The organism is Cyclobacterium jeungdonense (genome assembly GCF_010994275.1).
Classification (GTDB): Bacteria; Bacteroidota; Bacteroidia; order Cytophagales; family Cyclobacteriaceae; genus Cyclobacterium; species Cyclobacterium jeungdonense.
The window spans coordinates 1-115,343 of record NZ_WMCD01000013.1 but is presented as its reverse complement, the minus strand read 5'-3'; the positions used below and the strand labels follow the sequence as shown (position 1 = coordinate 115,343).

84 protein-coding genes and 1 pseudogene (1 of these 85 running past the window's edge) are annotated in these 115,343 nt (G+C 45.2%); 36 read left to right on the top strand and 49 right to left on the bottom strand.

What is annotated here, in order from left to right; all coding sequences use genetic code 11:
• The 3 genes from GKS34_RS20940 to GKS34_RS20930 form a co-directional block, all read right to left on the bottom strand.
• Positions 1-1,324, bottom strand: the 5' portion of a protein-coding gene (locus tag GKS34_RS20940; RefSeq protein ID WP_163386940.1) for a cytochrome ubiquinol oxidase subunit I. Its footprint begins 59 nt before the window's first position; the window shows 1,324 of its 1,383 coding nt (coding positions 1-1,324); the start codon lies at positions 1,322-1,324; its stop codon lies off the left edge, out of view.
• A 159-nt stretch (positions 1,325-1,483) separates the two neighbouring features.
• Entirely contained in the window at positions 1,484-3,661 is a 2,178-nt protein-coding gene (locus tag GKS34_RS20935) for a penicillin acylase family protein (protein ID WP_163386939.1), read from the bottom strand.
• 249 nt (positions 3,662-3,910) lie between these two features.
• Positions 3,911-4,897, bottom strand: a complete 987-nt coding sequence (locus GKS34_RS20930) for a DUF4097 family beta strand repeat-containing protein (RefSeq protein ID WP_163386938.1) — start codon at positions 4,895-4,897, stop codon at positions 3,911-3,913.
• Between the two features lie 396 nt (positions 4,898-5,293).
• On the opposite strand from GKS34_RS20930, the gene GKS34_RS20925 reads away from it, so the two are divergent.
• The 6 genes from GKS34_RS20925 (at position 5,294) to GKS34_RS20900 (ending at position 15,837) form a co-directional block, all read left to right on the top strand.
• Positions 5,294-5,608 carry an antibiotic biosynthesis monooxygenase family protein gene (locus tag GKS34_RS20925; RefSeq protein ID WP_163386937.1) on the top strand — a complete coding sequence of 105 codons (315 nt, stop codon included), beginning with the start codon at positions 5,294-5,296 and terminating at the stop codon, positions 5,606-5,608.
• 42 nt (positions 5,609-5,650) lie between these two features.
• On the top strand, positions 5,651-7,363 hold the full coding sequence (locus GKS34_RS20920) for an amidohydrolase (RefSeq protein WP_163386936.1): 1,713 nt from the start codon (positions 5,651-5,653) through the stop codon (positions 7,361-7,363).
• Between the two features lie 69 nt (positions 7,364-7,432).
• Positions 7,433-11,749: a CusA/CzcA family heavy metal efflux RND transporter gene (locus GKS34_RS20915; protein WP_163386935.1), complete on the top strand. Its 4,317-nt coding sequence runs from the start codon at positions 7,433-7,435 to the stop codon at positions 11,747-11,749.
• Positions 11,750-11,951: 202 nt separating this feature from the next.
• Positions 11,952-13,118 (top strand): efflux RND transporter periplasmic adaptor subunit, encoded by a 1,167-nt coding sequence (locus tag GKS34_RS20910; protein WP_163386934.1) that lies wholly within the window; start codon positions 11,952-11,954, stop codon positions 13,116-13,118.
• Positions 13,111-13,434, top strand: coding sequence for a helix-turn-helix domain-containing protein (locus tag GKS34_RS20905; protein ID WP_163386955.1), 324 nt, complete (start codon positions 13,111-13,113; stop codon positions 13,432-13,434). The genes GKS34_RS20910 and GKS34_RS20905 overlap by 8 nt, the downstream gene beginning before the upstream one ends.
• Positions 13,435-13,539: 105 nt before the next feature.
• On the top strand, positions 13,540-15,837 hold the full coding sequence (locus GKS34_RS20900) for a hypothetical protein (protein WP_240459402.1): 2,298 nt from the start codon (positions 13,540-13,542) through the stop codon (positions 15,835-15,837).
• Positions 15,838-15,955: 118 nt separating this feature from the next.
• On the opposite strand, the gene GKS34_RS23530 is transcribed toward GKS34_RS20900, so the two are convergent.
• The 19 genes and pseudogenes from GKS34_RS23530 to GKS34_RS20810 form a co-directional block, all read right to left on the bottom strand.
• Positions 15,956-16,234, bottom strand: a complete 279-nt coding sequence (locus GKS34_RS23530; RefSeq protein ID WP_240459401.1) for a DUF1569 domain-containing protein — start codon at positions 16,232-16,234, stop codon at positions 15,956-15,958.
• Positions 16,225-16,413 (bottom strand): hypothetical protein, encoded by a 189-nt coding sequence (locus GKS34_RS23525; protein WP_240459400.1) that lies wholly within the window; start codon positions 16,411-16,413, stop codon positions 16,225-16,227. The genes GKS34_RS23530 and GKS34_RS23525 overlap by 10 nt, the downstream gene beginning before the upstream one ends.
• 12 nt (positions 16,414-16,425) lie before the next feature.
• Entirely contained in the window at positions 16,426-17,619 is a 1,194-nt protein-coding gene (locus GKS34_RS20890) for a hybrid sensor histidine kinase/response regulator (RefSeq protein WP_163386933.1), read from the bottom strand.
• Between the two features lie 4 nt (positions 17,620-17,623).
• Complete coding sequence (locus GKS34_RS20885) at positions 17,624-18,889, bottom strand: PAS domain-containing sensor histidine kinase (RefSeq protein WP_163386932.1); 1,266 nt, start codon at positions 18,887-18,889, stop codon at positions 17,624-17,626.
• Positions 18,890-19,780: 891 nt separating this feature from the next.
• On the bottom strand, positions 19,781-20,317 hold the full coding sequence (locus GKS34_RS20880) for a glycosyl-4,4'-diaponeurosporenoate acyltransferase CrtO family protein (protein WP_163386931.1): 537 nt from the start codon (positions 20,315-20,317) through the stop codon (positions 19,781-19,783).
• A 90-nt stretch (positions 20,318-20,407) separates the two neighbouring features.
• Entirely contained in the window at positions 20,408-20,866 is a 459-nt protein-coding gene (locus tag GKS34_RS20875; RefSeq protein WP_163386930.1) for a DUF1569 domain-containing protein, read from the bottom strand.
• 257 nt (positions 20,867-21,123) lie between these two features.
• Complete coding sequence (locus GKS34_RS20870; RefSeq protein WP_163386929.1) at positions 21,124-23,835, bottom strand: cation-transporting P-type ATPase; 2,712 nt, start codon at positions 23,833-23,835, stop codon at positions 21,124-21,126.
• A gap of 219 nt (positions 23,836-24,054) precedes the next feature.
• Positions 24,055-25,263 (bottom strand): alginate lyase family protein, encoded by a 1,209-nt coding sequence (locus tag GKS34_RS20865; protein WP_163386928.1) that lies wholly within the window; start codon positions 25,261-25,263, stop codon positions 24,055-24,057.
• 164 nt (positions 25,264-25,427) lie between these two features.
• Positions 25,428-25,628, bottom strand: coding sequence for a hypothetical protein (locus GKS34_RS20860; protein ID WP_163386927.1), 201 nt, complete (start codon positions 25,626-25,628; stop codon positions 25,428-25,430).
• A gap of 171 nt (positions 25,629-25,799) precedes the next feature.
• Positions 25,800-26,006: pseudogene (locus tag GKS34_RS20855) on the bottom strand (Uma2 family endonuclease); the annotation flags it as partial.
• A 132-nt stretch (positions 26,007-26,138) separates the two neighbouring features.
• On the bottom strand, positions 26,139-28,439 hold the full coding sequence (locus GKS34_RS20850; protein ID WP_163386925.1) for a discoidin domain-containing protein: 2,301 nt from the start codon (positions 28,437-28,439) through the stop codon (positions 26,139-26,141).
• A gap of 12 nt (positions 28,440-28,451) precedes the next feature.
• The gene (locus GKS34_RS20845; RefSeq protein WP_163386924.1) at positions 28,452-30,731 is read right to left on the bottom strand and encodes an FAD-dependent oxidoreductase; all 2,280 of its coding nucleotides are present in this window, start codon (positions 30,729-30,731) and stop codon (positions 28,452-28,454) included.
• Positions 30,732-30,735: 4 nt separating this feature from the next.
• Positions 30,736-32,328 (bottom strand): sodium:solute symporter family transporter, encoded by a 1,593-nt coding sequence (locus GKS34_RS20840; protein ID WP_240459399.1) that lies wholly within the window; start codon positions 32,326-32,328, stop codon positions 30,736-30,738.
• A 91-nt stretch (positions 32,329-32,419) separates the two neighbouring features.
• Positions 32,420-34,243 (bottom strand): FAD-dependent oxidoreductase, encoded by a 1,824-nt coding sequence (locus GKS34_RS20835; RefSeq protein ID WP_163386922.1) that lies wholly within the window; start codon positions 34,241-34,243, stop codon positions 32,420-32,422.
• A 21-nt stretch (positions 34,244-34,264) separates the two neighbouring features.
• Positions 34,265-35,368 carry a hypothetical protein gene (locus GKS34_RS20830; RefSeq protein ID WP_240459398.1) on the bottom strand — a complete coding sequence of 368 codons (1,104 nt, stop codon included), beginning with the start codon at positions 35,366-35,368 and terminating at the stop codon, positions 34,265-34,267.
• Between the two features lie 26 nt (positions 35,369-35,394).
• Positions 35,395-37,872, bottom strand: coding sequence for a hypothetical protein (locus GKS34_RS20825; RefSeq protein WP_205602121.1), 2,478 nt, complete (start codon positions 37,870-37,872; stop codon positions 35,395-35,397).
• A gap of 41 nt (positions 37,873-37,913) precedes the next feature.
• Positions 37,914-39,383 carry a sulfatase-like hydrolase/transferase gene (locus tag GKS34_RS20820; protein ID WP_163386920.1) on the bottom strand — a complete coding sequence of 490 codons (1,470 nt, stop codon included), beginning with the start codon at positions 39,381-39,383 and terminating at the stop codon, positions 37,914-37,916.
• A gap of 53 nt (positions 39,384-39,436) precedes the next feature.
• A complete protein-coding gene (locus tag GKS34_RS20815; RefSeq protein WP_163386919.1) occupies positions 39,437-41,125 on the bottom strand; it encodes a RagB/SusD family nutrient uptake outer membrane protein in 1,689 nt (562 codons plus the stop codon).
• 12 nt (positions 41,126-41,137) lie between these two features.
• Positions 41,138-44,188: a SusC/RagA family TonB-linked outer membrane protein gene (locus GKS34_RS20810; protein WP_163386918.1), complete on the bottom strand. Its 3,051-nt coding sequence runs from the start codon at positions 44,186-44,188 to the stop codon at positions 41,138-41,140.
• Positions 44,189-44,478: 290 nt separating this feature from the next.
• Between GKS34_RS20810 and GKS34_RS20805 the strand changes: the two genes are divergently transcribed.
• Complete coding sequence (locus tag GKS34_RS20805; protein ID WP_163386917.1) at positions 44,479-45,492, top strand: LacI family DNA-binding transcriptional regulator; 1,014 nt, start codon at positions 44,479-44,481, stop codon at positions 45,490-45,492.
• 62 nt (positions 45,493-45,554) lie between these two features.
• On the opposite strand, the gene GKS34_RS20800 is transcribed toward GKS34_RS20805, so the two are convergent.
• Together GKS34_RS20800 and GKS34_RS20795 are read right to left on the bottom strand one after the other, a co-directional pair.
• The gene (locus GKS34_RS20800; protein ID WP_163386916.1) at positions 45,555-47,840 is read right to left on the bottom strand and encodes an FAD-dependent oxidoreductase; all 2,286 of its coding nucleotides are present in this window, start codon (positions 47,838-47,840) and stop codon (positions 45,555-45,557) included.
• 134 nt (positions 47,841-47,974) lie between these two features.
• Complete coding sequence (locus tag GKS34_RS20795) at positions 47,975-48,766, bottom strand: glycerophosphodiester phosphodiesterase (protein ID WP_163386915.1); 792 nt, start codon at positions 48,764-48,766, stop codon at positions 47,975-47,977.
• A 233-nt stretch (positions 48,767-48,999) separates the two neighbouring features.
• On the opposite strand from GKS34_RS20795, the gene GKS34_RS20790 reads away from it, so the two are divergent.
• Positions 49,000-49,836 (top strand): sugar phosphate isomerase/epimerase family protein, encoded by an 837-nt coding sequence (locus GKS34_RS20790; RefSeq protein WP_163386914.1) that lies wholly within the window; start codon positions 49,000-49,002, stop codon positions 49,834-49,836.
• 466 nt (positions 49,837-50,302) lie between these two features.
• Here GKS34_RS20790 and GKS34_RS20785 read toward each other — a convergent pair whose 3' ends face one another.
• The 10 genes from GKS34_RS20785 to GKS34_RS20740 form a co-directional block, all read right to left on the bottom strand.
• Positions 50,303-50,698 (bottom strand): endonuclease domain-containing protein, encoded by a 396-nt coding sequence (locus tag GKS34_RS20785; protein WP_163386913.1) that lies wholly within the window; start codon positions 50,696-50,698, stop codon positions 50,303-50,305.
• 327 nt (positions 50,699-51,025) lie between these two features.
• Positions 51,026-51,262: a hypothetical protein gene (locus GKS34_RS20780; RefSeq protein WP_163386912.1), complete on the bottom strand. Its 237-nt coding sequence runs from the start codon at positions 51,260-51,262 to the stop codon at positions 51,026-51,028.
• A 1,030-nt stretch (positions 51,263-52,292) separates the two neighbouring features.
• Positions 52,293-53,135 carry an alpha/beta hydrolase gene (locus tag GKS34_RS20775; RefSeq protein ID WP_240459397.1) on the bottom strand — a complete coding sequence of 281 codons (843 nt, stop codon included), beginning with the start codon at positions 53,133-53,135 and terminating at the stop codon, positions 52,293-52,295.
• A 306-nt stretch (positions 53,136-53,441) separates the two neighbouring features.
• Positions 53,442-56,081 carry a DUF5686 and carboxypeptidase regulatory-like domain-containing protein gene (locus GKS34_RS20770; RefSeq protein ID WP_163386911.1) on the bottom strand — a complete coding sequence of 880 codons (2,640 nt, stop codon included), beginning with the start codon at positions 56,079-56,081 and terminating at the stop codon, positions 53,442-53,444.
• Positions 56,082-56,490: 409 nt separating this feature from the next.
• Entirely contained in the window at positions 56,491-57,957 is a 1,467-nt protein-coding gene (locus tag GKS34_RS20765; RefSeq protein ID WP_163386910.1) for a sodium:solute symporter family protein, read from the bottom strand.
• Between the two features lie 72 nt (positions 57,958-58,029).
• On the bottom strand, positions 58,030-59,373 hold the full coding sequence (locus GKS34_RS20760; RefSeq protein WP_163386909.1) for a Gfo/Idh/MocA family protein: 1,344 nt from the start codon (positions 59,371-59,373) through the stop codon (positions 58,030-58,032).
• A 16-nt stretch (positions 59,374-59,389) separates the two neighbouring features.
• Complete coding sequence (locus tag GKS34_RS20755; RefSeq protein WP_163386908.1) at positions 59,390-60,430, bottom strand: Gfo/Idh/MocA family protein; 1,041 nt, start codon at positions 60,428-60,430, stop codon at positions 59,390-59,392.
• 370 nt (positions 60,431-60,800) lie between these two features.
• Positions 60,801-63,077, bottom strand: coding sequence for a response regulator (locus GKS34_RS20750; RefSeq protein WP_163386907.1), 2,277 nt, complete (start codon positions 63,075-63,077; stop codon positions 60,801-60,803).
• A 214-nt stretch (positions 63,078-63,291) separates the two neighbouring features.
• Entirely contained in the window at positions 63,292-64,014 is a 723-nt protein-coding gene (locus GKS34_RS20745) for an SDR family oxidoreductase (RefSeq protein WP_163386906.1), read from the bottom strand.
• A gap of 70 nt (positions 64,015-64,084) precedes the next feature.
• A complete protein-coding gene (locus tag GKS34_RS20740; protein ID WP_163386905.1) occupies positions 64,085-64,363 on the bottom strand; it encodes a YtxH domain-containing protein in 279 nt (92 codons plus the stop codon).
• Between the two features lie 253 nt (positions 64,364-64,616).
• On the opposite strand from GKS34_RS20740, the gene GKS34_RS20735 reads away from it, so the two are divergent.
• Positions 64,617-66,458 carry an alkaline phosphatase gene (locus GKS34_RS20735; RefSeq protein ID WP_163386904.1) on the top strand — a complete coding sequence of 614 codons (1,842 nt, stop codon included), beginning with the start codon at positions 64,617-64,619 and terminating at the stop codon, positions 66,456-66,458.
• Between the two features lie 57 nt (positions 66,459-66,515).
• Positions 66,516-67,703 (top strand): lactonase family protein, encoded by a 1,188-nt coding sequence (locus tag GKS34_RS20730; RefSeq protein ID WP_240459396.1) that lies wholly within the window; start codon positions 66,516-66,518, stop codon positions 67,701-67,703.
• A 3-nt stretch (positions 67,704-67,706) separates the two neighbouring features.
• On the opposite strand, the gene GKS34_RS20725 is transcribed toward GKS34_RS20730, so the two are convergent.
• The 3 genes from GKS34_RS20725 to GKS34_RS20715 form a co-directional block, all read right to left on the bottom strand.
• Positions 67,707-69,929: a right-handed parallel beta-helix repeat-containing protein gene (locus GKS34_RS20725; RefSeq protein ID WP_163386903.1), complete on the bottom strand. Its 2,223-nt coding sequence runs from the start codon at positions 69,927-69,929 to the stop codon at positions 67,707-67,709.
• A 36-nt stretch (positions 69,930-69,965) separates the two neighbouring features.
• Positions 69,966-71,126 (bottom strand): sialidase family protein, encoded by a 1,161-nt coding sequence (locus GKS34_RS20720; RefSeq protein ID WP_163386902.1) that lies wholly within the window; start codon positions 71,124-71,126, stop codon positions 69,966-69,968.
• A gap of 62 nt (positions 71,127-71,188) precedes the next feature.
• Positions 71,189-74,005, bottom strand: a complete 2,817-nt coding sequence (locus GKS34_RS20715) for a M16 family metallopeptidase (protein WP_163386901.1) — start codon at positions 74,003-74,005, stop codon at positions 71,189-71,191.
• 200 nt (positions 74,006-74,205) lie between these two features.
• Between GKS34_RS20715 and GKS34_RS20710 the strand changes: the two genes are divergently transcribed.
• Entirely contained in the window at positions 74,206-75,408 is a 1,203-nt protein-coding gene (locus GKS34_RS20710; RefSeq protein ID WP_163386900.1) for a DUF6807 domain-containing protein, read from the top strand.
• 32 nt (positions 75,409-75,440) lie between these two features.
• On the opposite strand, the gene GKS34_RS20705 is transcribed toward GKS34_RS20710, so the two are convergent.
• Positions 75,441-76,325, bottom strand: coding sequence for a LamG-like jellyroll fold domain-containing protein (locus GKS34_RS20705; RefSeq protein ID WP_163386899.1), 885 nt, complete (start codon positions 76,323-76,325; stop codon positions 75,441-75,443).
• A 279-nt stretch (positions 76,326-76,604) separates the two neighbouring features.
• Between GKS34_RS20705 and GKS34_RS20700 the strand changes: the two genes are divergently transcribed.
• Both GKS34_RS20700 and GKS34_RS20695 read left to right on the top strand, forming a co-directional pair.
• The gene (locus tag GKS34_RS20700; RefSeq protein WP_205602120.1) at positions 76,605-78,182 is read left to right on the top strand and encodes a sulfatase family protein; all 1,578 of its coding nucleotides are present in this window, start codon (positions 76,605-76,607) and stop codon (positions 78,180-78,182) included.
• A gap of 13 nt (positions 78,183-78,195) precedes the next feature.
• Positions 78,196-82,020 carry a PVC-type heme-binding CxxCH protein gene (locus tag GKS34_RS20695; RefSeq protein ID WP_163386898.1) on the top strand — a complete coding sequence of 1,275 codons (3,825 nt, stop codon included), beginning with the start codon at positions 78,196-78,198 and terminating at the stop codon, positions 82,018-82,020.
• A gap of 11 nt (positions 82,021-82,031) precedes the next feature.
• On the opposite strand, the gene GKS34_RS20690 is transcribed toward GKS34_RS20695, so the two are convergent.
• Complete coding sequence (locus GKS34_RS20690) at positions 82,032-82,637, bottom strand: hypothetical protein (RefSeq protein ID WP_163386897.1); 606 nt, start codon at positions 82,635-82,637, stop codon at positions 82,032-82,034.
• A 233-nt stretch (positions 82,638-82,870) separates the two neighbouring features.
• On the opposite strand from GKS34_RS20690, the gene pdeM reads away from it, so the two are divergent.
• The 12 genes from pdeM (at position 82,871) to GKS34_RS20630 (ending at position 94,562) form a co-directional block, all read left to right on the top strand.
• Positions 82,871-83,554: a ligase-associated DNA damage response endonuclease PdeM gene (gene pdeM / locus GKS34_RS20685; RefSeq protein WP_163386896.1), complete on the top strand. Its 684-nt coding sequence runs from the start codon at positions 82,871-82,873 to the stop codon at positions 83,552-83,554.
• Positions 83,555-83,596: 42 nt separating this feature from the next.
• Entirely contained in the window at positions 83,597-84,487 is an 891-nt protein-coding gene (locus GKS34_RS20680; RefSeq protein WP_163386895.1) for a cell division protein FtsX, read from the top strand.
• Between the two features lie 144 nt (positions 84,488-84,631).
• Positions 84,632-84,838 carry a DUF3098 domain-containing protein gene (locus GKS34_RS20675; RefSeq protein WP_163386894.1) on the top strand — a complete coding sequence of 69 codons (207 nt, stop codon included), beginning with the start codon at positions 84,632-84,634 and terminating at the stop codon, positions 84,836-84,838.
• Complete coding sequence (locus tag GKS34_RS20670; protein WP_163386893.1) at positions 84,838-85,632, top strand: undecaprenyl-diphosphate phosphatase; 795 nt, start codon at positions 84,838-84,840, stop codon at positions 85,630-85,632. Before GKS34_RS20675 ends, GKS34_RS20670 begins: the two co-directional genes overlap by 1 nt.
• The gene (gene truB / locus GKS34_RS20665) at positions 85,632-86,321 is read left to right on the top strand and encodes a tRNA pseudouridine(55) synthase TruB (protein ID WP_163386892.1); all 690 of its coding nucleotides are present in this window, start codon (positions 85,632-85,634) and stop codon (positions 86,319-86,321) included. The genes GKS34_RS20670 and truB overlap by 1 nt, the downstream gene beginning before the upstream one ends.
• Complete coding sequence (locus GKS34_RS20660) at positions 86,308-87,261, top strand: bifunctional riboflavin kinase/FAD synthetase (RefSeq protein ID WP_163386891.1); 954 nt, start codon at positions 86,308-86,310, stop codon at positions 87,259-87,261. The genes truB and GKS34_RS20660 overlap by 14 nt, the downstream gene beginning before the upstream one ends.
• Complete coding sequence (locus tag GKS34_RS20655) at positions 87,251-87,946, top strand: CoA transferase subunit A (protein WP_163386890.1); 696 nt, start codon at positions 87,251-87,253, stop codon at positions 87,944-87,946. Before GKS34_RS20660 ends, GKS34_RS20655 begins: the two co-directional genes overlap by 11 nt.
• Positions 87,947-87,955: 9 nt before the next feature.
• A complete protein-coding gene (locus tag GKS34_RS20650) occupies positions 87,956-88,624 on the top strand; it encodes a 3-oxoacid CoA-transferase subunit B (protein WP_163386889.1) in 669 nt (222 codons plus the stop codon).
• A 58-nt stretch (positions 88,625-88,682) separates the two neighbouring features.
• Positions 88,683-89,021 carry a gliding motility protein GldC gene (gene gldC / locus GKS34_RS20645; protein WP_163386888.1) on the top strand — a complete coding sequence of 113 codons (339 nt, stop codon included), beginning with the start codon at positions 88,683-88,685 and terminating at the stop codon, positions 89,019-89,021.
• A 436-nt stretch (positions 89,022-89,457) separates the two neighbouring features.
• Positions 89,458-92,346: a TonB-dependent receptor gene (locus GKS34_RS20640; protein ID WP_240459395.1), complete on the top strand. Its 2,889-nt coding sequence runs from the start codon at positions 89,458-89,460 to the stop codon at positions 92,344-92,346.
• A gap of 158 nt (positions 92,347-92,504) precedes the next feature.
• Positions 92,505-93,965, top strand: a complete 1,461-nt coding sequence (locus GKS34_RS20635; RefSeq protein ID WP_163386887.1) for an SGNH/GDSL hydrolase family protein — start codon at positions 92,505-92,507, stop codon at positions 93,963-93,965.
• Between the two features lie 3 nt (positions 93,966-93,968).
• Positions 93,969-94,562 (top strand): nucleotidyltransferase family protein, encoded by a 594-nt coding sequence (locus GKS34_RS20630; RefSeq protein ID WP_163386886.1) that lies wholly within the window; start codon positions 93,969-93,971, stop codon positions 94,560-94,562.
• Here the strand turns inward: GKS34_RS20630 and GKS34_RS20625 are convergent.
• The 3 genes from GKS34_RS20625 to GKS34_RS20615 all read right to left on the bottom strand — a co-directional run bounded on the left by GKS34_RS20625 (position 94,559) and on the right by GKS34_RS20615 (position 98,152).
• Positions 94,559-95,881: a sugar MFS transporter gene (locus GKS34_RS20625; RefSeq protein WP_163386885.1), complete on the bottom strand. Its 1,323-nt coding sequence runs from the start codon at positions 95,879-95,881 to the stop codon at positions 94,559-94,561. The two genes, GKS34_RS20630 and GKS34_RS20625, sit on opposite strands and share 4 nt — an antisense overlap.
• Positions 95,882-95,892: 11 nt before the next feature.
• Positions 95,893-96,648: a glucosamine-6-phosphate deaminase gene (locus GKS34_RS20620; RefSeq protein ID WP_163386884.1), complete on the bottom strand. Its 756-nt coding sequence runs from the start codon at positions 96,646-96,648 to the stop codon at positions 95,893-95,895.
• Positions 96,649-96,748: 100 nt separating this feature from the next.
• Positions 96,749-98,152, bottom strand: coding sequence for a Gfo/Idh/MocA family protein (locus GKS34_RS20615; RefSeq protein WP_163386883.1), 1,404 nt, complete (start codon positions 98,150-98,152; stop codon positions 96,749-96,751).
• Between the two features lie 171 nt (positions 98,153-98,323).
• Here GKS34_RS20615 and GKS34_RS20610 point away from each other — a divergent pair, with 171 nt between their 5' ends.
• The gene (locus GKS34_RS20610; RefSeq protein ID WP_163386882.1) at positions 98,324-99,490 is read left to right on the top strand and encodes an acyltransferase family protein; all 1,167 of its coding nucleotides are present in this window, start codon (positions 98,324-98,326) and stop codon (positions 99,488-99,490) included.
• On the opposite strand, the gene GKS34_RS20605 is transcribed toward GKS34_RS20610, so the two are convergent.
• Entirely contained in the window at positions 99,487-99,984 is a 498-nt protein-coding gene (locus GKS34_RS20605) for a GAF domain-containing protein (protein ID WP_240459394.1), read from the bottom strand. The genes GKS34_RS20610 and GKS34_RS20605 overlap by 4 nt on opposite strands.
• A 74-nt stretch (positions 99,985-100,058) precedes the next feature.
• Here GKS34_RS20605 and GKS34_RS20600 point away from each other — a divergent pair, with 74 nt between their 5' ends.
• Positions 100,059-100,763 (top strand): 16S rRNA (uracil(1498)-N(3))-methyltransferase, encoded by a 705-nt coding sequence (locus GKS34_RS20600; RefSeq protein ID WP_163386881.1) that lies wholly within the window; start codon positions 100,059-100,061, stop codon positions 100,761-100,763.
• A gap of 29 nt (positions 100,764-100,792) precedes the next feature.
• Here GKS34_RS20600 and kdsB read toward each other — a convergent pair whose 3' ends face one another.
• Complete coding sequence (gene kdsB, locus GKS34_RS20595) at positions 100,793-101,527, bottom strand: 3-deoxy-manno-octulosonate cytidylyltransferase (protein WP_163386880.1); 735 nt, start codon at positions 101,525-101,527, stop codon at positions 100,793-100,795.
• A gap of 289 nt (positions 101,528-101,816) precedes the next feature.
• Between kdsB and GKS34_RS20590 the strand changes: the two genes are divergently transcribed.
• From GKS34_RS20590 to GKS34_RS20580, 3 genes are all read left to right on the top strand, one after another.
• Positions 101,817-103,703 (top strand): CocE/NonD family hydrolase, encoded by a 1,887-nt coding sequence (locus GKS34_RS20590; protein ID WP_163386879.1) that lies wholly within the window; start codon positions 101,817-101,819, stop codon positions 103,701-103,703.
• A 94-nt stretch (positions 103,704-103,797) separates the two neighbouring features.
• Positions 103,798-104,346: a ferritin gene (locus tag GKS34_RS20585; protein WP_163386878.1), complete on the top strand. Its 549-nt coding sequence runs from the start codon at positions 103,798-103,800 to the stop codon at positions 104,344-104,346.
• Between the two features lie 168 nt (positions 104,347-104,514).
• Positions 104,515-105,048, top strand: coding sequence for an META domain-containing protein (locus GKS34_RS20580; protein ID WP_163386877.1), 534 nt, complete (start codon positions 104,515-104,517; stop codon positions 105,046-105,048).
• Between the two features lie 2 nt (positions 105,049-105,050).
• Here GKS34_RS20580 and pncA read toward each other — a convergent pair whose 3' ends face one another.
• From pncA to GKS34_RS20565, 3 genes are read right to left on the bottom strand one after another with little or no spacing between them, the layout of a single operon-like run.
• Complete coding sequence (gene pncA / locus GKS34_RS20575) at positions 105,051-105,683, bottom strand: bifunctional nicotinamidase/pyrazinamidase (RefSeq protein ID WP_163386876.1); 633 nt, start codon at positions 105,681-105,683, stop codon at positions 105,051-105,053.
• Positions 105,673-107,154: a nicotinate phosphoribosyltransferase gene (locus GKS34_RS20570; RefSeq protein WP_163386875.1), complete on the bottom strand. Its 1,482-nt coding sequence runs from the start codon at positions 107,152-107,154 to the stop codon at positions 105,673-105,675. Before GKS34_RS20570 ends, pncA begins: the two co-directional genes overlap by 11 nt.
• Before the next feature lie 58 nt (positions 107,155-107,212).
• Positions 107,213-108,037 carry a DMT family transporter gene (locus GKS34_RS20565; RefSeq protein WP_163386947.1) on the bottom strand — a complete coding sequence of 275 codons (825 nt, stop codon included), beginning with the start codon at positions 108,035-108,037 and terminating at the stop codon, positions 107,213-107,215.
• Between the two features lie 152 nt (positions 108,038-108,189).
• Here GKS34_RS20565 and GKS34_RS20560 point away from each other — a divergent pair, with 152 nt between their 5' ends.
• Positions 108,190-108,636, top strand: coding sequence for a peroxiredoxin (locus GKS34_RS20560; protein ID WP_163386874.1), 447 nt, complete (start codon positions 108,190-108,192; stop codon positions 108,634-108,636).
• A 39-nt stretch (positions 108,637-108,675) separates the two neighbouring features.
• On the opposite strand, the gene GKS34_RS20555 is transcribed toward GKS34_RS20560, so the two are convergent.
• Positions 108,676-110,019 carry a Gfo/Idh/MocA family protein gene (locus GKS34_RS20555; protein WP_163386873.1) on the bottom strand — a complete coding sequence of 448 codons (1,344 nt, stop codon included), beginning with the start codon at positions 110,017-110,019 and terminating at the stop codon, positions 108,676-108,678.
• A 29-nt stretch (positions 110,020-110,048) separates the two neighbouring features.
• Positions 110,049-110,810, bottom strand: a complete 762-nt coding sequence (locus tag GKS34_RS20550) for a 3-keto-disaccharide hydrolase (protein WP_163386872.1) — start codon at positions 110,808-110,810, stop codon at positions 110,049-110,051.
• Between the two features lie 332 nt (positions 110,811-111,142).
• On the opposite strand from GKS34_RS20550, the gene GKS34_RS20545 reads away from it, so the two are divergent.
• From GKS34_RS20545 to GKS34_RS20525, 5 genes are all read left to right on the top strand, one after another.
• Positions 111,143-112,321, top strand: a complete 1,179-nt coding sequence (locus GKS34_RS20545; RefSeq protein WP_163386871.1) for an aspartate aminotransferase family protein — start codon at positions 111,143-111,145, stop codon at positions 112,319-112,321.
• Between the two features lie 56 nt (positions 112,322-112,377).
• Complete coding sequence (gene msrB, locus GKS34_RS20540; RefSeq protein ID WP_163386870.1) at positions 112,378-112,785, top strand: peptide-methionine (R)-S-oxide reductase MsrB; 408 nt, start codon at positions 112,378-112,380, stop codon at positions 112,783-112,785.
• Between the two features lie 112 nt (positions 112,786-112,897).
• Positions 112,898-113,494 carry a hypothetical protein gene (locus GKS34_RS20535; protein ID WP_163386869.1) on the top strand — a complete coding sequence of 199 codons (597 nt, stop codon included), beginning with the start codon at positions 112,898-112,900 and terminating at the stop codon, positions 113,492-113,494.
• Positions 113,491-114,018: a 5' nucleotidase, NT5C type gene (locus tag GKS34_RS20530; protein ID WP_163386868.1), complete on the top strand. Its 528-nt coding sequence runs from the start codon at positions 113,491-113,493 to the stop codon at positions 114,016-114,018. Before GKS34_RS20535 ends, GKS34_RS20530 begins: the two co-directional genes overlap by 4 nt.
• Positions 114,019-114,277: 259 nt before the next feature.
• Positions 114,278-115,276, top strand: coding sequence for an MBL fold metallo-hydrolase (locus GKS34_RS20525; protein ID WP_240459393.1), 999 nt, complete (start codon positions 114,278-114,280; stop codon positions 115,274-115,276).
• Positions 115,277-115,343: the final 67 nt, after the last annotated feature.

Genomic DNA, 115,343 nt, shown 5'->3' with positions numbered 1-115,343 from the left:
CCTCTTCGTCATAGGGCCCGTGTTTGATTTTTTTATTCAGTAGATACAAAAACAGAAGTAGCAACAAGGTGTAGATGAAAAAGAACATAATCAATGAGAAAAGCACCTGATTTTCTGTCACTGATTTACTCAAGGCATCACTGGTCCGCAACAGGCCATACACCACCCAGGGTTGCCTGCCCATTTCTGCCGCATACCAGCCCACCTGGTTGGCTACCTGAGGCAGAATTACGGAAAAAGAAAATACCCAAAGCAACCATTTCGTCTCAAACAAATCGCCCCTGTACCACTTGTAGCAGGCAAATAAGGTCAGTGCAATCAAAAACATCCCAATCGAAATCATGATATGGTAAAACTGAAATACGGCATTGATCTGGGAAGGACGATCACGCTCCGCGAAGGCATTGAGACCGGTAACCGGTGTGTCGAAACGGTAATCCAGTAAGAAAGAGAGCCCTCCTGGAATCTTAATTCCCCATACCTGCTGGGATTCTTTGTCTACCCATCCGAATAAATACATATCTCCGGGGGCGGAGGCTTCGAAATGCCCTTCAAAGGCAGCCAGTTTAGCGGGTTGATTTTCTGCCACGCCATTTGCAGAACTGTGGCCGGACACCAACTGGGAAAGGGAAAAAATGGTGGCAACGACCAAGGCAATGCGAAAGGCTTTTTTAGAGATTTCCACAAACCTGCCTTTGCGCAGGTAATAGGCATGTACGCTTAAGACCAGAAAAGCTCCTGCCAGAAAGGCTCCCTGCCAGGTATGAATCAATCGGTCCATACTGGAAGGGTTGAATACCATTTCCCAGAAATCAGTGATTTCGGCCCTGGCTTCCATTCCCTCGCCTACGACATGGAAACCGGCTGGTGTTTGCTGCCAACTGTTGGCAATGACAATCCAAACCGCCGAAAACATGGACCCTAAAAAGACTCCCATGGTGGCTACCCAGTGAACCCAGGGCTTTACCCTGTTCCATCCAAAAAGCAAGACACCCAGAAATCCGCTTTCCAGTGCAAAGGCAAAAATGCCCTCCGCCGCCAACGCACTTCCGAAAACATCGCCCACATAGCGGGAATAGGTAGCCCAATTGGTGCCAAACTCAAATTCCATGACTATACCTGTCGCCACACCTATTCCGAAAGTCAGGGCAAATATCCGGGTCCAGAATTTGGCCAAAAGTTCGTACTCCTTGTTGCCCGTTTTCAGATAGAGAGACTCCATAATAACCATGATCAATCCCAAACCAATACTTAACGGTGGGTAGATATAATGGAACGCTATCGTAAAAGCGAATTGAATCCGGGACAAAATTTCTACATCCATAACCGGCAACGATTGGTGAAAAGGAAACGCATACTCCTATACTAAATCCAGGTAACCTGTATTTTCTGGTAGGCATCCTAAATCTCTGAAAATCTAAGGAAAAATCCACTTCCACTTGGTGGAAATTTTACTGAAAATTATCATAAAATTGGTGGTGCCTTACCTTTTGCCGGGATGGTAGGTCTCTGCTGCCCTTTTTTCTACCTCGTCCCGATAGTAGGCCACCTCCTTGAAGGTTCCGTTGGCATACATTTCTGCCTGATCGTCGAAATGAGGAGAGTCCGGATCTGCATTTTGGCCGCCGGCAAGCAGGCTTTTAGCACGTACCTTATCGCCAAACTCCACCGCTACCACGAAACTATTTCCGGAGGAGCCGTAGAGTTTTTTGGTGTTTTCCCGGGCACTTGCTCCAAAAGAGGCCAAGGCCCCCCAGCGACCCGAGGCCAATCCAATGGGAAGGCTTTCTTTGGAATCGTCATAGGCCAAATCAATATCTCCACTCAATCGCTGAAAACGATTAATTTCTCCCCAGGGAATGTTCCAGCTCCCAAAATCCGCTTCCAACTGGGCAACGGCCTCTTCAAAAGCCGAGACCACTTCTTCCGCTTCGTAATCCAGGGCACTGCCTGCTTCCTGATTAAACGGAATCAGTGCATAAGGACTTCCTATTTGACGGTTGAAGGCCATACCGTAGAAATGAGCGAGACTCATAGCCACGGATTCCTCACTGGTCCGATAGTCCCATTCACGTAACAGCCCCAGGGCAGCTGCCAATTCTCCTTGCGGTGCCCCGACGTTTTCATAGGATTGCAAAAGGATAGGGATCAGGTATTCAAAAGCCGGTAGGTAGGGATCGTATCCCAGTTCAATCAGGTCATCCAGGGAAATATCGCTGGACTCCGAAAGCAAATCCACGGCATGAAGTCCGCGAAAGTTTTCCGCATCGGGTGCCATGTAATAAGGATAATCCTCTTTGTTGGGACTATAGGGGCCTGCCGCTGTGAAAGGAGTTGAATTGCAGTTTTGAATCCATCCGGTCGCCGGATTCAGGATCACAATGCTTTCGTCCACCGTGTGCAGGCCATTCCAGTCAGTGGCCGGATCACTGCCATCTACCGGTCTGGCAAAGTCAAAGGAAGTATTTCTTTTAGGAATAAAATTGCCGTGAAAATACGCTATATTACCCGAAGCATCCGCAAAAACGGTGTTGTTGGAGGAATTGGTCCGGATAGTCATCATTTCACGAAAGGCTTCATAATCGTCCAGTTTGGTTCGGGTAAAACTTTGAATCAGGGCATTGACGGGATCCCAGTTGATTTTAGTGGCCACCCATTTATCCTCCAATTGGTGGGTAACCGGACCGTGATGCGTACGGTACATGGTAAAGGACTTTTCCTGCAATCCTTCCGGAGAACTGTATTTCAGCGTAACAGGAATTTCCTCCACTGCCCTCCATTCATCCCCATACGCATACTCATAGCCATCCCCGGTCTCCCTCACTTCCTCCATAAACTCATCCATAAAGTCCAGCCGGGTGGAAGTATGCATCCAGCCGGTTTTTTCATTAAAACCCTGGTATACAAAAACCTGCCCCCAGGTGACCGCCCCATAGGCATTCAGGCCTTCTTCACTTACCACGTGAATCTCCGGACGAAAGTAAAAAGAGGTATGTGGATTGATCAATAAAAGAGAATTTCCGGTGGCGCTCAATTCCGGGGCAATGGCGATTCCATTGGAACCTTTGGGTTCTTCGTAAGGGTCAGGATGCAGCAATCCATCCCCAAACTCCGAATAAGCAAGAGATTTTTGTTCCTCGTAGAAAGCCTGAATGCGTTGAGAAGATATGCGTTCGATATCTCCTCCAATGGACCCTTCACTAAAGTACATGGGAAACCAGGGCTCGTAATGGGTCAGAACCTTAGGTACTACTTCCGGATGTGTTTGCAAATAATAATTAACCCCATCTGCGAAGGCATTGCACAGGTCCTGAAGCCATTCGGGCGCCCCTTCATAGGCGGCTTTTGCCTCTGCCTCAGTCATGTATAACCTCGCCCGAAGGTCGCTGTAAAGCGCCTCCTCCCCCTCCAGTTCGGCCAGCCGCCCGGTTGCCCAGATATAGTTTCTTTCTACCCTGCGAAAATCATCTTCACATTGGGCATACAGCATACCAAAAACAGCATCGGCATCGGTTTTAGCATAAATATGGGGAATGCCGAAGTCATCCCGGATGATGGTCACATTTTCTGCCCGTAGCGCTAAATCACCTGATTCGCTAGTAACCGGAGCCTGGCAGGCCCATACTAATAGGGCAAGCAATGATAGTTGTAATTTTTTCATGGTTAGTGGTTAAACGTCTCTAGTCAAAGGCCAGAAAATTGCAATCATTACTACACAGTGACTGATTCCAGACCTCTTGTAATTGCGTTCAATAATAGGCAAAAATCCAGTTTCGGGCAATAAAAAAAAATGCCAACAACAAAACTGCTTTTGGTTTGATTGTTGGCATTAGAATCCTGGGGTAAATTAGTTGGACAAATCAATCCTTTCGGATTCATCCGTCCGGTAACTATTTTAGAATAAAAGGGATCAATTGACGATGGTAATTCTACCTGAACTTACCTCTCCTTTAATCGTATGAGGGGACCCATTCATGATTACCAGGGTTCCGGATGACTCACTCTCTCCAACTTTTGCCCTTCCGCTTCCAGTATGGATTTCATAATTGAAAGCAGCTAGGTTACTGTTGGTCTGGATGGAAATAGTTCCTGAAGAAGCTTTAAAAGAGGTATATTCGCTTAACCCAACGTCGCTACCTGAGACTTGCCCGGAACTAAGGGTTACTTTTCCTAAAGCCTGCACCTGATCCATAGTAATTTTTCCGGAACTCAACTTGACATTCAATAAACCGTTAATAGCTCTAAATTCCATATTTCCGCTGGATGTTTCTGCATCCAAATTCCCGTCAAGTTGGTGCAGCTTCAATTTCCCTGACGAAACGGATGCAACCGTATTTCCCTTGATGATTTCACCCAATACTTCACCTGAGCTTGCTGTAAGGTATACTTCCAAAGCATCAAGATTTTTGGCGCTAACCCGGCCGGAATTCACTTCCAAATCTATTCTATCTCCAATTACATTTTCGGCATGGATCGTACCGGATCCAGCATGCATCTGTAACGACATGTTGCTGGGACCCGCTAGCCTAATATATCCTTCTGACCGGCCCATTCTCACGCCATTATTATCAAGGCTTACCATGAGTTTTTCGCCTACCACCCGATAGGAAATTGTTTTCCCCCCATCCACATTGGATCTAAGCAAGGCGTCCAGGGATACTTCCTCCAAGTCAGGATCTCCTACATACTGCGCCGGCAGAAACCCCGCATCTACTTCAATGGACGTGATGTCAGCAAAACTTTCTTCGATATCAGCCACCGTTTCCAAATTTGGATCCAAACATGAAGAGAAACAAAGAATGCTGAGTACCAACAATCCGCTAACATTTAATTTTTTCTTGGAAGGGAAACTAAAATTCCAAATTTTATTTCCCTGTTTACCTTCTACTGCTTTCATTTAGTGATAATGTTATATCAATTTGTTTTCTGTTGGAAAATAAATTATCCAATCTAATGCCAATTTTCAAAAACACTTCATTTCGCCAATTATTGGCCTTACCTCCCCTACAATTTGACAGGACAACTACCCATACTGTTCAAAATCGGACAAAATAATTTACTTTCGGACGAAAATAACGAAGCAGTACCACGAACTTCCAGTATTGAAATGAACGGATGCTGGCTAACTTTGAGTCGCCAGTTGTAAAGGAGTCCCGGCAAAACGGATTCACCACCCGTATTGTAACACTTCCGGCTCTTTGGAAATTATGAAACCTTGCCTCTGTCGAGTTTCCTAATTCTTTTTACCTTTAACCTAAATAAATTTCCTTTTATATTATAACTAAAACCCTCAATGATCAGTAATACTCCCCCAACTCCCTACTATGCCGTGATATTTACCAGTATCAAAAGTCCGGAAGCCGGGGAAGATTATTCAGATATGGCCAGGGAAATGGACGCATTGGTAACAGAGCAATCCGGATACCTGGGTCATGAATCTGCCAGAGATTCGCTGGGCATAACGGTAAGTTACTGGGTGAGCCTGGAGGCCATCGCTGCTTGGAAAAATGAAACCCGCCATCTCCTGGCCCAAGACCTTGGCAGGGAAAAATGGTACCAAACCTATAAAATCAGGATCTGCAAAGTAGAAAAGGAGTACGGCTTTTAATTCTCACTTTATCCACGATTTACCATTATTATTGATTCACTTATGAAAACCAGACTTCACGCATTACTAGCACTGTCAGCAATTCTTTTGTTGAGCGCTTGTTCTGAATACAGGGAAAAAGCAACCAGGGTATTTACCGGCGGCGTCCTCTATACGGTAAACGACAACCAGCCGACCGCCGAGGCCATTGCCATAGACGGAAATAAAATCGTTTATGTAGGCGACCAGGATGGGGTTCAGGCATTTATCGGACCCGATACAGAAGTGATCAATTTGCAAGGAAAAACACTCACACCGGGTTGGATTGAGGGCCACGGGCATTTTATGGGCCTGGGATATAACGAATTGAACCTGGATTTATCCGATACTAAAAGTTTTCAGGAAATCGTCGACCGAGTCAAAGCGGCTGTGGAAAAGACTCCCGCCGGAGAGTGGATTACCGGCCGCGGTTGGCACCAGAGTAAATGGACCGAATCTCCGGGCAAGGAAATAGCCGGCTTTCCCCTTCACCATGCCCTCAGTGAAATCTCACCCAATCATCCGGTGTTTTTATACCATGCCAGCGGCCATGCCGGTTTTGCCAATGCGCGGGCCATGGAGATCGCCGGCTTAAATCCCCTGGGAAAAGAACAACTCTCGGATCCTGAACACCAGGAAGGAGGGGAAATAATCCGGGATGAAAACGGAAACCCGACAGGGGTTTTCAATGAAACAGCCATGGGATTGATCACCCGGCATATTCCTGCCAATAGCCCGGAAAAAGACAGGCAGGCATTCGAGCTAGCGATGGCTGCCTGCCATCGCAATGGCATCACGGGATTTCACGATGCAGGGGTCGGTTCCAAAACGGTAGACTTGTACCAGCAAATGAAACGAGAAGGAAAAATGGAGCTCCGCATGTACGCCATGATCGCAGGAGGAAACCGGGAATTTCTGGAAGAATGGCTGGAAAGAGGTCCGGTGATAGACAGCCTGCTCACCTTTCGCTCGATTAAGTTGAGTTGTGACGGAGCTTTGGGTTCCCGAGGGGCCTGGTTACTGGAGGAATACAGCGACCGGCCGGGCCATTTCGGCCACGAAACCATGCCGATGGAATATGTCTACGAAATATCAAAAATGGCCCTGCAAAACGGCTTTCAACTTTGCACCCATGCCATTGGGGATCGGGCCAATAATGAGGTACTGGATCGGTACCAAGCTGCATTGGAGGAATATCCAGATAAAAGCGAGGACCATCGCTTTCGCATCGAACATGCCCAGCACCTGCATCCGGAGGATATTCCCCGCTTTGCAGCATTGGGCGTACTTCCGGCTATGCAGGCCATTCACCTCTCTTCAGACAGGCCCTGGGCCATTGAACGACTCGGAGAACAACGGATCAAGGAAGGCGCTTACATGTGGCAAGCCCTCCTACAATCCGGAGTTCCCATCATCAACGGTACCGATGTACCCGTAGAGCCGATTAATCCCCTGGCTAATTTTTATGCCAGCGTCACCCGCAAAACCCTGGACGGAAGCCCGGAAGGAGGCTACGAAGCGGATCAAAAGATGACAAGAGAACAGGCATTGAGAAGTTACACCATGGATGCAGCTTATGGTTCCTTTGAAGAAAGTATGAAAGGGAGCCTGGAAATAGGGAAAGTGGCAGATTTCACGGTCTTTGACCGGAATATCATGGAAATCCCGGAGGCTGAATTGCTTCAGACACAAGTGATCATGACGGTAATGGATGGGGCAATCGTCTATCAACAATAACATCTATCATGCCAGCAAGTACTATAGATTTAGCAAACTATTTTTAACTTGCGTCAAACAACACTGTAAATGATTCACCGGATAATCGCTTTCAGCGTAAAAAATAAGTTCATTGTTCTTTTAGCTGTTTTGGGCCTTGTGATCTGGGGACTTTTTTCCTTCCAGCGCCTATCCATTGGATCTGTTCCGGACATTACCAGCAATCAGGTACAAATCATTACTGTTGCCCGAAACCTGGCTACGGAAGAGGTAGAACAATTTATCACTTTCCCCATAGAACTTTCGGTGGCCAATTTGCCCGGGGTGGAAGAAATCCGATCGGTCTCCAAATACGGATTGTCCACAATCACAGTGGTTTTTGAGGAAGGAATGGGCACCTACCTGCCGCGACAATTGATAGGAGAAAAACTGGCACAGGCCAGCAAGGACATCCCGGCTCACTTTGGCAGCCCCGAAATGGCCCCCATTTCCACAGGTCTGGGTGAAATCTACCAGTACACCTTAGAGACCCGGCCTGGGTATGAAGACCGCTATTCGGTGATGGAATTGAGAGAGATCCAGGATTGGTTGATAAAAAGGCAGTTGACCGGTATCAAAGGCGTGGTGGAGATCAATACCTGGGGTGGCTACCTGAAGCAATACGAAGTCGCCATGCAACCTGAAAAACTCCGAAGCATGGATGTTTCCCTTCTCGAAGTTTTGCAAGCCCTGGAGGACAATAATGAAAACGCCGGCGGGGCCTATCTCGAAAAAAACCAGACCAACTACTTTATTCGCGGTGAGGGCATGATCCAATCCCTGGAGGATATCCGGAAAATTGTAGTGACCAACCGCGGCGGCGTGCCCCTCACAATCGGAGATTTGGCAGAAGTTCGATTCGGCTATGCCACCCGATTCGGTGCCATCACGGGAAACGGTGAGGGGGAAAAAGTGCTGGGGCAGGTCATGATGCTGAAAGGAGAAAACTCCTATGCAGTTATAAAAAGCGTTAAGGAACGAATCGCTGAAATCGAAAAAATTCTCCCGGAAGGAGTGTACATCAATGGATTTCTTGACCGTTCGATGCTCATCGATAAGACCACCTCTACCATTCAGGAAAACCTCGTCCTGGGTGCCTTATTTGTTATTTTCATTCTGGTCATCCTGATGGGGAATTTTCGCAGCGGATTATTAGTGGCTTCCGTCATCCCGCTTTCCCTTCTTTTTGGCATTTCGCTGATGAGTTTTTTCCAGGTAGATGCCAACCTGTTGAGTCTGGGAGCCATCGACTTTGGAATTTTGATAGATGGAGCGGTAGTGGTCGTGGAATATGTGGTTTATCAAATGAGCAAAAAGTTTCCCGGTTTAAAAGGAAATGCCCAAAAAGAAGAAGTGGACAAGCTGGTCATTGAAAGTTCCAACCGAATGATGAACGCAGCCATTTTTGGTCAGATCATCATTTTGATTGTTTTCATTCCCATTCTGAGTTTTACCGGGGTAGAAGGTAAAATGTTTCAACCCATGGCCTTGACCTTTATGTTTATCCTAGCAGGAGCCATGATTCTCTGCCTGACCTACGTGCCAGTCATGGCGGCCCTGTTTATCCGCCCTTCGAAAAATGAGAAAGGCACACTCTCTGCCAAAATCATCCGGACTGTCCATGGCTGGTACCAACCGGTGCTGATAAAAGCTCTGAATCACTATAAACTCGTTTTGATTACTGCGTTGATTGGTTTTGGCATCAGTCTTTTTATATTTTCCCGTCTTGGGGGGGAGTTTCTACCTACCCTGGATGAAGGCGATTACGTGATCCAGCCTGTATTGAAACCGGGCACCTCCCTGGCCCAAACTGTCGAAATCACCACCAAGATCGAATCTATCTTGCTCGAAAAATTTCCTGATGAAGTAGAACAAGTCGTCAGTAGAATCGGAGCGGCGGAAATCCCTACCGACCCCATGTCCATGGAAATGTCGGATATTATTATCAAACTAAAAGACCCGTATAATTGGTCCAGAGCCGCCGGAAAAACTGCGTTGGCAAACCAAATGACGGAGGAACTCTCGGTTTTACCGGGCATCACCTACCAGTTTACCCAACCCATAGAAATGCGATTTAATGAATTGCTTACCGGTGTGCAATCCGACCTGGCCATCAAGATCTTTGGAGAAGACCTGGAGACCCTGTATCGCTATGGATTGGAGGCAGCTACCATTATCCGGGATGTGGAAGGAATCGACAATATCAAAGTAGAACAATTGGTAGGCCTGCCCCAGATATCCATCAGCTACGACCGGGATAAGCTTGCGCTCTATGGCCTGGGCATTGCAGATGTGAATCAGGTAATTCGCACGGCCTTCGCCGGCAGCAAAGTAGGTACTATCTTTGAAAACGAGCGCAGATTTGATCTTGCCCTGCGTCTGGATCGGGAAACGGTCAGCACCGAGGTGGTGAACGAATTGAGCCTACCTCTGGAAAACGGCGAAAAAATATTATTGAAACAGGTGGCCGACATCAGCTTCCAGTCCGGTCCGGCACAGATTTCCAGAGACGATACCAAAAGAAGAATTGTATTAAGCCTGAACGCCACGGAAAGGGACGTGGAATCCATTGTTACCGATGTGCGGGAGTTGCTGGATGCTCAGTTGGATTTGCCCACGGGCTATTCCATTGCCTATGGAGGGCAGTTTGAAAACCTGAACCAGGCTCGGGACCGCCTGATCAAAGTGGTGCCCCTGGCTCTATTATTGATTGCCATTATGCTTTACTTTACCTTCCATTCAGTTTCAGAGACGATAATGGTGTTTTTGTCCATTCCATTGGCGGTCATAGGCGGAATTGTGGCGCTATGGATTAGGGGAATGCCCTTTAGTATTTCTGCCGGAATTGGATTTATTGCCCTTTTTGGTATTGCGGTGCTGAATGGTATCGTCCTGATAAGTTACCTCAATGACCTGGAAACTAGCGGGGAAACCAATATCCGAAAACGAATCCTGAAAGGCTGTAAAAATCGCTTGCGACCGGTACTATTAACCGCTTCCACCGATATTCTGGGGTTTATTCCCATGGCCCTATCCACTTCCGCAGGAGCTGAAGTGCAGCGGCCCATTGCCACGGTGGTAATCGGGGGCTTGATTACAGCTTTTTTTCTAACGTTAATTGTGTTGCCGGTGGTGTATTTTGTAGTGAAAACAAAGAAATTACCGAGTTTCAGCTTTAATAAAGCAGCTTTCTTTCTGATTTTGCTGACCGGAATTCCTTTTCTGGGTCAAGCACAAGATAGTCCAATCGGACCGAAAGAAGCCTGGAACCGGGCATTGGAAAACAATTTTGACCTGGCTGCCGTCCGCTTAGCTGTAGAAAACCGGAAGGTTCTGACCAAAACGGCCTGGGACCTGCCCTCTTCCTTAATTTTTGTCGGCACAGAAGAAAACCAGCGCAACCTGGAGGGTGACGGGGTAGATGCATTTGGTTTTCAGCAATACATTGATTTTCCAGGAGTTTATGTGGCCCGAAAAAAAGTGCTGGAGAAGGAACGCTTGCTGGCAGAAGACACCTACGATCTAAGGACTCTTGCCCTGAAAAAACAAGTGTACAAAGCCTGCTATCAACTGGATTACCTGGTAAAAAAGAAGCGACAATACGCCGGCTTCGATTCCCTATACCAAGATCTGTTTCGGGCGTCCGAAAAACGCTATGCATCCGGAATGACTAACAGGCTGGCCATGGTGATGGCAAAAGCCAGGTCCGAAAAAATACGCGTGAACTATTCTCAGTTGGACCAGCAGATCCAGATTGCCTACCGACAACTTCAGGAAGTGGTGCAGTCTTCGGATACCTTACAGGTCACGGTGCCGGCGCTAGGATTGGAATTCTCCGAATTACCCAGCCTGGAAAATCATCCCTCCTACGATTACCTGGTGCATCAAAAGGAGCGATTTTCGGCGGAAAGGAAACAGATGCAAAACAAGCTACTGCCCGGGTTTTATGTACAATACATGTTTCAGAAAGTCGACGGCATAAGTGGCTTTTTCGGTTACCAGGCCGGTATTCAACTACCACTATGGTTTGGCCCCACACGGGCTCGGGTGCAGTCCGCCCGCTTGTCCGTTTACCAATCCGAAAATAAGATAGACGACCTGAGCATCCGCTGGGAATCGGCATTAAACCAGAAAAAAACAGCCCTGGAAATGCATATCAAAGAGCTTGATTATTACACCCGGGAAGCCTTGCCTCTGGCGAAAGAAATCGTCAGCACCGCGCAAAAGAGTTTTGATAACGGAGAAATTGACTACCTGGAATACATCCGGAGCCTGGAATACGCCACCGAAATTGAAATGGATCATCTGGATCTGCTGAATAAATACAACCAAACCGTTCTTGACATTCACTATTTTACCCTGCCATGAATTCGAGCATGACGCAAGCGACAGACGGAGGGATGATTATCCAACATGCGAGATTCTCCCGATTAAGGAACGGGACAGGCTATGTGACCATTAAGAAACAATTATAAACACATGAAATCGAGCATGACGAGAACGTCACACAGTGGGATGATTATAAAGCATGCGAGATTCCATCTGACCGTTGAAAAAAAATAATAAACAGATGAAACTAATTAATCTTTTCCTCCTATTTCTACTTGTAAGCGGGCAAATGGCCTGTAATGAGGATACGCATACCACTGAAGGAAATGAGGAATCCATGGAACACAGGGAAGCAGCGGTCCAGTTGACTCCGGAACAAGAGGTCATTACCGGCATACGTCGCGGAACCTTTATCAAACAACCCTTAACCAACCTGGTAAAAGCCCCCGGATTCATCGATTCCCCACCTCAGTACAAAGCCACTATTAATTCCTTTACCACCGTCTTTGTGGAAAAAATACACTTTATCGTAGGCGATCCGGTTACCAAAGGGCAGGTGGTAATCACTGCTTCCAGCCCGGAATTTGTATCCATGCAACAGGAATACCTGGAAACCCTCAGCAGTCTTGCCAGTCTGGAAAGCGACTTTGAACGAAAACAAACCCTGCGAGAGGACAACATCTCCTCTCAAAAACAATTTGAAGAAGCCCGGGCGGCATTTCAGGCAGCCGAGGCCAAAAAATCCGCCCTGCAAAATAACCTGCAACTGATGGGCGCCGATATTCATTCCCTGGAACAAGGTAACCTGCAGTCAAAAGTGCTTTTAAAAAGTCCGATTTCGGGTAAAATTTCCGCTTTACAGACTTCAGTCGGGCAGCACAGTGCTCCGCATGAGGTGTTGATGGAGGTGATCAACAGTGAACACCTGCATGTGGAGATGAAAGTATTGGAACAGGATATTCCCAGAGTGATGGAAGGGCAGGCAGTTACGTTTACCTTACCGGATTTTGAAGAGCAATTGTTTTATGGACACGTTTACCGAAAAGGAAATACCATTGACCCCAAAGGCCGTTTTGTGCAGGTGCATGCGCATTTGGATACTGAAAATGATTCCTTTTTACCAGGAATGTATATCAATAGCTATATCGTAGTGAATCAAGATTCAGTTTGGACGGTACCTTCCGGATCCATTGTTCATGAAGGCAGTGAAACCTTTCTTTTTGTACTCAAGGAAAGTAATCAGGAAGGCAAAGTATATCAACGGAAACAGGTTCGTACCGGAATTGAAGCCATGGGCTACACGGCCATTTTGAACTCAAATGAGGAATTATTTCAAGACAGTGTGGTCGTGGCTGGCACCTATTATTTATCCAATGCACTGAACGAGGCCGGAGGACACGATAACTAGATCGATCCAAACCAATATCCGGGAAAACCTTACCTTGGATCAATTGAGTAATAAAGCCTGTATGAGCAAAGCCCAATTTTCCCGGTCATTTAAGAAAGTGTTGGGCACCAGTCCCATGGAATACATCCTGGACCAACGCCTAAATCTGGCCGCCAACTACCTGAAGCAAGGCAATTCACAGGTGCAGGAGGTCTGCTTTATGCCTGGATTTAATAATGTCACTTATCTTATCAGAGCGTTTAAAAGCCGTTTTGGAAAGACCCCAAAAGCTTTTCAGAAAAAACTGGCTTTTACCCCTCAATTCACCTGCCTCTAATTACCATCCATCAGGAATCGACGCTTACTAATGGCCCTTTTCTGAAAGAAGCGGTATAGGATAATAGAGCGCATCGTCGCAGACCCAATCACAAAAATTTATTCCATGATTCAATCGCTGAAATTCTATTCTTTTGGTCTTCTTTTATCTGTCTTTGATTTGCCCCTGGCAGCCCAGCAAACCCTCTGGGAACCGGTAGCCGATAAGGTATTCCTTCAGGAAAAAAGTGATATTGTTCCTACTCCTACCGCCGTGACGCAGGTGGCCATTCTCTCGGGCAGATCCTATGCCGTTTTGGATGGAAAGCTTCAGGAATTAAAAGCGGACGGACTCCAGCCGGTATCCAACAGTCCGGCGGGAATAAGCAAGTTGGAGGTGTTAGACCATTCGGCCTGGGTGATGGCTTCCTCCGGATTTTACCGTTTTGCCGACAATTCCTGGGAGAAACTCAGCGAGGACAACTTTGTGGATGTCTGCCTGCATCTGGGCAAGGTCCATGCCGCCACACGGGATGCCATATTTGTCTATAAACAAGGAAAATTAACCGATATTGAGCCCGAAGGGGGCTACCTGTCCAGTGACGTGACCATGCTGATGGAGGATGGCACGCAGCTATTGGCCGATCCGGTGAAATTAGGTCCCATCACCTCCATTGCCAGTTACAGCGGCACCCTGCATATCCTTCGACCCGGGCAACTGGTTCAGCTTTCGGGCAAGGTGGTCAACGAGCACCTGATCGACTGGGGCAATCTGCCCTCCAAAAATACTGGTGAACTGCTTTCCATGGGCAGCAGTCTGTTTATCAGCACGGACCGGGGATTAGGTGTTCTCCGGGGCGCTTCCCTGCAATCCATCCAGGGAGACGATGGGCTTCCGGTGGAAGAAACCCGGCAATTGGTACAGGGGTTTGACCGGGATGTATGGATCGGCACGCCCAGAGGAGCGATACGGATGCTCGACGAGGACTGGCATTATTTCGGTGCCGACCACTGGCTGCCGGACAATCGGGTCAACGATATTGCTGTGGCCGAAAACGAAGTACTGGTGGCCACGGAAGGGGGAATAGGAATTATCCGCTACGAACCCTTTACCTTACGGAAAAAGACTGACCACTATGAATACTGGCTGGAAAATTGGGGACATAAGCGCATGGGCTTTATCCATACCATCCGCGATTACCAGGGCGAATGGGTACGCGAAATCAGCGATAACGACGGCGCCCATACGGCCACCTACCTATCGGCTATGAGCTACAAATACGCCGTAACCGGAGAGGAAACGGCAAGGAAAGAAGCGGTGGATGCCTTCCAAGCCATGTTGTGGCTGGAACGGATCACGCCAATCGACGGCCTGATCGCCCGCTCCATCTGGTCCCGGAAGGGTGATAAAGGAGAAATGGGGCAAAGGGGATCCGGTGGCTTGCCTGCCAAATGGAATGCCACCGCAGACAGCCTCTGGTACTGGAAAGGAGATGCCTCCAGCGACGAGATCATCGCACATTTTTACAGCGTTTCCTTGTTTCACGATCTGGCAGCCGAAGGCAAAGAAAAAGAACTGGCCAAAGAACACATGCGCCGCATCGCCGGATACATCATGGAAAACGGCTGGGTGCTGATCGATGCCGATGGGCAGCCCACTCGCTGGGGACGTTGGAATCCGGAATACCTGCTCCGCCCCTATGGCTGGTCCGACCGGGGCGTTAACGGGCTGGAAGCACTGGCTTTTTCCTATTCCACCTATGCCCTGACCGGGGAAGAACGCTTCAAGAAGGGATACCAGCAGTTGGTGGATTGGGGCTATGCAGAGAATACCATCAAACAAAAAAATACCTTCCCTCCTTCCCAGATTGCCCCCTGGGATGACAACCTGGCCTTTGAAGCCTACAATACCTTGCTGCGCTACGAGAAGGATCCGGAAATGCGCTCCATCTACCTGAGAAGCCTGGAAAGAACTTTTGAGATCAAAAGAATGGAAAAAATTCCCTGGTTTAACTTCACCTATGCCGCCATGACTGGCAATGATGCAGATTTGGATGCGGCCGTGCAGCACCTCAGGGAATGGACCCTGGACTGTATCGAACACAATTACCACAATTCTCACCGGGATGACTTGTTTGTAGACGAAGGATACACCTCCTATGAAGGCGGTGTCAAAGCCATTTCACCCCGCGAAGCGGCCGTTACCCGTGGAGCCAGAAGGGCCATTGTATTGGATGGTGGGCAAAACAGCAAGCGCATCATGGAGCCGGTGGGCTTTATCCGGGATTACTGGATGGGCCGGCATTATGGATTTATTCAGGCCCCGGAAGTGAGTGATCCAGAATTGTTGGAGGTGGATAAACGTTCAGGGGAAAAAGTTGGAGCTGCGCCTTATGATGGGCCGGATCGGCCGAAATTTTTGTAGGTTAGCGAAAAATGAGGAGTTTACACCGGCCTATGGGCACGAGCATGTGTTTTAGGCCTGCTTCATTGCTGAATTTTGAGAAAACCATTTTTGATCAATTGCCTACTGCCTGGAATTTTCATACCACAAATTGGGTCAGGTGGTGGTCCAGGTGCTTGTAAAATAGGTTGTTCCATTCTTCTTTGGACAATTTGCCGAAGGACATGGATTCCCTTCCATCAAAATGACTTTCTCCCAACTGTACGGTTTTGTGCAAGTACTGGATCAGTCGTGTTTTCTCTTCCTCAAAATCGTGCTCATCTGCGATGATAAACGCTGGTGCAGTCCGAACAGTCTTTTTGTAAAGGGTTTCGTTTACCAATATTTTTTTGACAAAGGCTTTTAGGATTAATCCCATGAAAAAATTGGGTTTGGGATGATTTTTTCATAAGCTATCTCATAGGCGACGTTGCAATGCGCCAGCATTTGAGCCACACTCATTTTTCGCCATTGCGGCTGGATACTGGGGGTCAGGGAGTCAATCCTCCGGATCAGCTCCGCTGTTACTTCTTTGTCGAAAATAGTGGGAAAATCCATGGAACATGACAATTAGATTGCCCGATTGTCTTCGGGCAGATAAAAGCTGAAACATGAACCTTCGCCAAATATGCTCTGCGCCTGAATGATTCCCCCGTGCAACGCTACGATTCGTTTGCAAATAGAAAGTCCTAACCCATTACTTTTTTCCGATCCGGTGGGTAAGGTACTGGTTTTTTGAAAAGCGGAGAAAAGTTTGTCCATGTCGCCTTCTCGAATACCCTGGCCCTGATCGAAAACCCTGAAGTATAGCTGACCTTCCTCCAATTCGACCACTAATCTCACCGTTGTATCCTTATGCGAATACTTGATTGCATTGCTTAGCAAATTATCCAGAACCTGTTCAACACGCTGGGGGTCGAAGGTCCACGAATCCGGACCATCGAATTGCAATTCAAGCCGAATCTCTTTCTTCTCCGCAGACCGCCGGTTCAACCGTATCACCTTGTCAAGAAATCCTTTTAAAGGTACTACTTTTTTCTCAAGAACAAGCTGCCCCGTCTCGATTGCAGAAACATCGAGCAGATCGTCAATCAATCGCAGTGATTTCTCAGCTAGCTCATCTATAAGTTTAAGAAACTCTTTCCTTGTTGCGGTATCAGTCGAATCTTCGGCAATCACATCATGGCACATCTTGATGGTACCAAGGGGCCCCCTAAGATCATGAGCCACCATACCTATCATATGGTCCTTCTCCTTGTTGAGCTTAGTCAGTTCAATGGTGCGTGCTTTGACCCGGTTTTCGAGATCCTTGTTTGCTTCCTGCAATTGTTTCACAAGCTCCTTATTACGAACAATTAATTTGTGTCGTTCGAAGGCTTCGCGAACGATTGTATCAAGCTCAACGGGATCCCAGGGCTTTGTAATATATCGGAAGATGTTCCCCTCATTAATGGCCTCAATTACCGACTGTATATCAGCATATCCAGTCAACAAAAGTCGAGTTGCTTCCGGATAGTCATTTTTCACTTCATCAAAAAACGCTGAACCGTTCATTCCCGGCATCCGCTGGTCGGAAATAATGACCTGAATTGATTGTATTTTCATCAACTCCAGACCCTCCTTACCATTGTTGGCGATATGAACCTGGTAATTTCTTCGAAATTGCCGTCTCAATGAACTGAGTATCGAAGGTTCATCATCAATGATAAGTAAGTTGTTGTCCTTGTCACTATTTTTATCGATTTCAGTGCTATGTTCATTCATGAGTTCATGCGTTTTTAGGTAAACTGATTGTGAAGGAGGTTCCTTTTCCAACTTTACTTTCAACGGTAATTTTTCCATTATGGCCATCTGTAATAATCTTGTAGGCAATCGACAGTCCCAAACCGGTCCCTTCGCCTACCTGCTTTGTCGTAAAAAAAGGATTGAAGATTTTCTCTTGAGTAGCTGCATCCATTCCCAGACCATTGTCAGTAAAGGTTAAAATCAATGCATCTGTCGTTTCTGAACCTTTAATTTCGAGGCGGCCATCCTCTTTCACCGCCTGAGCTGCATTCATGATCAGGTTAAGGAAAACCTGATTCAATTCAGACGGGCGGCATTTAATCGGGGAGAGATCATTAAGCTGACAGTCTATCACCAAACGATTCCTAACAACGGACCCTGCAATCTCGAGCGTACTCTCGATACACTCTTTCATTGATGCGATCTTCTCGTCTGCTTCATCCAGCCTGGAGAAATTACGCAGGCTCCCAACTATACCCTTGACTCTTTTTAAGCCGGCGGATGAACTATTAATAAGGTCATCAAGATCCTCCGAGATAAAGTCCACATCTGCCTCTTGGCTAAGTTTCCTGGCCATTGCTTTCAAATCCTCACTGCCAGAGGCATCAACAGCCGCATTTAATTGTTCATAAGCACCTTTCAGGTCTTCAGCCATCTGTTTGAGCGCATGCATATTGCTTGCAACAAAAGCCACTGGATTATTAATTTCGTGTGCAACACCAGCCACCATCTGCCCTAATGCGTTCATCTTCTCGGAATGGATCAGCATTGATTGCGTTTCCTTAAGCGTCTCCAGGGTCTTTTCCAGCTCAATCTGCTTGGCGGCCGCTTCCCTACGCGCCTCCTCCCGATCTGTCACATCGTTTTGAACACCAACAAAATGAGTTAGGTGGCCCTCTTTGTCGCGAATCGGAGATATGATTAAGTCATTCCAGAAAAAAGTGCCGTCTTTACGGTAATTTTTTATAAGTACCTGACAGTGGTTACCTGAATCCAGCGCCTCCCGAATAATATACCTGGCGCTCTGATCACGATTTTCGCCCTGAAGAAACCGACAGTTCTTGCCCACAACTTCCTCCTCCAAAAAACCACTCATTTCACAAAATGCCCGGTTCACATAAATCAACGGCATGTCCGGTTTACGTGCATCCGAAATAGAGATACCGCAACTAGTAGATTCCATGGCTGCATCATGAAGTTTCAGCTCATGTTGAATAAAATTGTAATCCTGGAATTCATGTTTTTCCATAGTCCTTATCATTTATTATCACCTCAGTATTTTCGCACCTAATTCGATAGTATTTACTGCAATTTAGAAGCGGGTACAAATAATCGTAATGATGCTTCTTTAGCTACAGCATACCCTATCTATCTCTTTCTTTCCATCACCAATAAATTAGCAGATTGCCTGATATACATGATCAAAATAAAGCTCGTTCCAATTTATTGCCTTTTTCCACCTGATACGGACCAAATTCTAATTGAACTTTTATGCTTCTCCTAAAAGGGAGATTTCCGCCAAATTAAAACGCAGATTTTGTTCCTGAATGCTTAGAAATTGAACATAGAAAATAACATCGTGAAAAATGAACAGAATAAAGTCGGAATCAAAGGCTGATAATTTATTTCTTCCAAAATAGATCTCATGATTTAGATGTGGTGCAATTTCTGCCCACAATTTATTTAATATGCCAAAGTTATTTTTTCATGAACAATGAACCCGAAAATAGCTGTGTAAAGCTTTCTGTAACGTTTAAATAGCTCAAAAACCCAAGGATTACCCGTAGGCGCAGGCTTGACACCAGTATGGATATAAAATAAAAAAGGCCAATATACAAGCCCATTTTACCTGTTCAATTTTCATGCTTGGGGAAGCCCAAATTGCGTAAGGTGTTGATTCAGGTGCTTGTACAACAGGTTACTCCACTCAGTGGTCGACAATTTACCAAAGGATCGTGACTGTTTTCCTTAAGATAGCTTTATCTCAATTCAACCGTTTTATTGATGTATTGGATCAGTGGATTTTTCTATTTCTCAAAATCCCTTTCAATGGCTACTTAACCGGGCTAAAAACAGGGATCGCTGCCCGCCATTTTACACGTTGGACGTTTCTTCAAACCTAGCTTACTCTCCCATTCAATTACGCCAAAACACGCTGCAGCCTGGGCCGGTTATACCGCTGCACCACAATGGGGTAAAGATTCAATATAATATTCAGAAAAAAGAGCCAAAAGGATTGCCTGACTCCATATAAAAAGGCTACTACAATCCCGAAAACCAGAACGATGATGAAAATAATTGCGTGTCCAAACTCAGATTGGCGGGTTTGGTATTCCAGTTTTTTTAAGGCAGCCCGGTTCTTCTTTACCGGATTAGACGCCCTGCTGAGTTTTTCCCAGCCAATCCACACCAACATCCTTCTAAATACATGTACACCCAACCATCGATAAACCGTTCCTCCTGCTTCCCAGTTTTTGGTGTCAAAATAGCTCGATCGCAGAGGGGGTTGTAAGGTTTCGGTGTAGGCCATTAAAGCCGTCATCAACAGGAAATTCACCACCCAGGCAAACATGAAGGTATTCAGGCCCTGCCAGCTAGCTATCCCCACCGTGCTAGCAGCGACAAAAAGCCAGGTAAAAGCTACGAACGCAAATTTTTTGAGATCTATCCTTTCCATAAAGCCGCGTGGATCAATTAGAAGGGGTAGCCAATGTCTGTGCACAAAACGGCAACAAACCCGAATGGAATCTACTACTGCCTGGCACATTCACACCCCAAATTGCTTCAGGTGGTGGTCCAGGTGCTTATAAAACATATTGTTCCATTCTGTCTTCGATAGTTTGCCAAAAGATAAGGACGCTCTTCCATCAAAATGATTTTCTCCTAGTTCGACGGTTTTTCGCAAGTACCGGATCAGGCGCTCTTTTTCCAGGGCAAAATCCCGCTCATCTGCAATGATAAAAGCCGGTGCCGTCCGAACATTCTTTTTGTAGGGCGTTTCGTTGACAACCATTTTTTTAACAAAGCCTTTGAGGATCAATCCCATCAGAAAATTGGGTTTGGCGTGCTTGTTTTCATAGGCCATTTCGTAGGTGACGTTGCAATGCGCCAGCATTTGTGCCACATTCATTTTGCCCCATTGGGGCTGGGAGGTGGGCTTAAGCTTATCAATTCGTTGAATTAATTGATCGGCTACATTTTTGGTGAAAATATTCGGTAATGCCATAACAGGGTAAGCTAGTTTTAACAGGTTTCAACACGGTGTGCCCGGCCAAACATCGAATCGGACATTTCGCCATTAATATACCTGAAAAACAATTATTTACAAACGGTTTATTCAGAGTCCAGAGGTGTGTAGGCATGGTCCGATGCCAGACCCCATTTATACCGAATTGTTGGAAATGGCTGAAGGTTCAACAGAAAATTTTTTGATTATCGTGGTTCGGGAATGAATTAGGGGACCTTCGTTTATAGGCCAGGGAATTAAAACTCTTCCGACACCGTGAATTTTCTCCGAATGGTTTTTTCCAGGGACACAATGACAAAAAGACCAATACCAGCAATCAGGATACGTATCCAGGAATTTAGGTCAATAGGAACTGAGTGAAACAAGGCATTCATAACCGGAGCATGAATGAATACGAGCTGAAGTGCAAACATAGCGAATGCCCCGTAATACACCCATTTATTGGAAAACCAGCCGATCTGTCTGACCGAACTCCGCAAGGAGCGACAATTGAACAAATAGAAACCTTCTAATACAATAAAAACCGTAGTAGCAACCGTTTGAGACTCTTCCAGACTGGCCCCCTTGGATAGTTCGTACCGGAACAATATAAAAGCGGACAACATGATCAAAGTACCTACCAAAAGTGTACGCATGATCAACGGAAAAGTAAGGATGGGCTTATCGGAGGGTATGGGTGGCCTGTCCATTATTCCCAGTTCTTTGGGTTCGAAGGTAAGCATCAGCCCCAGCAGGACTGCGGTGGTCATGTTGATCCATAAAATTTGCACCGGTGCAAGTGGCAATTGGGTAGCAAAAGCGATGCTGGCAAGGATTACCAATGCTTCTCCCAGATTGGTAGGTAAGGTCCAGACGATAAATTTGGTCAGGTTGTCCAACACACCACGGCCTTCTTCCACGGCAGCCTCGATCGAAGCAAAATTATCATCGGTAAGCACCATGTCTGAGGCATCCTTGGCCACTTCTGTCCCGGTTATCCCCATGGCGATACCAATATTAGCCTGTTTTAAAGCCGGGCCGTCATTTACCCCATCACCGGTCATGGCAACTACTTTTCCCGTGGCCTGAAGGGCTTTTACCAGTCGGAGTTTTTGGTCCGGACTGACCCGTGCAAATACCGAAAACTCGTCTGCAATCCTCTTCAATTCCTCATCCGATACCTTTTGGAGTTCCAGACCGGTTAAGGCCAGCAGTTTTCCGTTTTCCGTTTTTCCCCGGATACCCAGTTGGTCGGCAATCGTAGCGGCCGTTAGGGCATGATCACCGGTAATCATTTTTACCTGAATGCCTGCTTGCTGGCAAAGCGCTACAGCATCGATAGCCTCTTTCCTCGGCGGGTCAATCATACCCTGAAGTCCTATAAAGATCATGCCCTCAGCAACATCTTTATGTTCCACATCGGTTTTAGAGGAATCGAAGTTTTTAAAGGCAAAGGCCAGCACCCGCAGGCCTTCTGCAGCAAATTGTTCGCCGCGTTTCTGGACATCGGATAAATCGATAGCAACCATCGCCCCGGTTTTCGTCATCATAAAATCACACGAGCGGAGTACTGCTTCAACGGAACCTTTAAGGAAGACAACAGCCTGCTGCTCGTGCTGGTGCAGGCTGGCCATGTACTGGTATTCCGATTGAAACGGGACCTCGTCTATCCGGGGATAATACTGATCGGTATAATGATCTGCAATACCGGCTTTTTCGGCCGCACTGATCAGGGCTGCCTCCGTGGGATCGCCTTCAGCTGTCCATCGTTCGCCCTCTCCCACTATCCGGCTGTTATTGCATAGTACGCCCGCTCGTAGCAATTGGCGAAGGGCTGGCCTTTGAGTCAGTACCACTTCTTCCCCTTCGTATATCACCTTACCTTCCGGTTTGTAGCCAATCCCTGTTACGTCAAAATGTTCTCCTCCTGCCAGGATCTTTTGAACGGTCATCTGGTTTTCAGTAAGCGTTCCGGTTTTGTCTGAACAGATCACATTGGTGCTCCCTAAAGTTTCTACCGCTACCAATTTGCGAATAATCGCGCGTCTTTTGGCCATCTGGGCCACGCCGATGGCCAGCATAATAGTCACCGCTGCGGGTAAGCCCTCGGGTATGGCGCCTACCATCAGCGCGACGGCCACCATAAAGGCATCGGCCAGGCTTTCGCCACGAAAATAGGCCAAGGCCAGGATAAATAGCGCAAGACTCAGAATCAGCCAAAGTAAGGTATGGCTGAATTTTTTTATTTTCAAGGTCAAAGGAGTGTCAAGCTCCTCTGCAGAGGAAATGGATTGGTTGATCTTGCCCACCTCGGTCCGATCCCCGGTACTGACCACAATGCCCTTTCCCGTTCCATAGGTGACAACCGTGGTAGCAAAGCCCATATTATTTCGGTCACCGAGCAGGGTATCTGCTTCTACCAAATCCAGTTTTTTTTCGGTCGCCACTGACTCCCCTGTAAGGGCTGATTCATCCACCTGAAGGTTTTTGACCGAGAACAGGCGCATATCCGCAGGAATTTTATCACCTGGTTGTACGCTCACAATATCGCCGGGAACCAGATTCACGCTATTTACCACAGCTTGCCGGCTGTCACGGATTACCGTAGCGATGGTACTCATGCTTTTCGAGAGTGCGTCAATAGCCTTCAAGGCTTTGGTTTCCTGAATGTACCCAATTGTGGAATTGATCAGCACCACTGCGAATATCACGGCGGCGTCAGGGTACTCTCCCAGTAGCAGGGTGACGATGGTGGCACCTAGCAGAATGTATATCAGAGGTTGGTGAAACTGGAGCAGAAACCGAACGATGCTACTCTGGCCTTTTTTAGTGGTAATTCGGTTTTCCCCGTAGTGATCTAATCGCTCACTAACTTCCTTCGCTGACAGGCCTTGGTGAATGTTGGTGTCCAGGTTTTCCGCTACCTGGTCTGCAGTGCAGGTGTGCCAGTGGTGCTGCTTGTAATTCATTCCTATTTTTATAATCCATAAGCCAAAAAACCAGTCTTCAATATACCCTAAAAATAGTGATTTCCAAACAGTTAAATGAGAATCCAGGGCGGTTTGGGAAATAGCTGAGCACTTACAAATTATTCGATAAAAACAAGGGAAATTTTGTTTTGTTCGGACCAGCGGATTCGCTCTTTTGTGTGATAGGCCAGATTAAATGTTACCAACTAGCACCAATTTTCAGTCGTAATCTCGCATCTCCCGAAAACGAAGGAGATCCCAATACAGAAACCCTTCCCTTTCTCCGCTAATTCTTTCCGACAGCTTCTTGTAAGGTTTATATTGATACACCTTGGCTGCAATTGCTAGGGGTTCCGCCAAGCGCCAATCGCGCTTAACCTGAATTTGATTGTAGGGCCATTCGTTTTTCTCCTTTAAAAAAGGTACCATAAAATCAAGGGCTTCTCGGATACTTCCTCCTTTCGGATTTTCGTAGTTCCAAAGATCCATGCCGGATTGGGAAGCTGCCCTGGCATAGGTCATGATGCCCAACAGATTCATGGCACTATAGTCCCAGGATCGGGTCCGGTCCAATTCCTTGGGTTGAGACCCGTCTGCTTCAATCATCTCATCCATGATCAAAGGAAGCCCCGCCTGAGCCAGGCTGTCGGCAATCTCCCGCTGGTCTACATAAAGGGCCAGGGGAATGGTTTGGGCAAAATACCAGGTGGTATGGTTATTACCATGGACGGCCTCATCCTTTCCATGATCACTATTGATCAACCAATCCAGGTATAGTGCAATCCAGTTCTCCATTCCATTTGCAATTGCTGCGTTCCAATGTTCTGAACCCGATAGCAGGTAAAGCATATCCGGCAACTCTGAAAAAGAGCGGGTATCGATGATTCCAATACCCCTGCCTTCTGTCCTTCCCGGAATCCGCTGGGCATAGTTCAGGTTAGGGTTCATTTTGGTCTCGGAATCTAAAAACCACGCGCGGAGCAACCTGATAGCATGTTCGGCGTAAGCTTCTTCCGCTGAAAAATAGAATGCCTCGCTTAATGTTTTCAGGGCATCCATCAGTTTTCCCAATTCCTCTTTGTCCTTATAACCGTAATATTCCGGATTGATTTCCCCGTCTCTGCGGATATAAGGCAAGCCATCCTCTTTCTCAGGGTCCGGCCACCAATAAGGCCCCATACTGGTATAGTCATGCTTGTCCCCGCTGGGAGGCAACTGGGTTTTATGGGTAACAGAAAAAGGCCCTTCCTGTAATTTTTGATCAGCTTCTCTGAGAAATGCCTGCACTTCCGGAAATATGGTCTTTTGAGATCCGAAGGAAATGCGAGCTTTTACCTTTTGCATGATTTCATTATCCAACAAGATAAAGTGCATGTCTTCAGTTTCTGCTACCTGTGAGTAGGCAGATGGAGAAATATGTATGATCATTATGAAGAAGATCCACCTGCATGGATAAGAATTCAAACTGAACTTTTTATTTATTGGAAAAACCACTGGAATAGATGTTGATTGCTTTCAACCTTTTTTTTAGGTTTAACATAATAAAATAATTTGACCCTGCTAACAAACAGGAATACTAGGTATACTTCGTATTACTTTTTACCTCTAGTACTCAGAACCAGACCAATTACAAGCAGAATGACACTGATAATGACTGGTGTCCAATTGGCTGTACTTACAGCAATATCCATCCCAAATAAACTGAAGCTCTCTGAATCTTGCATGGCTTGCAGGCCAAACATGATGGTTCCAATAATTCCTAAAATCAATAAAATAATACCTGCAGTTTTCATAGTGTTTGATTAAATGGTGAATAGTGTTAATAAGAAGATAATAATTGATGATCAATTTATAAAAACCCATTGATAACTGGTACTATTTGATTAAAAAGAAATTGAAAGCATACTTTCCAAACCATGATGCGTTTACCAAAAATGAAACTGATTATGAAATTTTGGAAAACACTAATCCAAATCTTTAAATTCGTAATTCAGATCCAGCTGAAATCCGGAAATGGATACAGATCGTATGACATCCCCTGAAGTCATCAATCTGGAAGGAACGTATATACCCTCCTCAAGGGTATAGGCCATTACAGTCCGCTCATCAGGGTGTACGATCCAATATTCCAACACACCACTTTCCTCATAGACTTCATATTTGTTTTTAAGTTCTTTTTTGTTGCTTCATTTTACTAAAAACACAAAAAAAATCAAGTGTCTAAAATGCACAAACCTGTCAGTTTTTTGTTGATATTCAACCAACGGCAAACTTTGATTAGAGGAAACCTGACAGGATTTACCCTAATCCCCATTGACAGTGACCTTTTTTTCAAAAAAGCCATACCCATAACTCACCTTGAGCTGATCATTTTCCTCCAGACGAAGTACATGAGCTCCAACGCTCAGTTCGGAATCTTGTATTTTCACCCTTCCCTCCAGTGCCAGGGAAAATGGAGATGCCTCTTTTAATTCAACAGGGATGCTTTTACCGGCTTTATTGGTAAGCCAAACCCTACCATGCTCCTCCCTATCCTTGTGAAAATTTAACGGAGCCTCTAAACGGATTATCAGGACACCAGAATCGCTTTGCCTGCATTCCAGGCGGGTATAATAATTGGCCAGATAAGCCATACTCGTATTGTAAGCCGTATTAAATTGAACCCAGCCTTCTGTCCAGCCCAGATTCCCTGCCTCCGGCTGGTTCGGGTAGTGAAAGTTTTTGGGTGAACCGTCAAAAACAAAGGGTAGCTCTTCCAAAAGTCCAATTCCGCCCTTATGCCGGCTATACCAACCCAAATCCACGCCCTCTACCTCTTCCGGGCCTTTAAAAGAAAACTGCCTGCCAGTTGGGTTTCTGCCGAAGGCATTTTCAAAATGAGCCCATGCGATTTCTTCCAGACGCGGAACCTCCTTGTGATCTTTTCCCAGAATGGTATTGGCAGCAAATACCGCCGCAGGAAAACCAAGTATGTTGCCGGTTTCATTCCAACCGGGAGGCGTCCATTCGTCCTCGTCGTACTTTCTGAAATCCCACAGGTTATCGGAACGTTCTACCATTATTCTTGCCCATTCTTCTACTTTTTCTTTTAGCCCCTCCGGATGCCTGTCCGGATACTCCTGATAAAACCAGGCAAATGCCCGCATGGTGATATGCTCTGACATCCTTTGCCCTTTTGTAGTCATTGGGTCTTCCCAGTCCAAATGGGTAATCATCCATTCCAGTTGGCGGTAAGCTGCGTCAAAATACATTCCTGCATCTGGGTCCCCCTCCCGCTTGCCAACTTCGTACATCATCAAATTTGGGATGACAGAAAAACCCGGAGGCATCTCACCCTTGGTACTACCCAATTGGGTTTTTAGCGCCAACAGGTTATGTTCCGGGCTCCGGTCGTATTGGGAATTGGCATGGGGTGATACCGTGCCTTTGGTCCATACCGATTGGGTATAAGCATATACCCTGTCAAAATTTTGCCGGGGAAGCCAGCGAGACAGGAAGGGCCAGGCATAGAGGAAGTGGGCCAGCTCTGCTTTTTGCATTTCGTGATCCAGCTTTTGAGATACCTTCACGTCGGCATCCCAATGCATCAATTGCACGATATCCGGTGTGTTTTCCCGAAAGGGCTCCAGAACTCCCCACAAACCCTGGTATTCTTCGGGAAAAGAAGCGTTGGATTGGTACCTTCCGGTGATCTCCATTCTTTCAAATGCTGACGGGTTGGAAGCATATAGAGCTACCAGACTTTGCATGGCCCAATTGAAAAAATCACCATCCCGCCAGGCAAAAGACAGGTTCCTTATTTCAGATACATTGCCCACGTAATGCCTTGCCCCCATCATAAAATCCAACATGGGACGGTAGCTCACGCGCTCCAGCCAATACGGGCCGATCCGGAATGGGAAAGAAGTTTTTTCTCCGGAAACTACCAGATATTCCGACGTTGACGTTGGATCAAATTCCGAAAAATCACCCTTTTCGTTTTTAATTAATCCCGAAAAAACTTCTTGTTCGCTGTCCTTTTCCAGTATTACAAAAGGAGTTTTATCTGGTACACCCGGTGCTGTAAAGCGTTTTGGCCTACCCAGGTTATAACCACTTTGATTAACCAATAGGGGCTTGACTTCGCCGGCATCATCATCCACATACTGCTGTCCAACTACTTGCAGTTCGGCAATGTGCAAGGTTTGTTTATCGTTGGCGATCAATCTTACCCGATCGGTAAGCAATACCTTTTCGAAGTTAACTGCGATTTTGTCGCTCTGATTTTCTTTTACCAGATGATGGCTTCTCCAATCCCCGTTTAGCAAATATTGAAAATGAACGCTTTCATTAGGAACCGCTCCTTCCTGGAAAATTATTTTGAAACCGGTGATTTCGGTAGCACCAGGAAAACGTATCGCTATCCAGGGTTCCGTATCCTTTGCAGTACTTTCCCAATAGCTCAGGGTATCGTTGTCAATGGCAAAATTTGCTTCCTGGCCTTCCACTGAAGAACTGCTGGAGACCATACCTGAGGTAGATAAATTTTGTTGAGCTAAGGCAACGTTATTCTGAACCGTGGCCAAAAGAAAAAAGGAAGTGATTAATAGGAAGGTATCTTTCATTTTCATAGATAATTAATAACACAAAATTCCAAACAAAGCAGCGGGGGTAGTAGCGGAGGGATGTTCCAGGATGAATTTTAGTGAATTGGTTTTTAGAGGCTGATCCAGTTTCAGGGTAAAGCTGGACTGATAATTTTCCTGAACCTCGGTCAGAAGTTTTCCATTTCCATCAAAAATGGAAAATTTCCTAACACAAAAGGGGATTACGGATTCGGGATGTCCCATCAGAGTAGATTCCAGAGCATGGTCGTAATCGGTATCAAAAAATAGTTTTATTTCATTGATTAACTGAATCTTATCCCATTTTAACTCAATAGTAGGTTCATCATCATTTTGATCCGCGGTCCAGGCGTTGCTTTGGTAAGTAGGCCGGAAAATTCCATTTACCAGATAGGTATCCTTAAAAATTGAAAGAGGCCTATCCAGCTCAAATCCCAGGTTATGCCCTGCCGGCCTTCTTTCTGGCAGCCAAAAGTCAAACGCCTCCATCCCAATAGATGGAGGAGGTTCTTGCCTGCTACTGGTCGCAACGGACTTATTAAACTTTTGAAAGACCGTTAAAACCCCGGTCAGACGTGTTTCAGAGGCTTTTACCTGTACTTTTTCATTGGCAGAAAAGGCCACAAAATAATATTCTGAAATTTCTATATTATATTGAAAATCAACACTTATATATTGTTCACCTAAAGTTAAATTAAACTCCGTTTCAGCTAAAATTAGCTCAGGAGTAAAGTTTCCCTTTCGTTTGCTTCTCATCAAAGTCACCTGCAATCGGGTGGCTTCCGAGGCCAATATCTTAAAACGTATGCGAGGCACCTCCCCTTCTTGCAAGGGAAGCAATTGAGCCATGGAAAACTCCAGGGATTTCCATGGACCATCCATGGGAAGGCCTATAAGTGAATAGGTGGAAGAAGTTGTAATCGTTGCCTTTTGAGTCAGATCTGTCTCATCGGCTAATGCCAAACCCGGGATGTACTGCCCCCAACGGATCAGACGATTTTGGAGCTGCTTCATGTATCGGCTTTCCAATAAGTCCGCTGGAAGCAGCCCGTTTTCCCTACAAAGGTATGCTGCCATTGCCACAGCCTGCGCATTGTGCCCGCAGGTTGCCATTACCCGCGTGGATCCAAAAGCCACGTGACTGCTACTCACTATCCTTCCCGCCAAAAACAGGTTTTTAATATTTTTGCTGTACATGATCCGATAGGGAATCTGATACACTCCCTTTGTATGCCATTGGGTACAGCCGGGTTGATCTCCGTATACCCCATCAGCCGGATGAAGGTCCAGCGCCCAACCCCCAAATGATACTGCATCATCAAATTCTTTTTGATGGACCAGGTCTTTTTGGGACAACATAAAATCTCCTTCGAAGCGCCTGCTTTCCCTTTTGCCCGGAATGGTTCCAACCCATTCCAGGGTATGCGTTGCCGTTTCCGGAAACTTGCCAGAGTTTTTGAGATAATCCCATATTCCATAAATCACTCGCCAGAGTTCCCATTTAATGGACTCGGAATCATGAATGGTATCTTTCCTTCCTCCGTATTCTACCCACCATAGCCGGCAACCCTGTTCTCTCAGGTTAAAGGATTTGAACCGAGGCAAACGGCTAAGGTCCCGATTGGCATAGGCCGGAGGAACAAATCGCACGGGCTTTCCGGTATCCTTGCTGTAAAAATACAGGCTATGACCCAGCAGTTCCCCATAGTTGTGATCCGGGGCAAAGGCTTCGTCAAATTCTTCGGCAGCTTCTGCACCCATCCGAAAAGCGGCCCCTGCTAAAAAGGCAAGTGCACCATCTCCGGAGGCATCAACGAACAGCGGAGCCCTTAGTAGGTATTGGGTAGCATTCTGGCTGCAAAATGCTGTCACACGTTCGATTTTATCCGGAGCATTTTTCTCCATATCATGCATCACCGTGTTTAATAGCAACCGAATATTGGATTCCTTACTCACCATTTCCAGTAATATGGTATCCAGAATCAAGGGATTTCCCTCGGGATTCCGGTAGAGGTTTTCCAAGAGAATTTCATCCATCACCCCTCCTTCCCTGGACCAGCGGTTATTGTTTCCCATATGGGAGGTCGCCCCTAGGATCCAAAGCCTGATTTCCGAAGAACCATTTCCTCCTAAAACAGGCCTGTCCTGTACCAATACCACTTGTAGTCCTTGTCTTGCCGCTGTTATCGCGCAACAGGTGCCAGCTATTCCACCACCAATAATTACCAGATCGGCGTTCCATTCATCTGACTTAAAACTTCTTTTTGCGGTGCTAAAACCTTCTTTTTTCATTGGATTATAACGTATTTAATCGGGCCTTCCTTTTACCCGAAAGGCGAACTAAGGTTACTCCTAAAATTAGAATGAGAATTCCCATAAAAAACAAGTAAAACCGTGCGGTACTGGCAACTATACCTATCAGAACAAATAATATCCCCATGCTTAAAAAGGACCAGCCCAATACCGACAATCCATAGGCATTTTGCTTTTCGCCTGATCCGCTGGGAGAAATCGGATCATTTTCTGTATGGTGTGGGCTGGATATTGAACTTGGCCCAGATCCTATTTTCTTACCTGATCCTCGGGCGTATAACTCCACTATGCCTAACATGGCTAATGGAAGAAAAACCCCAACCAGCATTTCGCTACTCCGGTCCAAAGAAAAGGAAAATAGCCAGGGTGAAATAAATTTAAAGTAAACGTTGATCAGCAGGCTGAGACCGGTGATGAGCAAAATCCGGCTTCCATCAAGTACTTTGGAAAACAGTCCCCAAATGGCGGGAGCGTACAAGGCCCCACCTGTAATGGCACCAATACTCAACACCACCTCCACAATTCCTCCAGCCATGGGGACCATAAAGGCCACTCCTATGGTACCCAAACCAAAAAGCAGTGTAGCTCCACGAGCTACCTGCATCAATTGCCGGTTTCCCGCCTTGGGAAATAAGGGTCGGTACACATCGTTCGTCAGGACGGCAGCCGCCAGGTTCAGGGAGGTATTTACCGAACTGGCGGTGGCAAAGATCATTCCCCCCAACATCATCCCCAGCATACCAGCCGGCAACACGTTCATACACATCATCAAATAGGCTCCTTCCGTTTCCAATCCTGTCAAACCGGGGTCAATTACCCGGTAAATCATGGGCGGAAGCATCCAAATCACGGGGCTGATCAGGTACAATCCTCCGAAGAGAAAACCCACTTTTTTGGCAGAAAGGGTATCCTTTACAGAGGTATATCGTTGCACGTAAGCCCAATTTCCCCCGATAAAAATAGTATTGTATCCAATAAAGGCGAGTATAAACCAGGGGGTATAGGTGTCATTGAAAATATGAAAGAACGTTTCCGGAGCCTCTTGTATAAACCGGTTCCAACCTCCTACCTTCTCAAGGGAAAGGGGCAAAACAATCAGCACTGCCGCGGTAAGGATGACAAATTGAAGGACGTCGGTGACTACCACTGCCCATAGACCACCCACGGCAGTATATACCATGATTAATCCTCCCAGTAATAAAATGGAGTGGTAAATATTGACTTCGGTCACTACATTTAAAATTTTTGCCACCGGATAAAGAAAAGCTCCTGTATACCCCAGCGAAAGTGCCAGGAAAAGAAAGGTATAGTAGCGCTGGGTTCTTTTGCCAAACCGTTGGGTCAGGTATGCTGCGACCGTCAGGGCATTTGTCTTTTTCCACCGAGCGGCCAGAAAAGCACCGATCAGAAAGCCACTAATGCACATGGCCATTTGTATGGTGATAGCCACCCAACCCCATTCATAAGCGATGGATCCCCATACCACAAAGGTCCCTGCAGAGAAAAAACTCATAAAGAGGGATAATCCACTAATAGACCAAGGCACCGCCCCTCCTGCCGCAAAAAAGGATTTCATATCCCCTCCCTGTTTCCCGAACGACAGGCCGGCAATAAGTATGATTCCAGTAAATATACCAATTGTTAAAAAATCAAGTAGTTCCATGCAATCAATCCTGGGGCAAAGTGGGGAGGTTGTGAATGCTTAGAGGAGATTCAATAATGTCCATAAATTCATTGAGGTGCAGGGTATATACCTCTCTGGGGCTGGCGTTGTTCTTCCTGGCCACATAAGCAGCATAACCAACAGCTTCCCCCATCATCCCGCAGGTTCTCATAACACGGGTACTCCCAAAAGCCACGTGAGTAGTACTGATATCCCTTCCTGCCATGTACAGATTGTCTATATTTCTGGAATACAAACAACGGTAAGGGATGGTATACGGCTGTACTTTGATGTGTTTAGTACCTGCAAAGAACTCCTCTCCTTCAAAATACTTCGAATTCTCAGCATCTGGAAAATGCAAGTCAATGGTCCAGGTGGCGGTCACACTTCCATCGGGATACATGACCCCATCCTGAATATCCATTTGGGTTAATACGTGGTCACCCATCAACCGTCTGGACTCTCGCTTTCCTCCGATATAAGCTACCCATGCCAATTCGTGGTGGCTGTATTTTTCCGGCATCTCGTTTTTGAGGTAGGACCAGTTACCAAAAATGGCTCGCAGGTTATGGTCCCGGATTTCCTCTGCTTCATAGATGGTGTTAAAATTACCAAATCCGGTTTCCCATTGCCAATCGGCTTTGTGATCGTCGATATGATATTCTTCCGAAAACTGAATTGCCCAAGGCGTTTCTGGAAAATCAGAAGGCTCTTCCCGCTCCAGGGAGGCCCAAAGATTAGATGTTCCCAGGGTGAAATCATCCGGCTCTTCCGGGGCCAGGGATTCACCGGTCTCTGCCCTGCTTTCGCGGCCCATTCGGTATTCTGCTCCTGCCAGGTAACCTAGCGTACCATCTCCGGTGCAATCGGAAAAATAAACCCCTTCAAAACGGTATTCCTGATTGGTAGCGATGTCTCTGCCTATTACTGCTTTGATCGTATTGCCATCCATTTCCACCTCGTAAACGTGGGTATTCAGATGAAGAGATATATTGGGCTCTGCCCGAACAATCTGTAATTTTCGCTCGTCTCCGTAACGGTCCGCATCCGGATTTCCATTTCCGGGATCCCCATTGTCCAATTCTCGTACAATCCGGCCCAATTTAGCGTTATGGTTTTGATCCACCCGGCCCATTAGGTGCACTCGTATTTCGGAACTGTTATTACCTCCCAATACAGGCCTGTTTTGGATCAGTGCCACTTTTAGCCCCATACGCGCTCCGGAGATGGCAGCGCAGGTACCTGCCATACCGCCACCAACAACTACCAGATCAAATTGCCCCACATCTTTCGCATTTTCGGTCAGGTTCAACATTTCTTTTCGGAAAGCCAGTAGTGCTTCATTGTCGTTCGTAGGCACATCACCCTCCTCCGTAGAAAAATAAATGGCATCAAAACGGCCGTTGAAGCCGGTCAAATCCTCGGCTACCAGGGTGTTTTCGCCCTTTTTCATATCGACCTGTCCACCGTAGTACCAATCCCAGTCTGCAGAACCACTCACTCCAAAAGAGTCTTCTAGCGGCTTCTCATTTATGGAGAGTTGAAATTCCCCCGGCCCCGTAGGAAACGGTGCCCAATCTTTGGTTCTAACCCATACATGGTACTTTCCTCCCTCTGAAAAATCAACAGTGGTCCGGGCATCTTCTACGGGTTTGCCCATACCATGAGCCATGAGGTAAGAGGAATAGAGCACATCGAAGGACTGTTGGTCGATTACCCAGCCTCCAATGTCTTTAAATGATTCTGCTTCTACCAATACCCTTTTTTGGGCAAAGGATATCAAGGTTACTCCTAGCAACAGGCAACAGGTTATGATGATTCGTTTCATTTTTGGGTTCGTTTATATTAATTATCGATTATTTTTCAATGCTTTTTTTGCCTCCTTCTCAGGTTTGTTCTGGATCTCCAACACCGCGAGCAATTCCTGCTCCCACAAGCCTTTATTAAGATAGGTAACTATCATTTCTTGCTGTACTTTCCCCATATTAGGCTGATTAATCAATACCTCAAATAATTTTTTTCGTTGGGCAGGATTGCTTTTCTCTAATTGGGTTAATAATTGTATGTGAATCTTCGGGCCAAGTTCCAGCCGGATCATCTTTTCCAAAATACGCATTTGAAGGCGGTATGGAGCTTGTTCGAACGTTTCCCAGAGCCAGGCCTGCCGTTCCTGAGACTGAAACATCTCAGTCGGTAATTCTTCCAGTAGATGGGTAGCCAGGAAAATGTTTTTGCCCCTGATCATCTGCAGCAAGGGCACTGCAAAGCGGGGATCATTTTCGGCACCCTTTTCCTGAATTTTTTCCAGCGCCCAGTATTGGTAAGGGTGATGGCCGCTCTCTAAAAACCGGATTAAAGTCTCATCGGTATGCTGATCTGCCGTATGTGCTCTAGTCCTTTCTGAAAGGTTGCCATGGGCCAGGTGCCAAAGGGTGTAACAGGAATAAACAGCACCTGATATTACTTCATTCTGAATGGTTTTGGAGGTCGCACCCGTTACGGCGTCTACCCCATTCGATTCAGCCGTATTGGTGCTCACAACCAAATCCGTGATGGAATAATCACCCAGAATGGAATTTTCATTGCTGAGTATGGCTTCCAATTGGTCATAATCCTCCTCTTCAAAGGGAATATGATCCAGCTTGGTTAGTCGTTCTCCCTCCGGCATCTCAAAGCGATCAAAATTCCCCAGCAGGTCCCAAAAAAAATTGATATACACTGGATAACATTTATTTGTATGACAAACTGGCGTGAAGATTTCGGCCATGTATTCTCTGGCAACCCCTTCCGAATCTTCTACTACAAATAGCTCGTAGCGAACGGAATCGGTTTCTACCTGTTCAATCAGGCGACGGGTGTCTTTACCGGAATGATAAGGGCTACGCAGCACCGCTCCCAGGCAAATCAGCCAAAGAAAACCAAGGATCAATATATTTGAACTAAAGTCAATCATGTTTGTAGTTGTAGATTTCGTGCCATTTATTCATAGGTAAGCATGGCCGTAGCGGTACAATTCTTAGCGGATGCCAATCGAATCCACCTGGCTTCCAACTCGTCCGGAAAAGTCTCTAGATGGGTTTCACCAGGGGCTACAGTTACCTGTTTCCAATCCATCCAGGGGCCATGGCCTATGGGCTCAAATTGTATGGTGAAGATTACCTCCTCAGGAGAGTCGTGCTTGATTTCCAATTTTCGCTGATCATAAAAGGCAAACAAATAGGGATCGGATGGCACGCCTGCTTCCACTGCGGTACCGGCCCAGGGACCTCCCTTTCCTACCGGTTTGCCCAATTTCCACAGATCATCAATCACCCCGGCCCAAACTGCCAATTCCCCATTTTCAGAAAGAATGATATGCTCATTGGCATCAGCTGCCTCAGGGTCCACTCCTGTCATGAGCAACATACCCCTGTAGGAAGCGTAGTCATTGATGCGCAAATTATGGGAGGCTACGGGCCTGATCTTTGCAAATCCGTCGGCATTTTCTGCCGGTAATTCATAGAAAGTACCGTGACAATTGAATAAATCCCTTTCGGTGGCTACCTCTCTGGCAATGCGCAGCTTTCCTTTCAGCGATGGATCCGTAAAGGCTTCGTCTCCTTTGGGAAGCCTCCATCTCCTGCCCCGATCATCCTTTATCAGCACGGATGCTTCATCCACCTCAAATACGTTTTCAGGAATGGCAAACCCCTCGTTGATAAAAGCCTCGGTTTCAGGGTCGTCCACTTTGATCAATTGAAGCTTTTCGTCCATTTCATAATAACCGGTATTTTCAGTGCTTTCTCCCTGATAACGCCTGGCAGCAATGCCAAGTTTCCTTCGGTTATCCCCCAATCCATACAACAGTCCGCCAGTAAATTCATCTTCTTCAATGGAATGAATCCCTTGAAAAATATCCTCCTGATGGGCAGATCGGCTTTCCGGATTGGAAAAAGACAAATGTACGGTAGCCTGGGTAGCTGCATCGCTTTGGACCCGGACCCACTCTCCAGCGGTTTCCTGATTGAACGAAAGCCAGCTACTTTCAGCTACTCCCAGGGAAACTTGTTCCAGTTGTTCCCAATCCCCGTTACCCAATCTATCAATTTCAAGCTTGAAATTTACTGCCTTGTCTCCATGATTTTGCAGCCATACATTTTTTTCCTCCCAACCGGAAAACAGCATGGGCTCGGAGGGTTCATTGGCACTTACCTGCTCCTCGAGCCAGAGGGCACCGTTGGCTGTGGCCGGTCCCAATTTATCCGGCATATCCACATCGGTAAACCAGAGATTGGAATTGGATTGGCCCGGTCCTTCTATATTCCCTTTGGCGCTGCGTTTGTTGAGAAATTCCCGCTGTGCGGAATCATCGCATCCGAAAACCAATCCACCCCTCCAACGTGTAAAATCTCCAATGACCTTCAGGTAAGCAGAGCGGGGCCTGATACCCGCTGTTTGGCCCATTTGGAAGGTTTCGGGAAATTTCCAAAACATCCCGTGCATGGTCATGAGATAATCCGGCTCTTCCTCAGTACCCACATCCCGGATGCGCGGCCATTCGGTATTCCAGCCATGTGCCCCATCGTAACTGTGACTTGCCTTAGGAAGTCGAAAAAACTCCCAACCTTCACTGGCATCCCGCACACCCAGAATCACCGATTTGTGATCCCATCCAGTGGCCCAAATCGGGTCGGTATCGGGATTTGGGTTACCATAAATTCCCCCCGGACCTGTCACTTCCACAAATTGATTTCGTCTTACCAGGTGCCAATCGGCCCCATCCCACTCGTACAGGGCTCCTGCTTCTATAGAAAAATCCTTAAGGGCTTCCTGACCTGTTTCTCCGTTATTGGAATAAACCAGTACCCCTTGTCCGGAATACAGCCCTTTTCCATGGGCACCCAGCAGCAATTCAGCTTCCTGTGCCATTTCCCCTTCTTTGCGGGTTACATTCCCGTCTACGTGTAAGGTCTTGGTCTCCAGGCTATGCACATCCACTTCGTAAAAACCCTCCTCCATGGTTCCGTAATAGATCATATTGGCCGGGTCCGTCAGATGCCGGGCATTTCCGGTATGACGGCCCGGCATGGTCTCGTAAGAGATGGCTCGAACATTACCGGTTTTGTCAATGGCATAGGGGCCAATAAACAGTTGCTCGCTTTCCTTGTGTATCATCCGGTTGGCCGGGGTTCCTCCAATGCTTTCTTCCCGGGTGGTAAAACTCAGATCCGGATTGATCTCATAGAGTTTATCGGAGGAGCCAAAAGGAAAATGAGGACCGTAGGTTACCACCCAAAGCTTATCCGCCCAGGGTACTACCGCCCCGGTGCCACATTCACCTTCCTCATTGTAATAGGCCAGGTGGGGATAGATGCCGCTGATGGAACGGGGTAAGTCCGATTCCGACGTATCATCCGTCATTTTACATCCCGAGAAAAATAAGCTCATCAAAGCCATGAATACCATCCATTTTTTCATTATCATCTCTCTAGTAAGTAAATAAATCATTTCTTATTTAACTAATTATTTAATAATTTATGTGCTCGTATCTCTTGCTGGGCATATTGAATCACTGTCTTAAACTTGTCATTTTTCGCCAAATTATCTATTTCATCCGGATCTTTCTGCTGGTCATACAACTCAATGTGATTTATTGAATCCAGTAAACCATCGTTATAGGTTTCTATGTATCTATATCGTTTTGTGATGAACGTCAAATTGGGTTTTGCACCTCCGTAGGTACCCAATCCTTCGTATACAAATCCTTCACGCCAATCATGACGTTCTCCTCTAAAAAAGGGCACAAGGCTTCTACCATGAATGGACAGAGGAATGTCAATTCCAGCGAGCTCCAGAATAGTTGGAGCCATGTCAATATTAAGGACTAATTCCTGGTTAACACCTGGAGCCAGTTCTGGTCCTACCACAAAAAAAGGTACGCGGGTAGAAGGCCGGTAGGGTAAAACTTTACTCGTAAAACCATGTTCTCCCAGCATCCACCCATTATCACTCATAAAAAAAACATAGGTATTGTCTCGGAGGCCGAGCTTATCTATGGATTCAAAAAGTTCGGATAAAAAATGATCCATTTCCGTAATCACCGCATAGTAATCCCTGGTATGACTCTTAATTGAGTCCGCATTAGGATAACCATAACTACTTGCCTGGGTTAGATTTCTAACCCTTTGAAGGTATTCAGGCTTATCGACAAGATCATCCAGGCGACTATTAGCAAGGGGCATATTTTCCAGCCTGTATTGTGACTTGGTTTTTTCTTTGGCATCCCAAATCAAATTACCATTCATGTGAGGCAATTGGGTATTGTGAAAAAGAAAAAAGGGTTTACCGCTAGCTGCGGCATCTTTTAAAAAGTCAACCGAGCGGTTCGCACAGTACTCGTCACAGTGTATTTCAGGAGTAATGGCTTTTCCCTCATCATAAATCAGCCTGTTGTAGTAATCGCCATTGCCTGTAAAGAATACTGAAAAATCAAACCCTGTGTCCGAGGGCTTTTTGCCAATATGCCATTTGCCTGACATTCCAGTAAGATAGCCCGCCTCCTTCAGGTACTGTGCTACCGTCTTTTCTCCCTGATTTAAATCGCTACCCAACTCCAAAACTCCGTTGGCACTTCCGTACCTGCCTGTCAGAAAAGCAGCCCGGCTGGGGCTACATAAGGAAAATACCACATTGGCATTGGTAAATCGAATACCTTGGCTAGCCAACTGATTCAGCTCCGGGGTATAAATGATAGCGTTTCCATTAGCACCCAATGCATCATAACGCTGATCATCTGAATAAATAAATATAAAATTGGGCTTCTTTCCGCCAGCCCCGCGATGCTGGTAACCCAAAGCCAGGGAGACAAAACAAAGATATAATAATGGTAAGGAAAATACATTTTTCATAATCAATTGCAAGAACGGTTCACCATCCAGGAATGTAAAGAGAAAACACCACTTTTCTGGAAAGGATATAAATTCTCTCATCCGGACCAAAAAGCGGTCTGAATGAGAGAATTATTAATTGAAATGATCGAAAATTAATACCCCGGATTTTGATCCAGGTTGGCATTGATTAATATTTCCTTAGAAGGTATGGGCCAAAGGTATTGCTTAGGTGCTTCAAATCTTCGGATAGCCAGCCTTTTTACCAATCCAGCTTCAAACATGGGAGAAAGGTCCGCTACACCATCTTCATCAATTTCGGGGGTCATTGGAAAAAACCAAAGACCCTGGTCCACGACCTTTTCCTTCAGTTCTGCCACGTCCAGCATCCCATAGATATCCCTGTTCAATACTTTTTCGGCAATCTTCCATCGGATAATATCGCTGTAACGAATGCCCTCGAAGCCAAATTCCATCCTTCTTTCTGTTCGCAAGACAGTCCTCAGGGAAGCTTGATCCGTTTGGGTAATAGCCGGATAGGCATCGGTTTGCTCGGGAGCTACCCCGTAAGCTCTTGCCCGGACGGCATTCATGGCTTCATGAACGGTAGGATCGATTCCTCCCAACTCAATCTTGGCCTCGGCGTACATTAGTAGCACGTCAGCAAAGCGCATCAAAATCTGATCGTTTTCCGCTTGAAAATTTGGGAGCCATTCTTCATCCACCCCTTTATTATATAGCAGCCCATTAAAAGAAGCAAATTGCGCCACCGAACGGGTGTCGTTATTGGTCTGCATGTTTCCCGTGTTGAAGTTCATAACTTCGGTAGAATCAGGATGGGGCTGGTAAATAAAGTTCAGGTGACGGGATTGAAACGGAACGATGGTTGCTGCGCATCTGGGATCCCGGTTGTCGAAAGGGTTCTGGGGATCGTAAAGCGGAGACTCATCAATAGGTAAACCATCCGTACAAAGGAAAGCATGAAATAAGTCCCAGGACGGAGCAACCGCACCACCCCATCCGCCTGCATTTCTGGGCAGGTAATTTCTGACTCCCCAGGTGACGTTCAAGGCACGAGATCGGGGCATGGCAAAAATAACTTCTTGCGGATTCCGGGTACTGGTCAGAAACAACTCCGAATAATTCGGATATAGTTCGTATATACCCAAATCCATACAGGCTTTAGCTGCATCTCTTGCTACTGCAAAATCACCCATCTGCAAGGCAAACCGAGCTTTAAATGCATAGGCAGCCCCCTTGGTAGCCAATTTATTTTCCGAAGAACCATAGGATTCAGGGAGCAGGTTTGCTGCCCTATCAAAATCCTCATAAATGGCTTCCTTTACTGTATTTTTATCCGTTCTTTCCATGGAAAAGGCCTCTTCCAAATCGAGAATGGTAGTCGAATAGACCACATCTCCGTACAAAAATACCAGGTCTGCGTATTTAGCTGCCCGCACAAAATGGGCATTTCCGGTAAACGTATTGATTGTTTGTTCAGGAACGGTATTCTGAATCTTTTCCATGTTTAGCAACAAGGTATTGGATCGTGCAATCACTTTATACGTATTGCTCCAGATCGAATTTACGGTGCCCCACTCTCCATTGATGGTGGCATTAGTGACAGGAGTAAGGGCTTCCCTGTTGGTGAAATCATCTGTCCAGGAATCGGAATACCCAGGCCAGAAAACCTCTCTGAAAAGGTCATTTACAGACATTTCTACCTCGGTTTCATTGGAATACCAGGCTTCACTAGATCCTTCTGATAGCGGGTTTAAGTCCAGCTCGGCACAGGAAATCATCCCTGCTACCATTCCCGCAAGTATTATCGCATTTGTTTTCATGGTAAAGTTGGTTTAAAATTGAACAGAAACACCCATTAAAAACGAGGAGGTGATGGGATACCCACTCGCAGATACTTCCGGATCCCAACCGGGAGGATAATTATCAATCGTCCAAAGGTCGGTGGCATTGGTATAAACCCGGATATTTTGCATACCCATTCTGTCTACAAGTGATTGGGGCAAGGTGTATCCAAGGGATATGTTTTTCAATCGAAAATAGGCCCCGTTAATTAACCAGAAATCAGACATGGCAAAATTATTCCCATCGCTATTTCTGGACAATCTCGGATAACTGACCGCTTCATTTTCCTGATCTGTGTTGTAGGTACTCCAGTATTCCCCGTCCAGGATTTTTGGCACATGGCCCCAATTTTCCATAATGGGTTGTACCATCAGTCCGGATAGTCGCGAATTTTGTTTACCAACCCCTTGAATTACCACTCCAAAATCAAAACCCCTGTAATCCAACCGGATATTCCCTCCATACAGGTACCGAGGCATGCTCCCTCCCAGCAATACCCTGTCGTATTCAGGAGAGATTCTGCCATCAGGTTCCCCATTTGGCCCGCTGATGTCGACGTACTTTACGTCTCCTGCCCTTACGTTGGCGTTCATTACGGCTGAATTGGTTACTTCCTCCTCGCTTTGGTACAATCCATCGGAAACATAACCGTACCATTCGTCAAATTCAGAGTCCTCCATCCTCACTTGATTTCCCAAGAACTGAATGCCACCCAGATCTCCCATCACCGATCGAAAGTCTGAAAGGTTGAAACTCACCGAATAACTTAAATCATTGATGTCATCGGCCCATCCCAGGTCCATTTCCCATCCTTCAGTAAACATTTTGCCGGTATTCTGGTCTGGATTATCAAAACCGATGTAGTCCGGAATTTCTAGAGGAAGTAACATGTCACTGGTCGTCTTTTTAAAATATTCTCCGGTAAAACGTAGCCGATAATTGAAGAAATTGGCATCTACACCAATATTATAAGAAGCCGTTTTTTCCCAGGAAATATCGGGTATGGCGTATTGCCATTGGGCAGCCGATTGTGACGAAACCACGTTGGAGCCCTGGTGGAATAGCACATTACTAAAGCCAATGGTAGACTGGTAAGGATAATTTCCTATCCGCTCATTACCCAATGTTCCGTAAGAACCTCTAAGCTTCAGGAAAGAAAGGGTGCCTGCGTCCTGAAGGAAGGTCTCTTCGGAAAGCACCCATCCCGCAGAAAAGGAAGGGAAAGACCCCCAACGATAATCCCTGGCAAACCGGGAAGAGGCATCGTACCGAAGGTTCCCCTGGATAAAATATTTTCCATCGTAATTATAATTCACTCTGCCGAACCAGGAGTTGTAAGCATTTTCGAAAGCGCTTCCACTGTTTCCCCTAAACTCCAGCGGTCCCAGGTTCAAATAAGGGTAATTATCCAGTAAGAATTGATCCCTCGAAGCACCTAGGTTTTCATAAAAAGCCTGATAACTTTCATTTCCCGCCATCATACTAAGGCTATGCTTACCAATTACCTTGTCGTAGTTTACCAGAAACTGGGTTGTCACGGTGTAATTGTCATTTCGAGATTCACTTAAATTTGTTGAATTGGCCCATTGCAGGGTTCCCAGCGTCACCGTAGGGTCATCCCAGGCAGTGTAGGTCACTTTTTTTTGAAAATTTTTACCTTTGTTAAATCCGAAATTAGGAGAAGCTATGGCCGATACCTTCAACCCGTCAATAATTTCGTAGTTTAAACCCAGTCGGCCACCCACCTGGTTTTCCCAGTTTTGGCGAAATCCTCCATACTTCAGCTGCCCATAGATATTGGCTCCCGTTTTTCCTTCGGCTACCCTGCCATCCTGCCATTCGGCAGCATAGACTGGGGCAGAAATATTCATGTAATAGATGGGGTCGATGCTAGGCTGATTCAGGATCTCTCTTCTTAGAAATACATCGGCAGTAAACCCCAGCTTCTTCGTAATGTTTCCATCCGTATTTATTCGGGTAGTAACCCTTTCAAAGGTTCTACCTTCGTAAAGGGCATCAAATTTGTCATATACGACCGACGCTTTGGTTCGAATGGCCTCGCTTCCTCCGGATATATCCAGTGAATGCCGCTGCCTGGGAGCATTGTTTTTTAGAATGAGCCCAACCCAGTCCGTATTTGGATACAAATCCGGATTGGAAGCGTTCAATTCCTGGTAATTTTCCACCATATCCTGTGGATACAAAGGATATTCGTTTCCATCATTCCCATTGTCGTTCCAGCGGAGTTCATTTACAATCTCCATGTAGCGGGTAACTTCCACATATTCCGGGATCCGGGTGGGTACCTCAGTGCCGTACTCAAAATTATAATTCAGGCTCAACTCTCCTTTTTTAGCTCTTTTGGTAGTCACCAGAATCACGCCGGCTGCGGCCCTGGAGCCGTAAATTGAGGCAGATGCCGCATCCTTTAAGACAGAAATACTTTCTACGTCATTTGGATTGATATGGTCAATGCTATTCACAGGTACTCCATCCATAATAATAAGAGGATTACTATCCCCAATGGTGGTGATTCCCCGGATCCGTATATTGGCTGAAGAGCCCGGCGCATTATTGTTTCGGGTAACCATCACCCCCGAAACCTGCCCTTGTAAGGCCTGGGAAAGATTTGGCGTTCTTCTATCTGCCAAATCACGACCACCAATCGTCGCTACTGCTCCAGTGAGGTCACTTTTCTTTTGAGTGCCGTAACCCACAACGACTACCTCTCCCAGTTCGGACATATCCGCTTCAAGTGAAACATCAATGACCTCCTGGTTATTGACAGTTATTTCCTTGGAAATGTACCCTACAAAAGAAAATACCAACGTAGACTCCGGTGAAGGTACGTTTATTTGATATTTCCCGTCAATATCAGTGACGGTTCCCGTACTGGTACCCTTCACCAGTATGCTCGCACCCGGAAGTGGCTGGTCGGTTTCATCCAATACAGTACCACTAACCCCAAAAGATTGTCCAGGGACAAGGCCTGTCCCTCCAACATACAGGAGCCAAAACCATATGAGTAATTTTGTTTTCATTTTTGGTTGATTTTAGGTTTCACAACTTTATTAATTAAATAAATAGTTTATTAGAATATTATTCCAAATTAATACGGTTTTAAGCCATAAAAAAGGTTTAAATCAATATTTATAGAATTATTATACTGTAAACGTTATCGAAAACGTTTACATTTACTAAATATTCAAAATGCGAGGCCTTTTATTGTTAATTTGCAATTGCCTTACTTGTGACCATCGATTACCTGTAGTTCCTTTACTTTGAAGACCTGTTCGCCTGGATTCAGAATTGTTGCCTATAAATTAAACCAATGAAAAAACCCACCACCATTAAAGATATTGCTGAAAAGCTACAAGTTTCCATTGCCACGGTGTCCCGGGCCTTGCGGAATTCTCCGGAAATAAAAAAGGAAACCAAAGAAGTCGTGCTAGCCATGGCCAAATCCATGGATTACCACCCAAACCTGCTCGCAAGCGGCCTGAGCAGCAAGAGATCCCGCATACTGGGAGTGGTTGTACCTACCATTAACCGGTACTTCTGGGCCAATTCGATCGCCGGTATCGAAAATATTGCCTATAAGGAAGGGTATAAGGTGATGATTTTTCAATCTGGTGAGTCTTATCAGAAAGAAGTGGAAATCGTAGAAACCCTTGCCAATAGCAAGGCAGATGGGATCATCATCGCTTTTTCCAAGGAGACTTGTGCCTTTCAGCATGTGGCCCATGTACTCGAAAGAGCCGTTCCGGTAGTACTCTATGAGCGTGCCTGCGGGAATATAGACACCTCCAAAGTGGTGACCGATGATCAAAATGGAATGTTTCAACTCACCAGTCATCTGATCGAAAAGGGTAGAAAAAACATCGCCTATATCGGTGGACCTCTTTCGCTGGGAGTGTGTAAGGACAGGTTATCCGGCTACTTGCAGGCCCTGAAGGCTGCTGGTATGAAATCAAAAGACGGCAATATCGTATCGCTGGAAGACTTTACCATAGGCCTGGCGGAAAAGGCCTTCCGGAACTTGTGGAATGAAAAAGAAAAACCGGATGGAATCATTTGTTTTGCAGATATTCTGGCAATTGGTGTTCTGCATGCAGCCCAGCAATTGGGTATTAGGGTTCCAAAACAGGTATCCATCGCTGGATTTGGAAACGATGAAACCGGACGTTATTTGCGTCCCGCCCTTACGACCATGTCCCAACCTTCCTTTGAAATGGGAAAAATGGCAGCGAATATTTTACTGAAAGAAATTGATTTTCAGGGAGAACCCCATCTAAGAAGAATGGAGGTGATCCGACCTACCTTACTGGTTAGGGAAAGCACCTGAATGATCAGCTAAAAGACAATGGTATTTTTTTGAAAGCGATATGCAGCGCTCCTGATATCGAATCAGCTTTCGTAGACCCCAATGCCAAACAAACCGGCGGGTATCTTCTTTCCCGGATGCTTGAGCTGAAGGACCAGCTTTTTAATCCTTATGGGAGAAGCAAACATGATTTCATACCTGCTCTGATGATTATTTTCTTCCTTGTACAAGAGCGCTCCCATTTCGTCAAAGAGCCGAAACTCCCGCACACAAAAAGGCATTACACGCTCCTCATGCCCTCGCAGGGTAGATTCCAATGGATGATCGAAATCGGTATCAAACCAAAGCCTGACCTTGCGTATATTTTTGTATTCCGGCCAGCAAAGGCTTACGGTTGGTTCGCGATCAGCAAGTGAGGTTACCCAGGCGTTAGTTCGGTTTTTGGGACGGAAGATGCCGTTAAGCAAGTTTTCAGCGGAGTACAAATTTACGGCAGGATCACAGCTGATGGCCAGGTTCTGTCCGCCCGGCCTTCGTTCCGGCAACCAGAAATCAAATGCATCCACGCCCAACCCTTCTGGTGGTTCCTGCCGGCTTCCCTTAGCTACATCCAAATTGACCCGGTTAAAAACCGTCAGCAGCCCGGTAAGCCTAAGCTGGCTGATGCCAACCTGAACAAGGGGATTTGCCTCAAAAGCTATAAAATAGTACGCGGATGCATCCAGTAGTTGCCCAAAATCCACTGTCAGTTCCTGTACCCCTTTGGAAACCGAAAACTCCTTTTCCGCCAATTGCCTATCCGGGGTAAAGTTACCCGGCAGACTACTGTGCAATAAGCGAAGAACCAGACTGCTTGCTTTTTTTGCCTTCACCTCAAAGGTAAAAACCGGGACCTTGCCCTTTTCCAATGGAAGCATTTGCGCCATGCTGCTGTCCAGGGCTTTCCATCCGGCATCTGCCGGTAACTGCCACAAACTAAAAGTAGAAGAAACAGATAAATTTGCTGTTTTGGCCAGGTTATCGGTATCCCGAAAATGTATGCCAGGCAGGTAGTGCCCCATACCCATTAATCGTTGTTGTAACTTGTCGAAATATGAACTAGTTATCAGGTCCCTTGGCAAAAGCCCCTGTTCCAGGCAAAGAGCGGCTGCCATTCCCACTGCCTGGGCATTGTGGGCACAGGTGGCCATCACCCGGGAGGAACCAAAGGCCACGTGGCTGGCACTGATGATCCTGCCTGCCAGAAGCAGGTTTTCTATATTCCGGCTGTACAGGCAACGGTAGGGAATGCCGTACACCCCTTTGGCATGCCACTGGGTGCAGCCGGGTAACTCCCCATAAATACCATCCGCCGGGTGAAGGTCCAGGGCCCAGCCTCCGTAGGAAATCATATCCTCATGGGCGCGCTGCTCCACCACATCCCGCTGGGAAAGCATGTAATCCCCCTCAAAGCGCCTGCTCTCCCTTTTGCCAGGAATCATGCCCACCCATTCCAGGGTATGCGTTTCCATCTCGGGATATTCGCCGGAATTTTTGATATGGTGCCAGATCCCATAGATGATGCGCCAGAGTTCCCATTTGATGGTTTCCGTAGCGTGTATGGTATCTAAGCGACCCCCGTATTCCACCCACCACAAGCGGCAACCCCTGTCGTACAGATTGAAAGTATGAAAACGGGGTAGGCTGGCCAGGTCGGTGTTGGCAAATGCCGGAGGAAAAAACTGCACCGGCTTTCCCGTGTCCTTGCTGTGGAAATACAGGGAATGGCCCAGCAGCTCTCCATAGGCCTTTTCCGGAGCAAAGGCTTCGTCAAACTCCTCCCTGGATTCCGCTCCGATGCGAAAGGCCGCACCTGACAAATAGCCAAGAATACCATCACCCGACGCATCCACGAAAAAACGAGCCTCCAGCCGGTACGCAGTGCTGTTCTGGCTGCAAAAGGCCAGCGCAGCATCGATGCGGTTGTCCCCATCTTTTTCACATCCGTGAACGGCCGTGTTCAGCAAAAGGGTAATATTGGTTTCGCTGGTCACTTTTTCCAGCAGCACCGTATCGAGAATCAGGGCATTTCCTTCCGGGTTCCGGTATTGGTTTTCCAGTAGGATTTCATCAATGATTCCCCCCTCCCTGGCCCAACGGTTGTTATTACCCATACTGGAAGTGGCCCCCAAAATCCAAAGCCGGATTTCGGAAGAGGCGTTTCCCCCCAGCACCGGCCGGTCCTGTACCAGGACCACTTCCAAACCCTGCCGGGCAGCCGTGATGGCGGCACAAATACCGGCCATTCCACCTCCAACGACCAGCAGGTCGGCAGAAAGGGATTGCGAAGTCAGGGAACGGTTTCCGGAAAAGGGTGCCTCTACGAGCATGGCGAAAGAGTTAACGGATGATACAACTTTTTCGCAAGGTACATAACCCGATTCAATTCGAATTTCCCATTTTCAAAAAAATCAATGCATTTGATAAAAAGGCATGGTTACTTCCCCGCCAGGACCCGGTCAACTTACCTGAAAAACGGCTCGTAAACGGAATCTATTTGAAAGGTACGGACGCCGGCACGTTTTAGGTTTTCGACGACCATTTCGGCCGGCTCCCGAATCCTGCCGCTTTCAAAAACCCAGGCATTCACTGCGGCTACCACCAAAAAACCCTGTTCGGTAGCCCATTCGAAATCTTGCGGGGAAATAGCCGTGGAAAACAGGTAGTAATGGTCCGGGCTGAAATCGGCACGGTTCCGGTTTTCCTTCAGTTGGTCCAAGCTGCAGCTAAGTTTGAGCTTACCGGTAAAATACTCCGTGGAAGCTTCGGTACCGATCATCAGTGCCCCGGAACGCAGTCCATACGCATCCAGCAAGGCGAGCAGGGAGTCAAAAAGAGGCTTGCTGAATCCGGAGATTTTATTATCGATCATCACCTTGATCTTGCCCTGGCAATGAGACAAAACGGTAGCTAAGGAAAGAACGTGCTGGCCCTGCCTGCCAGTTAATTCCCGGATCTCCTCCCAGGTCATCGCTGACACCTCCCTGTCCACTCCATAATATCTTTTAAAATCCCGGTCGTGGTGTGTAATCAACACGCTGTCTTTGGTTAGCCTGACATCCACTTCCACCCTATCGTACCCCCTCTTTATGGCTTCCTCCAGGGCCGCCAGACTGTTTTCGGGGAAGGTATCGTTGACCACTCCTCCCCTGTGTGCAATAAGTTGATAGGGAGCAAACCCTGATTCCTGGGCCAAAAGAGAAAAATTGCAACATCCCGAAAAAAGCAGGATCAGAAGAAATTTAATTCGCTGCATTCGTTTATTTATAGGTAGAGAATAGTTCAAATTAGCCTTCATTAGTCAATAGATTGATCCTTAGTGCATTCCTTTCATTTTTTAAAGCAATAGGGGCCTATCCGGATTATCACCTTACAGAGAAAATAGGATTTTATCCAATTTCTTTCCGGTTGGACGCAAGTACGACAATTTTAGAATTCGATAAAAATAAGTAGTTTTAACAAAAGTTATTTCCCAAAAACCTGATTTATATGAAAGCCTTATTCCTTCGCTCCTTAATCCTTTCATTGACCGCCTATCTTACCCTTACTGCACATGCGCAGCAGGAAATTCCCTCCGGATGGAAACTGGGCAGCCAGGCCTATACCTTTCGCCTGTTTTCCCTGGAAGAAACCCTCGAAAAGCTTAACAGTATCGGCGTACGCTATGTGGAGCTTTACCCGGGGCAAAAAATCACCAAAACGGGTGATGCCACCACCCACTTTGCGGCATCGCAGGAAGATAAGGATAAAATCAAATCCCTCCTCGCACAATACGATATTGAAGCCGTTGCTTACGGGGTAGCCAGTCCCAGTGATGAGGAATGGCCGGACTTGTTTGCTTTTGCCAAAGAAATGGGAATCGGCATACTGACCACAGAGCCCAGGCCCAATCAATTTGACCTGATCGAGAAGCTGGCAGTGGAACATCAAATTAAGATCGCCCTGCACAATCACCCCCTGCCTTCTATGTACTGGCATCCGGAAGTGCCCTTGCGCTTTCTGGAAGGCCGTTCCGAACTGATGGGGGTCTGTGCGGACATTGGCCACTGGGTGCGCTCTGGCCTGGACCCGGTAGCAAGCCTGCGCAAACTGGAGGGCCGTATCATCAGCCTGCACATGAAAGACCTGAACAAAGCCGGCGTTCGGGATGCGCACGACATCCCCTGGGGCACGGGCAACTGCAATGTGGCCGGGGTGCTGCACGAATTGAACCGACAAGGATTTGAAGGCGTCTTTTCAGCCGAATACGAACACAACTGGGAAAACAACCTGCCGGAAGTCAAAGAAAGCATGGATTATTTCAAGCGGGTAGCGGCGCAGTTTTAGGGTGGAAAGCAAAAAGGTAAAAAGCTATTTGATTTAATCATAATAATCAACTATAAAAGTAACTTTAGACAGCAAAGCCGCCGCTTTTCTCAATTTCGTGAAAAGCCTGGGTTTCATTCGTATCCATAGGATTTTGAGGAACCTAGCAAACAAGAAATCCTGGAAAGCATCAGGCAGGGCATGACAGAAGTAAAGCTTCACCGGGAAGGAAAAATCTCAACCTAAACAATTCCCCCTTTTAAGGGGGTAAGGGGGATTTTTCCGAGAATTTTAATTTGAACCAAAATGACTCGTCCTGAAAAAAGTTTACAGATTTAAATTTTTCATTGTTAGTCCTACCACAAATTTACAAAACTATTTTCCGGTTATTAACCTTAAAATTCCTTCAGAAAATGATTGGAACGGGTTCTTATTCCATTGACAGCCCGGATTTAATATCCTTTGGATTCAGTCCTCTCTTTTTATCTCAAAAAATTGTCTTGGGAACACCGTTTTCAACCTCCCATTCATCAATAAACGCACCTATTTCCTGGAGAATAGAAGGCATGGATTTCTTGACATCTCCATCCAAAAACCTTAGAAAACATAAGCCCATTTTTTCCAAAACCAATTGCCTTTTAAGATCTTCAAGAACCGATTCATCATGGAAGTGGCTATCTCCATCAATTTCGATGACCAATTGTAATCTCCTGCAGTAAAAATCGACAATGTAATCTCCTAATGGCTTTTGCCTGTTAAATGCGTAGCCTCGAAATTGACGCGCACGTAGTTTTTGCCAAAGTAGAACCTCGGATAGCGTTGAATGAGATCGTAATTCTCTTGAAAATTCTTTCAAATTCTTGTTGTAGGGAATAAATCGCATGGAAGAAGTTAAAAATTATGCATTAAATTTCAGAATTTTTAAAAAATTTTATTTCTTACGGTGGAAATTTTTCTGGTGGTTACCACTATTCAATATACTGAAATATTGATAGTTACGTAAGTTAATCCCCCTTTCCCCCTTATTAAGGGGGATTTGGTTTCGATCGGCTTAAAATCCGCTTAAGGTGTATGGTATTTATGTCTGCATTGGAAAAGGCTAGTGCTTGCCACAATGAACGGCAGCTGGCTGGAATTTACATATCTAGAAATCCGACCGTTAGTGAAATCCCCTTTATTAAAGGAGCAACGGGGATTTTACCGAGAATTATTAAATGATATTGACCGGCAGGTCTACCTCTCCTACCTTCTCAAAGTCGTTATTGATCATGATCACGGAAGGATGTTTATTGTCCCAATTTCGCCGTTGTCCATTCGGCCCTAAATAGTCCACTCCCTGATAAGCCAGCAGATAGAGGAGTTGCTTTTCCTCGTCATAGGCTAACTCTCTGTATGAATTGGAAGTGACATATAAATGGATCCGAAGGGAGCTTCCGATAAGTGACATTGAGTCGGGATTAAGTTCAAACCCCCGGATCGAGCCCACCGCGTTCGGTCCTTCCGCCTGAAAAAAATCTTGAAGTCATCTTCGCTTTTGGTTAAGGAATAAAACTCCAGTTCATTGGTGTTTTCATTGACTACTCCCAGGAAAGGGACGCCATCAATCTCACATTTCTTGATGTACTTGCTGTACACATTCGAGCGGTACCCAATGGGGGTTCTCAGGGTATCTGAGGGAAGCAGGGTCATGCGTTCTGTATAATCCCGGAGCAAGGGATCAAGGGATTGGTCCTTGGTGCAGGAATTTCCCAATTCCATAAAAAGCAAACCAAAAAATACTGAGAATATATTTTTATTTTCGAAGTATTTCATTGACCCGTTAACTATCTTATGGTAATATTCTAAAACTAATTCATTTTTAGTTAATACAAACCTAATTCATTAGAAATAATATGGGAATGGAAAAATTTCAATTTCTTCATGTGGCAATTGTTCTCTTTCGGGGGTTAGGTTTCTCGAATAGCTTGACGATAAATCTCCGAAAAAAAATACAGCTGTTTATTCTTAGAGAAGGATTCTGCCCTCTATATTAGCTGCTCTGCTTGATCTCAGAGAAAATGACTTTACGCTGTTTCCCGTTTGTAAAAGGGCTGTACAGGACAATGGTAGTTTTCTGAATCAAACCGCTGTTTATGTTCGTACTTTTGGCTTAGATCCAAAAGTACCAAAAGATCAAGGCACAAAAATCCTTATCCCCGCATCCCTGCCACACCCCCGGTTTTGTGCCGGCCCCCGCGCTTTTTCCTAGCTATACATTTTATTATAGTTAGGAGATACAAGTAAATTACCTAATATTTTAATGATTAAAAATCCATCCAATCTGTATATTTTTTAACATAAAAATTTGAAAAAAGTAGAATAATAGCTTACCTATTTTGATAATTCTTTCAAATTCTTATTGTAGAGAACAATTCGTTTTCAATTTGAAATTTTCGATTGCCGGATAAAATAAAATCTATGAAATGTTCAGTTGCGGGTCATTGGTTCAATATTTCTTTCATTTTTATTTGATATTCAGGATTAAACGTCATCCCATTGTGCTGCTGACCGGCAAGCATGATCAGGGAGTCCTGCTCTTTAAAATGTTCTTTTAATTTAATGGAGGACCCTGGATAAATGACTTCATCTTGATCACCATGAAAAATCACCACCGGCATCTTGCATTTTTGGATGTGCCGGAAATTTTCAAAAGGATATTTGTGCAAAAAGGAAGGGAAAATGGGGAAATAATGTTGCACCAGATCGGATAAGCTGTAATAGGGTGCCTGCAAAATCAAAAGCCTGGGTTGATTGACGGAAGCTAATTTTGAAGCCGGACCAGTGCCCATAGAATAGCCAAGAACGATGATCTCCTGCTCAAGATACCTGTTTTTCAGCACATCATAAGCCCTTTGAACATCCTGATACATTTGTTCCTGCCCCTGAATTGCGCCTTCACTTTTGCCATAACCTCTATAATCCAGTATAAACAGGTCATAACCAAATTCGGTAAAAACCTCAGCTACCCCACCCCAGGTTCTTACTGATCCGGCATTTCCATGCAGGTAAAAAATAAGGCCTTTTGGATGATCGGTTTTGAATAGTAGTCCATTCAATGAAATGCCATCGTTCATCCGGATGTTCATTTCTTCAAATTTTTGGTCAAATTGAAAGAGGAAATTGCTTTTCAGTTTTTCAGGGAAGAAAAGAAACTTTTCTTGAAATGCATATACCAATCCGTAAGCCATTAAGATCAATATTGAAAATAAAATCATCGGGATCATAAACCTACTTTTCATATGTTTGTAATTGTCTTTAAGCGGCCATATGGAATCTCGCATGCTTTATATTCATCCCACTGTGTGACGTTTTGGTCATGCTCGATTTCATAAAACAGCTTAAACCAAGTTCCCAAATTAACAATAAACCCGAAATATGCATTAGCCTTAAAAAACATAACCTTTGAAGGCCGGAAAAGCCTGATATAAAATGCTGTCTTGGAGAACTTCGATTATCGATACGAAAATTTCCAATCAAATAAAGCTAGTAGCCTTTTCCTGTCATCTGTCCCTTTTTGGAATGGAATATTGTCATGACGATACATTTTGAAAATTTTTTCCAGGTGGATATTCGCTCGCAAACAAACCTCACTCCCCTACATTGACCTGGATGAAAGTAGCGATACCAAAGCGAATCCCACCCCTATTGTACTTGCTGTTTTCAAAGCCTGCGCCAATCTCTACCCTGAAAATCCGATACAGGTTGTCCAATGAATAACCCAACTCCCAATAATGGGGAGCGTTCTCGGTTTTTAAATAATTAAAAAATAGATTTTCCCTGATGCCTGAAAACCGGAGTACCGGCAATTGGGTAAAAAGAAATTTCCTGAATTGATAATGCATGATGCTACTGAAATAAGGACCTGCGGTGCTGTATTGGTAGTAATCCAAAAATCGGAAATTGCTGGCCGCTCCCATATTACTAAAGATGGTCCGGTTACCCCCAAAATGTTTGAAGTCCATAAAATAGACCTGAGAGTGATTCAGGAAAGTACCCGTTTGCACGTTTACATCCAATTTGCCACTTACGCCGAAGTTAAGCGCATGCTCCAGTCCTAGTTCCAGGTGATCGAATTTGCCAGCTCCTGAAAAATTTTTGTTATAGTTAAATTTTACCAGGGGCGCCGTTTCCATAAGCGGGAATTTTCTTCCGTTTCTTATCCGGTATTTCAATCCAGGACGCCACTCAATGGAGCCACTAACCAAAACAGCCTCATTAGGTGCAAAGGCCTCGTTCCCTGCTTCCTGGTTCATTGGTCGATTGGACGTATACCTTCGTTCCGGCTTATTGTAAAAACTATAATCGGAATTGTTCTCCAGATTCACCCGATCCTCGAATCGGAAATTCACCCTATAGGTGAAGGCATCCGTAATTCTATGAGCCAGGTATAATCTGGTAAAGGTTTTCTCATACAGTTTCATGTAATTTTGCCTGAAAAATAAGGAATAAAGGGCATTGACTTGCTCATTGATGGGGTCCTCTCCATTGTATTGGAAAATGTACTTCCCTCCTTCTATTCCCCAGGTGTGGCCCGGCCTTCCTTTGGTCACCGTGCGCCTGATGTGCAGCATTCCGTAGGGCTTTCTACTTGCAAAACCATACCTGAATTCCGGTCTGAAATTCCAGGACCGCAGGTGGTTGGTTACACTGTCTGCCATTTTGGTGTTCTTCTCAGCCCGGTAATATCCTGAAAATCCCAATTTAAACCCTTCTACTGTATTGAATGACATTTTGGTCCAATTGGAATGAAAACCTGCAGACCTGCCTTTCCCAAAACTATAATCTCCACCCGTTAGAAAATCAAGTGGTTGGAATTTTCTTTTGGCTTTTTGAGACACTGAGTCAACATCACTTTCACGGGCCGCCTCTACCAGAGCCAAACTATCATCCCTGCGATAACCTTGTATTTCTTTGGCAGTCAGTTGGACCGGCCTGATGCTGTCCCAATATACAAGGTCTCTTTTGGTGGCCATGGAATCTACGGTATAGCTTCTTTCGGATATGACCTCCGCCTGCTCTCTTTCCTTTATCGATTCCTTTTCATATGCGTCGACCATTTTTCTGAAATCCTTTCTGCTCATCTGATCAGCAGCTGCCAACTGCTCAAGGGGGTCTGCACTTTTCGAAACTTCAGGAAGATAATCGGGAATCTCCTCTACCTTTTCATCCAAAATTTTGGTAGCTACCAGAAGATCGGGATTAAGTGTGATTTGGTAATCCCTGGTTGATGCCAGGTACTGGTACTCCCCGGCAAAACCAAAAAACTTTCCCCCGAAAGTGTAGGTATGGGTCAGGGGCATCCAGATGTTTTCTTCCACCGGAGCATATTGCTGGGTTACCGCTATATCAAAACCCATGAGGGAAGTTTTCAAATTCAGGCTATGAATGGCCCATAAATCCTCGATGATATAGATATACCCGTCAAATACCTTTTCTCCTTTTGAACGGGGAATAACCCTTATTTTATTCACCATAACCCCGTTATCAAAAAAATTCCCTTCTAAACGGAACCGATAATAAACAAAAGCGGACCTGGAGAGGGGGGAAACCACGCCATTGATCTGGTCATCGTAAAAACTGGCCCCGATATAGGGAGCAGGTGAAGTCTGGTTGTTTTCACCAGTGGACCGTATACTGATGACCGTCTCGGTAATTTCATCCGGCTGCTTAAAGTGAATTTTAGAAACCGATTCTGAAGTATAGGCCTCATTGAGTCCAACTCCCTCCTCTTTCAGTTTCTTTTTCAGGAAAAAGGGGGCATTGGTCAGTTCTCCGGTTCCTTTTATGTACACCATCATGCTGTATTCCTGAACCTGCAGGCGGTGAAATTTTGCTTTTGCTATGGCTTTACGCATGACGGTAAGTGCCGGATCTTCTTGATCCCCCCTTACCTCTACTTCCTGCAAGGCAAACGTTTGCATTTCCAGACTTACATCCAGATCTACCCAACTGTCCTTTACTTCCACTGTTTGTAATTTTGACTGGTAGCCCAGGTATTGGACAATGATATCGTAGTTTCCAGGTGGTAGTTTCCATTCAAACCGCCCATCTTGGTTGGTGGGGATGCCGTCATTCAGGTTCCTTGCAAAAACCGTAGCGTAAGCCAGGGGTTCGCCTTCTTCAGAAGTGACCAACCCTCTGATCCCCTGCGATGATCCATTGAAAATAAAAGCTTGAAAAAGCATAAAGCAAGACAACACCTTTAATTCCCTGGAGAAATCAATCATATCGTGTACCTAGAGGTAATTTCACCTAAAAATACGGTATATAAATAAATAAAAAATAGTTTTGACATATTTTAACTCCGCTCCTCGGAATTTGTAATTCCGTGGTTCAGATAAGGGGGATTTGTAATCCCCAAAACTGTCTCTGGGTGTTTGCAACTACATCCCAGGTATCCAATGCGTTATGCAAACGAGGCATTTGCAATGCCGGAAACCGAAGACCGACCGTAAAGAAAAACGTGCTTTTAAAACGCATACGATAAGCCATTACAAAGGGCTTTTTGGCAGGTTTTATCTGTTTATGATTCCGTAAAAAACTGGGTGAAGTAGCATACTTCACCCAGAATTATTATCTGTGCTAATCTGAGTAATCTGTGGTGCACCCTGGCAATGAGGATTTGGACGCGTAAGGCTACTCCTGCGCAATATCCGACAGCATCTGTTTGACTTTATCGGGTACGGAATCCCTTTCCAGAAAGCCGACTAGTATATAGGTAATAGCAGAAGAAAGTACCGGCAGGCTTACTTCCAGGGCCAGGCTGTTTAATTCCACATTTTTGGTGATCACAAAAGCCAGCAGCCCCACCAGAATAGATCCAATGGCTGCCTTTGGCCCGCAGGATTTGAACCAGGGAATCAAACCAAAGAGCATGGGAATGGCGATGGGTCCTACCAATGCGCCAAACCAACTGATAATCAAGCCCAGTACCCCGCCAAACCGCTCAAACTGCAGCGCAATACCAATGGTACCCAGGGTAAACAGGAACGTAGTAATCCTGGCTGTGGTCAGGGAGGTGGCTTCCTTTCGGAATTTTTTATTGACCGCCGGCAAAATGTCCCGGGATATCACGGCTGAAATGGTATTGATATCGGACGAAGTCATGGACATGGTATTGGCAAATAAGGAAGCAATCACCAAACCAATCAAACCAACGGGCAACAACTCCATGGTCAATATACCATAGGATTGGGTAGGGTCTTCCATATCGGGCAGGAGCACGGGTGCAGCCCACATGGGGAAGAATAAAATCAATGGCCAAACCAGGTACAAGGCACCGGAGAGCCAGGCAGCTTTTGATGCCTGTTGTTCCGTAGGCGAGGAAATGTAGCGGGTGGCAAGGTTCCACTGCCCGCCATTGTAGGAAAGGAAATTGATAAACAAAAAGGCCAACGCAAAACCCACTGTATAGGGATCATTGAAGGCCTGACTATTGCCTTCGGGAAGTTGGTCCCAAACGGTAAAAATAGCATCTACTCCACCCAATTTCTGAAGGACCACCACAAACATGACCAGTCCGGCAATGATTTGTACAATGAACTGGGCAAAATCGGTGATGATCACCGCCCATAGTCCTCCAAAGGTAATGTACAACAGGGAGATCCCCCCCGAAATCAAAATTCCCCATGTCAGGGAAATCCCGGTAAATACATTCAATAGTATGGCAATAGCCGCCCATTTGGCGCCAATATCAAACAGTTTCAAAATAACACCACTCCAGGCCATCAACTGCTGGGTGGCCAGGTTGTAACGTGTCTCCAAAAATTCCAATGGGGATTGTATTTTAAACCGCTTTCTCAGCCGGACCCAGAAAACAGGAAATACCTTGGCCGAAATAATCACGGTCAATCCAATGGTCAATGCCCACCAAATGTACACTGAAAAGCCATGCGTATAGGCAAGTCCGGCATAGGCCACGAACACTGCCCCGCTATACCCGGAAACATGGTGGCTGATACCGGATAGCCACCAGGGCAGTTTACCTCCGGCCACAAAGTAATCTTCCGAATCGGTATTCCTGAAATAAGACCAGACGCCAATCAGCAGCATCAATAAAAAAAACAGACCAATCACAATCAGGTCAAGGGTACTCAACTCCATAACAGACAATTAAGGTGGTGAAAGAAAAAAGGCCAAACCAGAATTGTTTGGCCTTTTAAGATGTAGGAAATTTTATACGCTTGGTTCCCAACCGGGCTCATATTCCCTTTTCCAAAGTTCCATGGCGGTGGGATCGTACTGAATGTTCCCATTTTTTGGATCGATGTCCAGGGTTCTTCCAACCCGCTGAGCAATATTACCCAATTGCACCAGAAGGGTACTTTTGTGTGCACCAACGATCTCGGAACGAACCTCCGTTCCATTTTTGATGCCGTCAAAAAAGTTTTGGATGTGCATGGCATCCAGTGCCTGCGCCGGATTGGTCCGGTTGGTGGGATCGATTTCCTGATCATTTTTCACATCCTTTACCAATTCATTTTTTAGGTTGAAAATCTTGTAGGAATTTCCTCCTTCTATCAGCAGGCTACCTTCTTCCCCATAAAACAAAGTACCAACGCTTCCGTTTTCTATGTGCTTGCCGTTACAGCTTCTGCCTTCCCAGGTGATGACGGAATTATTATCAAATTCAAGGTTAATGATTTGGGTATCGGGGGTTTCCCAATCGTCATTGTAGCGGTAACGGCCTCCGGAGGAATTCACCCTGGAAGGATAATCCACCTGCAGTCCCCAGCGGGCCAGATCCACCATGTGAGTGCCGTTGTTCAGGGCTTCCCCGGTGCCCCAGTTCCAGAACCAATGCCAGTTGTAGTGCAGGATATTGTCTCTGTAGGCTTCCCTCGGTGCAGGTCCCTGCCAGAGTTCGTAGTCCAGCCATTCGGGCACCGGCACCTGTTTTCCTACCCCTATGGGTCCTCGGTTATTGGCATACCAGGTTTTGGCCATATATGGCCTGCCGATCACTCCATTGTGGAGTTCTTCAATCCCTTTCATCACATTGGGCCAGGAGCGGCGCTGGTTGCCGACTTGAATTACTTTATTGTATTTCTTTTGGGCTTCCATCAGGAGTTCTCCCTCATGGGGATTGTGGCTACAAGGCTTTTCCAGATATACGTGTTTCCCTGCCTTCAAGGCCATTAGTGCGGCCGGAGCATGCCAGTGGTCAGGGGCTGTTACGATCAAAACGTCCACATCCTTGTCCTCCAATACCTTGCGGATATCTTTTTCAATCTTAGGTCTGCTGCCCTGAATTTCATTCACGGAACCGGCAAATTTTTCTGCTGCCCGAATGTCCACATCGCAACTGTAAATGACATCACATTGCTCCTGGCTGGCAAAATTGGTACCGACTGCATGCCCTCTGCTAACCACGCCCATGCTTGCGGCCAGGATGCGGTCATTGGCTCCCATGATTTTACCATAACTTTTGGCGGACATACCGGGCAGCATGCCTCCTATCGATGCCAGGGTTGCTCCAGCTACTGCTTTTTTTACAAACGTTCTTCTGCTATTTTTCATCGTATTGGGTATAAAATTAAATGCTGATTTGAGCGGCTTCCCTCCTACCTTTGTCCAAAACGGCCTGCAGGGAGACGGCATGTCCGTTGATTTTTTTGCTTTCGTCGGCAGCTTGCATAAAGGCAAAGATTTCAATTGTTTCTTCAGCAGATACCGGTGCCTTCCCGGAATCAAAAAACTTTGCTATTTCCACCAAAAGTGGCCGGTAGCCACCATAGGATCCCATATCCAGGATGCCTTCTTCCCCAAAGGCCCTTCCTCCATAGCCGCTTTTACCGGAGCGGGTCCCTCTGAAGGTGCCTATTCTGCCTCCTCCCCAGGTACCAACCACTACATCCGCGCCTTCTGTATGGGTTCGCTGTACGGTTTCACAACCCGTGCCCATCAGGGTATACAGGGTTTCTACCCCGTGTATGCCATACCAAAACAAATCCGGATGGGTGGGTTCCAGGGTAGCCGGACTAAAAGTATCTGCTCCCATCACCTTTCCGATTTTCCCATTTCTGACTGCAACAGCATTCTCCATATACCGAAGGGAACTGCTGGAAAATACCGGAACATTGTATTTCTTAGCTGCCTCGAAAATGGCAATGGCATCCACCAGGGATGCCGAAATCGGTTTATCTATAAATACTGTCTTCCCTGATTTAAATACTTCCAGGGCCTGCTCCAAGTGAAGCCTGCCATCATTGGTCTCCAGAAGCACCACATTCACCTTTTCCAGAAGGGAGGAAATGGAGTCGACAATTTCTACGCCTAAGGTTTGAATTTCCTCTGTATACCCCGGAATTCGTTCCACCGAGGAGGGAATGTCCTTGCTGCCATGCGGATAGGCAGCCACCACTTTATAGCCTCCCAGGTCCGAAGCTGCATCCGTAGCGTTGAAGGCTTTGGTAAAGGCCAGGCTATGGGAGGTGTCCAGGCCGATAATGCCTACCCGCTTTTCATCTCTTGGGCGAGCGGACGCAAAACTAAGTACTTGTGGCGCCAAGCTTAAGCCAAAGCCTGCCAGTGCTGCCTTTTCCATAAAATTTCTTCTGTTTAGTGCTGAGTCCATAAATTATGTTGGAATGCGTTTACAAAATTATTGATTGGTTTCTGGATTATTAATTAGATTAATTCCTGGTTTATGGGTCAATTTAACAAAAAAATTAAAAAATGCTCAGGACTATTCCACGAAACGCAAAATTCCCTGCATCCCTGCCGCCAGGACAACGTTTCTGAAGTCCTTTGAGTAGGTTAAGCCCTTAAAAGTGATTTAATTAGCAACTATTCTTTTTATCCTGCGGGTAGCTGCAGATTTTCATGAACGGAAGCACCTTGCGGGTAAACGTGCTCCAGAAACCCAACAAAAAGAAAAGAGGTTGACACAAAAAAGAGGAGCATTAGGCAAGTATTGCAGACCCTTTTTCGTATCTTCATGAAGGTTATGTCTTTAGTGGGATTCTACTGCTGGATGTTTTTAAGACTTCTTTTAATTTGTCTATTTCCAAAGGCTTGGAAATATAGCCATCCATTCCTGCCGCGAAACAGCGCTGTTTGTCTTCTTCCATCGCTCCGGCTGTCATCGCAATGATCAAAGGGGCGTTTTCATTTTGATGATTCCGGATTTCCCTGCATGCTTGCAGCCCGTCCATTTCCGGCATTTGAACATCCATCAAAACCAAATCGTAATTATTTGCCAGCACCTTTTCAAGTGCCTCTACACCATTATTCACAACGTCAGGCTGGTATCCTAAACGCTGAAGAATCATTAAAATTAATTTTTGGTTAATGGGAGTGTCCTCTGCGACCAGAATGGATAAGGGGTACTTTTCAGAAAAATTTGATTCCAGCTTTTTCTTAGGTCTATTCAACGGCGGGGCAATTCCCGGATTTCCATCCAACGCAGCATGAAGCGCATGTATAAGGTGGGTATACTTAACCGGTTTATTAAGGACAGCCATAAACAAACCCGGATTGGTTCTTTTCGATTGATCTCCTATGGAGCTTAGCAATAGGATCGTTTTATCCGGAAATCCACTTTGGACTTTCATCGCGAATTGCACACCATTCATTTCTGGCATTTCCATATCCGTAATTACCAGTTCAATTTCTCGTTCCTTTTCGAGAATTTTTAATGCCTCCTCGGCCGAGGATGCTGAAAAGGGTTTCAAACTCAAGTTTTCCAATTGCAGTCGAAGAATTTTCAAATTGGTAAAATTATCGTCCACGATGAGAACTTTTCGACCAGCCAAAACACGATTATCCAATTTGGGTTCCTCAGAAATATGAGCAGCCTCCGGGGCCTTCACTGGAAGGGTGAAATAGAACATGCTGCCTTTCCCCAGATTACTTTCAACACCTATTTTACCTCCCATTATCGTGACCAAATGATGACAGATGGCCAATCCCAAGCCCGTTCCTCCGTATTTTCTTGTGGTTGAAGCATCTACCTGGGAAAACGATTTGAATAGGCGGGAAATTTTGTCAGAAGGAATTCCAATGCCCGAATCTTTCACTTTAACTATTAGTATCCAGTCTCTTCCCTGCTGTGCCGCTACTTCCACCTCCACAAAGACTTCCCCACTAAAAGTAAATTTTATCGCATTGTTAACCAGATTCATCAGAACCTGTTTCAATCTCATCCCATCGGCCCACAAATGTGAGGGAATTCCCTCGGGCAGATGGTACAGCAGGTCGATCCCTTTATTGGAGGCCTGCCTGGAAAATAAATCCAACACATCCTCTATGCTGCTACGTAAATTAAAATCATGAGGGTCAATCTCCACTTCACCCGATTCCAGTCGGGAAAAATCAAGGATATCGTTAATCACATTCAACAGGGATTCACCACTATTGCAGATGATGTCGGTAAACTCTTTTTGCTCTTCATCCAATGCTGTTTCCTTAAGCAACCCGGCCATGCCCAACACCCCGTTCAAAGGGGTCCTTATTTCATGACTCATAGTAGAAAGAAATGTACTTTTGGCCTTATTGGCCGTTTCCGCAGCTTTGCGGGCCTTCTGCTCAGCACGACCTTGGTTTTCCAAATCTCTATTCGCCCTTTCTAATTCCTTCGATTGGAGCAACAAATTGGATCTTTGCTTCATCAATAAGTTGGAAAGGTCGGACAACTTGGAAATGGATTTCAAAAAGGCGTTTTTTATCCATAGTAGTGAAATAAACGCAATGACAAACAAATAGGCCAAAACGGAGGCAAATGCATAATCGCCGCCGGCATACCCGTAAAAGATTTCATGGTATTGATAGCTATCGTAAAAAAAATACCCCCAACCAATTGGAAATGCACTTGTCAAAAAATAAAATAACGTCCATCGCTGGGAAAGGATAATTAAGCTAAAAATCAAAATATTGAAAATAGAAGCAATATCCAGCATCAGCAATACCCGGTCCTGCATGATAAACAGGTTCAAAAGTATGGGCAATAGCAACATGACTATCTTTACATGTGCTAAAGGAACCAACCATTCCTTAAAAATAAGTAGGTAAAAAAGGGCAAAATGTACCAACATAAAGGGTACAAAAACCATGGAATCGGCCTGGATTTCACCAAAAACCCATACCAAAGCTACGCATTGAATAAAACACAAGGCAGTGGATAAATAAGCCCAAGAAAGTATGGTCAGCCTGGTTCGGTAAATCGGATCATCCGCTTCATCCAATCTTTTAAGAAACAAAACATTTAATATCCGATTCCGCATCTCTCTCCTCTCCTTTTAAAAAAAATGTACTCAGCAGCAATTTTCAACCCTTAAAAATCAAATTATTACCTATAAAAGATTAAAGTGTCTGTTATTCGTAAATATTGCATATTTTATTCGGATTAGTAAGTAAAATACTACTTATTTAACAAAAAAATACCGGCACCTGAAAAGCGTACCGGCTATATAATCGATATAAAGAGTCTAACCTTTCTTATTTTTGGGGGGGCATGCTTGGCCTTACTTCTATTTTACTTGGAAGCGTTCGAGGATCCAGGTTAAAAAGGCAGACGACCATTTCGCCAATATCTTCGATCTGAATTTTCCAGGCATCCTTTTCATTTACCTCATGATCATTGAATCCCGTGGCCACTGACCCGGGCATGATGGTACTTACCCGCACACCTTCTTGTCTCAGATCCAGCATGATCGCCTGGGAAAAACCGGTCAAACCGAACTTGCTGGCATTGTAAGCCGATCCCCCTGCAAAGAAGTTCGTTCCCGCCAGACTAGAAATGGTCAGGAAAAAGCCTTTGGTAGATTTCAATGCATCTACAGATGCTTTGATCCCATAAAATACGCCAGTCAGGTTGGTATCAATCGTTTCATGCCATTTTTCAGGAGACAATTCTTGAATCGGCGCAAAATGACCTACGCCTGCATTGGCAACGAAATAATCCAACTTACCCCATTTTCCGAGTACATCCTGAACGCCTTTCTTTTGGGCATTAAAATCCCGTACATCCATTTCTAAAGGTAACACCTCGCCTTTAGTCAGCGGATTTTTCCGGATTTTTTCAGCCGCTTCTTCCGCACGCTGTAGACTACGACTACTGATGGCTACATTAACACCCTCAGCCGCTAATGCTTCTGCTATACCGAAGCCGATTCCTGTATTGCCACCGGTTACAATGGCAGTTGTGTTTTTTAATGACATAATTATTACTTGTAGGTTTAAATAAAAAAAGGCCAATGAAGAATCATTGGCCCAGACAGTAAAGATTGCCTTATTTTGATTTTTCTTTTGCCTCAGTCAGAAGCTCTTTTCCTCTGGCTTTAGTTTCTTCGGCTACAGTAGCAATGTTCTTGTTCATTTTGTCCATTTTCTCATTCATGCCCTTGAGAAGTCCATCGATCTGACCATTGATGTCCTTCAAGTACGCTTCCCCTTTTTTGGTTAGCTTCTTGCGAGTATCTTCACCTTTCTCTGGAGCAATCAACAGGCCTATTTGTACTCCTACTGCTACTCCTGCCAATGCGCTTAAAATTACTTTTGTTGAATTCATACTATCTGGTATTAATGGTTTAAACTTTGAAAAACAAATCTTCATCTCAGAAGAAATTCTATACTCATATTACAACAACATTTATACCAAAGTTGAGAATTTTTCAATTTTCTCAACCATAATCCAACATTGAGTTCAATACCCGGCCGATTTGTCAAAAAGCAGACCATTTGCCTGCAAAATTAACTCTAATTTAACCACCCCTACCTATGAAAATCTCGCAATTGCGCTACTTTTGTACAAATTCGAAATTATGAAACCCTCAAAGAATGCCTCCTTTTTAACAATTGCATGTTGGCTGATCACATGTTTAGCGGCCCCTCTGGGGGCCCAGGATATCAACATTCATAGCCACAACGATTATTTGCAGCAAATTCCGTTTTGGGAGGCCTATGCTAGTGGAACCGCTTCCATTGAAGCAGACGTAATACTCCGGAACGACACCTTATTTGTAGCCCATGAAAAAGAAAGTATCCGAACAGGACATACCTTGTCCAGTTTGTACCTGGAACCCATGGTTCAGGCAAAGCGTCTGCAACTTGGTAGTTTGCATCCCTTTATCCTCCTGGTGGATTTTAAAACAGAAGCCTATGCTACTATGCATCAACTTCTAAAGGAATTAGAGCCCTATCAGGAGCTATGGGAAGACCGCGAACATCCCTTTGTAAAAATAGTAATTTCCGGAAACCGTCCGGAAAAGAAGGATTACCACCGCTATCCATTCCCTGTGTTTTTTGATTACCAAAGTGTAGAAGATACCGAAAGCCTTCCACTAGATAAAATTGAGCTGTTCAGCCTAAGCTTTCGCAGTTTTTCGCAATGGAATGGAAAGGGCAGGCTTATAGATTCGGATATTGTACAACTAAAGGAAGCCATTCGCGTGGCCCATCAATTTGGAAAGCCCATTCGGTTTTGGGCCACGCCAGACAGTAAAACTGCCTGGAAGGCATTGCATGAGCTGGGCGTAGATTACATCAATACCGATCACCCTGGCGCTGCTAAAAGCTACCTTTCGAGCCTTCAAAACCGATTGTATACCCATCCTACCCCAAGGGAAATTTACCGCCCGACATTCGAATCGGACGGTACCGATCGGAGAGTCAAGAATGTGATCTTATTAATTGGAGACGGTAATGGGTTGGCTCAGTTATCCGCTGCCATGTATGCAAACAACAATCAATTAACACTGACACAACTGAAAAACCTGGGCCTAATCAAAACCCAGTCTGCCGACGATTTCACCACCGACTCTGCAGCAGCAGGTACTGCACTGGCCTCCGGGCAAAAAGCAAAAAACCGGAGCATTGGCATGCATCCAGATGGAACGCCAGCAGCAAATTTACCGGAATACCTGGCTCCCTACGGATTTAACTCGGGAATTATCACTACGGATCATTTGACAGGTGCCACTCCGGCGGCCTTTTTTGCCCACCAACCCGAGCGTGATCTGACCCGGAATATTGCTTCTGACCTGGCAAAAAGTCCACTGTCCCTGTTTATTGGTGGCGGCAAAATAGATTTTCTGGATGGCGAAACCATCGAACTAGAAAATCTGGAAAAGTCAGGTTTTATTTTAGCCTCCTCTTTGCGAGATCTGGTTACGCAAAAAGGAGCAAAGGCAGGGTATTTTGCTTCCAACCAAGGCCTGCCAAAAATAAGTGGTGGAAGGCGGGACTTCCTCCCGGAAGCAACCAAAGCCGGAATTGACTTCCTTAATTCAAAAGACCAACCCTTTTTCTTAATGATCGAGAGTGCTTACATTGATTCAGGCGGACATGCCAATGAGGTGGGTACGGTTATAAATGAAGGAATTGATTTTGATCAGGCTGTTGCGGAGGCGGTTCGGTTTGCCGATGGGGATGGGCATACGCTGGTACTTATTACGGCAGATCATGAAACAGGAGGGGTGACCATCCCCCAGGGGAATACGGCCGATAACACAGTGGAGTTGGAGTTTTCGACAGAAGACCATACGGGGCTGATGGTTCCTGTTTTTGCTTATGGGCCTCATTCCCATAAATTCAGAGGAGTATATGAAAACACCGAAATCTTTAGTAAACTAATAAAAGTCCTGGAACTGGAATCATCCAGGTAAATCAGGACATTTCCCTTCATGTTGCTGTTTTATTAGAAAATATGGTATATTCAAAAAATGAATAAACTGGTATTCGCATCCGTATTTCCCAATTACATATCGAGAATGATACTGCTTATTATAATCGGTATCATAACCCTGCATTTTACTCCAAAAACCATGGCTCAATCCGCAAAGGAAATCCTCTACATTGGTACCTACAGTCAAAACGACAGCAAAGGCATCTATGTGCTTGATTTTGACAGGACCAATTTATCGGCCACCATTCTGCAAACGGTTCACGATAAACAAAACCCTACTTTTCTGGCGCTCCATCCCTCTGGGAGGTATTTATACGCAGCCTACCGGGAGGGTAATAATCCGGAAGACCCGAACGGGACCATCGTATCGTATTCAATCGACCAGAATTCCGGACACCTTTCCTTAATTAACCAGGCATCTTCGGCCGGTGCCAGCCCTTGTCATATCAGTGTAGATCCTACCGGGCAGGTGGTATTTGTTTCGCATTACCAGGGAGGTAATTTATCGACCTTTAAAGTGGCCGATTCCGGTGCCATTAGCGAGCCAGTATCCGTCATCCAACACGAGGGTAGCAGTGTTCACCCGAACCAAACTAAACCCCACATGCATTCCATGATTCCGTCCTCGGATGGCAAGTGGGTTTACGCATCGGACTTGGGTATTGACCAGATTTTGAAATACGAAGTCAATCTCAAAAACGCCAGCGTGCAAAAGGATCCCGAGATATTTCCTGTCAAAGCGGGTTCCGGCCCCCGGCATTTTGTAATCCACCCTGAACTACCCTACGCTTATTCTGTGGAGGAACTGAGCAACACGGTGGGAATTTACACCGTTGACCCAAAAAATGGCGACCTCCTATTATTAGACCGCATCGAAATGCTTTCGCCGGAAATACAAACGGATTACAATGCGGCTGCGGACATTCACCTTTCGGTGGATGGCAAATGGCTCTATGCCAGTAATCGGGGTCAGGATAACCTGGCCATCTACCAAGTCGATCAGGAAACCGGTCTGCTAAAAATTCAGGGACATGTTCCCACTGGCGGTCAACACCCGCGAAACTTTAAAATGGATAAAAAGGGAGAATTACTTCTGGTAGCAAATATGGAATCTGATAATATCGTTATCTTCAGGATCCAGGACCAAACGGGCATCCCTTTGCCCACCGGAAAAAGCATTTCCATACCAAGGGCAGTCTTTATTGAGCAATTATTCTTAAAGTAACAGTTATTCCTCAGCTCCAAAGACTATGGGCTGGAAAGATTCTCTGGTCACAAAGCGCTTTTCTTTTCCTACCAGCAGCCAATATCCCTCCTTTCGGTTACTTTGTGGATGCTGGTAGGTTTCCAAAAGTAGTTCTACCTGCCAAAGGCCTTCCTTGTTAAATTGGGCGGTCTGAATATGCGTACCGCTTTTATCCTCCACTCGAATTACCGGCATATCCATCTTATTTCCCTGCCAAAGAACCTCAACAGGCATCATTACCCGATAAGAATGAGGCTGCTCGGTCTTTAGGAATCCAAAATCCATTTTGTGAAAGGTGTTTCCAACAAAAGTTACCTCTTTGGCATAGCAGCTGTCGCAGGATTCCCAACCCATACGAAATGGTTGCAACTCTACGGAACTGGTGTTGATGAAATGGTTGTAAGCAAGTCGGGTATTTACCGCTCCACCATACCGACAGCCTATCCAGGCAGCGGGAACGTTTGTGTAGACCGTATTGCCCTGAAACACTCCTCCAAACCCCGTGAGCCCACCACCAATATAGAAAGCGGCCGCTTCGGAACCGGACGAAGGATTTGGATGATCTACAGTGATACGATTTCCAAATACAAAATTATCTCCGGCACTGGCACTGTAAAAAAGGGCCCAGGCCATGGGCGTGTATTCCGGATATTCCGGAAAGGAACGCCCACGTACCTCGATGGTATTGTTATACACTTTATTACCAAAGGCTCCGGTCGGGGAACCGGGACTATCCCGGTAATCTGCAATTCGGATGGCTGCAGTACTGAATTCCTCCTTCCCATATTCAGTAGTAGGTGGGGAAGCCTCAATTTTAATTCGGTTATTGAATATTTCGATTCCTTTGTGACGAAAAATCTCTATCCCAGATCCAACCTCAGGGACGATGGTATTTTCATAAATCAGGGAGCTATCCCCCATGGCCATGATGCTGTAATGGTTGGTTACCAGTTGATGGTTCACAAAGGTATTATGATGGATGGAAGACTTTTTTCCCTTAAACACCAGGCATCCCTGCCCTCCGTAAAACGCCGAATAGGCAACTTCCGAAACGCCCTTACCTCTTAGGTCTACGGCATAATGCTGGGAACCGTGGCGGTGAATCAATTGAGGGTTTGCCACCTCAAACCGGCAATGACTTATTCTGGCTTGCGGTACGTCTACTGCTGTCGCATTGATTCCCTGGTTAATAATGGTCACCCCATCCAATATCAGCTCGACATCATCGGCCGTAGATTGGATACCCCAACTCATCACTCCGCCAAATCCGGATTTAATGGTTCCATTTTTGATGGTAACCGTTCCCTTTCCACTCACTTGAGGAATTTCTGGGAGCGGGTTTCCTGTTTGAAAATCAGCTGTATAATCGTAAAAGGCCGCGTGCTGGTTTTCATACAAGTGATCGTAATGCCCTTTGGGATGGGTCTTACCCACGATTCCTATACCCACATCAAATGCCGGGAAAATACCAATTTCATCTACCAGACAGTCGGTATCGGCCTTCACCCGGATCCGGTATTTCCCTGCGGGAAGCCCCTGAATATGAGCCACTATAAAACCGCCACCCAAGCGAGGGCTTTTTTGAAAAACAGGACTGCTTCTTACAGGTCCTGACCCATAATCCGTCATTACCTCTATCACCTCGCCTCGTTCATCTTCCACGAACAAACTGATTTTCATCTCATTGGAAAGGTCCCCTCCCATATCCCTAAAAACCCTACCTGTAATTCCACAGATTGCATAATAAGACCTATTGGCGTATGGTAAATCGATATAAGGGGATAGGATTTCATCTCCTTTCTGTAAACCGAGCAGCTTCTCACCCACAAACGGGCGTGTTTTACTGGTTTCCAACAATTCAGCTCCGGGTGCTTTCGAAAGATCCCATCCGTCCAGGCCGCTTTCAAAGCCTCCGTTTTCCAGGCTATCATAGGCCCCGTCTGCAAACGTAATGGTATGGCCATTCAGGTCCAGTGTAAGGTCTTTTCCCAGAAAGAGGGCGCTTTTTTCAGCGCGAATATCACGGGTCAAAACATAAGTGCTACCTTCTCTTCCGTAGTACCCCGGGCCGTCTATTGGAATAACATTCGGATCTGAGGGTAACGTTGGCGATTGTCCGAAAAGCATCGCTGCAGAAAATGTAAAAACTGCCATCGTAAACCCCGGTTTCAGCCATCTCCCGAATTCAGATATATCCTTACTCATTTCTACTTGTTTTTGAATTTTGAGACACCCATTGCGTCATTGAAAATCATCCAGGCTTAGCCGGGCCAGGCTAATTTTTTCATACGGATGTTGGTCTCCTTTTTCATAAAGGCAAAGGATTTGCCCATTAGGCAATCGGGCCAATGCAGAATAAGCAGCGGGGCCGGCATGGAGGGTCTTGGAGCCCACCCATGTCTTCCCACTATCCCTGCTTAATTTTACCGTAATGTTTTCCCTCTTTGTACTAGCGGGATTTGAAAACAACACCACATCTCCCTCCGGGTCTTTGGGCCAGGAATACCTGAGAAATGCCGCCTGACAAACGGGCTCTACCAATGTCACTGCTTCCACGGGATCGGACCAGGAAATTCCCCCATCCCTGCTTACCGACAAAGCACGCCTGTTCTTTCCGAAATAGGAGCGCATATTCATCAAAAGACTTCCTTTCCCATCGGCCATCTCCACTACCTGACATTCGTTCATCTTAGGTCGAATGGTACCGCCCAGATTCCAGGTTTCCCCCTGATCGTCGCTATAGATCACATGCGAGCCGTATTCAAAGGGCCCTCCCCTTACATCGCCATTTGGGTCATCGTAACTGTGATCCGATGGAATCACCAAACGGCCTTTATCGGGGCCATGTTGGATTTGAATGCCTATTCCTGGACCAGTGGCATACCAGCCCCATTCCGGATTTTTTGTGCTATGGGTAATGTCCTTTGGTTCCGTCCAGGTTTGGCCATGATCGGTGGATTTCATGACAAATACACGGCGGGTATCCTGACTCCTTTTTAGGATGATATCCCCTTCGTGGTCATCTCCCCTATTCCAGGTAAGCAGCAAGTGAATTTCTCCGGTGTTTTCATCCAGCACCGGGGTTGGATTTCCACAGACATTTTCTCCATCATCCCATAGCACCATTTGTTCGGACCAGGTATGTCCCCCGTCCTCTGACCGTTTAAGCAAAAGATCAATGTCTCCGGTATCGCCACTTCCGGATTTTCTACCTTCGACAAAAGCCAGCAAGGAGCCATCTTGCGCTACCAGTAGTGATGGGATTCTATAGGTGTGGTACCCGCCCTCTCCACTTACATACAAGGCTGTTTCATCCCGGTCTTGTGTAGCAGATAGCGAGAGCTGTTCTGCCGTCAGGAAGGGAAAAAAGCCCAAAAAGATTATTAAAAACGAAATCAGCATATTTTCAATTTATTAGTTAACAGTGTGTTGCTTTGATTCGGCATCGTCTGTAGGTCCTGCCGCTATTCTTCCTGAAAATCTGCCGGATACCGGATAATTTTTAATAAAAATTCCTCTTTTAGAAATTCTCTGGCGAGTGCCTGAACCTGTTGCCCTGTAACGCCCAACACCCTATCCGCCGCTCCCAGTACGGTATCCAAAGGCATGTTGCCGCTGATGGCCGCACTAATCTGCCCATGCCAGAAACCATTGCGGCGGAGGTTTTCTTCCAGGGATATCCGTTTGGTTTCCCTTACTTTTTCCAAATCCTCCGCTTCGGGACCATTGGTTTGTATTTTTTCGATTTCCTCCCAGACAGCAGCGGTCAACTCAGGGACCGATTCCGGCGCGCAGGGAAAGTTGATAACAAAGCTAAACCGCTCATTCGGAACCTTGCTTAAGCTTCCTCTGGCACCGACGCCGTAAACACCTCCTATTTGTTCCCGTAAGGATTCGATTAATTTAATGGTCAATATTTCCCCCAGGTACGATAGCTGCTGGGATTTTTCCAGATCATAGGCGGTATCCCCATTGAAATACAGGATCACCTGACTTTTTTCATCTACGCCGACTTTTATCAACTCCGTCTGGTCCTGCGGGGGATTGATGCCCAAATCCCGGAATTGCTCGCTTTCCAACGCAGGATTTCCGGGCAGACTTCCCAGGTATCGCTCCACCATGGGGATTACTAGGTCTAAATCAATATTACCGGTAAACAAAAACTCAAAATCGGCCACATTTGCGAACCTTTCGGTGAAAATCTCCAGACTTTTCTCCACTTCGATGGAATCCAGTTTCTCCGGAGAAAAAATGCCCATCCCTCTGGGATTTCCATTGCTTATTATTTCGTTGACTCGCTTATTAAACTGAAAATCGGGATTAACCTGCGCACTTTCCAATTGATTTTTTTGGTTAGTGAGAAATACCTCCCAAAGCTCTGAATCCATTCTGGGGGCGGTAAAATAGAGGTGAATTAGCTGCAAGGCCAATTCCAGATCCTCTGGAGAAGTACTCCCTGATATGTTTTCGGAATACCTGCCAATATTGGGCGTAACCTGAACATTTTTACCTGCCAACACCTTCCTCAAATCGGAAGGAGAAAAATCTCCCACTCCCATGACGTTTACAGCAGTTCCTGCATAGCTGGCATGGATATGGTCTCTGTCCGGGTACAGGGATGTGCCGCCTTTGCTGGACCCGGTAAACAGAATTTCATCGTTTTTGAAGTCGGTGGGTTTGAAATGGATTTTTAGTCCATTAGCCAATTGTATAATTGTGATGCCGACTTCTTCCACTTCCCGCACCGTCACCACCTTCCCCGATTCGGGTATGGCCAGCATCAGCTCCTCCCTGAGTTCCTTTTCCTGATAGGGGGTCGTTTCTATTTCCTTTGCTTCATTTAGCACGGCCAAAAGCTCGGATTCTGTTGGCAAGGATTCCCTGTCTTTTTCCGGTGCCGTGACGATCACCACGGTATTATTTTCGCGTACCAGCTTATCGACCACGGTATTCACTTCTTCCAAGGTGATTTCCGGGATTACTTCCTGATAAAAACGATTTCGATGAGCCGGATTATCAGCAAAGGTCTCATTTAGAAAGTGTGATACATACCGTCCTACCAGGGACCGTGACTCGGCCTTATCCATTTCCTTAAAGGACCTTTCTGCACTATTCAAAAGCGAACGTTTCACACGTTCAAGTTCACTTTGAGTAAATCCATGTTGGACTGCCCGCCTGTTTTCCTCCAGAAAAGACCGCAATCCTTCCTTGGTTTTGCCCGGTCCCACTACCCCGGAGGTAGTAAAAAACTCCAGCCCTTTGACCAATTTACCATACCTGGCCCCAGCAAAAATAAAGGGCGCGTCCGGCTTTTGTCTGATTTCATCCAGCCGCTGCGTTAGCATCCCACCGACCATTGTTCTCAAAATCCGGTCTTTATAGTCATCATATGTTTCGGTAGCTACCGGTTGGTGCTTGTAATATAATTGTACCTGAATACCGGGGGCTTCTTCATCGGTAATGATTTTCACAAAATTCTCCGCGTGTTCCGGCACCTCATAATAAACACGCTCGGGTGCTTCCACGGGATTTGTAAGGTCTCCAAAGTAGTCTTTGATCAAGGCTTCCACTTTTTCGGGGGCTACATCACCCACCGCCACGATTCCCATTAGGTCCGGACGGTACCAGTCCCTGTAAAAATCCCGGATCACTTCTTCCTCCGCCTCCCGGATAATGTCCATATCGCCAATGGGTAGTCTATTCGCATAGCGGCTTTCGTGTAACAAAACGGGCAAATAGGCATCTCTCATCCGTTGATCCACTCCCTGGCCAGTTCGCCATTCCTCCACGACAATTCCCCGTTCCGCATTAATATCTTCTGAATTCAGCAACAGCCCTCCTGCCCAATCACGCATCACCTGAAACCCATTTTGTATTTTTTCTTCGTCATCAGTAGGAATGGGAAGCATGTACACCGTTTCATCAAAACTGGTATAAGCATTAAGATCACTTCCAAATGCCACACCAATGGATTGTAAATAACTGATGAGTTCATTTTTTTCAAAATGTTCCGACCCATTGAAAGCCATGTGCTCCACAAAATGAGCTAGCCCCAGCTGATCTTCCCTTTCTTGCATGGAGCCGGCTTTGATCGCCAGGCGTAGTTCCAGTTTGTTTTCCGGTTTCGGGTTGTATTGAATATAATATTCCATTCCATTTTCCAATTGACCTGTTTTCACTCTGGAGTCCAGGGGAACGCTGTCGGTGGAAGCAAATTGAGCATTTGAAATGCTGGCAGAAAAACAAAACCAGAGGGCTAAGAGCTTAAATTTTTCCTTCATAAGAAATTGAAAACGAGAATAGACGATATCAAGACGAACAATATGGTGAATAAAAAGCCAAATTGAAAAATATTGCGGTTAAAATGCTAGGTCCGTACGTTTGTTTGGCAGCCATTTCAAAATTTTACCGTAGCAAATTGGAATTCCACTTTCCCCTTACGATCTTACCATTGGATTCTGTCTCTCAACCCATATAATCTATGTTAAAAGCTTATTTTTACATCGGTATGCTTCTTTTGGCTCAAATGGGCTGCTCCTCCTCTCCTATTATGAGCATTGTACTGGATGCTGGTGAGGTGGACCGAAAAAACTGTCCCCTAATAATCCCCTTAAACAAGGATTTGCCAGCTGGAAGTGACTATGAGCTGGTGAATGAAAAAAGCGGAAAGGCCTTTCCTGCACAGGTTTTGGCATCGGGGGATCTTTTGGTATTCATTGACGAGATGCCAGCCGGAACAACCGGCGATTTTGGATTACGTCAAGCTAAAGGAAACGTGTCCAATCGGGTAACAGTAAACCAATCCGAGGAAGGCGTGGAAATTGCGGTTAACGAACAACCCGTTTTATTTTACCAAACGGCTACCGCCATGCCCGATGAAGGGCTTCCCGAATATTATAAAAGAAGCGGGATGATTCACCCTCTCTACAGCCCGGAAGGACAGGTACTGACAGATGCATTCCCTGTGGGTCATACCCATCAACATGCTATATTCAATGCCTGGGTTAATACGCAATTTAAAGGAGAAAAAGTAGATTTCTGGAATCAGCATCAAGAAACCGGAACCGTGGAGCATGTAGATTTGATGCATGTGGAAGAGGGAGTCAATGCTGCCTTATTTGAAAGCTTGCTAAGCCATATTAGTCTGAAACACGGTGAAGTATTAGAGGAGAAATGGAAAGTAGTGGTTTTCCCCACTTCCGATTATTACCTGTTTGACCTGATTTCCGAGCAAACCAACACCAGTAGTGATACCTTGTTTATATTGGATTACCACTATGGGGGCATGGGGTTTCGGGGTTCTAAAGAATGGAATTCCGTGGACTCGGTTCATTATTCGAATACCTGGAACATATTAACCTCGGAGGGATATACCGGAGAAAACGCCAACCACACCCATGCCTCCTGGGTAGCTGCCTTCGGGGAAGTGGAGGGAGAAACCGCCGGAGCCACCGTATTTGGGCATCCTGACAATTTCAGATACCCGCAAGCCATACGCGTTCATCCCACCATGCCTTATTGGGTCTACGCTCCCATGGTAGATGGCGAATTTACCATTGCTCCGGGAGAAACTTTTAAAAGCAGCTTTCGGTATTATGTTCATCAGGGAGAGCCAGACAAAAAGGTGATCGAAAGTATCCGTAATGACCTAATAGATCCCATTGGGGTTGAAATTCTGGATTGAACGCCAGCAAGTAATGACCATATCCTCCAAAATTATTGAGGAGCCGTTTGATTCATAGTCAGTCGGTTAATTTCCAGCAATTCACCTTCATCCAGAACACGGTCAAAAACTGCAAGCCCCCCTATGAGCCCGTTGAAAAAATTCCCCATACCCCTTTGCAACACCACTGCCCCAACGGTGAAATCCGAACCATTATCCCCCAATCCATCAGGGAAATAGTAGGGGTTTTTGGAATGAACCAAACCATCGGGTAATCCGGGAAAAACTTGGGTATTTTTTATGGGCTCAGGCGCTCTTTCCTGAAACTCCCCATCCAGATAGGATTTAATATACGTTCCATCATAGGTGAAAGCAATAAAATGCCATTTCCCTCGGGTCAGTTCCTGATTGCTGGCTGAGTAATCACAGCTATACGGAAATGGAGGAGTGGGACCACCGTTGGCGGATACATGGCCACATACCTGATTGGCACCGTTGTAATGGGGAAGGTCCACAAAAAGTCCGTATTGTCTTTTCCCTCCATCCGTATATTCATTCCACATACCTCCTACAAAACCGGTTTTACCGAACCATTTCACCCAGGCCATGACCGAAATTTCCTGTCCTTTTCCATGAATATTTAGCGCACCGGTCTTCTCATAAGGAAGCGCCAAAAAGACGTTTTTCCCAAAATGGGATGAAAAGCCGGAGAGCGGCCCTTCCTCCATTCGCGCTATCGGGCCGTTCATTTCATTGAGAGGAAAGTCTCCCTTACCTACCGCATTCCTGGGCGTTCCTGCAGGCTCTTTGAAATCCCAAAGGGCCACCAAACCAGTTTTAGCAGTCAATACCTGAATAGGATGCTGTCTACCTAAGCCTACCTGGGACATCATAAAAAATAGAAAAAAAGGAATCTGATAAACTATTGACTTAAACATCCATTTTAAAATTTAAAGCCATTACAATAGAAAATATGGGTTAGTAACCTTTTTATAATGGCAAGATTACTAATTCATTCTATCCTGAATACCTATTTGGCCCCAGACTAAGCAGTACCCTAAAAGAACTTCCATTTCCTATAAAAACAAATCCTTCGGTAAACAACTCATGGTTTTGCTGCAATCAAATTTCTTTGTGCGAGGAAATGTTTTTATATTGTTTCCTTCTACGTTCAAATAAGTAATAAATATACCCATTTTATCTGTTAATATCGCATAATGAGAAAAGTCCATTTTCAACCCATTAAAAGCCTGTTCCTGTTTTTGCTATTTGCATTGATAGTGGCATCCTGTACCAAAAAAGAAACGGAGGAGGTCACTGCATCCGGTCCTCCTAACATTTTGTTTATTTTTTCCGATGATCATGCTTTTCAAGCTATCAGTGCCTATGAGGACCGCTTTTCCAAACTTGCTCCCACACCTAATATTGATAGAATTGCCGATCGGGGGATGCGCTTTGACAGGGCCTATGTAACGAACTCCATTTGTGCGCCTTCCAGGGCTACGATTTTAACCGGGGCACATAGTCATGTAAACGGGCTCCGGACCAATGGTGATATCTTTGACGGGGAACAAATCACCTTTCCGAAGCTATTGAGGGAAAATGGTTATACCACCGCCCTTATTGGTAAATGGCATCTGCGCTCTAAACCCACGGGTTTTGACCATTGGGAAATCCTTCCGGGGCAGGGGCATTATTACAACCCTGATTTTATTTCGGACACCGACACCGGAGCGGTAGAAGGCTATGTGACCGACCTGATCACGGACAAATCCCTAGCATGGCTGGAGGCCAATAAAGCCGATGGAAAACCTTTTATGCTGATGCTTCAACACAAGGCGCCCCACCGGGAATGGGAAAAAGGACCGGATCATCTGGAACTGTACGAAGATGTAGAATTCCCCGAGCCTTTCAACCTTTTTGATGATTACGACACCCGGGGAACCGCCGCAAAAGAGCAGGACATGACCATCCGGGAAACCATGCAGTTAGATTCAGATTTGAAGCTTTGGACGGAAGAAAACAGGAACAAAGGTAGTTTTAACCGCACTTACGGCCGCATGAATGAGGAGCAGCGAGCCGCCTGGGATGCCGTTTACGATCCCATTATTCAGGAATTTCAGGAGAAGAACCTTCAAGGAGAAGAACTGGTCCGCTGGAAATACCAGCGATACATGCGCGATTACCTGGCCACCATCCGTTCCGTTGATGACAACGTGGGCAGGGTATTGGATTATTTGGAGGAAAACGGGCTGGATGAAAACACCCTGATTGTGTATACCTCAGACCAGGGTTTTTACCTGGGAGAGCATGGATGGTTTGACAAGCGCTTTATGTACGAAGAATCCTTTCGTACACCACTACTGATGCAATGGCAAGGTAAAATCCCCGAAGGAACGGTCAACAAGGACCTTGTTTCCAACCTGGATTTTGCGCAGACCTTTTTGGATGTCGCTGGAATTGAAGCTCCCGACCGCATGCAAGGCAGAAGCCTGCTCCCATTAATGACCGGAGACACTCCAGAGAATTGGAGGGATTACCTGTATTACCATTATTATGAATTCCCCGGCGTGCATAGTGTAAACAAACACGAGGGCATCACCGGTGAGAGATTTAAGCTCATGCATTTTTACGAACTGGATGAGTGGGAGATGTACGATCTGCAGGAAGATCCCATGGAGATGAATAATATTTACAATCATCCCGAATACGACTCCATTCAAAGCTCCCTTACTGACCGGTTTAAGCGATTAAAAAGACAATATGGCGTAATTCACCCCAAAAGTGACTATTAACTAAACCCAACCCATGCGAAATAACCTTGTCCTAATTCTCCTGCTGGTGACCGTCGGTTGCGGTGGAGGCAGGAATGGCGAAAACCAACGTAACGTAGAAGGTCCTGTTGATTTAAAAATCATACGGAATGAAGAGACGGGACAGCTTCAGATCCTGAGAAAAGACATGCCGGACCAACCCCTCCTGATACAGGAAACGAAAGAAGGATTTCGGCCCTACATTCATCCTATACGTTCTCCAGATGGGAAAGGAATCTTAACCGAATACAGCCCGGGGCATCATAAGCACCAGACCGGGCTTTATTGGGGGTTTACACGGGTAAACGGACGGGATTTTTTTCACCATCCAGGGGAAAATCATTGGCGAAAGGTGGCGGCGAATGTACTTCAGGGAGAAGGAGAACAAGTGGAATGGCAGACCGTGTACGAAATGCTGGACAGCCTTGGTAACCCCATTCTAACCGAAACCCAAAACTGGACTTTCAGGATGGAAGATCAAAAATATTTTCTGGACCTGGAATGGGTTGGACAGGCGGAAGAAGCTGTTACCATTGGTAAATACGATTACGGAGGTCTTTTTCTAAGAATGCCCTGGTCAGAGGGAATGGATGCCAGGGTTATCAACACCGCAAGACAGCAAAACGATATGGCTGAAGGCCAGCCCTCCATGTGGTTGAATATTGGCATGCAGGTGAAAGGAAGGGACAACCCGGCAAATATTGCCTTGTTTGACCACCCGGAAAACAAAGGGTACCCTCAAAAATGGCGCGTAGACAATCAGTTTGGTGTGGGTCCCGCTTACACCCGGGATGAGGACTGGAACCTGGCAGCGGGTGAAAAATTAGTTCTGAAGCACCGGCTGCTGTTCTATACTGATGAATTTCAAGACCTGGCCTTAACCGAAGCCTGGGGCGAGTATACTGGAAATACCGGAATGTACAATACAACTGCTCTATGGGGCATCGCCCGGGAAGAAGGAAGAAAAGCCAAATTCCTATCTCCGGAAGAGGCCGTGGAAGAAATGACCATCAAAGAAGGTTTTCAGGCCAACGTTTTTGCTTCCGAGCCTATGATTACCCAACCCATGGCTTTTTGCTGGGATGATAAGGGCAGGCTATGGATAGCGGAAAACAAGGATTATGAATCCCGGGGAGACGGATTTTCGAATGCAGGTGATAGTAGAATTCTGATTTTGGAGGATACCGATGGTGACGGACAGGCCGATAAAAAGAAGGTTTTTATGGAAGGCCTGGCTTTTCCTGCGGCACTGGCTATCGGGTTTGAAGGGGTTTATGTAGGTGCTCCACCCAATCTTTTGTTTATCCCGGACAAAGATGGGGATGATCGGGCTGATGTCAATGACATCGAAGTATTGCTGACCGGCTGGGGCATTCGGGACAGGCACGAAACCTTGAATAGCCTTCATTGGGGGCCGGATGGGTGGTTGTATGGACTGCAGGGATTTGCTACGCCTTCCAAAATCAGAAAGCCTGTTGGGGAAGAAACTAAGAAATTGTATTACCATAAGGATCCTTTTCCGGAGAATTTATTGGAGGCGGAAGGTGTGGACATCAATGGAGGTGTCTGGCGGTACCATCCTGTAAAACACGAATTTGAGGTCGTAGCACATGGCTTTAGTAACCCCTGGGGCATCGATTATGACCCCAAAGGGCAATGGATCATGAGCGCCTGCGTGATACCACACCTGTGGCACGTGATCCCGGGTGGAATTTACCACCGGCAGGGAGGCCAACATTTCAATCCTTACGTATATGAAGACATCAAAACCATCACCGACCATAGCCATCGTTCTGCCCATGGTGGAGCCCGAATCTACCAATCCGATGCCTTTCCCGATGAGGAAAGGGGACGGGTATTTATGGCAAATATTCACGAACATGCTGTATTGACAGACGAACTCATTCCAAAAGGCTCTGGATTTACAGGACAGCATGGGGACGATTTCCTATTGGCCAATAATGCACAGTGGGTAGGCTTCAGTATGGAAATAGGCCCTGAGGGCGGTGTATATGTTTTGGACTGGCACGATGCCGATATTTGCGGGCAGGAAGTGTTGCATGGAGAAACAGGCAGAATATTCCGTATCATGCCCGAAAATTCCCGCGCTGAAGAATGGGAAGGCAGGTACGAAGACTTGAATATCCTATCCGATTCAGAACTGGTACAGCTCCAAACCAGTAAAAGTGACTGGCATTCCCGAAGGGCAAGAGGCATTCTCCAGAAAAGGGCTGTAAACAATCCAATAAATGAGGCAAGTATTACCGAATTAAAAGAAATTTTCAACAACCATAAAAATGTCGATTACCGCCTCCGGGCTCTGTGGACCTTACACCAGGTAAACGGTTGGCAACAGCAAGACCTTTTATCCTTGTTGGACGACCGGGATCCATATGTCCGGGCCTGGGGTATACAACTGCTTTGTGAAGACCGGAACCCTCCGACAGTCGCGAGAGAAAAATTTGCCCAAATGGCTAAAACGGATCCATCACCAAGGGTAAGGCTATACCTCGCTTCTGCCTTACAGCGCATCCCCGAACCATGGAAATGGGATTTGGCAGCCGCATTGATGAGCCGGGATGAAGACCGGAATGATCATAACCTGCCCAAGATGATCTGGTTCGGGACCGAATACTTGATTGACAAAAATCCTTCCCGCTTTTTATCCCTTGCCAGGACATCAGAGATACCGCTTTTAGCACAATTCATGGCCCGCAGGGCGGTGGATGGAGATCACATGACTCCTTTACTCTCCGCGATCCGGCAAGCCGAACAAAACAAACAAGTATTACTAAATGGAATGCTTCAGGGAATGGAAGGCAGAACCGATCTTTCCATGCCGGAAGCATGGAGGTCATTAGCCGAGCAAATACAGGGAAATGGAGAAATTGGGCGGCTTGCTGCGCAAATTACGGCACAATTTGGCGACGCAGAAGCTACCCAAAAAGCAATCAATACTTTAACGGCACCGACAGTAACTAATGAAGATAAAATCCAGGCGCTGCAAATGCTTTCGGCACAGCAAAAGCAAGAATTAATTCCCCTCCTACCGAAACTTCTTGAAGTAGAAGCATTGAGATTAGAAGCTATAAAGGCTGTTGCGAGTTACAATCGGGCGGATTTGGGATCAAACTTGATCCGCCTCTATCCCGAGGCATCGGCAGCGCAGAAAACCGCGATTCTGCAATCCCTGGCTTCCAGACCTATTTACGGCAACTTGTTGATGGATGAGATTAAATCCGGAACCATTTCAAAAAAAGACATCCCGGTCACCCTAGCCAGGCAGTTGCACCGGGTGATTGGAAGCGGCTTTATCGAAATTTGGGGCCCCATAGAACATGTGCCCAATGATGAGGCTGCTTACCAACAATACCGAAACCTTCTAACCAAAGAAGCCCTTTCTACGGCAAACCTGCGAGAAGGCAAGCGCCTATTCCAGCAATCCTGTGGTAGTTGTCATAAAATGTTTGCAGAGGGTGCAGATATCGGCCCCGATCTGACGGGTTCGAATCGGCAAGATCCCGATTACATATTACTGAATGTATTGGAGCCAAGTGCCGAAATTCAGGATGCTTACCGTCTGGTAGTTATCACCACCATGGATGGCCGCACGTATACTGGAAATGTGGTCGCAGAAAATCCACGGCAACTTACCCTGAAAATAGCAGGACAAGACCCGGTCCAGATCAATAAATCCTCTATTCAAAACAAAGAGGTTACCAATGTATCACTGATGCCGCCAGGTTTATTTGAGCCTTTATCCAATCAGGAAGTGATAAATTTAATGGCCTATCTCCAAACCCAACAGCAACTCGATTAAGAAGCCTGATACTACCAGAACCTTACACGAAGACCAGCGGTCTGAGTTGTAAGGTGATTCCATTTGGAAGAAGGACTGCCCCAGTTTGGTTGGGGTCCAAAATACTTACCCAAATCGTATTGCAATTTGTAATAAAGTGCGATGTAACGATTTATTTCAAAGTTGATCCCCCCATTTGGAGCAATGATTCCTCGAGTAAAGAGCTGAGTGGAGTTGTTTTCTGAGGATATCATCGGCTGATCGCTTTGGAGCGTGGTAAAGGAAAACCCTGCCTCGGCTCCATAGAAAAAAGAAAAATAATCATTGTAATAATAGTCGTACCGAAAAATGGCTTTGGTTTCCACAATTTGTTGAGATTGACCAACACCTTCGCTATCCGTCCGATGCATTTTGAAAACACCCACATTGGCCCCCCAGGCAATCATATCCGCAGAAAAAGGAGCCTGTTCCTGTCGGGCTGCTCCAATTTCAAACCCAAAAACGGGTGCATAAAGCGCACGCTGTTTACCCAATAAGTACTTATAGGTCAGCCCGCCACTAAGCTCCAACTCCTGAGAATGACTCTTAGATACAGTCAGAAATACGAAAACGAATGCGATTATTGAGAGTACCTTCATAAACTGATGCTAATAAAACCTTGTCTTTGTTCCGGATTCAGATCGCCGGTGTGGAACGATTGCTGATTTCCGCAATTGCAATTTTTATTCCAAAAAATACCCAATGTCAGTTTTCTCCTATTGCTTTATCCTAACAATGTGCAAAAAATTACTTTTAATGAGGCTGGCCCTTATTTTTCTTTTCCTTTCATCACTTTTCAGCTTACCTTTGGAATTGAATCCGGAGACGACCATTGACCATAGAAACGAACGAACATTGCATTTGGCAGTGGCGGGGTAAGCAGCTGCATTTACTCAAGGAAAAAGCCCTTTGGCTGGAAGAAGAAAAATGCCTTTTGGTGGCAGATACTCATTTCGGAAAAGCGCGCCATTTTCGAAAATCGGGAATTCCTGTCCCAGAGTCCGTACATGGAGAAGATTTTGCCATCATGCAGCGATTAATTTTAACCTACAAACCCAGGCAATTTATTTTTTTAGGGGATTTGTTTCACAGCGAGTACAACGAATCCTGGATTCAAATTCTTGATTTCATCCAGTTCAATGATGCCGTTTCCTTTCATTTAATTAAAGGGAACCATGATGTGTTGCCCGAAAAAATGTACCAAAGCAGCCATTTTACCATTCATCCGAAATGCCTGCTCCTGGGCAAGCTATTGTTGAGCCACGAGCCTCAGGATCAGATTCCGGAAGGATATCTGAACGTTTGCGGTCACCTGCATCCCGGGGTTACTATCAAGGGAAAAAGCAAGCAGCGAATTAGATTACCTTGTTTTTTTTATGAGGAAAATTGCCTGGTGATGCCCGCTTTTGGTAAGTTCACCGGTTTGATGACTATTCCTCAGGACAAAGCTTCATTTATCATAGTGACCACAGGCGAGGCAGTGATTCCAATCAAATTAAATAATAAGGTTGGTTAAGTAAATTTACCTGAGTAATTTTGATTCGAATATGTACCTGTCATGAGCGGAAAACAAAGAAAAAAAACGAGGTTGGGGAGCTATAAATTTGCCAGCGTGCTTTTCAGCATCACCCTGTCCTTGCTGATGATTGGGATTTTTGGCGTCGTCATGATTCAGGCCAAAAAGCTGACTAGCCTGATTAGGGAAAACATAGAAGTACAGGTATTCTTAGCCAAAAACTTACAAAAGAACGCCATAGATCAGTTGCTCCAGCAGGTAGAAAATAAGCCCTATGTACTTCGAAGGGGCGAGGAACCGGTGATGCACTTTACATCAAAAGAGGAGGCCGCCAGTCTTTTTCTGGAGGAGGTTGGAGAAGACTTTACACAATTTCTGGATGAAAATCCACTGAGGGACTCTTTTACTTTTTCCATTAGCGAAGAGTTTCAGACTACTGAGGGAATTGCTACCATCGTGGCGGAGTTGGAAGCCATTCCTGGTGTTTTTGAAGTAACCTACATGCAGGATATGGTTGCTTCGATTAATGAAAACTTATTAAAGGTTAGTCTAATAATGGGTACGCTGATATTGATACTTTTAGTGACTGTAGTTATCTTGATTAGCAATACGATTAAATTGGCGTTATTTTCTCAGCGTTTTTTGATCCGTAGCATGCAATTGGTGGGTGCTACCAAAAGTTTTATCAGGCGCCCATTTTTATGGCGCTCTTTTCTTTACGGAGGATTGGCAGGTATATTGGCATCTGGAATTATTTTTGGCTTAATGCAATATGGTAAAAATTTTATTGAAGGGCTCCAATTATTATACGATGCTGAATTATTAGCCTTACTTTTCGGAAGTTTGATTTTATTAGGGGCCTTTATGTCCTGGATTAGCACCTTTCGGTCTATAAACAAATACCTGAATATGTCCCTTGACGATTTATATTAATATTATGAAATCGAGCATGACGAGAACGTCACCTAGTGGGATGATCATAAATCATAAAAGATTCTCCCGATTAAAGATCGGGACAGGCTATCCCGACCTTCGGTGCGGGACAGGTTATGACCGCTGAAAAAAAAATATAAACAGATGAAAAACAACCATTTACCTTTTACCAAAAAAAATTACCAATTGATGTTGACTGGCATTGCGATTATCGTGTTAGGTTTTGTCATCATGGGATTGGATCAGCAGCCACATGGATTCGGTTTTATGGGGTTGACATTAGGCCCGATTGTAGTGCTGTTTGGATTTCTTTTTCAATTTTACGCCATATTTTATAAAAAGAACAATTAATGACATTCTTTGAAGCGGTAATTCTGGGCATAGTCCAGGGACTTACTGAATTTTTACCTGTATCCTCCAGTGGCCATTTGGAGATTGCATCTGCCTTGCTTGGCGGAGATTCAGTTCCTGAGGAAAGTTTATTATTTACGGTAGTGGTCCATTTTGCAACCGCTTTGAGCACACTGGTTGTTTTCAGAAAAGATGTCTATGAGATTACTCGTGGACTTTTCCAATTTAAGAATAACGAAGAAACGCAGTTTTCTGCCAAAATAATTCTGTCCATGATTCCGGCAGTATTCATCGGATTGTTTTTTGAGGAGGAATTGGAGCAGCTTTTTGGGGGGAAGGTTGTTTTCGTGGGCTTTATGTTATTGGTGACAGCCTTACTCCTGTTTTTGGCCGATCACGCAAAAAATACCGGCAAACCGGTTTCCTATATTCATGCCCTGATTATTGGCTTTGCCCAGGCAGTCGCCATGCTACCAGGAATATCCCGATCCGGGGCAACCATATCGACTTCTGTGATGCTGGGAATCGATAAAAACAGGGCTGCTCGATTTTCATTCCTGATGGTGGTTCCCCTGATTTTGGGTAAAATAGGAAAAGACATTATCGATGGAGCCCTTAGTTACCAAAACGAAAAATTTGGAACCATGGTAGTTGCTTTTTTAGCTGCCTTCATTGCTGGCATGGTCGCCTGCACCTGGATGATTCAATTGGTGCGGAGAAGTAAACTCAGTTATTTTTCTGTGTATTGTACCATTGTGGGCCTATTGGCCATTCTTTCCGGCTGGGTATTTTGATGGGGCCTAAAGAACAAGCATATGGAGCCGTATTTTTAGTCAACAAACCCTACCGTTGGACCTCCTTCGATGTCGTCAAAAAAATCAGAAACGCACTTAAAGTAAAAAAAGTCGGACATGCCGGCACGCTGGATCCACTGGCTACCGGGCTGCTGATTATCTGTGCCGGAAAAGAAACTAAAAACATCGAAGGGTATCAGTCCCAGGAAAAAGAATACGAGGGAAGCTTCGTGTTAGGCCAAACAACCGAGTCATTTGATCTGGAGAGAGAGGTGATAAACGTAGCAGACCCTTCGTTTCTGGATGAATCTGCTATCCAAAAGGCTGCAGCATCGCTCACCGGTGAGATCATGCAAATACCCCCCAGTCACTCAGCCATCAAGAAAGATGGTAAACGGGTGTATGAATCGGCCAGAAGAGGAATAACTGTTATATTAGACCCCAGACCGGTAACGGTAAAAAAATTTGAAATTGTCCGCATTTCCTTACCAGAAGTCCATTTTCGGATTCAGTGTTCCAAAGGAACTTATATCCGAAGTTTGGCCCGGGATATGGGAGAAATATTGGGGGTAGGTGCGTACCTTTCTTCTTTAAAACGAACAGCAATTGGGGAATTCAGGTTGGAAAAAGCATGGGAATTGGATGAATTGGTAGAAAAAATCAATAAAGAGCGGAATGAAAATTTATAAATCTCTTGATGATTTTCCAGTGATTACCCGTCCGGTGGTCACAATAGGTACCTTTGACGGAGTTCATTTGGGCCATCAAAAAATCCTCAAAAGAATACATAAGATAGCCCAAAGGATAAAAGGGGAAACCGTATTGGTGACATTTTGGCCTCATCCCAGAATGGTATTGTTTCCCGAGGAGCACGGAGTCAGACTTTTAAGCAGCTTCGATGAAAAGTGTCGCTTGCTGGCCTCATTCGGGGTGGATCATCTCGTGTTTATTCCATTTACTAAAGATTTTTCAGAAATGCCCTCTGAAGAGTTTATCCGTTCGGTGCTCGTTGAAAAGATTCGGACTAAAATTTTGGTAATAGGATACGATCATCGATTTGGGAAAGGTAGAGAAGGAAGCTTTGACCATTTAAAAGCCCGACAAAAGGACTATCATTTTGAGTTGGAGGAAATCCCCCGTCAGGACATCGATAATGTCGGTATTAGCAGCACCAAAATAAGAAAGGCACTAGAGTCGGGTGACATTGCTACAGCCAATGAATTTCTTGGAAAACCATATTCTTTGGAAGGGGTAGTTATACGTGGAGATCAAATCGGTCGCACCCTGGGATTCCCTACCGCCAACATAAAAATTGAAGAATCGAACAAGTTGATCCCCATGGATGGGGCCTATCTTGTTCGTGTAAATACTGGCTCTGATAGCTATGGAGGAATGCTGAATATAGGTAAAAGGCCAACGGTTTCCGGTGCAGTCAAAAACATAGAAGTGAATGTACTGAACTTCGAGGGTGATTTATATGGAAAAAACATTGAAGTTGAGTTTCTGGAATTTTTGAGACCGGAAAAAAAATTCGGAAATTTAGAGGCTTTGAAAGAACAATTGCAAAAGGACCGACAACAAGCGCTTGCCTATTTCGGATCGGGTAAAATCAAACCGCATGATAAATAAAAAGGTAAAAGATGCCGAAGATGCTGTCAGGGACATCACTGATGGATCGGTACTCCTTTTGGGAGGTTTTGGACTTTGCGGCATTCCGGAAGCAGGCATACAAGCGCTTGTAGGAAAAAATGTAAAAGGACTTACCTGTATTTCCAATAATGCAGGCGTCGATGATTTTGGCGTTGGTTTGCTGCTGAAAGAACGAATGATCAAAAAGCTAATCGCCAGTTATGTCGGAGAAAATAAAGAATTCGAAGACCAGTACCGTGCGGGTGAATTGGAGCTCGAACTCATTCCTCAGGGTACCTTGGCAGAACGCATTCGTGCCGGTGGTGCAGGAATTCCCGCTTTTTTCACGCCGGCAGGCATTGGATCTGAGTTGGCAGAAGGAAAAGAAATCCGTGAATTTGACGGCCGCTTGTACTTGCTGGAACGCTGGATCAAGGCGGATTTTGCCCTGGTCAAAGCCTGGAAAGGAGATACTGCCGGAAATTTAATTTATAAGGGTACTGCCAGAAACTTCAATCCTTTGATGGCAGCAGCTGGCAAAATAACCATTGCGGAGGTGGAGCAATTGGTGCCCGCCGGAGAACTGGACCCCAATCAAATTCATACTCCGGGTATTTATGTGCAGCGTATTTTTCAGGGAGCCGGTTATGAAAAAAGAATTGAAAACATCACCGTTTCTCCTTAATTTTTACCCATGCTAAGCAAAGAACAAATAGCCTGCCGAATAGCCAGAGAAATTAAAGATGGACAGTACATCAATTTGGGGATTGGCATACCTACCCTGGTTGCCAACTACATTCCAGACCACCTGCAGGTAGTACTCCAATCTGAAAATGGATTGTTGGGAATCGGTCCCTATCCCCGGTCATCTGAAATCAATCCTGATTTGGTCAATGCTGGCAAAGAGACCATCTCTATGGTCAAGGGTTCCTCTTTGTTTGATTCTGCTGAGGCTTTTTCCATGATCCGTGGAGGGCACATAGACATGGCGATTTTGGGGGCCCTTGAAGTGTCTGAAAATGGAGACATCAGCAACTGGAAAATTGCTTCAGGACTGATAAAAGGGGTGGGAGGAGCCCTGGATCTGGTTGCTTCAGATGCCAAGTTGCTGGTAGCCATGCTGCACTGCCACAAAGACGGAAGTCCTAAATTACGTAAACAATGCAAATTCCCAGTAACCGGAGTACGTTGCGTACATAAGATTTTTACAGACCTGGGCGTATTTAGCATTCTTCCGGAGGGTGGTTTCAAACTACTGGAACGGGCACCAGGTGTGGAGCTGGATGAGATCCGAAATAAAACCGAGGGTAGGTTGGTCATTAAAGGTGAAATTCCTGAAATGACGGGCTTTCAGCAGCAATAGTATCCAACTTTCGGTATTCTTTGTTAGTTTTGCATCCTCAAAAGGTAAACGTACAAAAATGAAAAAATCCGAAATCAAATTCACCGTATCCCTGGACGATAAAAACCTCCCCAAAAGTATTGAATGGGACGCATCTGATAAAGAAGCGGAAGGCATGGAATCCACCAGAAGCATTAGCGTGAATGTTTGGGATAATTTAAATCAGAGCACCTTGCGAATCGACCTTTGGACCAGTGAAATGTCTGTGGCCGAAATGAAGCGGTTCTACATCGATATTTTAGGCGGCATGGGCCAAACCATCCTGAACAGTACCGGAGACGAGTATTTTTCAGAAGAAATAAAAGCGCTTTGCGACCGCTTGGTTACGCATGTCAACGAAGAAAACAAATCAAAGTAACAGGCCGAAAAGCCTCAAAACCCGATGCCCCTATATTTTGGGGCTTTTTTTATTCCTTCATTTACTATTTCTCAATCATTTCTACTTCGAAATTTTGTTTTTGTTAACGGCGTTTTGAAGGCGTCCTAAATCTCTAGCAAATTCACTAGCGGATGTGAAACCAATGAGCAATTGTTAGTTAGATGCTAATTCCTGGTTTCGTTAATAGGACCTTTTCGTTTAATTTCAACGATATTGGCCAGATAGGTTCATTCCTTAAGAAGTCACATAAATTAAAACAATGTTGGATTTTTATTACCTTACCCTAATAATTTTCGTTAAATGATCAACAGACTCATTATAATTCAATGCTCAAATAATTCAACTGTTTTGATAATTTTGAATGGAATAATCAAAATAAGATCAAAAGAACTGTAAATTTTAACCCTAGCTTATCATGAAAAACGTTACAATGTATTTCAGGCCAGGCTTTTGGTCACTAATTCTGGGGTTTTTCATTTCTTTTTCCCAACTAAGCGCCCAAAGCACCACCTCTATTTCGGGAAAAGTGACGGAATCCGAAACCAATGAACCCTTAATCGGAGTCAACATACTCGTAAAAGGAAAGGTTATCGGAACCATCACAGACCTAAACGGTGATTTTAATTTAACCGTCAGCCAATCGCCTCCCCTCACCCTTGTCTTTTCAATGATCGGTTTTGCCACCAGAGAAATTCAAATTACCGAAAACGAGGTAACTAACCTTCAGGTCGAATTGGAAGAACAAACCTTGTTGGGACAGGAAGTCGTGGTCTCTGCGTCCCGGGTAGAAGAAAGCATCCTTCAGTCTCCGGTCACTATTGAGAAAATGGACATACTGGACATCAGGGAAACAGCCAGTGATACTTACTATAAAGCTATCGCTAACCTCAAAGGGGTGGACGTCACCAGCACCTCCATTAATTTTCAAATCCTGAATGCGCGGGGTTTCAACTCTACGGGTAATACCCGGTTTGTCCAGTTGACGGATGGAATGGATACCCAGGCTCCGGCATTGAATTTCCCTATAGGCAATCTCAACGGACCTTCAGAATTGGACGTGGAGAGTGTGGAGTTTATACCGGGAGCATCTTCCGCCCTTTACGGCCCCAATGCCTTTAACGGTATTTTATTGATCAATAGCAAAAGTCCGTTCGAGTACCAGGGATTGAGTGCTTTTTATAAACAAGGAATGAATCATTTTGGAGGAAGACCGGGTGAGCCAAGTTCTCCCCAACCCATGTTTGAGGGCTCCATTCGGTATGCCAAGGCCTTTAATAACAAGCTGGCGTTTAAGCTAAGCGCATCCTTTATGGAGGCAGAAGACTGGTACGGAACGGACCAGACCGATCTCAACCAGCGGGCACAAGGAGATTTACCATTCAACCCAGGTGAAAATAGGGTGCATGTGTTTGGGGATGAGGTTGCCAATAATATCGGTTTGTTGAGAAATGTGGGTGCCATACAGCAGCAAGCCAGTGCATTGGGGTTGGGGGGCTATATTGGCAGCATTCCAGATCAGGTTGTATCGAGAACAGGTTATGATGAACGCGACCTGGTGGACTATGGAGCCAAAAACTACAAGGTAAGTGGTGCTATCCATTACCGTGTAAATGACCAGGCAGAATTATCCTACACGATGAATTACGGTTCAGGAACCTCTGTCTATACGGGTGCTCAGCGTTATTCATTAAATAATTTTAACATCACCCAACACAAACTGGAATTAAAGGCAGACAGCTATTTTGTGAGGGCCTACACCACGCGGGAAAATTCCGGGGATTCCTACATTGCCGACCTGACTGGGGTCAATATTAATGAACAATGGAAGGGAAACGCGCAATGGTTTGGAGAATATACATTGAATTACATGGGTGCCCTTGCCCTACAGCAGGTGGCTCCTGGCACCATGGGGACAGCGAGTCAACAAACGGAAGCCCACCGGTTTGCCAGGACCCAGGCTGATCAAGGAAGGTTTATTCCTGGAACATCTGAATTTGAAAATGCCGAAAGGAACATTCGGGCAGACTTTATTCCGCAGGGCTCTTTGTTTAATGACCGATCTCGAATGTATATGGCCGAAGGACAATACAATTTCAAAAATGAAATTGATTTTATGGACCTTCAGGCAGGTGCTTCTTATCGGGTTTATGACCTTAGATCCAACGGAACTATCTTCGCTGACGTGGAAGGCAATGATATTTCTGTGACAGAAATTGGAGGCTATGCTCAGGCTTCCAAGCGGGTTTTTCAGGAAAAATTAAAACTTACTGGTTCGGTCCGATACGACAAGAATGAGAATTTTGATGGCCAGTTTAGTCCCCGGATTTCAGGGGTATTTACGGAGGGAAGCAGTAACTTTCGGCTTTCTTACCAGACGGGGTTCCGAATGCCGACCACCCAGGCCCAGCACATTGATTTAAATGTGGTTTCCGCACGCTTGATTGCCGGCCTGCCCTATTATAGAGAAAAATACACTATTTTTGAAAATGCCTTTTCTCTGGCTTCAGTTCAGAAATATACAGAAGCAGTGGCATCAGGCGCAAGCCCGGTAGCTGCCTCCGCAACTAACTTATTGGAGCAAGTCACCGATTTGCCGGCTCTCAGGCCTGAAAAAGTCAATTCTATAGAAGTGGGCTATAAAGGCTTATTGGCCGATAACCGCTTATTGATTGACATGGCTTATTACTATAATGTTTACAATGATTTTATATCCCAAACGGCCATACGCAAAGCTCCGGGACCAGTGTATCCAGGAGCTTCACCGGCCACCGATCAGGGGGCAATTAACTCCGTCAATGCCCCTACCCTATTGACACCCGTAACCATCCCCGGTCAGGAAAACACCTTTCAAACGTACACCAATATTGTAGACCGAGAGGTAAAAGCCCATGGTGCGGTTATTGGCGTTACTTATAGCCTACCCAACGATTACACCATTGGTGGAAATTATAATTTCAACCGAATGATCACGGTTTTCGAGGAAGGTTTTTTGTCCGAATTCAATACGCCTGAGCATAAATACAACATTAACTTCGGTAACCGAAAACTCACTAAAAACCTGGGATTTAACGTAGCCTACAGGTTCCAGACCGCATTTCGCTGGGAATCTTCCTTTGCAAGAGGGGACGTACCGGAAGTACATAATGTGGATGCGCATGTATCGTATAAGTTAAAGAGCTTAAAATCAGTGGTGAAATTGGGCGGCTCGAACATTTTCAACAACCGGTACTTTCTAAATTTCGGAGGGCCTACCATTGGAGCCATTTATTACGTTTCCATAACCTTTGACGAGTTGCTCAACTAAAACATGAAATCGGGCGTGATGCAAGCGAGACAAAGAGGAATGATAATAAAACACCTGTCGGTAGGTAAGTGCGAAATTCTCCCGAAAAAATTCGGGACAGGCTATCCCGACCTTCGGTGCGGGAAAGGTTATGACCGTTGAAAAAAAATTATAAACAGATGAAACGAATTTTCTCAGTTCTGATAACGCTACCTTTGGGATGGTTGGTTTCCTGCCAGTACACCTTTCCCGAAGATCCCATGCTGACTCCCCAACCCGGTCAGGCAGATTTTAGTAAAATGATTACCATAGGAAGTTCGATTACGGCGGGAGTTATGGACGGTGCCCTTTATAACAGGTCACAGCAGAATTCCTTTGCCGTTATCCTAGCAGAACAGATGGAAGCTGCCGGTGGGGGACCATTCAATTTACCAGATATCAATGCGGAAGTAGGTTCGTTTATTCTAAGTCCTCCGGGTGCAAACCTGGGAAGACTAATTTTGAGAGTAAACGGAGGCAGGGTGGTACCCGAGCCCATCGTTCCGGGCAATCCGATTACCCCCTTTTCCGGGGATAAATCCGGACTCAATAATTTTGGCGTGAATGGTTTGTCTCTGGCTGCTGCCCTGGTGCCCGAAACGGGTAATAGCAATCAGCCCGAACATCCCCTTTTCAACCCACATTATGCCCGGTTTGCCAGTAACCCGGGTACTTCTACTCTTATCGGAGATGCCGTAGCGGCACTTGCAGATGGAGGCACTTTTTTCGTGTTTTGGTTGGGAAAAAATGATGTCCTTCCTTATGCCATTGCTGGTGGTGCTGTGCCCGAGCTTCTAACTGGCGATCAGGAATTTTCTCAGAGGTATCAGACGGCTTTGGGAGCCGTGTTGCGAGCAAACCCTGCTACCAAGGGTGCCGTTGGCAACATTCCGGATCTTAATACTTTGCCTTTTTTTAGCACGGTTCCCTGGAATGCATTGCCTCTTTCTGGAAGCCTCGCTTCCCTGGCTAATGGGGCATACACGCAGTACAACCAGGTTTTGGATGGTGTGGCGGAGTCGGGACTGATCGATGAAACTGAAAAAAACCTTCGGAAAATCAATTTTCAGGCCGGTCAAAATGGATTTGTCATAGAGGATAAGACCCTGACCGACCTACGCGAAATGGGAATACCATCGATAAGGTTAAGTAAACCGGAGGATAAAGTAGCCCTTACTACGGCACAAATTTTGGGTCAGGTAGTTGAGGGCAATGGCGCTGCCATTCAAGGTGTGACCGTTCCTATAGGAGATCAATTTGTGTTGTTGCCCTCCGAACAATCGCTCATGGAACAAAAAATAGCCACCTTCAACCAAATAATCCAGTCTATGGTAGCGACTGAACCGGAACGGCTGGTATTGGTGGACGTAAATGATCTCATGAGCCGTGTCGCACTGGGCACCGTCAGTGCAGGTACTGTTCCTCTTAGCAATTCCATCGTCCCCCCAAATGGAGGATTTTCTACGGATGGCATTCATCCCAATGCCAGAGCTAATGCTTTTCTTGCAAACCATTTCATAGAATCCATTAACGAAAAATGGGAAAGTACCATTCCAAAAGTTAATCCCAATGCATATATCGGAAATGACCTACCCAGGTAACTCATGGGTACCGGTATTATCATTCTTGCAGCGGGAAATTCAAGCAGGTTGGGGTATCCCAAACAGCTTGTGAAATTCCAGGGTGAATCTTTATTGGGAAATACGATAAAAATGGCTCTGGAACTAGACATTGGGCCGGTTATAGTGGTCGAAGGTGCGTATACTTTTAACCTACCCGTTGTATCAGGACTACATACCATCCGAAACAGTGAATGGAAAAACGGGATGGGAAGTTCGATCAAACTGGGATTGGCTTCCTTGGAAAAACTAGCAGCCATCGATCAGGTCTTCATACTCCTTTCCGACCAGCCCTTGATCAGCACGACCCATTTGAAAACCATTTTGGATAAAAAGAAGGAAACGACCCTCCCTATGATAGCTTCCTTTTACAAAAATTCACCAGGGGTTCCGGCGCTTTTTGATAAAAGTTGTTTTTCCAGCCTACTATCACTGGAAGACAAACAGGGGGCTAAAAAATTATTTCATGCCCATCGGGACCTACTTGGAGTGGTATCGCTTGAAGTCGCAAAGATTGACATTGATACACCGGATGACCTGAGGGCATTAAATAACTCCAATTGGGGGCATTTTGATTAATTACGGCTCCATTTCCTAATCTGGTATCCTTTAAAGGCATAAAACATGAGGTAGAGATAGCAGGGAACCAGTACCCAATAAGCCTCTCTCAGTCCGGCCGTATCTGCAAAATACCCGTAAACCATGGGTAAGATCGCATTGCCGCAAAGTCCCATTATCAAAATGGAAGCTCCCAGTTTGGTGAATTTTCCTAGTCCGTCCAAAGCCAGGGGCCAAATTCCTGCCCAAACAAGGGAGTTTGCCAGTCCAAGTAAAACCACAAACCAGATGGAAATATCTACCTGCATCCCCAGAAAAGAAACTTCTCCTCCCAACCAAACGATACAAAAAGTAAACAACAGCCCCATGGTGGTAAAAGCTTTAAGTACCGTCACCTGTGACAGGAATTTGGGAATAACGATGATACCAAAAATATAACCCGCAATCATCGCTGCCAAGGTGTAGGAAGGGAAAACTTTGGCATCCAGTAAAGAAATGTCCATAGAAATGGCATAACTCATGATGGTATCAATGGCAATTACCTGCGTGCCTACGTGTAAAAAAATAGCTATCGCTCCTAATATCAAATGGGGAAACTGAAGGATATAGGATTTGCTGGCATTCGCCTGAGAGACTGTTTCATTTTCTGCTTCGGTATTGATCTCCGGTAAAGGGGATATTCTCACCAAAATACCCAGGAGTACCAAAACCGTTCCCACAACCGCATAGGGCAGCATTACCCTTCTGACCAGTTCATCCAGAAAACTATCTTTTTCAGACGCTTCCATAAGGGGTAATTGGGAAATGATTTGATCATCTGAAACCCTAAGAATGACAGCAGCGAATATCAAAGGGGCTAATATTCCGGCCCCTTTGTTCAAGATACCCATGATACTTATCCTTTGGGCGGCGCTATCCTTAGGTCCCAGAATTGTGATGTAAGGGTTTGCTGCCGTTTGCAAAACCGCCAATCCCGCACCTATCAAAAACAGCCCCAACAGAAAAAGTTCGTAGGTACGGACCATTGCAGCAGGCAAAAACACAAAGGCACCCAAAGCCATGACCCAAAAACCAACCATCATCCCCTTTTTAAACCCCACTGCTTTGAGCAAATAAGAGGCTGGAATTGAGAAAATGAAGTAAGAAATGTAGAAAGCAAAGGCTACCAGATAGGACTGAAAATTATTCAGTTCACAAGCTATTTTGAAATAAGGTATCAAAATGGCGTTCACCCAGGAAACGAATCCAAAAATGAAAAACAAGCCACCAATAATGGCAATAGATTGATACGTTTGCTTTTGGTTAAGGGATCCGATCTCTACGGTTTGGGTTTTGGGCATGATAGGTTTTGCTAATCGTTTACAGCAGTGGATGGATCCAAAAGTGAGGCAGAAGCTTCATCCAGATACAGGGAACAATCCGGATGTTGCTGTAGTATGCTGGCAGGGAATTCAGGACTTGGCTCATTTTCCAGAGAAGACTTCACTGCTTCCGCTTTCCGGGAATCCGGTACGGAACAAATAATTTTTTTAGACTTCATTATCTGGCGTATGGACATGCTGATGGCTCGGGTGGGAACAGCATTCAGGTCCGGAAACCAACCTTCATTAAACTGTTGTTTCCTACAAGCCTCGTCCAAATCCACGACCAAATACGGATCCTCGGTTTCAAAGTCGGCAGGCGGATCATTAAAGGCAAGGTGGCCATTTTCACCAATACCCACTAAGGCGACATCTATTGGGTTTTCCCGAATTAACTTCCCCAATCGTTCCGTTTCCTTTATCGGGTCTTTCTCTCCGTCTATGAAATGGAAGGATTTCAAGGGCGCTACTTTATCGACAAATCGTTCTTTCAGGTATTTTCTAAAGCTGGCGGGGTGTGTAATGTCCAACCCCAGGTATTCGTCCAGGTGAAACATGGTTACTTTCTTCCAATCGATTTCCTTATGAGCCAGCAGGCTTTTGATCGTTTCAAACTGGCTGGTACCGGTTGCCAGAATAATATTTGCCTCACCACGATGTTTGATGGCAGATTGGATGGCATCAGCTGCTTCCTTTCCGGCAGCTTTTCCAAGATCTGCCGGCGTTTTACGTTTATAAATATTCATTCAACTAGTTTTTTTAGGTTATGGCCTGAAAGTGGGAGAAAATCTATGAATTTCCAAATAGATTTACGTACACGAACATTTTTCACTGAAAAGAAATCCTCTAGACGTTTAAGATTCTGGTAGTTCCTCCTTTACTCAATTCCACATCTACCGGAGTGTTATTTTTCCAGGCACCACGGGTAAAGTCAGGCACATCGATCGCTCCACTCCTATTGGCTACCGACCATTCACTTAATGGTCCTATGGAACTCCACGCTGCGGCATCGTATACGTCCATATCCAATGGAATCCCGTTTCTTAGGCAATCAATCATTCGCCAATCCATCAAAAAATCCATTCCACCATGGCCACCGATTTGCTTGGCTAATTCCCCGATTTTTTTAACGATGGGAGGTTGGTATTTTTCTTCAAGGCTTTGCATGGCTTCTTCAGATAACCAACCTTCATGTCCTTCTGAAATTTTGCCCGGAAGGGGGTATTTTTGAGCATAAGCTTCGGTTCCACTGATGGTATGCAACCTGGAGTATGGTCTCGGAGAAGTGACATCGTGCTGTAGCAGGATGGTTCTTCCCTGGTTGGTTTTGATCGTGGTGGTATTCATATTGCCACGAAAATTTTTACCCACAAACTGCTGATAAAAGGAATCCTGGGCAGCCAGCGTTTTTGCTTTTTTCGCCATCATAAAATCGCGACTGGACACTGAAACAAGGTATTCCATTCGGTCACCCCGGTTGATATTCATAACCTGCGCTACCGGCCCTAGTCCGTGAGTTGGGTAAAGGCTTCCATTGCGCATGTTCTGCTTGAGCCGCCACATGTCGTAATACTTCGTTTTAGAAAAATTTCCATCCAGAATATCGTGAATGTAGGCCCCTTCCCCATGGATAATTTCCCCAAAAAATCCCTGCCTGGCCAAATTCAAGGTCAGCAATTCAAAAAAATCGTAACAGGTATTTTCTAGCATCATGCAGTGTTTCCGCGTCTTTTCGGAGACCTCCACCAATTGCCAGCATTCATCCAGGGTGATGGCAGCAGGTACCTCGGTGGCAGCATGTTTGCCCTGCTCCATGGCATAGACCGCCATTGGCGTGTGCAGGTACCAGGGGGTAGCAATGTATATCAGATCAAGGTCCTCCCGCTCACACATTTCCTTCCAGGCATCTTCCGAGCCAGTATAGATGGCAGGTTCGTGAGGGGTTTCTTTGATTCGCTCTTTCACATGACTGATTCGCTCCGGCCTTAGATCACATAACGCTTTTATCTCTACGCCCTCTATCTTACTCATTCTGACAACGGCTCCCGGACCTCTGTTTCCCAGCCCTACGAACCCTATCCTTACTTTTTCCAGAGCAGGTGCTGCGTAGCCGCTCATATTGAATCCCGCCGGCTTGAGCATGAAATTGCCCGGACTGGGAGAGCTCTTTGATTCTGTGGGCCAGCCGGATAGGGCAGAAAGACCTGCCAAACTTCCAATTTTAATAAAATCTCTTCGATTCTTTTTCATACCTATAACTTGTCGTTGATTGCGAAATTAGTTCCATCTGTCCTGTGGTGTTTTCCAAATGGAGAAATTAAAAATACTTTTAAATTCCAAATAAATAAAATAAATTGGAAGGAATCCGTCAAATCGTGGGATATTCGGATATAAAAACCCAAATCACCTAATTAAGTAATCATGAGTACAACTACATCCACCGAACACCGAAAAGATCCTGAGCTAGGCTCACCGGTATCTGCCGCCCCATCTTCTTCCAAACGATTGCTATCTATTGATGCCCTCAGGGGATTTGACATGTTGCTAATAGCAGGAGGAGGTACTTTTCTGGTCTTGCTTGAAGGAAAAACAGGAATCGGAGCCATCGATTGGATGGCCAATCAACTAACCCATCCTGCATGGAATGGCTTTACCTTTTATGATTTTATTTTTCCTTTATTCCTTTTTATCGCCGGTGTTTCCCTCACCTTTTCTTTGAATAAAGGAAAGTCTATGGGCTTGCCCAATTCCACCTTGTATCGAAAAACCTTTATTCGAATGCTTATTCTGATACTATTAGGTATCGTGTATAAAAACTCCCCCATCCCGTTTTTCGAACCTTCACAAATAAGACTCGGTAGTGTCCTGGGCAGAATTGGTCTGGCGACCTTTGTCGCTACTTTATTTTACCTGAATATGGATTTTTATAAAAGATTGGCTTCCGGCTTGGTTATCTTGTTACTCTACTACGCTGCATTGTACTTGATTCCTGTGCCAGGATATGGAGCAGGTGATCTGAGTTTTGAAGGAAACCTGGTAGGTTGGTTTGACAGAACCTTCTTACCCGGCAGATTGCTGCAGGGTACCTATGACGAATTGGGAATATTGACCCAAATACCATCTCTGTGTTTGACCCTATTTGGGACTCTTGCCGGTGAAATATTGGGTAAAGCCTGGCTGGATAAGCGCAAGGGTCAATATTTAGCCATTGCAGGAGTAGCGGGAATTGCTCTTGGTTTACTTTGGAGTTTGCATTTTCCCATCAATAAGCACCTTTGGACCAGCTCCTTTATATTGCTTACTACAGGAATGGCTTTTTTGTTTTTACTGGTGTTCTATTGGATTATCGATGTGTGGCATATCCGAAAGTGGGCCTTCTTCTTTCAGGTTATCGGACTGAATTCCCTAACCATTTACTTTGCGTATAGTTTCATTGATTTTGGTTATACAAGTAGGAAATTATTTTCAGGTCTATATGCTCCGTTGCCGGAAGATTGGTATCCTGTATTTCAGGCATTTGGGGCATTTCTGCTGGTCTGGGTGTTTCTGTACCTGCTCTATCGACTGAAAATATTCGTAAAGGTCTAGTTCTCGGAGTCCTTTACTAATAATGCCATGGAGGCAGCAATAGCCATCAGAGAATCGGTTTCGCTTTCGTTGAATTCATAGGGCTCCTTTTTGGCAATTCCCAAGGTCCCGTAAAGTTTGCCGTCTAAAAGCATGGGGGCAGTGATCGCTCCCTCCACTTTGGTGTCTTTTGCTCCAGGTCGGACTACACCGGAATCATCTGTTTGAAGGTTGCAAACTTGCACTGCTTCTTTTCGTTCAGCAGCAATTCCTGCCATTCCTTTACCTACAGGGATTTCGGTCATTTTGGGTAATAGAAAGTCCGGGATTCCCTGCCTTGCTCTTAACTCCAAAATAGTGGTTTTAGGATTTAACACATGCAAAGTGCCCGTCACACAGTCAAATAGCTGAAGGGTTTGTTCCAGCAACTGCTGCCAATCCGGATTTTTGGTTGATTTAATCGATGCAATCATGTCTTCAGATTTCATGGTTTCGGGAGATTTATTATTATACATGCTTACAATTATAGGTATTTTCTCCCTTCATTCTGAATGAAATTTTATAAATTCGACCAAACTTTACATCAAGGATGCAACTATTTTTTGAAGAACAAATTAACGGAGAGGTCTTTACACTAAGTGATAAGGAATCCCATCACCTGGTCAAGGTTTTGCGAAAAAATATCGGTGACACCGTACTTTTCACCAATGGAAAAGGTTCGTTTTTTACCTGCATGATAGAGGAGAATCATCCAAAAAAGTGTAAACTAAAAATCATCGAACAGGATTTTAATCCTCAGGAAAAGTTTCACATTCACCTGGCCGTGGCCCCTACAAAAAATACGGACCGCATGGAATGGATGATCGAGAAAATTACGGAAATCGGTTTCGATGAAATCACTTTCCTGAAGACCACCCATATAGAACGAAGTCAGGTAAACCTGGAACGACTTACTAAAAAACTTATCGCAGCCTGCAAACAGAGTTTTAAAGCCTGGCTGCCGCAGATGAATGAAATCACTCCCTTTGAGGAATTCGTTGCTGATAAATCTTTTGAAACCTACGATCGGTACATCGCCTATCTGGATAAAGAAAACACCCAACACTTGATGCAATTGGCAAAGCCTAACCTGTCTTATCTGATCTTGATTGGACCGGAAGGAGATTTTAGTCCGGGAGAGATTAATCTGGCGTTGGAAAAAGGTTTTAAAGCCTGCTCCCTGGGGAAACATCGCTTAAGAACAGAGACGGCTGGTCTCGTTGCAGTTCATACCTTGAATCTGGTAAATCTCTGAAAAATGATATCGTTTCCCTTGGAGTGATTTCAGGGCTTGTTGCTAGCATCGTAATACCGAAGGGCTCTTTCCAGATCTTCCGGAACATCAATGGCCACTGCCTGATGGGTGGTTTCGACCATTTTAACCTGGTACCCATTTTCCAGTAATCGCAACTGCTCCAGCATTTCCACTTTTTCAAGTGCTGATTTCTCCCAACCAGTGAATTTCATCAATAACGATTTTTTGTAGGCATAGATGCCAATGTGTCTGAAATAGTTGGGTTGGCTGTCATCATTTCGTTGGAAGGGTATGGGCGAACGGCTAAAATAGAGAGAGAAATTTTGGGCATCTGTAACCACTTTTACGATATTCGGGTTTTGAATCAAGTCATCCCCGGAGATGGGTGTCATTAAAGAAGCTACTTGTACCTGATCATCCTGAAATACCGCTACTAAATCTGAAAGGGATTTTCTATCCTGAAAAGGTTCGTCCCCCTGAACATTAACTATTAGTTCTGCATCCAGAGAGGCCGCGGCTTCCGCGATTCTATCCGATCCGCTTTCGTGTTCCTTTTTACTAATAAAAACCTTCCCTCCCTCTCGCTGAATTGCATCAGCAATATCTTGGTGATCGGTAACAACCATTACTTCATCAAATACTCCAGTATCCAGTGTACTCAGATAGGTCCTGGCAATCAAGGGCTTTCCCCTAAGATCGGCCAGCAACTTTGCGGGAAAGCGGGTAGCGCCAAATCTTGCGGGAATTAATGCCACTGTTTTCATCTGTTTATAATTTTCTTTTATTGGTCAGATAGCCTGTCCCGATCTTTAATCGGGAGAATCTCGCATGCTTTATTATCATCGCACTGTGTGACGTTCTAGTCATGCTCGATTTCATTTATTCCAATTACTGTTTTAACTTTATTAATCCGAAGGCGGTATTAAAAACTGATAACCGTCATCTCGGGGGAAGTAAGAAATTAAAAAACAAAACTAATCAATTTTATTCCAAATGAAGTTTTAACCTTTTTAAATGTAAGAAGTTTTCAGAAAAGCAACCAATGAAATGACGATGCAACATAAAAAAATAAGTCTCTACCTGCTGGGATTATGGATGGTTTCAGCCTTTTCATTTGTACAGGCACAAAATGAAAATTATGTTAAAGAAAATTACGTCAAAACGGAATACGACATACCCATGCGAGACGGGGTAAAGCTTCACACGGTTGTATACTATCCAAAAGATCAATCGGTGGACTATCCTATTTTGATGCAACGTACTCCCTATAATGCTGGGCCCTATGGAGAAGGTAGCATGCGAAATGCACTGGGCCCCTCTCCTTTCCTGATGAAAGATGGGTATATATTCGTTTATCAAGACGTTAGAGGTCGCTGGATGTCGGAGGGATTGTACGATAACATGCGGCCAACCGTCGGTAACAGGACCGGAGATCCAACGGAAATTGACGAGAGCACAGATACCTATGATACCATTGATTGGTTACTGGAAAATTTAGAAAATCACAATGGAAAAGTCGGTCAATGGGGCATCAGTTACCCGGGGTTTTACAGTGCCGCCGCACTCCCTTATGCCCACCCAAATCTGGTGGCAGTTTCACCCCAGGCGCCCATCGGCGATTTTTATTTTGACGACTTCCATCACAATGGAGCCTATTTTCTAAGCTACTGGTTAGCTACATCTGTATTTGGGTACCAAAAAGACGGCCCGACCGACGAGGCATGGTATGAAATGGTGAATCCAGGAACGAACGACGGTTACCAGTTTTTTATGGATATGGGACCTTTAAAAAACGCAGATGCCTATTATGGAGAGGATAATTTTTTCTGGCAGCAACTGAAATCCAATCCAGATTATAATGAGTTTTGGCAAAAACGAAGTATCATTCCGCATTTAAAAGCTGTTTCTCCTGCCGTGATGGTAGTCGGCGGCTGGTTTGACGCGGAAGATCTATATGGTCCTCTGACCATCTATAAAACCATCGAAAAAAATAACCCGGACACCTATAATTCCCTGGTAATGGGGCCCTGGTCTCACGGAGACTGGTCCAGAGAAAGAGGGGCTCAAACCGTTTCCAACATGTATTTCGGTGATTCAATTTCTACCTGGTACCAAAAAGAGGTGGAGTTTACGTTTTTCAATCATTTCCTTAAAGGAGAAGGTGATGGTAGTACCGGCCTACCGGAAGCATACATGTTTAATACAGGCCAGAACCAATGGGACAAATTCGGAAATTGGCCTCCTAAAGAAAGCGAATGGACAAGTTTTTATTTACAGGAAGACGGAGGTTTGTCTACAGATGAGCCCAGCGGAAACCGGTTTTCAGAATTTGAATCCGATCCCAAAAACCCGGTTCCCTACAGTCAGGATATCAAACTAAACTTCACTCCCAGAAAATACATGGCCGATGACCAGCGATTTGCGGCCAGGCGACCGGACGTACTGACTTTTGAAACCTCAGTATTGGAGAATGACCTTACCGTGGCTGGTGAAATTATGGCTCAACTAAAAGTGGCCACCTCTCAAACCGATGCTGACTGGATAGTGAAAGTAGTGGATGTCTTTCCCGGTGATTACCCGAACCACGAATACGTCCTGGATGGTGTGGACATGGGGAATTACCACCTGATGGTACGGTCGGAAGTGATACGTGGCCGCTACAGAGAAAGTTTCGAATCACCCCAGCCATTCATTCCGGATCAGATTACGGATGTAGATTTTCAATTGCAGGATGTTTACCATACCTTTAAAAAGGGGCATAAAATCCAAATCCAGATCCAAAGTACCTGGTTTCCCCTAATCGACAGAAATCCACAAAAATACGTGGGAAATATATTTGAAGCTGATGAGGAAGATTTTGTGAGGGCCATTCATAAGGTATTTCATACGGAAACCTATCCTAGCAAAATTAACCTGATGGTTTTGCCTGATAGTAACTAGTAGGAATTAGAAGAAATTAATTCGCACTGAAGAATGTCCTTTTTTATCAAAAAATTTGTTATTTTTATATAATGATTTAAATTAATTGCACTCTATGAAAACAGTAGAAAAAGAAATCGTAACCCTAAAAAGGTCTTTACTTACCGATACAGAGCAAAAGCTCAACAAACAGGTAGAAATGGAGGGAAAATCTTCTGCTTACTATTTATCTATGGCTTCCTGGGCCGAAATGCAAGGCTTCTCCAATTCAGCCCGTTTTTTATACGACCATGCCGAGGAAGAGCGTGGGCACATGTTAAAACTATTCCGATACATCAATGAAGCCGGGGGACATGCCGTTCAGCCGGAAATTACCAACATACGCCATAATTTTAATTCCCTTAGGGAGGTATTTGAATTGATTCTGGAACATGAGATTGAAGTAACAAAATCAATAAATCTCATCGTAGACCACTGCTTTGGCGTGAAGGACTTTGCCACTTTCAGCTTTATGCAGTGGTATGTGACGGAACAACGGGAGGAAGAAACCCTTGCCAGGAGGGCACTGGAGATTTTTGAAATCATTGGAGAAGAGGGCATAGGACTCTGGACCATAGATCAGGAATTAGGAAAACTTCACGCCACAACCGAAGGCATTGAGTAAATTGTAAGTTTTGCCGGTAAAAACCCTTTAGAATCTAGAGTCTAAAGGGTTTTTACGTTTTAATAGGGATAAAACCATTACAAGGTGAAAGTGGCTTAATATTTGCGCAATTCATTTTAATCTTATCGATTTATTGTTATATTTCATTTGACATTGAACCCTATAACCATGAAAAAAATATTCCCTATATGGATAGTATTGTTTTCAATGCTGGCAGGTTTAGGATTTGCTCAAATGCCCGATACCATAGAAATTGAACCATTTCCTGAAAGGTCCCATCATAATACCTCTCAGAAAGATTTGGAGGGGTTGTGGGAATTGAGTTATATCTATGACAAGTTCAAGCCCTTCGAAGAGCTATACCCGAATAAAAAACCTACCCTTTACTTTGACACTGTCAATAAAACAGCAATCGGGCACACCGGATGTAACATTTTCAGTATTCTTACCTACCTCGAAGGTAATGGAATTGATGTACTTGGATTTATGGGAATGACCGAGAAATGGTGTGAAGGAAACGGAGAAGACATTTTTTTAACCGTATTGAAGTCTGCGCACACGTTTGAAATCGACGATGAGGGTGTTCTTTCTTTTTCCTGCGGGAATCTCGAAATCATGAAAATGAAAAAACTGGATGACGATCAAAGTCATCCCTATTCCATTCCGAAAATTCTGGCGTTAAATCCTACTTCACGCGAGTAGCTTTAGAATAGCGCTTTCGATTCTATCAGATAAGCACCTTCATTTTTCATTTCTTTGATTGCCAATTTAGTGTCTTCCGGAGACAGGTTTACTCCTTTGGTAGCATCTGCGACCAAATACGATTCGAAACCAAGGGAAAGGGAGTCCAAAACGGTATATTTGACGCAATAATCCGCCGCCAAGCCCACTATAAATACGCGACTAATGCCATTATTTTTTAGGTAATTACCAAGGCCGGTATCTCCTTTTCGGTTATTATCAAAAAAGCCACTGTATGAATCTACCTTTGGATTGGTACCTTTCTGGAAAATTTTTCGCCATTTGGTCGTGTTTAGGTCAGGATGAAAAGCAGCTCCATGGGTACCTTGTACACAATGAACTGGCCAGAGAATTTGCCGGACTCCTTCTAAGTCGATAAACTCCCCGATGTTTTTACCGGGATGGTTTGCAGCAAAACTTCCATGGTCTCGAGGATGCCAGTCCTGCGTAGCCACAATAAAAGAAAATTTTTCCTGCAATTCATTGATGACAGCAACGATGGTATCACCCTCCGCTACCGCCAGTGCACCACCAGGAAGGAAGTCGTTTTGAACGTCGACAATAAGCAATGCGCTTTTTACTTGATCAATTTCCATTGTCTAATGCTTTCAATTTCAGTACCAGGTTTGTTCTGAATTCATACAACCCCGATTCTAAGCCAACAGGATAAATATGAGGATTGATAAGTCTTTTGTGGGTTTTATCAAACGCTTCAAGTCTGCTTTGGGCTTTCTCGCGAATTTGATGTATCGAGGGTCTGTGATATACTTTTTCTCCTTTTTTGAATATGGGTTTGAGCAAAACTTCTGTTTTGGCATGTTCCACCGAGATCTTTTTTCTTCGGGTAGGGTCAATAGGGTCAATAATGGTAACGGTATTGCCATGTTCCATGCCTTCCAGGTAAATCATATCTGCCATGGCTTTTCCATGGGAAGTGAATCGCATTACGTTGTGGTACCCTGGAATGTTAATCTTAATAGACTGTTGGGATAATTTAATTTTTGGCACCCATTCTCCCTGAGGGTTTTTAAGCGCAGAGAGTTTGTAAACTGCTCCAAGGGCTGGCTGATCGTAGGCAGTGACGAGTTTGGTACCGACGCCCCAAATATCAATGGAGGCCTCCTGCATTTTGAGAGAGGTGATGATGTGCTCGTCCAAATCATTACTGGCAACAATCTTAACATCCGGAAATCCGGCTGTATTTAGCATTTCCCGGGCTTGATTACTGAAATAAGCCAAATCTCCAGAATCGATACGGATCCCCTGAAGTTGTTTTCCCTTCTCCCTTAATTTTCCAGCCAGGGAAATGGCATTTTTAACACCCTGAATAATGTCATAGGTATCCACCAAAAGAACCGTATTATCTGGAAAAGTCGTTGCGTAAGCCTCAAAAGCTTCCATTTCGCTTTCAAAGGACATTATCCAGCTATGCGCATGCGTCCCTGAAACGGGAATATCAAAAAGCTTCGCAGCCATGACATTTGAAGTTGAGGTACAGCCGCCAATATAGGAAGCCCGACTTGCTGCTAAAGCGCCATCTATTCCCTGCGCCCTTCTCAATCCAAATTCCATCACCGGGTCTCCATTTGCGGCCAGGACGATTCGGGAAGCCTTAGTGGCGATCAACGTCTGAAAATTAATGATATTCAGTAATGGGGTTTCCAGAAGCTGGCACTGAATCAACGGGCCTTTGACACGCACGAGCGGCATGTTTGGAAATACCACCTCCCCCTCTTCCACGGCATCCACATCACAGCTAAAGGTCATGTTTTTCAAATAGGTTATAAATTCCGCCTGAAAAACTTTTTTACCCTTTTTATCTACCATTTCTGCCAAAAACGCCAGTTCTTTGTCGCCAAAAGTCATGTTTCGACAATAATCAATAATGTAGTCCAGACCTGCAGCAACGGTAAATCCGCTCTGAAAGGGGTTTTTTCTAAAAAAAAGATTAAATATGGCTTCTTCTTCCGCCTTACCAGCCTTCCAGTAAGCATACGCCATGGTAAATTGGTAATAATCGGTCAGCAAAGTCAGCGAACTTTGGTAAAGATCTTTGGTGATTTTCATAAAAACTAGGTATAAGACCCAAATTTACAGGATTCGACGGCTTATGCCATATTTTAACCTATTTATTTGAAGGAGCTGCCCGTGAGTGAAGCAGGTTCAAAATGACTCCAGATAGCACCAGTAACATGCCTCCATAGGTCCATAAATTATACGTCTCTTCGAATAAAACATAACCGAATCCCAAAGCATATAAGATTCCCACATAGTTCAGGCTGGCTACCTTCGCCAGGTTGGCGTTTTGATAAGCCATGGTCATATAATATTGTGCAAACTGAGTCAAAACACCAATCAACAACAGTAGGCCCCAATCCCATCCCTGTGGAGTTACCCAGAAATAATAACTGATCAGCGCAGCAAAAGGAGTGGTAACCAATGGAAAGTAAAAAACAATCACCAAAGGATGTTCGGTATTTTTCAACTTGCGGATCACATTGTATGCCAGGCCAGAAAATAAGGCAGAAATGATTCCTATTCCCAGGAAGACAGGATCAATACGGGAATCAAAGCCCTCAATCATTAATACACCTGAAAAAGCCACGGCAAAATAGAGAAACTGAATCGGTAGGACCTTTTCTCTGACGATAAAGATCCCCAATATGCTTGTAAACACCGGCCCTAAATATTGGATGGTCACGGCACTGGCCAGAGGAATATTTTGCAGGGTATAAAAGAATGTAATCAGGCCAATGGAGCCCACCAATCCTCTTAGGATCAAGAGTTTTTTGTTGTTTCCCATTACAGGAACACCCTGCTTTTTCAACAAAATATAACTGAAGATAAAGCTAAAAACAGAGCGGAAAAGAATGATTTCAATTGCTGGAATATGCGGCAAGTATTTAACCGTCACGTTGATAAGGGCGAAAAAAAATCCTGCCAGCAACATGTGCTTGACGCTTTCATTGCTCAAAACAATCGATTTACTTCGTGAGAAAATTTTTATGATAAGTAATAATCACTGCTTTTGGTTCCTTTTAAAAGAAAATTTCGGGCCTTACTCAAACTTATTTCCCTTTGTTTTGTTAGTTAAATAAAAAAATGGGTTTAAAAATTGGTCAAAAAGCACCTGATTTCACTTTGCCATCTACTTCCGGCAAACTATTTTCACTTTCCAACGATTTAAAAGGTAAACCTTGCGTGGTCTACTTCTATCCAAAAGATTTTACCGGAGGATGTACCGCTCAAGCTTGCGAATTCAGGGATCAGTTTGAAGATTTCAGGGGTTTGGAACTGCCGGTAATCGGGATTAGCCGGGACGATATGCCCACTCACCAACGCTTTAAGAAAGCGCATGATTTACCCTTTGAATTATTGTCCGATACCTCGGGTAAGGTGTGCGAAAAATACGATGCCTTGGTTCCAATCATACGAATTCCTAAGCGGATCACCTATCTACTGGACCAAGATCACCGGATAAAGGATGTCTTTCAAAACATGCTAGACGCAAAAGCACACATAAAACGCATGCTGGAAAATTATAAATAAAAAAAGGGGCAGTTATCTCCCCTTTTTTATTAATTGGTTTTATACGCTAGGGAGTTTCCAGCCATTATGATAGTCTGCCATCATCATTTTATTGGCTTTTTTGCTGGTAAATTGATCTTTGTCTGCATCCCAATAGATCTTTTCGCCCAATTTATAGGCTACGTTACCCATATGCGCATTAATGGCTGCAACTGATCCGGTTTTTATCCCGCAATTAAGCATGGTAGGGTCGTTTGCCTTGATGGCCTCCACAAAGTTCTTGCAGTGAATGCGATGTGCATTTCCTTCGGGTTTGACCAGTTCCATGGCTTCAATTTTCTCTTTTCGCTGGCCATCAACATTTTCTGTTTCGGCGATTACTTTCCAGCCACCCCGGTTGACTACAAGGGTACCATTATTGCCGATAAAGGCGATTCCTTCCGTGGTCCCGTAATTACCTCCGTCAATACCCGTAGCATGCTCCCACAACATGTTAAACCCATCGTATTCGTAAACAGTTTGCAGGGTATCGGGTGTTTCCGAAGCATCGTCCGGATAAGCCAGTTTACCGCCCGAAGCCATGACGGACTTGGGGGCACTAACTCCCATAGCAAATAAGGCAATGTCAATTTCGTGTACTCCCCAGTCGGTCATAAGTCCACCGGCATAATCCCAAAACCAGCGGAAATTAAAGTGAAACCGATTGGGGTTAAAAGGCCTGTCAGGAGCAGGGCCCAGCCACATTTGGTAATCTACTCCTGCCGGAGGTTGACCGTTAGGCATCACAGGCACCGGCTTCATCCAGCCCTGGTAGGCCCAGGTTTTTACCAAACGAATGTTTCCAAGTTTTCCGGATTTAACCATATCAATAGCTTGTGCGTATTGGGATCCGCTTCGTTGCCATTGTCCTACCTGCACCAGTTTTCCGTACCGATCCGCAGCTTTTACCATGAGTTTACATTCCTCTATACTATTAGCCAGTGGCTTTTCGGTATAGGCGTGTTTGCCTGCAGCTAAGCTGTCAATCAGGTTCAGGCAATGCCAATGATCAGGCGTTCCGATGATGACGGCATCGATTTCCGGGTCTTCTAACATCTGCCGGTAATCCTTGTATTGTTTGGGTTTTTTTCCTCTTAGTTTATAGACGTCCTGGGTGCGTTGATCGAGTACGTTCTGATCCACATCTGCCAGTGCTACGCAATTGACTTCGGGAAGCAGCAAATGGCTGTTCATATTGGACCAGCCCATACCTTTACATCCAATGAGGCCAAAGTTGATCTGATCATTGGCACCAACCATTTTGGTCCGTGCATTCAATTCCCCTGCGGATAACGCAGCCGGAAAAGCCGCCATTCCTGCCGAAGCCAGTAAAGACCGGTGTAAAAATTTTCTTCTTGAATTCATGATTTGTTGGGTTTATTCCAGCGACTACTTCAATCCAGTTTTCTTACCCAGATATTTCTAAAGCTAACAGGATTGCTGTGATCCTGAATATGGAAGGGTAATTTTTCTTCATGCGCCACGTAGTGAGGAATCCCGATGTATTGGGTAGGACCTCTAAGCTCCACATTATTCTGTACCAATATGCCATTGTGAAAAACGGTAATTCTTGCCGGGGAAATCAGCATCCCATTCTCATTGAATCTGGGAGCAGTAAAAACGGCATCATAGGTATTCCATTCTCCCGGAGCCCGCATGGCATTGACCAGAGGAGGATGCTGCTTGTATATACTGGCTGCCTGACCGTTTGAATACGTTTCGTTATTGTAAGAGTCTAGAATCTGCAGTTCGTATTTTCCCATAAAGAAAAATCCGGAATTACCCCTTCCTTGTCCATTTCCTACCACTTCGCTAGGTGCGCGCCATTCAATATGAACCTGAACATCTCCAAAAGCTTCTTTGGATTTTATACCTCCGGTTCTGGGAGCGACGGTCAGGATCCCATCTTCTACCTTCCATTTGGGAAAACTTCCATCTCGTTCACTTACCCAGGCATTCAGATCGTTTCCACCGAAGAGCACGATGGCATCTGCCGGCGGAAGGTGGTTTTCATTTCCGGGACTTACAGGCTTCACCTTTGGTTCGTAAAACTCGGTTGCCTCGGGCGGTAATTTCGTTTCATTTTGCTGGGCCATAAGGGAAAATGAACCGACAAATCCCAGAAGTAACATCAAGCTAAGGCATTTTAATTTCATAGGTATTTTTTAGTTTATGGTTTATCGAAGGATCAAATTAAGGGATTTGAATGAAATAATCCTGCATGCCTGAGAATAAATTTAAAGATTACCGCTAAATCACTGGTAACCGCAAAGCACGCCGAGAATCCGTTAAGGTCTCAAGGAAGAGACTAGAAGATCAACTTTGCCACCTTTGCGAAACCAGTTGCGCACTCTGCGGTTAAAAAAAAGTCCGGAGACACCCAGGTTCTCTATAAGTTCCTTCTAGTTTTATTTAACGCTCCCGTATGCGTATTTTTGCAGTATCCGAAAAATAAACCGAGTGATACGAATAAACTGTGTTGAAATCAATGAATAATCGCCAACTATTTCTTTCTCATTTAGCTCAGACAACCGATTTTCCGCTTATGATCGAAATAGAGAAAGCGGAGGGCGTTTTTCTCTATGGACCCAATGGAGAGCGGTACCTGGACCTGATTTCCGGTATTGGGGTAAGTAATGTTGGTCATCGCCACCCCAAGGTTCTCGCAGCCATCCATGCACAACTGGAAAAGTACCTTCACCTTATGGTTTATGGAGAATATGTGCAACAGCCTCAGGCTCAGTTAGCACAGGCTCTGGTACACACTTTACCAGAGCCACTAGACAACGTTTACCTGGTAAACAGTGGTAGTGAGGCCGTGGAAGGAGCCTTGAAACTGGCCAAGAGGTACACCAATCGTAGAGAAATCCTTACATGTGAAAATGCCTACCATGGATCTTCACACGGAGCGCTTTCTGTAGGAGGGAATGAACAATTCAAGCGGGCTTACCGTCCCCTGGTTCCCGGAATACGCCAAATTGCCTATGGGAATAAGGACCATCTGGAAGATATTACCACTGACACGGCAGCCATTATCTTGGAAACCATTCAGGGAGAGGCAGGAGTGCAGGTGGCTGAAATTGGCTATTTCCAGGCACTGAGAAAAAAGTGCAACGAGACAGGAACGCTTTTAATATTGGATGAGATACAGGCCGGATTCGGAAGAACGGGAACATTCTGGGCTTTTGAGGATTTTGGAATCCAACCGGACATCTTGGTATGCGCCAAAGGAATGGGGGGAGGCATGCCTATCGGATCTTTTATTTCATCCAGGGAAATCATGTCTGTTTTGAAAAATAATCCACTTTTGGGCCATATCACAACATTTGGAGGACATCCTGTGAGTGCCGCCGCGTCTCTGGCCACCATCCAGGTCATTCAAGATGAAGCGCTGGTAGCCGGAGTGAGGGAGAAAGCCAACTTATTCAAAAAGCTTCTCGTCCACCCAAAAATAACCGGTATTCGAAACAAGGGATTAATGATGGCACTCAGTTTTGACTCCTTTGAAGTGCTGAAACCGATCATAGACCGCTGCATAGGAAATGGAGTGATCACCGATTGGTTTTTATTTTGTGACAACGCCATGCGCATTGCCCCTCCCCTTACCATCAGCCGGAAGGAAATTGAATTTGCCTGTTCCAAAATTCTCCAATCCATCGAATCTTAGCGAAACCATTCCATTAAATTGGGGGTTACTATAATGAGATAAACAAAAAGGATATTATGGCAAACGATGCGGCAAAAAAGCTAAGCGAAGAAGATTGGAAGGCCAAACTGGATCCCGATGCCTACCGGGTTTTAAGGCAAAAAGGAACAGAAAGGGCTTTTTCCGGTGAATACTATTTAAATAAAGAATCTGGAATTTATGAATGCCGTGGTTGTGGGAATGAAATTTTCCACAGCCGTGATAAATACGACAGCGGATGCGGTTGGCCAAGTTTTACACATCCTGTTTCAAAAGAGGCCATTACCGTTACCATGGATTACTCGCACGGAATGATCCGGGAAGAAATTTGCTGCGCGAATTGTGGCGGGCATTTAGGGCATCGCTTTCCGGATGGGCCTTCAGACAAGGGAGGTACCCGCTATTGTATTAATTCAGTATCCCTGGATTTCAAAGAAAAACCATGAACAGAGATCTCTTTGAGAAAAAATAAGTTGTATTCGTGGAATATTTTTTAGTTTTGCATGAATATTGATAAAGGAAGCAATTACGAATCAGCATTATAAAAACAGCCCAACTATGAAAATTACTTATTTTTTATTTATGCTTTTTTTAGCATTTCCCGCAGGGGTATTCGCTCAAAACGAAAGCCAAGTAACCGAAACCGGAGAAAATGGAACGATCCAAGAACAATTTGAATACCTTAAAGAAATTTCTTCTAATTATCAGGAATATAAGGTAATCAAAAGAGCAGAATTGGACCGTCTCCAGGCGACCATTCTTGACTCCACCCAGCGCTATCAGAATGAAATTCAGGAATTAAATAGCGCACTTACGGAAACCAAAAACCAAATTACCCAATTAAATGGTGAATTGTCCGAAACGAAGGAGGAACTAGCTCGCGCAATTGAAGAAAGAGACAGTTTCAGCATTTTTGGACTTCTACTGCACAAACAAATATATAATAATCTGGTATGGGGAGTCATACTATTTTTACTCCTCGTTCTGATTGTTTCTTTCATTCAATTTAAAAGAGGTCATAAAATTACTGCAGAAACCCAACGGACGTTGGAAGATCTCCGGGAAGAATTTGAGCAACACCGCCGAAACACGCTGGAAAGGGAGCGAAAACTCAACAGACAATTGGTAGACGCCTTAAATAACAAGGATTCATGAAGACCATAGCAGTGGATATGGACGGTGTACTTGCCGACGTCTACCGCCAGTTTTTAAACCTGCATTTTCAAGATACAGGGGAAAAATTAAGCCTGGAGTCCATCCGTGGGCTAAAAGAAGCAGAGGCATTTCCGTTACTTAAAAAACATGTGAACTCTCCGGGTTTTTTTGAAAGCGCTCCTTTGATTCCTGGAGCTCAGGCCACTTTGAAAAAACTAATTCCTCACTATAAAGTGTTTATTGTCTCAGCAGCCACTGAATTCCCGCTAAGTTTGCATGAAAAACTACGATGGCTTAACAACCATTTTCCGTTTATTCAATGGCAACAAATGGTGTTTTGCGGGTCAAAAGAAATTATCAGGACAGATATCATGATCGATGATCATTTTAAAAACCTCGATACTTTCAGCGGAAAAACCTACCTTTTTAGCCAACCTCATAATGAGATTGCTTCTCCTGGAAAACATATTCGGGTAAATTCATGGAAAGAGGTGGAAATGCAATTGCTACCTGATAAATTTTAGGAATAATGGTATACCGGTTTCCATAATTAGAAATTACTGTTTACCAGCAACATGCTTTACTTTTTCCAGACTTAGCTAATACCTGTTATTTAGAACATGAAATTGGTAATCGACTAGCACATCCCTTGTAAGCAAGCGAAGAGAAATGGATCAAAAAAAAATCACCGGACTGAAGATTTGGCTCCTAATTCTGGCAGGAACGGTTTGTTTTTTGTCTGTTGGATGCACTTCCTCAAAGGATTCAAAAAAAACCTTTTATATGGAAAACCCGAGGCTTAAGACCGTACATCCTTCACCCAAATGGAAAGGAAATCCGGTCAATGGAAAAGGTCAATTTACAAATTTGTATCACGAATTCGAGTCTAGTTTTGGGGATTTGTGGAAATGGCAAACATCAGAAAACCCGCAAAAAGAGGAAAAAAAAGCGGAGACCCGAACTCTGAAAGTAAAAAAGGAAGCTAAAATCCCGGAAGGCCGAGGTGATTTTTTAATCTGGCTTGGTCATGCCAGTTACCTGATCAGGCTTGATGGGAAGGTCATATTGACCGATCCGGTATTATTTGACAACTTTTTTTTGAGAAGAGAAAGTAAACTACCTTTTTCACCGGAATCCCTCCCGCCTATCGATTACCTACTGCTGTCTCACAACCACCGGGATCATTGTGACAAAAAGACCATTCGTTTTTTATCGGATGAAAATCCTGATATGAAAATTCTCACCGGCTTAAAGCTTGGGGAAGTCATTGGAGGATGGACAAATGGTCAGGAAATTCAGGAAGCCGGTTGGTATCAGGAATTCAAAACGGAAGCCGTGACCATTACCTATCTGCCGGCGCGTCACTGGTCAAGAAGGTGGCTTTGGGATCTGAACGAAAATTTGTGGGGAGGGTTTTATTTGATTAGTCACAATAAAACCGTCTATTTCATGGGAGACAGTGGTTATGGTGCCCATTTCGAAGACATTTCAAACATTATGGGTAACCCGCAGTACTGCCTGATGGGAGTAGGCGCCTACAAACCAGAATGGTTCATGGCCCAAGCACATATCAGTCCAACCGACGCTATCAAAGCTTTTAATACACTGGGAGGCAGCTATTTTATTCCCATGCACTTCGGTACGTTTGACTTATCGGACGAGCCTAGAATGGAGCCTTGGGACGTATTAGTTACCAATGAAAACAGCATTAAAGGTCAACTAATTAACCCTATATTAGGAATAGATTTATTTGAAAAAGCTACGATGAAATCTGACAGTTAGGGATTAAATTTAGGTGTTGAATCTAATCATTAACCCCTAAAAACTGTCAGATGAATACAGAGACAAA

What these genes read in the sequence shown, in the direction of transcription:
- GKS34_RS20935 (WP_163386939.1), bottom strand. Translation starts at nt 3,661, where the DNA reads ATGAAAAAATTACAACTATCATTGCTTGCCCTATTAGTATGGGCCTGC.
- GKS34_RS20930 (WP_163386938.1), bottom strand. Translation starts at nt 4,897, where the DNA reads ATGAAAGCAGTAGAAGGTAAACAGGGAAATAAAATTTGGAATTTTAGT.
- GKS34_RS20925 (WP_163386937.1), top strand. Translation starts at nt 5,294, where the DNA reads ATGATCAGTAATACTCCCCCAACTCCCTACTATGCCGTGATATTTACC.
- GKS34_RS20920 (WP_163386936.1), top strand. Translation starts at nt 5,651, where the DNA reads ATGAAAACCAGACTTCACGCATTACTAGCACTGTCAGCAATTCTTTTG.
- GKS34_RS20915 (WP_163386935.1), top strand. Translation starts at nt 7,433, where the DNA reads ATGATTCACCGGATAATCGCTTTCAGCGTAAAAAATAAGTTCATTGTT.
- GKS34_RS20910 (WP_163386934.1), top strand. Translation starts at nt 11,952, where the DNA reads ATGAAACTAATTAATCTTTTCCTCCTATTTCTACTTGTAAGCGGGCAA.
- GKS34_RS20900 (WP_240459402.1), top strand. Translation starts at nt 13,540, where the DNA reads ATGATTCAATCGCTGAAATTCTATTCTTTTGGTCTTCTTTTATCTGTC.
- GKS34_RS23530 (WP_240459401.1), bottom strand. Translation starts at nt 16,234, where the DNA reads ATGGGATTAATCCTAAAAGCCTTTGTCAAAAAAATATTGGTAAACGAA.
- GKS34_RS23525 (WP_240459400.1), bottom strand. Translation starts at nt 16,413, where the DNA reads ATGGATTTTCCCACTATTTTCGACAAAGAAGTAACAGCGGAGCTGATC.
- GKS34_RS20890 (WP_163386933.1), bottom strand. Translation starts at nt 17,619, where the DNA reads ATGAATGAACATAGCACTGAAATCGATAAAAATAGTGACAAGGACAAC.
- GKS34_RS20885 (WP_163386932.1), bottom strand. Translation starts at nt 18,889, where the DNA reads ATGGAAAAACATGAATTCCAGGATTACAATTTTATTCAACATGAGCTG.
- GKS34_RS20880 (WP_163386931.1), bottom strand. Translation starts at nt 20,317, where the DNA reads ATGGAAAGGATAGATCTCAAAAAATTTGCGTTCGTAGCTTTTACCTGG.
- GKS34_RS20875 (WP_163386930.1), bottom strand. Translation starts at nt 20,866, where the DNA reads ATGGCATTACCGAATATTTTCACCAAAAATGTAGCCGATCAATTAATT.
- GKS34_RS20870 (WP_163386929.1), bottom strand. Translation starts at nt 23,835, where the DNA reads ATGAATTACAAGCAGCACCACTGGCACACCTGCACTGCAGACCAGGTA.
- GKS34_RS20865 (WP_163386928.1), bottom strand. Translation starts at nt 25,263, where the DNA reads ATGATCATACATATTTCTCCATCTGCCTACTCACAGGTAGCAGAAACT.
- GKS34_RS20860 (WP_163386927.1), bottom strand. Translation starts at nt 25,628, where the DNA reads ATGAAAACTGCAGGTATTATTTTATTGATTTTAGGAATTATTGGAACC.
- GKS34_RS20850 (WP_163386925.1), bottom strand. Translation starts at nt 28,439, where the DNA reads ATGAAAGATACCTTCCTATTAATCACTTCCTTTTTTCTTTTGGCCACG.
- GKS34_RS20845 (WP_163386924.1), bottom strand. Translation starts at nt 30,731, where the DNA reads ATGAAAAAAGAAGGTTTTAGCACCGCAAAAAGAAGTTTTAAGTCAGAT.
- GKS34_RS20840 (WP_240459399.1), bottom strand. Translation starts at nt 32,328, where the DNA reads ATGAAATCCTTTTTTGCGGCAGGAGGGGCGGTGCCTTGGTCTATTAGT.
- GKS34_RS20835 (WP_163386922.1), bottom strand. Translation starts at nt 34,243, where the DNA reads ATGAAACGAATCATCATAACCTGTTGCCTGTTGCTAGGAGTAACCTTG.
- GKS34_RS20830 (WP_240459398.1), bottom strand. Translation starts at nt 35,368, where the DNA reads ATGATTGACTTTAGTTCAAATATATTGATCCTTGGTTTTCTTTGGCTG.
- GKS34_RS20825 (WP_205602121.1), bottom strand. Translation starts at nt 37,872, where the DNA reads ATGAAAAAATGGATGGTATTCATGGCTTTGATGAGCTTATTTTTCTCG.
- GKS34_RS20820 (WP_163386920.1), bottom strand. Translation starts at nt 39,383, where the DNA reads ATGAGAGAATTTATATCCTTTCCAGAAAAGTGGTGTTTTCTCTTTACA.
- GKS34_RS20815 (WP_163386919.1), bottom strand. Translation starts at nt 41,125, where the DNA reads ATGAAAACAAATGCGATAATACTTGCGGGAATGGTAGCAGGGATGATT.
- GKS34_RS20810 (WP_163386918.1), bottom strand. Translation starts at nt 44,188, where the DNA reads ATGAAAACAAAATTACTCATATGGTTTTGGCTCCTGTATGTTGGAGGG.
- GKS34_RS20805 (WP_163386917.1), top strand. Translation starts at nt 44,479, where the DNA reads ATGAAAAAACCCACCACCATTAAAGATATTGCTGAAAAGCTACAAGTT.
- GKS34_RS20800 (WP_163386916.1), bottom strand. Translation starts at nt 47,840, where the DNA reads ATGCTCGTAGAGGCACCCTTTTCCGGAAACCGTTCCCTGACTTCGCAA.
- GKS34_RS20795 (WP_163386915.1), bottom strand. Translation starts at nt 48,766, where the DNA reads ATGCAGCGAATTAAATTTCTTCTGATCCTGCTTTTTTCGGGATGTTGC.
- GKS34_RS20790 (WP_163386914.1), top strand. Translation starts at nt 49,000, where the DNA reads ATGAAAGCCTTATTCCTTCGCTCCTTAATCCTTTCATTGACCGCCTAT.
- GKS34_RS20785 (WP_163386913.1), bottom strand. Translation starts at nt 50,698, where the DNA reads ATGCGATTTATTCCCTACAACAAGAATTTGAAAGAATTTTCAAGAGAA.
- GKS34_RS20780 (WP_163386912.1), bottom strand. Translation starts at nt 51,262, where the DNA reads ATGTCACTTATCGGAAGCTCCCTTCGGATCCATTTATATGTCACTTCC.
- GKS34_RS20775 (WP_240459397.1), bottom strand. Translation starts at nt 53,135, where the DNA reads ATGCGAGATTCCATATGGCCGCTTAAAGACAATTACAAACATATGAAA.
- GKS34_RS20770 (WP_163386911.1), bottom strand. Translation starts at nt 56,081, where the DNA reads ATGATTGATTTCTCCAGGGAATTAAAGGTGTTGTCTTGCTTTATGCTT.
- GKS34_RS20765 (WP_163386910.1), bottom strand. Translation starts at nt 57,957, where the DNA reads ATGGAGTTGAGTACCCTTGACCTGATTGTGATTGGTCTGTTTTTTTTA.
- GKS34_RS20760 (WP_163386909.1), bottom strand. Translation starts at nt 59,373, where the DNA reads ATGAAAAATAGCAGAAGAACGTTTGTAAAAAAAGCAGTAGCTGGAGCA.
- GKS34_RS20755 (WP_163386908.1), bottom strand. Translation starts at nt 60,430, where the DNA reads ATGGACTCAGCACTAAACAGAAGAAATTTTATGGAAAAGGCAGCACTG.
- GKS34_RS20750 (WP_163386907.1), bottom strand. Translation starts at nt 63,077, where the DNA reads ATGCGGAATCGGATATTAAATGTTTTGTTTCTTAAAAGATTGGATGAA.
- GKS34_RS20745 (WP_163386906.1), bottom strand. Translation starts at nt 64,014, where the DNA reads ATGTCATTAAAAAACACAACTGCCATTGTAACCGGTGGCAATACAGGA.
- GKS34_RS20740 (WP_163386905.1), bottom strand. Translation starts at nt 64,363, where the DNA reads ATGAATTCAACAAAAGTAATTTTAAGCGCATTGGCAGGAGTAGCAGTA.
- GKS34_RS20735 (WP_163386904.1), top strand. Translation starts at nt 64,617, where the DNA reads ATGAAACCCTCAAAGAATGCCTCCTTTTTAACAATTGCATGTTGGCTG.
- GKS34_RS20730 (WP_240459396.1), top strand. Translation starts at nt 66,516, where the DNA reads ATGAATAAACTGGTATTCGCATCCGTATTTCCCAATTACATATCGAGA.
- GKS34_RS20725 (WP_163386903.1), bottom strand. Translation starts at nt 69,929, where the DNA reads ATGAGTAAGGATATATCTGAATTCGGGAGATGGCTGAAACCGGGGTTT.
- GKS34_RS20720 (WP_163386902.1), bottom strand. Translation starts at nt 71,126, where the DNA reads ATGCTGATTTCGTTTTTAATAATCTTTTTGGGCTTTTTTCCCTTCCTG.
- GKS34_RS20715 (WP_163386901.1), bottom strand. Translation starts at nt 74,005, where the DNA reads ATGAAGGAAAAATTTAAGCTCTTAGCCCTCTGGTTTTGTTTTTCTGCC.
- GKS34_RS20710 (WP_163386900.1), top strand. Translation starts at nt 74,206, where the DNA reads ATGTTAAAAGCTTATTTTTACATCGGTATGCTTCTTTTGGCTCAAATG.
- GKS34_RS20705 (WP_163386899.1), bottom strand. Translation starts at nt 76,325, where the DNA reads ATGTTTAAGTCAATAGTTTATCAGATTCCTTTTTTTCTATTTTTTATG.
- GKS34_RS20700 (WP_205602120.1), top strand. Translation starts at nt 76,605, where the DNA reads ATGAGAAAAGTCCATTTTCAACCCATTAAAAGCCTGTTCCTGTTTTTG.
- GKS34_RS20695 (WP_163386898.1), top strand. Translation starts at nt 78,196, where the DNA reads ATGCGAAATAACCTTGTCCTAATTCTCCTGCTGGTGACCGTCGGTTGC.
- GKS34_RS20690 (WP_163386897.1), bottom strand. Translation starts at nt 82,637, where the DNA reads ATGAAGGTACTCTCAATAATCGCATTCGTTTTCGTATTTCTGACTGTA.
- GKS34_RS20680 (WP_163386895.1), top strand. Translation starts at nt 83,597, where the DNA reads ATGAGCGGAAAACAAAGAAAAAAAACGAGGTTGGGGAGCTATAAATTT.
- GKS34_RS20675 (WP_163386894.1), top strand. Translation starts at nt 84,632, where the DNA reads ATGAAAAACAACCATTTACCTTTTACCAAAAAAAATTACCAATTGATG.
- GKS34_RS20670 (WP_163386893.1), top strand. Translation starts at nt 84,838, where the DNA reads ATGACATTCTTTGAAGCGGTAATTCTGGGCATAGTCCAGGGACTTACT.
- truB (WP_163386892.1), top strand. Translation starts at nt 85,632, where the DNA reads ATGGGGCCTAAAGAACAAGCATATGGAGCCGTATTTTTAGTCAACAAA.
- GKS34_RS20660 (WP_163386891.1), top strand. Translation starts at nt 86,308, where the DNA reads ATGAAAATTTATAAATCTCTTGATGATTTTCCAGTGATTACCCGTCCG.
- GKS34_RS20655 (WP_163386890.1), top strand. Translation starts at nt 87,251, where the DNA reads ATGATAAATAAAAAGGTAAAAGATGCCGAAGATGCTGTCAGGGACATC.
- GKS34_RS20650 (WP_163386889.1), top strand. Translation starts at nt 87,956, where the DNA reads ATGCTAAGCAAAGAACAAATAGCCTGCCGAATAGCCAGAGAAATTAAA.
- gldC (WP_163386888.1), top strand. Translation starts at nt 88,683, where the DNA reads ATGAAAAAATCCGAAATCAAATTCACCGTATCCCTGGACGATAAAAAC.
- GKS34_RS20640 (WP_240459395.1), top strand. Translation starts at nt 89,458, where the DNA reads ATGAAAAACGTTACAATGTATTTCAGGCCAGGCTTTTGGTCACTAATT.
- GKS34_RS20635 (WP_163386887.1), top strand. Translation starts at nt 92,505, where the DNA reads ATGAAACGAATTTTCTCAGTTCTGATAACGCTACCTTTGGGATGGTTG.
- GKS34_RS20630 (WP_163386886.1), top strand. Translation starts at nt 93,969, where the DNA reads ATGGGTACCGGTATTATCATTCTTGCAGCGGGAAATTCAAGCAGGTTG.
- GKS34_RS20625 (WP_163386885.1), bottom strand. Translation starts at nt 95,881, where the DNA reads ATGCCCAAAACCCAAACCGTAGAGATCGGATCCCTTAACCAAAAGCAA.
- GKS34_RS20620 (WP_163386884.1), bottom strand. Translation starts at nt 96,648, where the DNA reads ATGAATATTTATAAACGTAAAACGCCGGCAGATCTTGGAAAAGCTGCC.
- GKS34_RS20615 (WP_163386883.1), bottom strand. Translation starts at nt 98,152, where the DNA reads ATGAAAAAGAATCGAAGAGATTTTATTAAAATTGGAAGTTTGGCAGGT.
- GKS34_RS20610 (WP_163386882.1), top strand. Translation starts at nt 98,324, where the DNA reads ATGAGTACAACTACATCCACCGAACACCGAAAAGATCCTGAGCTAGGC.
- GKS34_RS20605 (WP_240459394.1), bottom strand. Translation starts at nt 99,984, where the DNA reads ATGTATAATAATAAATCTCCCGAAACCATGAAATCTGAAGACATGATT.
- GKS34_RS20600 (WP_163386881.1), top strand. Translation starts at nt 100,059, where the DNA reads ATGCAACTATTTTTTGAAGAACAAATTAACGGAGAGGTCTTTACACTA.
- kdsB (WP_163386880.1), bottom strand. Translation starts at nt 101,527, where the DNA reads ATGAAAACAGTGGCATTAATTCCCGCAAGATTTGGCGCTACCCGCTTT.
- GKS34_RS20590 (WP_163386879.1), top strand. Translation starts at nt 101,817, where the DNA reads ATGCAACATAAAAAAATAAGTCTCTACCTGCTGGGATTATGGATGGTT.
- GKS34_RS20585 (WP_163386878.1), top strand. Translation starts at nt 103,798, where the DNA reads ATGAAAACAGTAGAAAAAGAAATCGTAACCCTAAAAAGGTCTTTACTT.
- GKS34_RS20580 (WP_163386877.1), top strand. Translation starts at nt 104,515, where the DNA reads ATGAAAAAAATATTCCCTATATGGATAGTATTGTTTTCAATGCTGGCA.
- pncA (WP_163386876.1), bottom strand. Translation starts at nt 105,683, where the DNA reads ATGGAAATTGATCAAGTAAAAAGCGCATTGCTTATTGTCGACGTTCAA.
- GKS34_RS20570 (WP_163386875.1), bottom strand. Translation starts at nt 107,154, where the DNA reads ATGAAAATCACCAAAGATCTTTACCAAAGTTCGCTGACTTTGCTGACC.
- GKS34_RS20565 (WP_163386947.1), bottom strand. Translation starts at nt 108,037, where the DNA reads ATGTTGCTGGCAGGATTTTTTTTCGCCCTTATCAACGTGACGGTTAAA.
- GKS34_RS20560 (WP_163386874.1), top strand. Translation starts at nt 108,190, where the DNA reads ATGGGTTTAAAAATTGGTCAAAAAGCACCTGATTTCACTTTGCCATCT.
- GKS34_RS20555 (WP_163386873.1), bottom strand. Translation starts at nt 110,019, where the DNA reads ATGAATTCAAGAAGAAAATTTTTACACCGGTCTTTACTGGCTTCGGCA.
- GKS34_RS20550 (WP_163386872.1), bottom strand. Translation starts at nt 110,810, where the DNA reads ATGAAATTAAAATGCCTTAGCTTGATGTTACTTCTGGGATTTGTCGGT.
- GKS34_RS20545 (WP_163386871.1), top strand. Translation starts at nt 111,143, where the DNA reads ATGAATAATCGCCAACTATTTCTTTCTCATTTAGCTCAGACAACCGAT.
- msrB (WP_163386870.1), top strand. Translation starts at nt 112,378, where the DNA reads ATGGCAAACGATGCGGCAAAAAAGCTAAGCGAAGAAGATTGGAAGGCC.
- GKS34_RS20535 (WP_163386869.1), top strand. Translation starts at nt 112,898, where the DNA reads ATGAAAATTACTTATTTTTTATTTATGCTTTTTTTAGCATTTCCCGCA.
- GKS34_RS20530 (WP_163386868.1), top strand. Translation starts at nt 113,491, where the DNA reads ATGAAGACCATAGCAGTGGATATGGACGGTGTACTTGCCGACGTCTAC.
- GKS34_RS20525 (WP_240459393.1), top strand. Translation starts at nt 114,278, where the DNA reads ATGGAAAACCCGAGGCTTAAGACCGTACATCCTTCACCCAAATGGAAA.